This is a genomic window from Nocardia sp. NPDC055002 (assembly GCF_053608825.1).
In genome coordinates this window covers 225,423-337,043 of record NZ_JBSGWE010000005.1, presented here as the reverse complement: position 1 = coordinate 337,043, position 111,621 = coordinate 225,423, and the positions used below count along the sequence as shown (strand labels likewise).

Annotated in this window: 121 protein-coding genes (1 of these 121 cut by a window edge); 42 read left to right on the top strand and 79 right to left on the bottom strand. The window is 67.7% G+C overall.

Features of this window, described 5'->3' with window-relative positions; genetic code table 11:
* On the top strand, window positions 1-2,368 hold the 3' portion of the coding sequence (locus ACWF99_RS22855) for a molybdopterin-dependent oxidoreductase (RefSeq protein WP_452537311.1). It extends 1,886 nt beyond the left edge of the window; the window shows 2,368 of its 4,254 coding nt (coding positions 1,887-4,254); its start codon lies beyond the left edge, outside the window; it ends in the stop codon at window positions 2,366-2,368.
* A 5-nt stretch (window positions 2,369-2,373) separates the two neighbouring features.
* On the opposite strand, the gene ACWF99_RS22850 is transcribed toward ACWF99_RS22855, so the two are convergent.
* Window positions 2,374-3,420, bottom strand: a complete 1,047-nt coding sequence (locus ACWF99_RS22850; protein ID WP_452537310.1) for an aldo/keto reductase — start codon at window positions 3,418-3,420, stop codon at window positions 2,374-2,376.
* 82 nt (window positions 3,421-3,502) lie between these two features.
* Here ACWF99_RS22850 and ACWF99_RS22845 point away from each other — a divergent pair, with 82 nt between their 5' ends.
* Window positions 3,503-4,132 carry a TetR/AcrR family transcriptional regulator gene (locus ACWF99_RS22845; RefSeq protein ID WP_378634232.1) on the top strand — a complete coding sequence of 210 codons (630 nt, stop codon included), beginning with the start codon at window positions 3,503-3,505 and terminating at the stop codon, window positions 4,130-4,132.
* 26 nt (window positions 4,133-4,158) lie between these two features.
* Here ACWF99_RS22845 and ACWF99_RS22840 read toward each other — a convergent pair whose 3' ends face one another.
* A complete protein-coding gene (locus tag ACWF99_RS22840) occupies window positions 4,159-4,749 on the bottom strand; it encodes a TIGR03086 family metal-binding protein (RefSeq protein ID WP_378634229.1) in 591 nt (196 codons plus the stop codon).
* A gap of 179 nt (window positions 4,750-4,928) precedes the next feature.
* On the opposite strand from ACWF99_RS22840, the gene ACWF99_RS22835 reads away from it, so the two are divergent.
* The gene (locus ACWF99_RS22835; protein WP_378634227.1) at window positions 4,929-5,183 is read left to right on the top strand and encodes a hypothetical protein; all 255 of its coding nucleotides are present in this window, start codon (window positions 4,929-4,931) and stop codon (window positions 5,181-5,183) included.
* Window positions 5,184-5,236: 53 nt separating this feature from the next.
* On the opposite strand, the gene menD is transcribed toward ACWF99_RS22835, so the two are convergent.
* The 3 genes from menD to ACWF99_RS22820 all read right to left on the bottom strand — a co-directional run bounded on the left by menD (window position 5,237) and on the right by ACWF99_RS22820 (window position 8,194).
* Window positions 5,237-6,868: a 2-succinyl-5-enolpyruvyl-6-hydroxy-3-cyclohexene-1-carboxylic-acid synthase gene (menD, locus tag ACWF99_RS22830; protein WP_452537309.1), complete on the bottom strand. Its 1,632-nt coding sequence runs from the start codon at window positions 6,866-6,868 to the stop codon at window positions 5,237-5,239.
* A gap of 257 nt (window positions 6,869-7,125) precedes the next feature.
* Window positions 7,126-7,383: a hypothetical protein gene (locus tag ACWF99_RS22825; protein WP_378634224.1), complete on the bottom strand. Its 258-nt coding sequence runs from the start codon at window positions 7,381-7,383 to the stop codon at window positions 7,126-7,128.
* 364 nt (window positions 7,384-7,747) lie between these two features.
* Window positions 7,748-8,194, bottom strand: coding sequence for a DUF6918 family protein (locus ACWF99_RS22820; protein ID WP_056814402.1), 447 nt, complete (start codon window positions 8,192-8,194; stop codon window positions 7,748-7,750).
* A gap of 141 nt (window positions 8,195-8,335) precedes the next feature.
* Between ACWF99_RS22820 and ACWF99_RS22815 the strand changes: the two genes are divergently transcribed.
* The 5 genes from ACWF99_RS22815 (at window position 8,336) to ACWF99_RS22795 (ending at window position 12,983) form a co-directional block, all read left to right on the top strand.
* Entirely contained in the window at window positions 8,336-9,229 is an 894-nt protein-coding gene (locus ACWF99_RS22815; protein ID WP_194826848.1) for a 1,4-dihydroxy-2-naphthoyl-CoA synthase, read from the top strand.
* Window positions 9,230-9,243: 14 nt separating this feature from the next.
* Window positions 9,244-9,636 carry a VOC family protein gene (locus tag ACWF99_RS22810; protein WP_378634221.1) on the top strand — a complete coding sequence of 131 codons (393 nt, stop codon included), beginning with the start codon at window positions 9,244-9,246 and terminating at the stop codon, window positions 9,634-9,636.
* A 355-nt stretch (window positions 9,637-9,991) separates the two neighbouring features.
* On the top strand, window positions 9,992-11,116 hold the full coding sequence (menE, locus tag ACWF99_RS22805) for an o-succinylbenzoate--CoA ligase (RefSeq protein ID WP_452537363.1): 1,125 nt from the start codon (window positions 9,992-9,994) through the stop codon (window positions 11,114-11,116).
* A gap of 59 nt (window positions 11,117-11,175) precedes the next feature.
* Window positions 11,176-12,162, top strand: coding sequence for an ATP-binding cassette domain-containing protein (locus tag ACWF99_RS22800; protein WP_378634218.1), 987 nt, complete (start codon window positions 11,176-11,178; stop codon window positions 12,160-12,162).
* Window positions 12,159-12,983, top strand: coding sequence for an ABC transporter permease (locus ACWF99_RS22795; protein ID WP_378634216.1), 825 nt, complete (start codon window positions 12,159-12,161; stop codon window positions 12,981-12,983). Before ACWF99_RS22800 ends, ACWF99_RS22795 begins: the two co-directional genes overlap by 4 nt.
* Before the next feature lie 54 nt (window positions 12,984-13,037).
* On the opposite strand, the gene ACWF99_RS22790 is transcribed toward ACWF99_RS22795, so the two are convergent.
* Window positions 13,038-16,625: an AfsR/SARP family transcriptional regulator gene (locus ACWF99_RS22790; RefSeq protein WP_452537308.1), complete on the bottom strand. Its 3,588-nt coding sequence runs from the start codon at window positions 16,623-16,625 to the stop codon at window positions 13,038-13,040.
* A 114-nt stretch (window positions 16,626-16,739) separates the two neighbouring features.
* Between ACWF99_RS22790 and ACWF99_RS22785 the strand changes: the two genes are divergently transcribed.
* Together ACWF99_RS22785 and ACWF99_RS22780 are read left to right on the top strand one after the other, a co-directional pair.
* Window positions 16,740-17,204, top strand: coding sequence for an SRPBCC family protein (locus ACWF99_RS22785; protein ID WP_378990998.1), 465 nt, complete (start codon window positions 16,740-16,742; stop codon window positions 17,202-17,204).
* 78 nt (window positions 17,205-17,282) lie between these two features.
* Window positions 17,283-18,155, top strand: coding sequence for a 1,4-dihydroxy-2-naphthoate polyprenyltransferase (locus tag ACWF99_RS22780; protein WP_378634208.1), 873 nt, complete (start codon window positions 17,283-17,285; stop codon window positions 18,153-18,155).
* On the opposite strand, the gene ACWF99_RS22775 is transcribed toward ACWF99_RS22780, so the two are convergent.
* The 5 genes from ACWF99_RS22775 to ACWF99_RS22755 form a co-directional block, all read right to left on the bottom strand.
* Window positions 18,152-18,547 carry a phage holin family protein gene (locus ACWF99_RS22775; RefSeq protein ID WP_378634206.1) on the bottom strand — a complete coding sequence of 132 codons (396 nt, stop codon included), beginning with the start codon at window positions 18,545-18,547 and terminating at the stop codon, window positions 18,152-18,154. The two genes, ACWF99_RS22780 and ACWF99_RS22775, sit on opposite strands and share 4 nt — an antisense overlap.
* A gap of 63 nt (window positions 18,548-18,610) precedes the next feature.
* A complete protein-coding gene (locus tag ACWF99_RS22770) occupies window positions 18,611-19,186 on the bottom strand; it encodes a Clp protease N-terminal domain-containing protein (protein WP_452537307.1) in 576 nt (191 codons plus the stop codon).
* Window positions 19,186-19,407: a hypothetical protein gene (locus tag ACWF99_RS22765; RefSeq protein ID WP_019049431.1), complete on the bottom strand. Its 222-nt coding sequence runs from the start codon at window positions 19,405-19,407 to the stop codon at window positions 19,186-19,188. The genes ACWF99_RS22770 and ACWF99_RS22765 overlap by 1 nt, the downstream gene beginning before the upstream one ends.
* A gap of 92 nt (window positions 19,408-19,499) precedes the next feature.
* Window positions 19,500-20,585: an L-cysteine desulfhydrase Cds1 gene (locus ACWF99_RS22760; RefSeq protein WP_378634202.1), complete on the bottom strand. Its 1,086-nt coding sequence runs from the start codon at window positions 20,583-20,585 to the stop codon at window positions 19,500-19,502.
* Window positions 20,582-20,908 (bottom strand): DUF4229 domain-containing protein, encoded by a 327-nt coding sequence (locus tag ACWF99_RS22755; protein WP_358061030.1) that lies wholly within the window; start codon window positions 20,906-20,908, stop codon window positions 20,582-20,584. Before ACWF99_RS22755 ends, ACWF99_RS22760 begins: the two co-directional genes overlap by 4 nt.
* A gap of 163 nt (window positions 20,909-21,071) precedes the next feature.
* Between ACWF99_RS22755 and ACWF99_RS22750 the strand changes: the two genes are divergently transcribed.
* From ACWF99_RS22750 to ACWF99_RS22740, 3 genes are all read left to right on the top strand, one after another.
* Window positions 21,072-21,281 carry a BldC family transcriptional regulator gene (locus ACWF99_RS22750; protein WP_056814442.1) on the top strand — a complete coding sequence of 70 codons (210 nt, stop codon included), beginning with the start codon at window positions 21,072-21,074 and terminating at the stop codon, window positions 21,279-21,281.
* A gap of 114 nt (window positions 21,282-21,395) precedes the next feature.
* Window positions 21,396-21,587, top strand: a complete 192-nt coding sequence (locus ACWF99_RS22745) for a hypothetical protein (RefSeq protein ID WP_378634199.1) — start codon at window positions 21,396-21,398, stop codon at window positions 21,585-21,587.
* Between the two features lie 80 nt (window positions 21,588-21,667).
* Window positions 21,668-22,318, top strand: a complete 651-nt coding sequence (locus ACWF99_RS22740; RefSeq protein WP_378634197.1) for a hypothetical protein — start codon at window positions 21,668-21,670, stop codon at window positions 22,316-22,318.
* A gap of 9 nt (window positions 22,319-22,327) precedes the next feature.
* Here the strand turns inward: ACWF99_RS22740 and ACWF99_RS22735 are convergent, their stop codons facing one another.
* From ACWF99_RS22735 to ACWF99_RS22705, 7 genes are all read right to left on the bottom strand, one after another.
* Window positions 22,328-23,131 (bottom strand): tetratricopeptide repeat protein, encoded by an 804-nt coding sequence (locus ACWF99_RS22735; protein WP_378634195.1) that lies wholly within the window; start codon window positions 23,129-23,131, stop codon window positions 22,328-22,330.
* 247 nt (window positions 23,132-23,378) lie between these two features.
* Complete coding sequence (locus ACWF99_RS22730) at window positions 23,379-24,311, bottom strand: AbiTii domain-containing protein (RefSeq protein ID WP_452537306.1); 933 nt, start codon at window positions 24,309-24,311, stop codon at window positions 23,379-23,381.
* A 184-nt stretch (window positions 24,312-24,495) separates the two neighbouring features.
* Window positions 24,496-24,693, bottom strand: a complete 198-nt coding sequence (locus ACWF99_RS22725; protein ID WP_452537305.1) for a hypothetical protein — start codon at window positions 24,691-24,693, stop codon at window positions 24,496-24,498.
* A gap of 12 nt (window positions 24,694-24,705) precedes the next feature.
* Window positions 24,706-25,308, bottom strand: coding sequence for a hypothetical protein (locus tag ACWF99_RS22720; protein ID WP_452537304.1), 603 nt, complete (start codon window positions 25,306-25,308; stop codon window positions 24,706-24,708).
* Window positions 25,309-25,355: 47 nt separating this feature from the next.
* Entirely contained in the window at window positions 25,356-25,589 is a 234-nt protein-coding gene (locus ACWF99_RS22715) for a sigma factor-like helix-turn-helix DNA-binding protein (protein ID WP_452537303.1), read from the bottom strand.
* A 542-nt stretch (window positions 25,590-26,131) separates the two neighbouring features.
* Entirely contained in the window at window positions 26,132-26,818 is a 687-nt protein-coding gene (locus ACWF99_RS22710) for an HAD family hydrolase (RefSeq protein ID WP_452537302.1), read from the bottom strand.
* Window positions 26,815-27,660, bottom strand: a complete 846-nt coding sequence (locus tag ACWF99_RS22705; RefSeq protein ID WP_452537301.1) for a GntR family transcriptional regulator — start codon at window positions 27,658-27,660, stop codon at window positions 26,815-26,817. The genes ACWF99_RS22710 and ACWF99_RS22705 overlap by 4 nt, the downstream gene beginning before the upstream one ends.
* Before the next feature lie 227 nt (window positions 27,661-27,887).
* Here ACWF99_RS22705 and ACWF99_RS22700 point away from each other — a divergent pair, with 227 nt between their 5' ends.
* The 6 genes from ACWF99_RS22700 to ACWF99_RS22675 all read left to right on the top strand — a co-directional run bounded on the left by ACWF99_RS22700 (window position 27,888) and on the right by ACWF99_RS22675 (window position 32,493).
* Window positions 27,888-28,088: a hypothetical protein gene (locus ACWF99_RS22700; protein WP_452537300.1), complete on the top strand. Its 201-nt coding sequence runs from the start codon at window positions 27,888-27,890 to the stop codon at window positions 28,086-28,088.
* On the top strand, window positions 28,085-28,915 hold the full coding sequence (locus tag ACWF99_RS22695) for a hypothetical protein (RefSeq protein ID WP_452537299.1): 831 nt from the start codon (window positions 28,085-28,087) through the stop codon (window positions 28,913-28,915). Before ACWF99_RS22700 ends, ACWF99_RS22695 begins: the two co-directional genes overlap by 4 nt.
* 112 nt (window positions 28,916-29,027) lie before the next feature.
* Window positions 29,028-30,122, top strand: coding sequence for a hypothetical protein (locus tag ACWF99_RS22690; RefSeq protein ID WP_452537298.1), 1,095 nt, complete (start codon window positions 29,028-29,030; stop codon window positions 30,120-30,122).
* Window positions 30,119-30,841 carry a hypothetical protein gene (locus ACWF99_RS22685; protein WP_452537297.1) on the top strand — a complete coding sequence of 241 codons (723 nt, stop codon included), beginning with the start codon at window positions 30,119-30,121 and terminating at the stop codon, window positions 30,839-30,841. The genes ACWF99_RS22690 and ACWF99_RS22685 overlap by 4 nt, the downstream gene beginning before the upstream one ends.
* 3 nt (window positions 30,842-30,844) lie before the next feature.
* The gene (locus tag ACWF99_RS22680) at window positions 30,845-31,303 is read left to right on the top strand and encodes a helix-turn-helix transcriptional regulator (RefSeq protein ID WP_452537296.1); all 459 of its coding nucleotides are present in this window, start codon (window positions 30,845-30,847) and stop codon (window positions 31,301-31,303) included.
* A 2-nt stretch (window positions 31,304-31,305) separates the two neighbouring features.
* Window positions 31,306-32,493 carry a tyrosine-type recombinase/integrase gene (locus ACWF99_RS22675; protein ID WP_452537295.1) on the top strand — a complete coding sequence of 396 codons (1,188 nt, stop codon included), beginning with the start codon at window positions 31,306-31,308 and terminating at the stop codon, window positions 32,491-32,493.
* A 29-nt stretch (window positions 32,494-32,522) separates the two neighbouring features.
* Here ACWF99_RS22675 and ccsB read toward each other — a convergent pair whose 3' ends face one another.
* The 7 genes from ccsB to hemL all read right to left on the bottom strand — a co-directional run bounded on the left by ccsB (window position 32,523) and on the right by hemL (window position 38,878).
* Window positions 32,523-33,479: a c-type cytochrome biogenesis protein CcsB gene (gene ccsB, locus ACWF99_RS22670; protein WP_452537294.1), complete on the bottom strand. Its 957-nt coding sequence runs from the start codon at window positions 33,477-33,479 to the stop codon at window positions 32,523-32,525.
* Window positions 33,480-33,510: 31 nt separating this feature from the next.
* Window positions 33,511-35,139 (bottom strand): cytochrome c biogenesis protein ResB, encoded by a 1,629-nt coding sequence (gene resB / locus ACWF99_RS22665; protein ID WP_452537293.1) that lies wholly within the window; start codon window positions 35,137-35,139, stop codon window positions 33,511-33,513.
* Window positions 35,139-35,954, bottom strand: a complete 816-nt coding sequence (locus ACWF99_RS22660; protein ID WP_378634189.1) for a cytochrome c biogenesis CcdA family protein — start codon at window positions 35,952-35,954, stop codon at window positions 35,139-35,141. Before ACWF99_RS22660 ends, resB begins: the two co-directional genes overlap by 1 nt.
* Window positions 35,951-36,187 carry a hypothetical protein gene (locus ACWF99_RS22655; protein ID WP_378634186.1) on the bottom strand — a complete coding sequence of 79 codons (237 nt, stop codon included), beginning with the start codon at window positions 36,185-36,187 and terminating at the stop codon, window positions 35,951-35,953. The genes ACWF99_RS22660 and ACWF99_RS22655 overlap by 4 nt, the downstream gene beginning before the upstream one ends.
* Window positions 36,184-36,825, bottom strand: a complete 642-nt coding sequence (locus ACWF99_RS22650) for a TlpA disulfide reductase family protein (RefSeq protein WP_378634185.1) — start codon at window positions 36,823-36,825, stop codon at window positions 36,184-36,186. Before ACWF99_RS22650 ends, ACWF99_RS22655 begins: the two co-directional genes overlap by 4 nt.
* Complete coding sequence (locus ACWF99_RS22645) at window positions 36,822-37,439, bottom strand: histidine phosphatase family protein (protein ID WP_378634497.1); 618 nt, start codon at window positions 37,437-37,439, stop codon at window positions 36,822-36,824. The genes ACWF99_RS22650 and ACWF99_RS22645 overlap by 4 nt, the downstream gene beginning before the upstream one ends.
* A 119-nt stretch (window positions 37,440-37,558) precedes the next feature.
* Window positions 37,559-38,878 carry a glutamate-1-semialdehyde 2,1-aminomutase gene (gene hemL / locus ACWF99_RS22640; RefSeq protein WP_452537292.1) on the bottom strand — a complete coding sequence of 440 codons (1,320 nt, stop codon included), beginning with the start codon at window positions 38,876-38,878 and terminating at the stop codon, window positions 37,559-37,561.
* 207 nt (window positions 38,879-39,085) lie between these two features.
* Between hemL and ACWF99_RS22635 the strand changes: the two genes are divergently transcribed.
* Window positions 39,086-39,472 (top strand): hypothetical protein, encoded by a 387-nt coding sequence (locus tag ACWF99_RS22635; protein WP_378634181.1) that lies wholly within the window; start codon window positions 39,086-39,088, stop codon window positions 39,470-39,472.
* Here the strand turns inward: ACWF99_RS22635 and ACWF99_RS22630 are convergent, their stop codons facing one another.
* The 6 genes from ACWF99_RS22630 to ACWF99_RS22605 form a co-directional block, all read right to left on the bottom strand.
* Complete coding sequence (locus ACWF99_RS22630) at window positions 39,473-39,697, bottom strand: hypothetical protein (RefSeq protein ID WP_378634178.1); 225 nt, start codon at window positions 39,695-39,697, stop codon at window positions 39,473-39,475.
* 76 nt (window positions 39,698-39,773) lie between these two features.
* A complete protein-coding gene (locus ACWF99_RS22625) occupies window positions 39,774-40,037 on the bottom strand; it encodes a hypothetical protein (protein WP_378634175.1) in 264 nt (87 codons plus the stop codon).
* Between the two features lie 30 nt (window positions 40,038-40,067).
* Entirely contained in the window at window positions 40,068-40,190 is a 123-nt protein-coding gene (locus ACWF99_RS22620) for a hypothetical protein (RefSeq protein WP_378634173.1), read from the bottom strand.
* 59 nt (window positions 40,191-40,249) lie between these two features.
* Window positions 40,250-40,762, bottom strand: a complete 513-nt coding sequence (locus tag ACWF99_RS22615; protein WP_452537291.1) for a hypothetical protein — start codon at window positions 40,760-40,762, stop codon at window positions 40,250-40,252.
* Entirely contained in the window at window positions 40,759-41,736 is a 978-nt protein-coding gene (gene hemB / locus ACWF99_RS22610; RefSeq protein WP_378634168.1) for a porphobilinogen synthase, read from the bottom strand. The genes ACWF99_RS22615 and hemB overlap by 4 nt, the downstream gene beginning before the upstream one ends.
* A 42-nt stretch (window positions 41,737-41,778) precedes the next feature.
* Window positions 41,779-42,957, bottom strand: a complete 1,179-nt coding sequence (locus tag ACWF99_RS22605) for a serine hydrolase domain-containing protein (protein ID WP_452537290.1) — start codon at window positions 42,955-42,957, stop codon at window positions 41,779-41,781.
* A 254-nt stretch (window positions 42,958-43,211) separates the two neighbouring features.
* Here ACWF99_RS22605 and ACWF99_RS22600 point away from each other — a divergent pair, with 254 nt between their 5' ends.
* The gene (locus ACWF99_RS22600; RefSeq protein WP_364403472.1) at window positions 43,212-43,490 is read left to right on the top strand and encodes a hypothetical protein; all 279 of its coding nucleotides are present in this window, start codon (window positions 43,212-43,214) and stop codon (window positions 43,488-43,490) included.
* Window positions 43,491-43,546: 56 nt separating this feature from the next.
* Here ACWF99_RS22600 and ACWF99_RS22595 read toward each other — a convergent pair whose 3' ends face one another.
* The 5 genes from ACWF99_RS22595 to ACWF99_RS22575 all read right to left on the bottom strand — a co-directional run bounded on the left by ACWF99_RS22595 (window position 43,547) and on the right by ACWF99_RS22575 (window position 49,046).
* A complete protein-coding gene (locus tag ACWF99_RS22595) occupies window positions 43,547-45,121 on the bottom strand; it encodes a bifunctional uroporphyrinogen-III C-methyltransferase/uroporphyrinogen-III synthase (RefSeq protein WP_378634163.1) in 1,575 nt (524 codons plus the stop codon).
* Window positions 45,118-46,149 (bottom strand): hydroxymethylbilane synthase, encoded by a 1,032-nt coding sequence (gene hemC, locus ACWF99_RS22590; protein ID WP_378634160.1) that lies wholly within the window; start codon window positions 46,147-46,149, stop codon window positions 45,118-45,120. The genes ACWF99_RS22595 and hemC overlap by 4 nt, the downstream gene beginning before the upstream one ends.
* On the bottom strand, window positions 46,146-47,618 hold the full coding sequence (locus ACWF99_RS22585) for a glutamyl-tRNA reductase (protein ID WP_378634157.1): 1,473 nt from the start codon (window positions 47,616-47,618) through the stop codon (window positions 46,146-46,148). Before ACWF99_RS22585 ends, hemC begins: the two co-directional genes overlap by 4 nt.
* A gap of 76 nt (window positions 47,619-47,694) precedes the next feature.
* The gene (locus ACWF99_RS22580) at window positions 47,695-48,558 is read right to left on the bottom strand and encodes a redox-sensing transcriptional repressor Rex (RefSeq protein WP_378634153.1); all 864 of its coding nucleotides are present in this window, start codon (window positions 48,556-48,558) and stop codon (window positions 47,695-47,697) included.
* Between the two features lie 206 nt (window positions 48,559-48,764).
* The gene (locus tag ACWF99_RS22575) at window positions 48,765-49,046 is read right to left on the bottom strand and encodes a glutaredoxin family protein (RefSeq protein WP_378634150.1); all 282 of its coding nucleotides are present in this window, start codon (window positions 49,044-49,046) and stop codon (window positions 48,765-48,767) included.
* Window positions 49,047-49,134: 88 nt separating this feature from the next.
* On the opposite strand from ACWF99_RS22575, the gene ACWF99_RS22570 reads away from it, so the two are divergent.
* Window positions 49,135-50,160 (top strand): HAD family hydrolase, encoded by a 1,026-nt coding sequence (locus tag ACWF99_RS22570; protein ID WP_378634148.1) that lies wholly within the window; start codon window positions 49,135-49,137, stop codon window positions 50,158-50,160.
* On the opposite strand, the gene ACWF99_RS22565 is transcribed toward ACWF99_RS22570, so the two are convergent.
* The 9 genes from ACWF99_RS22565 to ACWF99_RS22525 form a co-directional block, all read right to left on the bottom strand.
* Entirely contained in the window at window positions 50,157-51,173 is a 1,017-nt protein-coding gene (locus ACWF99_RS22565; protein WP_378634145.1) for a lysophospholipid acyltransferase family protein, read from the bottom strand. The two genes, ACWF99_RS22570 and ACWF99_RS22565, sit on opposite strands and share 4 nt — an antisense overlap.
* Window positions 51,170-52,204, bottom strand: a complete 1,035-nt coding sequence (locus tag ACWF99_RS22560) for an NAD-dependent epimerase/dehydratase family protein (RefSeq protein WP_378634143.1) — start codon at window positions 52,202-52,204, stop codon at window positions 51,170-51,172. The genes ACWF99_RS22565 and ACWF99_RS22560 overlap by 4 nt, the downstream gene beginning before the upstream one ends.
* A 234-nt stretch (window positions 52,205-52,438) precedes the next feature.
* Window positions 52,439-52,540: a 30S ribosomal protein bS22 gene (locus ACWF99_RS22555; protein ID WP_003402602.1), complete on the bottom strand. Its 102-nt coding sequence runs from the start codon at window positions 52,538-52,540 to the stop codon at window positions 52,439-52,441.
* Between the two features lie 188 nt (window positions 52,541-52,728).
* Complete coding sequence (locus tag ACWF99_RS22550) at window positions 52,729-53,010, bottom strand: helix-turn-helix domain-containing protein (RefSeq protein ID WP_228537168.1); 282 nt, start codon at window positions 53,008-53,010, stop codon at window positions 52,729-52,731.
* 144 nt (window positions 53,011-53,154) lie between these two features.
* Window positions 53,155-53,973 (bottom strand): pyrroline-5-carboxylate reductase, encoded by an 819-nt coding sequence (gene proC, locus ACWF99_RS22545; protein WP_378634139.1) that lies wholly within the window; start codon window positions 53,971-53,973, stop codon window positions 53,155-53,157.
* Between the two features lie 28 nt (window positions 53,974-54,001).
* Window positions 54,002-54,868, bottom strand: coding sequence for a thioesterase family protein (locus ACWF99_RS22540; protein ID WP_452537289.1), 867 nt, complete (start codon window positions 54,866-54,868; stop codon window positions 54,002-54,004).
* Window positions 54,869-55,057: 189 nt separating this feature from the next.
* Entirely contained in the window at window positions 55,058-55,942 is an 885-nt protein-coding gene (locus tag ACWF99_RS22535) for a sugar phosphate isomerase/epimerase family protein (RefSeq protein ID WP_378634133.1), read from the bottom strand.
* Between the two features lie 16 nt (window positions 55,943-55,958).
* Window positions 55,959-58,025, bottom strand: coding sequence for a hypothetical protein (locus ACWF99_RS22530; RefSeq protein WP_452537288.1), 2,067 nt, complete (start codon window positions 58,023-58,025; stop codon window positions 55,959-55,961).
* 26 nt (window positions 58,026-58,051) lie between these two features.
* Window positions 58,052-59,038, bottom strand: coding sequence for a Ppx/GppA phosphatase family protein (locus ACWF99_RS22525; protein WP_378634128.1), 987 nt, complete (start codon window positions 59,036-59,038; stop codon window positions 58,052-58,054).
* Window positions 59,039-59,103: 65 nt separating this feature from the next.
* Between ACWF99_RS22525 and ACWF99_RS22520 the strand changes: the two genes are divergently transcribed.
* Entirely contained in the window at window positions 59,104-59,982 is an 879-nt protein-coding gene (locus tag ACWF99_RS22520) for a hypothetical protein (RefSeq protein ID WP_378634125.1), read from the top strand.
* Window positions 59,983-60,052: 70 nt separating this feature from the next.
* Complete coding sequence (locus ACWF99_RS22515) at window positions 60,053-60,382, top strand: hypothetical protein (RefSeq protein WP_378634123.1); 330 nt, start codon at window positions 60,053-60,055, stop codon at window positions 60,380-60,382.
* Window positions 60,383-60,569: 187 nt separating this feature from the next.
* Here the strand turns inward: ACWF99_RS22515 and ACWF99_RS22510 are convergent, their stop codons facing one another.
* The 3 genes from ACWF99_RS22510 to ACWF99_RS22500 form a co-directional block, all read right to left on the bottom strand.
* Complete coding sequence (locus ACWF99_RS22510; protein ID WP_056814516.1) at window positions 60,570-61,259, bottom strand: response regulator transcription factor; 690 nt, start codon at window positions 61,257-61,259, stop codon at window positions 60,570-60,572.
* Window positions 61,256-62,494, bottom strand: a complete 1,239-nt coding sequence (locus ACWF99_RS22505) for a sensor histidine kinase (RefSeq protein WP_056816211.1) — start codon at window positions 62,492-62,494, stop codon at window positions 61,256-61,258. The genes ACWF99_RS22510 and ACWF99_RS22505 overlap by 4 nt, the downstream gene beginning before the upstream one ends.
* Window positions 62,495-62,624: 130 nt before the next feature.
* On the bottom strand, window positions 62,625-63,005 hold the full coding sequence (locus tag ACWF99_RS22500; RefSeq protein ID WP_452537287.1) for a winged helix-turn-helix transcriptional regulator: 381 nt from the start codon (window positions 63,003-63,005) through the stop codon (window positions 62,625-62,627).
* 110 nt (window positions 63,006-63,115) lie between these two features.
* On the opposite strand from ACWF99_RS22500, the gene ACWF99_RS22495 reads away from it, so the two are divergent.
* Window positions 63,116-63,832, top strand: coding sequence for an NADPH-dependent F420 reductase (locus ACWF99_RS22495; protein WP_452537286.1), 717 nt, complete (start codon window positions 63,116-63,118; stop codon window positions 63,830-63,832).
* Between the two features lie 18 nt (window positions 63,833-63,850).
* Here ACWF99_RS22495 and ACWF99_RS22490 read toward each other — a convergent pair whose 3' ends face one another.
* The 4 genes from ACWF99_RS22490 to ACWF99_RS22475 all read right to left on the bottom strand — a co-directional run bounded on the left by ACWF99_RS22490 (window position 63,851) and on the right by ACWF99_RS22475 (window position 66,254).
* Entirely contained in the window at window positions 63,851-64,198 is a 348-nt protein-coding gene (locus ACWF99_RS22490; protein ID WP_378634114.1) for a DoxX family protein, read from the bottom strand.
* Window positions 64,199-64,333: 135 nt separating this feature from the next.
* Complete coding sequence (locus ACWF99_RS22485; protein ID WP_378655545.1) at window positions 64,334-65,071, bottom strand: phosphoglyceromutase; 738 nt, start codon at window positions 65,069-65,071, stop codon at window positions 64,334-64,336.
* 27 nt (window positions 65,072-65,098) lie between these two features.
* Entirely contained in the window at window positions 65,099-65,275 is a 177-nt protein-coding gene (locus ACWF99_RS22480; protein ID WP_170112119.1) for a KOW domain-containing RNA-binding protein, read from the bottom strand.
* Window positions 65,276-65,351: 76 nt separating this feature from the next.
* On the bottom strand, window positions 65,352-66,254 hold the full coding sequence (locus ACWF99_RS22475) for an ROK family protein (RefSeq protein WP_452537285.1): 903 nt from the start codon (window positions 66,252-66,254) through the stop codon (window positions 65,352-65,354).
* A gap of 187 nt (window positions 66,255-66,441) precedes the next feature.
* On the opposite strand from ACWF99_RS22475, the gene ACWF99_RS22470 reads away from it, so the two are divergent.
* A complete protein-coding gene (locus ACWF99_RS22470) occupies window positions 66,442-67,617 on the top strand; it encodes a lipase family protein (protein ID WP_378634106.1) in 1,176 nt (391 codons plus the stop codon).
* Window positions 67,618-67,668: 51 nt separating this feature from the next.
* Here the strand turns inward: ACWF99_RS22470 and ACWF99_RS22465 are convergent, their stop codons facing one another.
* From ACWF99_RS22465 to ACWF99_RS22445, 5 genes are all read right to left on the bottom strand, one after another.
* The gene (locus ACWF99_RS22465; RefSeq protein WP_378634103.1) at window positions 67,669-68,163 is read right to left on the bottom strand and encodes a type III secretion system chaperone family protein; all 495 of its coding nucleotides are present in this window, start codon (window positions 68,161-68,163) and stop codon (window positions 67,669-67,671) included.
* On the bottom strand, window positions 68,160-69,518 hold the full coding sequence (gene mshA / locus ACWF99_RS22460) for a D-inositol-3-phosphate glycosyltransferase (protein WP_378634495.1): 1,359 nt from the start codon (window positions 69,516-69,518) through the stop codon (window positions 68,160-68,162). Before mshA ends, ACWF99_RS22465 begins: the two co-directional genes overlap by 4 nt.
* A gap of 152 nt (window positions 69,519-69,670) precedes the next feature.
* A complete protein-coding gene (locus ACWF99_RS22455; protein ID WP_452537362.1) occupies window positions 69,671-70,663 on the bottom strand; it encodes an alpha/beta hydrolase in 993 nt (330 codons plus the stop codon).
* Between the two features lie 434 nt (window positions 70,664-71,097).
* On the bottom strand, window positions 71,098-72,111 hold the full coding sequence (locus ACWF99_RS22450; RefSeq protein WP_378634097.1) for an alpha/beta hydrolase: 1,014 nt from the start codon (window positions 72,109-72,111) through the stop codon (window positions 71,098-71,100).
* A 120-nt stretch (window positions 72,112-72,231) separates the two neighbouring features.
* Window positions 72,232-73,050: an alpha/beta fold hydrolase gene (locus ACWF99_RS22445; RefSeq protein ID WP_452537284.1), complete on the bottom strand. Its 819-nt coding sequence runs from the start codon at window positions 73,048-73,050 to the stop codon at window positions 72,232-72,234.
* A 125-nt stretch (window positions 73,051-73,175) separates the two neighbouring features.
* Here ACWF99_RS22445 and ACWF99_RS22440 point away from each other — a divergent pair, with 125 nt between their 5' ends.
* The gene (locus ACWF99_RS22440; protein ID WP_378634091.1) at window positions 73,176-73,910 is read left to right on the top strand and encodes an SDR family NAD(P)-dependent oxidoreductase; all 735 of its coding nucleotides are present in this window, start codon (window positions 73,176-73,178) and stop codon (window positions 73,908-73,910) included.
* Window positions 73,911-74,205: 295 nt separating this feature from the next.
* A complete protein-coding gene (mscL, locus tag ACWF99_RS22435; protein WP_378634088.1) occupies window positions 74,206-74,658 on the top strand; it encodes a large conductance mechanosensitive channel protein MscL in 453 nt (150 codons plus the stop codon).
* 85 nt (window positions 74,659-74,743) lie between these two features.
* Here the strand turns inward: mscL and ACWF99_RS22430 are convergent, their stop codons facing one another.
* Complete coding sequence (locus tag ACWF99_RS22430) at window positions 74,744-76,102, bottom strand: MFS transporter (protein ID WP_452537283.1); 1,359 nt, start codon at window positions 76,100-76,102, stop codon at window positions 74,744-74,746.
* A gap of 172 nt (window positions 76,103-76,274) precedes the next feature.
* Here ACWF99_RS22430 and ACWF99_RS22425 point away from each other — a divergent pair, with 172 nt between their 5' ends.
* Together ACWF99_RS22425 and ACWF99_RS22420 are read left to right on the top strand one after the other, a co-directional pair.
* On the top strand, window positions 76,275-76,877 hold the full coding sequence (locus ACWF99_RS22425; RefSeq protein WP_378634082.1) for an NADPH-dependent FMN reductase: 603 nt from the start codon (window positions 76,275-76,277) through the stop codon (window positions 76,875-76,877).
* Window positions 76,874-78,316 carry a DHA2 family efflux MFS transporter permease subunit gene (locus tag ACWF99_RS22420; protein WP_378634080.1) on the top strand — a complete coding sequence of 481 codons (1,443 nt, stop codon included), beginning with the start codon at window positions 76,874-76,876 and terminating at the stop codon, window positions 78,314-78,316. The genes ACWF99_RS22425 and ACWF99_RS22420 overlap by 4 nt, the downstream gene beginning before the upstream one ends.
* 63 nt (window positions 78,317-78,379) lie before the next feature.
* On the opposite strand, the gene ACWF99_RS22415 is transcribed toward ACWF99_RS22420, so the two are convergent.
* Together ACWF99_RS22415 and ACWF99_RS22410 are read right to left on the bottom strand one after the other, a co-directional pair.
* Window positions 78,380-79,522 (bottom strand): L,D-transpeptidase, encoded by a 1,143-nt coding sequence (locus tag ACWF99_RS22415; RefSeq protein WP_378634492.1) that lies wholly within the window; start codon window positions 79,520-79,522, stop codon window positions 78,380-78,382.
* 165 nt (window positions 79,523-79,687) lie between these two features.
* Window positions 79,688-80,173: a DUF2505 domain-containing protein gene (locus ACWF99_RS22410; protein WP_378634077.1), complete on the bottom strand. Its 486-nt coding sequence runs from the start codon at window positions 80,171-80,173 to the stop codon at window positions 79,688-79,690.
* Between ACWF99_RS22410 and ACWF99_RS22405 the strand changes: the two genes are divergently transcribed.
* From ACWF99_RS22405 to ACWF99_RS22395, 3 genes are all read left to right on the top strand, one after another.
* Entirely contained in the window at window positions 80,172-81,308 is a 1,137-nt protein-coding gene (locus ACWF99_RS22405) for a UDP-N-acetylmuramate dehydrogenase (protein ID WP_378634074.1), read from the top strand. The genes ACWF99_RS22410 and ACWF99_RS22405 overlap by 2 nt on opposite strands.
* A 64-nt stretch (window positions 81,309-81,372) precedes the next feature.
* Window positions 81,373-81,900, top strand: a complete 528-nt coding sequence (locus ACWF99_RS22400) for a DUF2505 domain-containing protein (protein ID WP_378634071.1) — start codon at window positions 81,373-81,375, stop codon at window positions 81,898-81,900.
* Between the two features lie 23 nt (window positions 81,901-81,923).
* Complete coding sequence (locus ACWF99_RS22395; protein WP_452537282.1) at window positions 81,924-82,721, top strand: class I SAM-dependent methyltransferase; 798 nt, start codon at window positions 81,924-81,926, stop codon at window positions 82,719-82,721.
* On the opposite strand, the gene ACWF99_RS22390 is transcribed toward ACWF99_RS22395, so the two are convergent.
* Window positions 82,707-83,315: a hypothetical protein gene (locus ACWF99_RS22390; protein WP_358186434.1), complete on the bottom strand. Its 609-nt coding sequence runs from the start codon at window positions 83,313-83,315 to the stop codon at window positions 82,707-82,709. The two genes, ACWF99_RS22395 and ACWF99_RS22390, sit on opposite strands and share 15 nt — an antisense overlap.
* Window positions 83,316-83,420: 105 nt before the next feature.
* Between ACWF99_RS22390 and ACWF99_RS22385 the strand changes: the two genes are divergently transcribed.
* Window positions 83,421-84,155 (top strand): LmeA family phospholipid-binding protein, encoded by a 735-nt coding sequence (locus ACWF99_RS22385; protein WP_378634064.1) that lies wholly within the window; start codon window positions 83,421-83,423, stop codon window positions 84,153-84,155.
* Window positions 84,156-84,190: 35 nt separating this feature from the next.
* On the opposite strand, the gene deoC is transcribed toward ACWF99_RS22385, so the two are convergent.
* Window positions 84,191-84,856 (bottom strand): deoxyribose-phosphate aldolase, encoded by a 666-nt coding sequence (gene deoC / locus ACWF99_RS22380; protein ID WP_378634061.1) that lies wholly within the window; start codon window positions 84,854-84,856, stop codon window positions 84,191-84,193.
* Between the two features lie 92 nt (window positions 84,857-84,948).
* On the opposite strand from deoC, the gene ACWF99_RS22375 reads away from it, so the two are divergent.
* Entirely contained in the window at window positions 84,949-85,476 is a 528-nt protein-coding gene (locus tag ACWF99_RS22375) for a GNAT family N-acetyltransferase (RefSeq protein ID WP_378634058.1), read from the top strand.
* A gap of 1 nt (window position 85,477) precedes the next feature.
* On the opposite strand, the gene purU is transcribed toward ACWF99_RS22375, so the two are convergent.
* From purU to ACWF99_RS22345, 6 genes are all read right to left on the bottom strand, one after another.
* A complete protein-coding gene (gene purU / locus ACWF99_RS22370; RefSeq protein WP_378634055.1) occupies window positions 85,478-86,368 on the bottom strand; it encodes a formyltetrahydrofolate deformylase in 891 nt (296 codons plus the stop codon).
* Window positions 86,369-86,388: 20 nt separating this feature from the next.
* Window positions 86,389-87,441: an alpha/beta fold hydrolase gene (locus tag ACWF99_RS22365; protein WP_378634052.1), complete on the bottom strand. Its 1,053-nt coding sequence runs from the start codon at window positions 87,439-87,441 to the stop codon at window positions 86,389-86,391.
* 76 nt (window positions 87,442-87,517) lie between these two features.
* On the bottom strand, window positions 87,518-87,808 hold the full coding sequence (locus ACWF99_RS22360) for a DUF2516 family protein (RefSeq protein WP_056814570.1): 291 nt from the start codon (window positions 87,806-87,808) through the stop codon (window positions 87,518-87,520).
* Window positions 87,809-87,887: 79 nt separating this feature from the next.
* Complete coding sequence (locus ACWF99_RS22355; RefSeq protein WP_378634049.1) at window positions 87,888-88,535, bottom strand: heparin-binding hemagglutinin; 648 nt, start codon at window positions 88,533-88,535, stop codon at window positions 87,888-87,890.
* Window positions 88,535-88,981, bottom strand: coding sequence for a helix-turn-helix domain-containing protein (locus tag ACWF99_RS22350; protein WP_101465494.1), 447 nt, complete (start codon window positions 88,979-88,981; stop codon window positions 88,535-88,537). The genes ACWF99_RS22355 and ACWF99_RS22350 overlap by 1 nt, the downstream gene beginning before the upstream one ends.
* 113 nt (window positions 88,982-89,094) lie before the next feature.
* Entirely contained in the window at window positions 89,095-90,426 is a 1,332-nt protein-coding gene (locus tag ACWF99_RS22345) for a DUF445 domain-containing protein (protein WP_358061769.1), read from the bottom strand.
* 262 nt (window positions 90,427-90,688) lie between these two features.
* Here ACWF99_RS22345 and ACWF99_RS22340 point away from each other — a divergent pair, with 262 nt between their 5' ends.
* The 4 genes from ACWF99_RS22340 to ACWF99_RS22325 all read left to right on the top strand — a co-directional run bounded on the left by ACWF99_RS22340 (window position 90,689) and on the right by ACWF99_RS22325 (window position 94,846).
* A complete protein-coding gene (locus ACWF99_RS22340) occupies window positions 90,689-91,378 on the top strand; it encodes a TetR/AcrR family transcriptional regulator (RefSeq protein ID WP_452537361.1) in 690 nt (229 codons plus the stop codon).
* Window positions 91,379-91,504: 126 nt separating this feature from the next.
* Complete coding sequence (locus ACWF99_RS22335) at window positions 91,505-92,938, top strand: ABC1 kinase family protein (RefSeq protein WP_378634044.1); 1,434 nt, start codon at window positions 91,505-91,507, stop codon at window positions 92,936-92,938.
* A 22-nt stretch (window positions 92,939-92,960) separates the two neighbouring features.
* Window positions 92,961-94,205 (top strand): saccharopine dehydrogenase family protein, encoded by a 1,245-nt coding sequence (locus tag ACWF99_RS22330; RefSeq protein WP_452537281.1) that lies wholly within the window; start codon window positions 92,961-92,963, stop codon window positions 94,203-94,205.
* 17 nt (window positions 94,206-94,222) lie between these two features.
* Entirely contained in the window at window positions 94,223-94,846 is a 624-nt protein-coding gene (locus ACWF99_RS22325) for a class I SAM-dependent methyltransferase (protein WP_378634038.1), read from the top strand.
* Here the strand turns inward: ACWF99_RS22325 and ACWF99_RS22320 are convergent.
* The 7 genes from ACWF99_RS22320 to ACWF99_RS22290 form a co-directional block, all read right to left on the bottom strand.
* Window positions 94,832-95,395, bottom strand: a complete 564-nt coding sequence (locus ACWF99_RS22320) for a vitamin K epoxide reductase family protein (protein ID WP_378655957.1) — start codon at window positions 95,393-95,395, stop codon at window positions 94,832-94,834. The two genes, ACWF99_RS22325 and ACWF99_RS22320, sit on opposite strands and share 15 nt — an antisense overlap.
* Window positions 95,395-96,165, bottom strand: coding sequence for a DsbA family protein (locus ACWF99_RS22315; RefSeq protein WP_378655583.1), 771 nt, complete (start codon window positions 96,163-96,165; stop codon window positions 95,395-95,397). The genes ACWF99_RS22320 and ACWF99_RS22315 overlap by 1 nt, the downstream gene beginning before the upstream one ends.
* 83 nt (window positions 96,166-96,248) lie before the next feature.
* Window positions 96,249-97,094: a polyphosphate kinase 2 family protein gene (locus tag ACWF99_RS22310; protein WP_452537280.1), complete on the bottom strand. Its 846-nt coding sequence runs from the start codon at window positions 97,092-97,094 to the stop codon at window positions 96,249-96,251.
* A gap of 15 nt (window positions 97,095-97,109) precedes the next feature.
* On the bottom strand, window positions 97,110-98,567 hold the full coding sequence (locus tag ACWF99_RS22305; protein ID WP_452537279.1) for an alanine/glycine:cation symporter family protein: 1,458 nt from the start codon (window positions 98,565-98,567) through the stop codon (window positions 97,110-97,112).
* Window positions 98,568-98,624: 57 nt separating this feature from the next.
* Complete coding sequence (locus tag ACWF99_RS22300) at window positions 98,625-99,356, bottom strand: ZIP family metal transporter (RefSeq protein WP_378655589.1); 732 nt, start codon at window positions 99,354-99,356, stop codon at window positions 98,625-98,627.
* A gap of 7 nt (window positions 99,357-99,363) precedes the next feature.
* The gene (locus ACWF99_RS22295) at window positions 99,364-100,554 is read right to left on the bottom strand and encodes an AI-2E family transporter (protein ID WP_452537278.1); all 1,191 of its coding nucleotides are present in this window, start codon (window positions 100,552-100,554) and stop codon (window positions 99,364-99,366) included.
* 51 nt (window positions 100,555-100,605) lie between these two features.
* Complete coding sequence (locus ACWF99_RS22290) at window positions 100,606-101,658, bottom strand: NAD(P)-dependent alcohol dehydrogenase (RefSeq protein WP_452537277.1); 1,053 nt, start codon at window positions 101,656-101,658, stop codon at window positions 100,606-100,608.
* Window positions 101,659-101,776: 118 nt separating this feature from the next.
* Between ACWF99_RS22290 and ACWF99_RS22285 the strand changes: the two genes are divergently transcribed.
* Window positions 101,777-102,847: a S1C family serine protease gene (locus ACWF99_RS22285; protein WP_378634016.1), complete on the top strand. Its 1,071-nt coding sequence runs from the start codon at window positions 101,777-101,779 to the stop codon at window positions 102,845-102,847.
* Between the two features lie 22 nt (window positions 102,848-102,869).
* Here ACWF99_RS22285 and ACWF99_RS22280 read toward each other — a convergent pair whose 3' ends face one another.
* Entirely contained in the window at window positions 102,870-104,153 is a 1,284-nt protein-coding gene (locus ACWF99_RS22280; protein WP_452537276.1) for a phthiocerol/phthiodiolone dimycocerosyl transferase family protein, read from the bottom strand.
* A gap of 96 nt (window positions 104,154-104,249) precedes the next feature.
* Between ACWF99_RS22280 and ACWF99_RS22275 the strand changes: the two genes are divergently transcribed.
* Window positions 104,250-104,789, top strand: a complete 540-nt coding sequence (locus ACWF99_RS22275) for a TetR/AcrR family transcriptional regulator (protein WP_378634010.1) — start codon at window positions 104,250-104,252, stop codon at window positions 104,787-104,789.
* A gap of 136 nt (window positions 104,790-104,925) precedes the next feature.
* A complete protein-coding gene (locus tag ACWF99_RS22270; RefSeq protein WP_452537275.1) occupies window positions 104,926-106,260 on the top strand; it encodes a DUF1254 domain-containing protein in 1,335 nt (444 codons plus the stop codon).
* Between the two features lie 99 nt (window positions 106,261-106,359).
* Here the strand turns inward: ACWF99_RS22270 and metE are convergent, their stop codons facing one another.
* The 3 genes from metE to aceA form a co-directional block, all read right to left on the bottom strand.
* Entirely contained in the window at window positions 106,360-108,684 is a 2,325-nt protein-coding gene (metE, locus tag ACWF99_RS22265; protein WP_452537274.1) for a 5-methyltetrahydropteroyltriglutamate--homocysteine S-methyltransferase, read from the bottom strand.
* Between the two features lie 190 nt (window positions 108,685-108,874).
* Window positions 108,875-109,747, bottom strand: coding sequence for a 3-hydroxybutyryl-CoA dehydrogenase (locus ACWF99_RS22260; protein ID WP_266293923.1), 873 nt, complete (start codon window positions 109,745-109,747; stop codon window positions 108,875-108,877).
* Window positions 109,748-109,909: 162 nt separating this feature from the next.
* Window positions 109,910-111,199 carry an isocitrate lyase gene (gene aceA, locus ACWF99_RS22255; protein WP_067450000.1) on the bottom strand — a complete coding sequence of 430 codons (1,290 nt, stop codon included), beginning with the start codon at window positions 111,197-111,199 and terminating at the stop codon, window positions 109,910-109,912.
* Between the last annotated feature and the right edge of the window lie 422 nt (window positions 111,200-111,621).

The following is a 111,621-nucleotide window of genomic DNA, read 5'->3' as shown; positions in this document are numbered from 1 at the left end:
CGCCAAGCTGACAAAGCTGAACGGCGAGCCGTTCGTCGAAGTTCATCCCACCGACGCCGAGAAGCTCGATCTGAAGCCGGGCGATCAGCTCGAGATCGCGTCGCGCCGGGGCCGTGCTGTGCTGCCGGTGCGGATCAGCGACCGGGTGCGACCTGGTGATTGTTTTGCTCCTTTCCACTGGAATGACGAACAGGGCGAATATCTGACGATCAACGCGGTCACCAACGACGCAGTGGATCCGGCCTCGTTGCAGCCGGAGTTCAAGGCATGCGCGGTGGCGCTGCGCCGGGTCGGCCCGGCCGCCACACCCGAGCAAGCACCCCCGCACCCCGCGCAGCTGCCCGCACAACCGGCCGCGCATCCACTGGCCGGGATCCTCGGCCTCGACGCCGGCGTCTCCCCCACGCTCAGCGAGACCGAGCGCATCTATCTCGGCGGTTACCTCGCCGCTCTGCAGTCGCTACCGGTGACCGGGCAGCCGGTGCTTCCGGTGAGCGCACCGTTGTCGACACAGTCACGCCTGTGGGTCGACGGACTGCTGGCCGGCATGTACTCCCGCAACGCCGGCGCCGCCACCGACGCCGCCGACAGCCCCGACTCCCACCCGGTCACCGTCCTGTGGGCCTCCCAGACCGGCAACGCCGAAGAACTGGCCGCCACTGTCGCGGCTCGTCTCTCGGAGGCGGGCCTCACGCCGTCGTTGCTCGACATGGATTCGTGCGAGCTGACCTCGATCACCGGTGACGTCCTCATCGTCACCAGCACCTTCGGTGACGGTGGCCCGCCGGACAACGGTGCCGACTTCTGGACCAGGCTCGAAGACAGCATCATTCGCCTCAACGGTGTTCGGTACGCGGTGTTCGCGCTCGGCGATTCCTCCTACGACGACTTCTGTGGCCATGGCCGCAAGCTCGACACCCTGTTCGCCGAACGTGGTGCGAAGCGACTGCTGGCGCGGGTGGACAGCGAGCCCGATTTCGCCGACACCGCCGATCAGTGGCTCGACGATGTCCTGATCGCGATCACGAGCGGATCGCCCGACGACGGCGGTCCGACCGGTGGCGCTCCGCGCGGCCGCGATGCCTCGCTCGTCGGCGCGTCGAACGGCCGCGATTCGATCGGCACCAGCAACGTTGCCCGGCACGCCGATTCGGGCCGTGCGATGCCCTCACCGGCCGGTCGTGGTGGAACGACCGTGCTCGACCGGCAACTCGCGCCCGCCCGAGCGAAGCGCGCCACCGCCGCTCCGTTCACCCGCCAGTCCCCGGTCCGCGCCACCCTGATGCGCAACGAGATCCTCAGTGCACCCGGCTCACCGAAAGAGGTGCGGCGCTTCGGTTTCGACCTGCACGACCTCGACGCCGGGTACGAAGTGGGCGATTCGCTGGGCGTACTGCCCGCCAACTGTCCGGATCTGGTCGACGAATGGCTCACCTGCACCGGACTCGACGGTCGGCGCGTGATCGAGGTCGACGACCGCGAACTCACGCTCACCGATGCCCTGCGCACCCACTACGACATCACCAAGGTGAGCCAGGACCTGCTCGGCTTCATCGGCGAGCGCAACCCACACCCACAGCTGGCCAAGCTGCTGCGCCGCGACAATCGCAATGAGCTCGCCTCCTACCTGTGGGACCGCCAGGCGGTCGACGTGCTGCGCGACTTCCCGGTACGCACCGATCTCGTCGACTGGCTGGGCGCACTGAAAAAGCTGCAACCACGCCAGTATTCGATCTCCTCGAGCCCGTTGACCACGCCCGACGAGGTGCAGCTGACGGTCGGTGTCGTCCGCTACGGCGACCCGGTGGGCACCTCGGCGCGTCGGGGTGGGGTGTGCTCGACGTTCCTGGCCGACCGGGGTACGACCGCAGTGCCGATCTTTCTGCAGCGGGCACCGCATTTCCGTCCGCCGCTGGACCCGAACGCCCCGATGATCATGGTGGGGCCGGGTACCGGTATCGCTCCCTTCCGCGGTTTCCTGCACGAGCGCCGGGCCATCGGCGCGACCGGTCGCAACTGGCTGTTCTTCGGCGACCAGCACGCCGCCCAGAACTTCTACTACCGCGCCGAGCTCGAAGACATGTTCCGTTCCGGTTTCCTCACCCGGCTCGACCTTGCCTTCTCCCGTGATCAGCGCGAGCGGGTCTATGTCCAGCACCGAATGATCGAGCACGGCGCCGAGTTGTGGTCGTGGCTGCGCGACGGCGGCCACTTCTACGTCTGCGGTGATGCCGCCCGGATGGCCAAGGATGTCGACGACACCCTGCTGCGGATCGCCCAGATCCACGGAAAGCTGGACGAGGCCGGCGCGCTGGCCTTCAAGAAGCAGCTCGTCGCCGAGAAGCGGTACGTGCGCGACGTGTACTGATCCGATCAGGCCGCCGCGGGGATCGTCGGCGGGTTGAGCCGGGCGAAGTCGGGCAGCCGGTGGTACGGGTAGTAGGGGTACGGGGGTGTCGTCGCACTCGCCGCATCGAGCGCGGCCAGGTGTTCGGGGTCGAGCTGCCAACCGACCGCACCGAGGTTCTGGCGTAACTGCTCCTCATTGCGGGCGCCGATCAACACCGTGGCGACCGTGGGCCGGGTGAGCAGCCAGTTCAGCGAGATCTGCGGGACGCTGCGGCCGGTTTCGGCGGCGATACGATCGAGCACCTCGACAACGTCGTAGAGCCGTTCATCGTCGACGGGCGGACCCGCCTGAGCCGTCTCGTGCAGCCTGCTTCCCGCCGGAAGCGGTTGTCCACGACGGATTTTGCCGGTGAGCCTGCCCCAGCCGAGCGGACTCCAGATGATAGAGCCGACGCCCTGGTCGGCACCGAGCGGCATCAGTTCCCATTCGTAGTCGCGACCGACCAGCGAGTAGTAGACCTGGTGCGCCACCGGCCTTTCCAGGCCGAGAGCCTCGGCGGTAGCGAGTGTTTTCATCAGTTCCCAGCCGGCGAAGTTGGAAACGCCGAGGTAGCGGATCTTGCCTGCCCGCACCAGATCGTCCAGGGCCGTGAGTGTTTCCGCCAGCGGTGTGCCCGCGTCGAAGGCGTGCAGCTGGAACAGGTCGAGGTAGTCGGTGCCGAGGCGGCGCAGCGAGGCATCGACGGCGCGGATCAGCCTGGCGCGGCTCGAGCCCGCCTCGTGAGGGCCGGGACCGGTGGGCAGCGCCGATTTGGTCGACAGCAGCACCTGCTCGCGCCTGCCCTTGATCGCCGCGCCGAGTACCTCCTCCGACGCGCCGTCGGAATAGACGTCGGCCGTGTCGAACAGGGTGACGCCGGCCTCCACGCTGATGTCGATCAAGCGCCTGGCCTGCGCGGCATCGGTATCACCCCATGCGCTGAACAGCGCACCACGACCACCGAAAGTACCCGCGCCGAAGCCGAGTGCCGGAACGAGAAGACCGGATGCGCCGAGCCGTCGGTACTCCATGAGAGCTCCTAAAGGGTCTATAGTTTCGTTAACACGATCGACCGTACACCCGATCCGCGCTAAATGAAACAGGAGTTCCGTTATGGACCACGACATCGCTTGGCCGGGCTCCGTCCGGCCTGGTGGACGCACCGCCCGGGTGCGCGAGTCCGTCCTGGAAGTGGCCGGTGATCTGCTGGCGGACCGCGGATTCGCGCACCTCGACCTGACCGAGGTCGCCACCGGCGCCGGGGTCGGCAAGACGACTGTCTACCGCCGCTGGCGCACCCCCGCGGGGTTGGTCGCCGATCTGCTCGTCGACATGGCCGAGCAGTCACTGCCCCGCGCCGACACCGGCTCGCTGCTCGACGATCTCACCGCGAACGCCCGCCTGGTGGCGAAGACTCTCGCCGACGGTCGCCAGAGCAACCTCTTTCGCGCGGTCATCGCCGCCGCCACCTGTGACGATGCCACCGCCGCCGCGCTGCACACGTTCTACGACACCCGGCTCAACGAATGGGCGCCGTGTGTCGAGGCCGCCGTCATCCGTGGCGAGGCGCCCGTCGGCACCGACCCGCGCGCCGTGCTGTCCGCCGTTTCCGCGCCGCTCTACTACCGATTACTGGCCAGCGGCGATCCCATCGACGACGACATCGCCGACCGATCGGCCCGGGCCGCCGCCATCGCCGCCGCCGCGGGAACATTCGTCATCGCCGAGAAGCTCGACGACTGAACGCAGTGGACGACTGAGCGCGGGTGCTAGGCGACCGCCGGGGAACGCCAGGCCGGGTCGCGACCGGTGAGACCGAGCAGTCGGTCGAAGGCGGGAGCGTCGGCCGAGACCTCGACAACCGGGCCGAACAGGCCGGGAGTGCCGGCGGGATCGGTCTCGCGCAGGAACTCGTGCAGAATCGCGAGATCCGCAGGGGCGACGGTCACATGCTGTCCGGTGGCGACCGCGAGATCCCACGCGTGGATGGTGATCTCGTCGAGCGCGACGATCGCCATGACCGCGGCGGGCAGCTCGACTCCACCGGCCTCGGTGTCACCCTCCCATGCCTCGGGCACGCGCCACACCGACGTCAGCGTCTCGAGCTGCGCGGCGATGCGGGTGCGCCAGTCATCGGGCAGCGGGCTGTCGGAACCGGCGGGCGGTGGCACGGACCGGCCGATCGACTCCTTGGTCGCGGCCTGGCGGAACGCCTCGGTCAGCCCGACCACGTGGGCGAGCAGATCGCGCACCGTGGACTCGGCGCACGGCGTCGGGTCGGCGAGCTGGTCGTCGGTGATGCCGTCGACGACCAGGGCCAGCGATCGGGCGGCTGGTTCGAAATCGAACTGTGGTTCCATGAGCGCTCCTCAGCGATGGCAATGGCTGCACTGATGCAGACGACACCGTCGCCGGAAAGTCATCGGTGCGGGTTGCCGCGGGCACCGGATGGGCGCACCCTGGACAGCGCAGGACCCGATCGACGTCAATCACGTCCGAGGCTCAACCGATCGAGCAGGCCGACGAACGAGGAGCACCGATGATCGACTACGAAAGCTCTCGCCCACTGGACGAGGTCCCCGAGGCCGATCGCGTCGAACAGGAACAGTCCGCCTTCCGCGATGACGACCCCGACGATCCCGCCTACTCCGACGCCGCCGACTACACCGACGAGATGGCAGCCACCATCGCCCGTGAGGCCGAGACCGCGAATCCGGCGGACGTGATCGAACAGATCATCCCCGTCCCCTTCGACGACGGCGGCGAGGAGTTCACCGTCGCCGAGGAAGGCTGACGGGCGCGCCAGCGTTCGATCGCCGTTCGCGCACGGCGAGGGCGGAGGTTCGCCTAACCGGCGATCTTCGTCCGCAGACCCGCGTGCAGTTCACGCAGGCTGGACCGCTCGGTCGCCACCTCGAGCACGCGCAGACCGTGCGCGTCGGCGGCCAGTTCCACGGCCAATTCGGCGGGATCGAGCTGACGGTGCGGGATACGGTAGGCAGCACACAGCGCAGCCAGATCCATGCCGTGCGGAGTGCCGAACACCCGCTCGAACACGCCCGCGTACTGCGGATCGCCCTGTTCGAGCAGCTCGAAGATGCCACCGCCGTCATCGTTGGCGACGACGATCGTGAGGTTGTCCGGACGTGGTTCGCCACGACCGATCAGCAGGCCGGACGCATCGTGCAGAAAGGTGAGGTCACCCATCAGCGCCACGGTGCGGCCCGGATGCGCCAGCGCGGCACCGACGGCACCGGAGACCGTGCCGTCGATCCCGGCGACGCCGCGATTGGACAGCACCCGGATACCCGGCCGTGGATGCGAGACCAGGGCGGCGTCGCGCACCGGGTTGGACGCACCGAGCAGCAGCTGATCGCCTTCTCGTAATCCGTCCATGACCACGGCCGCCACATGCAGGCCGGTCGCCTTAGGATGCGCGGCCAGCTCGGCCCGCACCACCGATTCGGCCTGCTGGTTCAGTTCGGCGCAGCGCGCCAGCCACGCGGGCGCGGGCGCACCGGTGGTCACCGCGCGAGTGCCGGTGCCCACGACATTGCCGGAGACATCGGGCCAGCGCGGACCGGTGGTGAGCGCGAACACGGTGACGTCCGGATCGGCCAGCACGCGCGAGACCTGCCGGTGCAGGGTCGGGCGACCGGTGATGATCGCCTGGGTGGGCTTCAGCAGCGACAGCGCGAGCGGATGCAGGGCGGGGCCGTGCATCGGCGCGGTCGGCTCGGCCACCGTCGGCAGTGCGGCGAGTTCGGGCAGCATCCGGGCGCCGTGGCCGGAGATGACGACGGTGTCGGGCGTCAGATCGATGTCGAGCGGCACGTCGAGCGTGGCGTACTGGGTTGCCGTCCACGGCCGGTCGCCCTCGCGGCCGAGGGGCAGCGGGTCGTCGGACAGCTCCGGGACCAGCGGTTCCCGCAGCGGGATGTCGAACTGGACCGGGCCCGCGTTGCCGGAACGGGTTCCGCGCGCGGCGGCGAGTACCCGGCACACCGACGAGCGCCACACACTGTTCTGTCGCGGGTAGGCTGACTCCCCCGCTTCGGCTTCGGCCAGCCCGAGGCTGATCGTGGCGCGCACCTGAGAGCCGAACAGCCCGAGCTGTTCCACCGTCTGATTGGCGCCGGTACCGAGCATCTCGTAGGGCCGGTTGGCACTGACGACGATCAGCGGCACCCGCGCGTAGTTGGCCTCCAGGACCGCCGGGCCCAGGTTCGCCACCGCGGTGCCGGAGGTCATCACGACCGGAACCGGCCGCCCGGACGACACCGCGAGACCGATCGCGAGAAATCCCGCGGTGCGCTCGTCGACGCGCATGTGCAGCCGCAGCTCGCCCGCCGCGTCCGCCGCCTGCAGCGCGAAGGCCAGTGGCGCGTTACGCGATCCGGGGCACAGCACCACTTCGCGGACGCCGCCGCGGACGAGCTCGTCGACGACCACTCGAGCCTGCGCAGTAGACGGATTCACAATCACAGCCTGTCAGACGGGCGCGCACTCGTCTGCCCCCGGCCCGCGTTGCGTGCGTCACCGAGCCGGACGGCGTACCGATATACGAACGCCCCAACCAATTACCGAAGAGCCGGACAGCTATTCACATCCAGCGGCAACCGATATTCATGAAATCGCAAAGAGAACAACAAAAGAAAGAAATCCGGCGACGAGCAGGACGCCCGCCGCCGGATTTCCGCCAACCCGGTAAAAGGCCGGCCGAACGAAGAGTCAGCTCACTCCGCGGGGGCGGTGAGATCCTGGATGCCCGTGACGGACTCGATGATGTTGAGGACTGCGGAGGTGGCGCTGTCCACAGCGGCGCTGCCCGACTCGAGCACACCCGAACCCGCGGACGAGCCGGTCAGCACGTCAGCCGAGCCCGTGGAGGCCTCGGCGGAGCCGGTGTCGGCGCTCGCGACGGCGGGACCGAAGAACATGACAGCGGCGGCAGCGGCAGCACCGGTGGCGGCGAGGGTCTTGCGAGAGATCATGTGAGCAAATTTCCTTTCGACCTGTGCAATGCAGTCACTTGAAGCAATTCATATTCCGAATCGCTTGATTGGCAACGTAACCGATAAGGCAGGGTAGTTGTCAATCGCGAAGACGATGCACGCGCATATGACGAATTCGTGGCAACCCGCAATTATCCTGGCGTTCACCGGAGCGGTTACATTCCTCACACAGACCGACCCGGAATTTACCGCCGACCGGGAATCGATGTGTCCGCCACCACCACGCACCCCTGTTGCGTGAGGGTGGTCACCCCCGAACGCGAAAAGGCCGGTGCGATTCGGTTACCCGAACTCGCACCGGCCCAATCGGACGATCGTGGCGAGGGCTACCTCGCCGTACCGCTCAGCCCGCGTGCTTCTGCACCAGGTCGCCTACGCGCGGCAGTGCCTCGATGACGTGCTTCTTGGCCGAACCACGCATCGACGAGTACACCTTCTTCAGCGCAGGCCGGGTGGACGACTCGGCGCGGGCGTCGGTGACGGCCAGCAGCGACTCGGCTACCTCATCGGACTTCGCGGCCAGCAGATCGGCGAAGGTGCCGGTGCCGGAGGTGGTGAATTCAGCCCAGTACGGCTGGAGCTGATCGAGCAGTTTCGGCGCCAGCGACGCGAGGCCGTCGGGAACGATGGTCGGGCTGATCTTCTTGACCGCCGCGTAGCCACCCTTCACGGCCAGGCCGGACGCACCACCTTTGTCCGAGACCTCGGCGTCGAGCACCTCGACGGCGTCAGCAAGGAAAGCCGGACGCTTGGCGTCGTCGAGCAGGGATTCAGACAGTGCTGCAACCACTTTCAGGTTCCTCCGGATCGGTTCGATGTACGAGCAGGCGCAACTATACGCACCGGGTGCTCAGAGTATGCGGCGACCGCTCGAGCTGCGGTGTTACGACCTCGTACCGCGGCGCCGGAAGGTAGGGCAATAATCGTGTTCGTGACTTTCGATCCGAAGCTGTGGCAGCCCGTCCCCGGGTTCGAGGACCTGACCGACATCACCTATCACCGCCATATCGAGCAGGGCACGGTGCGGGTCGCGTTCGACCGGCCCGAGGTCCGCAACGCGTTCCGTCCGCACACCGTCGACGAGCTGTACCGCGCGCTCGATCACGCGCGGATGAGCCCCGATGTGGGCGCGGTGCTGCTCACCGGCAACGGTCCGAGCGAGAAGGACGGTGGCTGGGCGTTCTGTTCCGGCGGTGACCAGCGCATCCGCGGCCGCAACGGCTACCGGTACGCCGACGGCGAGACCGCCGACACGGTCGATGCGGCGCGCGCGGGCCGACTGCACATCCTCGAGGTGCAGCGGCTGATCCGTTTCATGCCCAAGGTGGTGATCGCGCTGGTCAACGGCTGGGCCGCGGGTGGCGGGCACAGCCTGCACGTGGTGTGCGATCTGACGCTCGCCTCGCGCGAGCACGCGCGGTTCAAGCAGACCGACGCCGACGTGGGTTCGTTCGACGGTGGTTACGGCAGCGCGTATCTGGCGAAGATGGTGGGCCAGAAGTTCGCCCGCGAGATCTTCTTCCTCGGCAGGCCGTACACGGCCGAGGAGATGCACCAGATGGGTGCGGTGAACAAGGTCGTCGATCACGACGAGCTGGAGAACGTCGCGCTCGAGTGGACCGCCGACATCAACGGCAAATCGCCGCAGGCGCAGCGCATGCTGAAGTACGCGTTCAACCTGCTCGATGATGGTCTGGTCGGTCAGCAGCTGTTCGCGGGCGAGGCGACTCGCCTGGCGTACATGACCGACGAAGCGGTCGAGGGCCGAGACTCGTTCCTGGAGAAGCGCAAGCCCGATTGGACGCCCTACCCCTGGTACTTCTGAGAACGGACACCCCCATGGAGATTCTCAACAGCCGGATCATCGTGCGTCCCAGCGATTACGGTCGCACGCTGGCGTTCTACCGCGACAGCCTCGGCTTGGCGATCGCACGGGAGTACCCGGGCGGCACGGTGTTCTTCGCCGGGCAGTCGCTGCTCGAGGTCGCCGCACACGGTGGCAGCGGGCAGGCAGGCAGCTTCGACGGCGCGATCTGGTTGCAGGTGCGCGATGTCGAGGACGCGGCAGCGGAGTTGGCGCTGAAGGGAATTCAGATCGAGCGCGCACCGGTGCTCGAGCCGTGGGGTCTGTGGGAGATGTGGGTGCGCGATCCGGACGGGGTCGCGATCGTGCTGGTCCAGGTGCCCGCCGAACATCCGATCCGGCGGGATCCGCGCTGGTCAGCGGAGTGAGTGAGCTGTGCACGCGGCCGAGCCGAGTTGCCGATGACGGCTCGGCCGCGCACGATAGCTGCGAGCAAGCGCCCGACCGACGCCGTCCGGACCGCCGTGCGAGTGGTGTCCATCTACTGAATCGCAGTCGCTATGCCTGGCTTTTCCGACCCGTTTCCCGACAAACCGACCCGTTGGCCGGGTCTTGTCGGTCGCATGACACGATCGAAGCCGTGAGGGCGCGCGGCAAGCTGTTTCCGGAGGTGGTGGGCATGAGGGAGCGCAGCGAGCGAATCAAGTGCCAGCGCGCAATGCGCACGGTGCGGCCGAGCGCCAGCGAGGCCGCGGCGTGAGCAGAACCCTGCGGACGCTGCAGATGCCGACCGGTGCAGGGGTCAGCGAAGTGATGCCCCACCTGCGCCAAGCCCTCGACGGCAGCGGCCCGGCGTGGCTACCGATCCCGACCACCGACCGCCGGGAGGCGCGCAGACTCTCCGACGCGCTCAAACCCGGCGATCCGATCGATGACGATGTCGCGCTGGTCGTGACGACCTCGGGCACCACCGGTATCCCCAAGGGCGCGTTGCTCGGCGCCGAGGCACTGCGTGCCAGTGGCAACGCCACCCACGACCGCCTCGGCGGTCCGGGTAGCTGGCTGCTGGCGCTGCCCACCCATCACATCGCCGGTATCCAGGTGCTGCTGCGCAGCATTCTCGCCGGCACCGAACCGACCGTGCTCGACGTGTCGGGCGGATTCCTGCCCGAGGCGCTGGCCGGCGCTGTCGGCGCGATGCGCGGACCGCGTCGCTACACCGCGCTGGTACCCACACAGCTGATCAAGTCGCTGGATTCGCCGATCGCGGCCAAGGCGCTGGCCGAACTCGACGGAGTCCTGGTCGGCGGTGCGGCCACGCCCGCGCCGGTGCTGGACCGGGCGCGCGACCTCGGTATCACGGTGGTTCGCACCTACGGGATGAGCGAGACCTGTGGCGGGTGCGTCTACGAGGGCGTGCCGCTCGACGGCACCGAGGTACGGATCGAGGACGGTCGCGTCATTCTGGGCGGTGCGATGATCGCGCGCGGTTACCGCAATCTGCCCGATCACCCGGCCTTCGCCGAGCCCGGCTGGTTCCGGACCGAGGACGCGGGCTCCTTCGACGACGGTGTGCTCTCGATTTCGGGCCGCCTCGACGAGGCGATCATGACCGGCGGGCTGCTGGTGATTCCGCAGGTGGTGGAGGCTGTGCTGGCCAACCACCCCGGTATCCGCGAATGCATCGTGCTCGGCCTGCCCGACGAACGGCTGGGTCAGCGGGTCGCGGTCGCGATCGTGCCGACACCCGGTGCCGCGCCGACGCTGGACGAGCTACGCGCCCACGTGGTGGCCGAACTCGACTCGATCGCCGCACCACGGGAACTGGCCGTCCTGTCCGAAATCCCGCTCCGCGGCCCCGGCAAGCCCGACCGCGCGGCCCTGCGCAAGCTCCTGCTGGCCGAGTAGCCGCCCGACGACAGCGCTGTGCAAGGGGCGTGCAAGTCGGGGTGGGCACGGTAGTGCTCATGACTTACACACCCACTTCATCCCTCGCCGTCGAGGCGGACGGGCTGGTCAAGGTGTTCGGGAAGCAGCGGGCGGTCGACGGGGTCAGCCTGACGGTGCCGCGCGGCGCCGTATACGGCGTGCTCGGACCGAACGGCGCGGGCAAGACCACGACCATCAAGATGCTGGCGACCCTGCTCCGCCCCGACGGCGGTAGCGCCCGGATCTTCGGCCGCGACGTCGTGGCCGAACCGAACGCGGTGCGCTCGCTGATCGGTGTCACCGGTCAGTACGCCTCGGTCGACGAGGAACTCACCGCCACCGAGAACCTGATCATCTTCGCCCGCCTGCTCGGCCTGAGCAGGGGCGATGCCCGGCGCAAAGCCGTCGAGCTGCTCGAGGAATTCGACCTCGTCGAGGCCGCGTCCAAGCCGTTGAAGAACTTCTCCGGCGGGATGCGCAGGCGCCTCGACCTCGCTGCCAGCCTCATCTCCACCCCGCCGCTACTGTTCCTCGACGAGCCGACCACCGGCCTCGATCCCCGCACCCGCGCGCAGATGTGGGACACCATCCGCAGGCTGGTCCGCGAGGGCGCGACGGTGCTGCTCACCACCCAGTACCTCGACGAGGCCGACCAGCTGGCCGACCGGATCGCGGTGATCGACCGCGGCAAGGTGATCGCCGACGGCACCGCCGACGAGCTCAAGGCCTCCATCGGCGGCGCATCGGTCCACCTGACCCTGGTCGATCCCGAGCAGCTCGACGAGGCCCGCCGCATCGTCGGCGACTTCCTCGGCGTGAGCGCGCAGATCAGCCCCGAAGCGGGCAGGCTCACCGCACCGCTGCCCGACCCGAATCTCACCGCCGACCTGCTGATCCGGTTGCGCGACTGGGAGGTCGGGGTCGAGGAGATCACCGTCAGCAAGCCGACGCTGGACGAAGTCTTCCTCACCATCACCGGCCACCCGGCCGACGAATCCGACGACACCGAACGGAGCGCGGCATGACCGCAGTTCTCACCGCTCCCCCGACCATCGACGACATTCCCCAGGCCAGCGACCGAATCAGCCTGCGCGACACGATCTCCACCTCGTTCACGATGGCCTATCGCGGCCTGCTCAAGATCAAACACAATCCCGAACAGCTCTTCGACGTGACGGTGCAGCCGATCCTGTTCACGGCACTGTTCACCTACATCTTCGGCGGCGCGATCTCGGGCAGCGTGTCCGGCTATCTGCCGGTGCTCATCCCGGGCATCCTCGTGCAAACCGTGGTGCTGACCTCGGTGGTCACCGGCACGCAGTTGCGCGAGGACATGGACAAGGGCGTGTTCGACCGCTTCAAATCCCTGCCCATCGCCCGGGTCTCGGCGCTGTCCGGTGCGCTACTGGCCGACATGGTGCGCTACGCCATCGCCTCGACGCTGACCGTGCTGGTCGGGCTGGCGCTCGGCTACCGGCCCGGCGGTGGTCTGGTCGGCGTGGTCGCGGCCTGCCTGGTGGTCGTGGTGTGCTCGTTCGCGGTCAGCTGGATCTGGGCGCTGGTCGGTGTCACCGGCAAGAGCGCCGCGTCGGTGCAGGGCATCTCGATGATGGTGATGTTCCCGCTGACGTTCATGTCCGGCGCCTTCGCCCCGGTGAGCACCATGCCGGGCTGGATGCAGGGGCTCAACCACGCCAACCCGGTGTACTACATGGTCAACACCTGCCGAGAACTGATGAACACCAACAGCTACGGCACCGACCTCGTCTGGTCGCTGGTCGGGTCGCTCGTGGTGATCGCGATCTTCGCGCCGCTGGCGGTGCGGGCCTACATGCGCCGCGCCTGAACACCGCTCTTCCGCAACGGCATCCGATCCACCGGGTCGGGTGCCGTTGTCGTGTCAGCGCAGTCCGGAGATGATCTCGATGATGCGCGTCGCGGCGTCGAGACGACGCGTACCCGCCGCGCGATGCAAGGCCGCGTCCATCACGGCGTCGCCGACGGCACCTCGGTGCAGAGCGATGTGGGCGGTCAGTTCCATCGACGGGCCGTCCTGCCTGGCCACCGATGTCCGTGCGAGGGTGAGCAGTTCGAGCCCCTCGGCGCTCATGGGATCGGTGGCGAGCAGATAGGAACCGAGTCCGCACGCGACCGCGCCGATCTGCGGCAGGTCGACGTACTGCGCCAGGCGTTGATCGGCGGTCTCGATCAGCTGCGCCACCAGGCCGGCGGCAGCGGATGCCCGGCCGTGCAGCACATGGGCACTGATGGTGGCCGCCGCCACCATCAGCGAACCGGGGCCCGGCGTCGGTTCGAAATCGGGCCAGCCGAGCAGTTCCAGCCCACGACGGTAGTGGCCGAGCCCGGCGTCGATATCGCCCTCGGCGAGTTCGAGTTCGGCGATGGCCGTCGCGGCGTTGGCCAGGCGGTGGTTGCGGCGGACCGCGGGGTCGTCGACCGGGCTGACGCCCGAATCATTCGGTCGCACCGCGACGTCGAGTTCGGCACGCGCCTGCTCGAGTTGACCACCGCCCACCAGGGCCGCGGCCAGGTAGCAGCGGCTCTCCATGATCTCCTCGTGCACCCGGAGCCGGCCCATCAGCTCCAGTGCGCTGCGGTAGTACGTCACGGCCTCGTCATAGCGCGCGGACTGGCCGCACAGCTGAGCCAGGTGCTGGCACACCGTCGCCCGGCCCCAGACTTCCGCCGCGTCCATGTCGTCGAGTGCGCGCAAGGAGTCGAGGGTCGAGCCCGCGACGTTGCCGCCGTTCTCCCAGAAGTTGGATCGGGCCACCCACGCGGCGAGCCGGACTTGTCGATGACGTGATCGCGCGCCCCGCGCGAACAGCCTGCCCAACCGGAATCGCTTGGGCTGCACGGTGATCACCGTACCGAGGAAGGACAGGCCGGGATCGAGATCGGGGTTCGCCAGCAACCGCCTCGCGCGCATGCGCACGATCCCCGTCGCCCGGACGCCACCGTCCTTGAGGAACAGCATGTGCAGGCAGGTCAGCAGGTGCGTGATCATCTGGAGGTCGGCGGCCTCCCCCGAGCCCGGCGTCGGCGGCGCGACAACGACCAATCGCATGGCCCACCCGGTGAATTCCAGGTGCGCGCCACGCATCACCCACACCATCGCGACCACCGGAAAGACCGAGTACGCGGTGTGCGCGTCGGCGCGGTCGACGGCAGTGCGCAGCACCGCGACCAGGTTGTCCAGATCGGCACTCACCGCCAGCACCGACGCCACTTGATCACCGTCGCGGTAGCCGCGAAACGCGTCCAGCGCGAACTCCCTGGCCCAGCAGAACATCCGGTCGAGAACGAGCGCGGATTCGGCACCGGCGGTCACCGCGTCGACGGCGGCGATCTGTTCGGCGCCGAACTCACGGACCGTTTCGAGCATGCGGTAGCGGATGCCGGCGCCGTCGGGGTCGTCCAGGACGGTGAGCAGGGACTGCCCGACCAGCCCGTCGACCGCGGCGGCGACATCCGCTCCGGCGGCCACGATCTCGGCCGCGGACAGGGTGAATCCGGCCGCGAAACGACTCAGCCTGCGCAGGGTCACCTGCTGATCGGGGTCGAGGAGGTTCCAGCTCCAGGCAATCACCGCGTGCAGCGTGCGATGCCGATGCGGCGCGGACCGATCACCGCTGCGCAACAGGGCGAAACGATGTTCGAGCCTGGTCTCGATCTCGGCGACGCTCATCGTGCGCACCCGCGCGGCGGCGAGCTCGATCGCCAGCGGGAGGCCGTCCAGAGTGCGACACAGCCGGGCCACGGTGTCGGGATCGAGCCGCACGTCGGGACGTACCGCCCTGGCGCGTGCCGAGAACAGTTCCGTGGCAGGCGAACCGGCGGCGTCGATCGCCAAAGGAGCGAGGGGATAGACGGATTCGGCGGTGATCGCCAACGGCGAGCGGCTCGTGGTGAGCACTGTCAACTGGGCGCAACTGCCGACCAGATCGGCGACCACTTCCGCCGCGGCATCGATCACGTGCTCGCAATTGTCCAGAATCAGCACCATCGGCCGCGCCGCGAGCGCCTCACGCAGGCGGGTGCGCGCATCGATCTGCCTGCCCTGCCGGATGGCTCCCGGGTCACGGATCACCTCACCCAGGCCCATCACCTGCCCGATCACGACTTCGATGCCGGTGCGCGATTCGCCGTCCGTCTCCGATTCGGGCTGCACCGAAGCCAGTTCGACGAGCACCACCGGCACGGAACGAGCCAGCCGTTCGCCCACCGCGTTGGCGATTCTGGTCTTGCCGGTGCCACCGGGACCGAGGACGGTGGTCACTCTGGAGCGGTGCGCCAGATCGGTGATCGCGTCGAGATCTGCCGAGCGACCGAGCAATTCATTGGGCGCCGCACGCAGCCCGACTGCCGTGCGGGTCATCGAGGTGCGGTTTGCCGTCCGTCGGTCAGGGGTGCTGCCGTTCGCCGCTTCGACCGACAGCGTGTTCGCTCGCTGTTCGCCCGCCCCCACGGGGGTTGACGCGCCGGTGCGCTGGGGGTCATCGCCGCTGGACGTCGTCGATGGGCCGACCGGTTCTGCCTCGGCTCCGCTGCCGTGTGTCCAGGTGCCAACAGGCGAGTGGTGCCCGTCGGTTTGCCCGGGCCCGTCGCCATCCCCAGTGTCGAGGCCTGCCCTACCAGCGGCGACCGGGGCGGCCTTGCTGTTACGAGTTCCGGGGAGCTCGATCGGTTCGCCGCGCAATATGGCGGTGTTGAGGGCGAGCAGAGTGGGCCCTGGGTCGGCGCCGAGTTCTTCGATCAGGCGCAGCCGGTACGTGGCGAAGACTTCGAGGGCTTCGTTGGTTCGGTCCGCGGCAGCGAGAAGACGGATCAGGGTCGTGTGAGCGGATTCGTCCAGGGGGTTGGTCGCCGCGGTCGCGCGAGCCAGCGGGATGGCGGCGGTGAAGTCGCGCAAGCTGGTGTGAGCCGTGAGTTCGGTCTGATCGAGGTGGCGGCGGAGCTCGGTGGCGGCCGCGCGCAGGTCGTCGGCGGGGGCGGAATCAGGAAGATCGGCGCCCGGTTCGCCGCGCCACAGGGTGCGGGCCAGCGCGATCGTGGCGAGGCTGTCGGTGGTGTTTCCCGCGGTCAGATCGTCGTCGGCTCGACGGGCCAGCGCGGTGACCGCGGTGAGGTCGACGCTGTCGGTGGGCAATCTCAGCCGGTAACCGGCCGGGCCGATCTCCAGTGCGCCGTCGGGCAGCATCGCTCGCAGGCGCGAGACCTGCGTGTGCAGCGCGTTCATCGGTGCGCGTGGTGGTTGTTCGCCCCACACCTCGTCGATCAGCGTTTGCGCGCTGCGAGCCCGGCCCGGATGCACCGCGAGCGCGGCCAGCAGCAACCTGGCGCGGGCGCCGGGTAGCGCGATCATTGCGTCGTCGCGGCGGATCGCGATCACGCCAAGCACCCCCACGACAACGCGGGAGAGTGCCTCGGAGGGCGACCCCTCGGGGCCGCGATGCTGTACAGACATGCCGGATGTCATCGTAGGCGAGGGCGGCGACGGGTTCCCGGTTCGCGCCCCGGCGCGACACCGCCGACGTTGTGTCCCGCGATTTTGTCCCCACCTCGCTTTAGGCTCACGCACATGGGCAACTTCGAGGTGTCGCGGCGCACCGTCATCGCCGCTGAACCGGCACGGATCCACGCACTGATCGACAACTTCCGCCAGTGGCGGCTGTGGTCGCCGTGGGAAGACGCCGACCCGCAGCTCGCCCGTACCTACACCGGCCCGGAATCCGGCGTCGGCGCCCGCTACGCCTGGCGGGGCAACCGCAAAGCCGGTGCGGGCGTGATGGAGATCAAGGCCGACGCCGAACGCGAGATCGGCGTGGAGCTCACCTTCGAGAAACCGTTCAAAGCCACCAATTTCGTCACCTTCACGCTCGCTCCGGTTGCCGGTGGCACCGAGGTGACCTGGCAGATGACCGGCACCCACTCCGGGCTGATGGGCGTGCTCGGCAAGGTGTTCCCGATCGACAACCTCATCGGCAAGGACTTCGACAAGGGACTGGCCCGGCTCAAGACGGTCGCCGAGTCCACCCCGGCCTGACCGCGATCAGGCGCCCTCCGGCCGTGCGCGAGGGGCTCCAGGAGCGGGGAGCGTCCGTGTCGGATTAGGCTTCGATCCATGGCTACAGCAGCGGAATGGATCGAGGGCGCCCGACCGCGGACGCTGCCCAACGCGATCGCGCCGGTACTCGCGGGCACCGGCGCCGCCGCGTCGGTAGACGGGGCCGTCTGGTGGAAAGCGATTCTGGCGCTGCTGGTTTCACTGGCGCTGATCGTCGGGGTGAACTACGCCAACGACTACTCCGACGGCATTCGCGGCACCGACGACGTGCGGGTCGGCCCACTGCGCCTGGTCGGCTCGAAACTGGCCTCCCCCGAAGCTGTTCGCACGGCCGCGGTGCTCAGTCTCGCGATCGGCGCGGTCGCCGGCCTCGTGCTGGCCGTGACCACCGCGTGGTGGCTGGTGCTGATCGGCGCGCTGTGCCTGGCGGGCGCATGGTTCTACACCGGCGGCAGCAAGCCGTACGGCTACAGCGGTTTCGGCGAGATCGCCGTGTTCGTGTTCTTCGGGCTGATCGCGGTGCTCGGCACCCAGTACGTGCAGGCGCTGCGGGTCGACTGGGTCGGCCTGCTGCTCGCGATCGGCGTCGGCGCGTTCTCCAGCGCGGTGCTGGTGGCCAACAACCTGCGTGACATCCCGACCGACACCGAGTCGGGCAAGGTCACGCTCGCGGTGAAACTCGGCGACGCGCGCACCCGCACCCTGCACCTGGTGTTGCTCGCGGCGCCGTTCGTGATCAGCCTCGCGCTGATCGCGCGCACGCCATGGGCGCTGGCCGGACTGCTCGCGTTGCCGCTGGCGATCCGGGCCAACGCCCCTGTGCGCACCGGTAAGGGCGGGCTGGAACTGATTCCCGCCCTCCGCGATTCGGGGCTCGCCCTGCTGGCTTGGTCGGCGCTGAGCGCGCTGGCCGTCGGGCTCGCGGGCTAGTCGCCGTCGGGCACCAGAATGCCGAGCACCCAGTTGACCAGCGTGATGATCAAGCCACCCCACAGCGCCGCCCAGAAGCCGTCGACGCGAAGGCCGTAGTCGGTGAGCTCGGTGATCTTGGCGGTGAGCCACAGCATCCCCGCGTTCACCACCAGCAGGAACAGGCCGAGGGTGAGGATCACGAACGGCAGCGACAGGAGTTTCACGATCGGCTTGATCACGGCATTGACCGCCGTGAACACGAGCGCGACGATGAGCAGGACCAGGGCCTTGCCCCAGTTGCCCCACTCCGCTGACCACTCGGGCGGCACGTAGATATCGATCTTGTCGATCCACGCGGCCGCAGCCCAGATGGCTATGGCGTTGATGACCAACCGGATTGCTAGTTGCATGCACGCAATGCTAGGCCGGGAAACGGACATTGCGGCGGGTCTGACACACACCCGATGTGGAATTCACGCGGCGCGGTCGAGCATCGCGTAGAGATCGGCGCGTAGGCCGGACACCGCGTCGCGGCCGCCGAGCAGGTCCGTGGTGGCCGGGTCTGCCCCGCGCAGGATGCCGAGCAGCAGGTAGGTCGAGGAGATCTCGCGATCCTTGCGGTGGATCGCCTCGCGCAGCGCGAGTTCGAGTGACTTCTTGGCCGTGCTCGTGAACGGGATGTGCCCGGAGCCGAGCAGTCGGCCGAACATGCCGCGTTTGGCCTCCGGTTCGGCCTGGTCCCAGGCCTGCGGGCCGAAGTTGTCGGCGATGCTGGCCTGCACGGCATCCAAATCGATGCCGATCGAGCGCAGGGCCTGCGCGTCGTCGGCGCCCAGCGGCGGCTCGCTCGTACGGGCGGCGAGGGCGGCGCGCACACCGCCGGCGGTGATGCCGCGCGCGTCTAGCACCGCACGCAGCTCCGGTTCGGCGTTCGACACGGTGCCGAGCAGCACATGCTCCGGCCCGATCCGCTTCGCGCCCAGCTCCTTGGCGTCGTCCTGGGCACCGACCACCGCGGTTCTGGCCTCGCGGCTGAATTTTTCGAACATCAGCGGGTTCCACCTTTCCGGTTGTGTTTCTGATGGACCGCTTGCTTACTCACCTCGAGCGCCTCGGCGATGGCCTGCCACGACCAGCCGTTGGCTCTGGCATTGGCGACCTGGATGGTTTCGAGTCGGTCGGCCAGCCTGCGCAGGGCGAGCACCGCGCGCAGCCCGACCGCAGGGTCGGGGTTGCCTGCCGCTGAGGCGAGGGTTGTTGCATCGGTCATGCCGTCAATTTTGATTGACGTCGGCCATGTTTGTCAACAAAAATTGACATCGCTGAGCGCGAACAGGCCGGGAAAGGGTGTGGCGGAGGTTGTCAGCCGTTCCAGCGGCCGGTGGTGGCGAATTCGGTGAGGATCTCGGTCGGGCCGGTCAGATCCATGTTCTGGGCGGCCACCCAGTCGTCGTCGAAATAGGTGCCCGCGTACCGGTCGCCGCCGTCGCACAGCAGCGTGACCACGCTTCCACTGCGGCCCGCCGCGACCAGCTCGGCGACCAGATGGAACGCGCCCCACAGGTTCGTGCCGGTCGAACCGCCGACGCGGCGGCCCAGCGCGGCGCTCGCATGACGGGCGGTGGCGATCGAGGCCGCGTCGGGAACCACGATCATCCGATCGACCACCTGGCCAACGAACGACGGCTCCACCCGAGGACGGCCGATCCCCTCGATGCGCGACGGCATTCCGGTCTCGTAGCCCGCGTCGCCCGTCTCGTAGCCGCCGTAGAACGCCGAATGCTCCGGGTCCACCACGGCCAGACGCGTCGCGTGCCTGCGATACCGGATGTAGCGACCGATCGTCGCGCTGGTGCCGCCGGTGCCCGCACCGACCACGATCCACTCCGGCACCGGGTGCTTCTCCAGCGCCAGCTGTTCGAAGATGGACTCGGCGATGTTGTTGTTGCCACGCCAGTCGGTGGCCCGCTCTGCATGGGTGAACTGATCCATGAAATGTCCGCCGGATTCGGCGGCGAGACGCTTGGCCTCGGTGTACATGTCCGGTGGTCGATCGACGAAATGACATCGGCCGCCCTGCGCTTCGATGAGCGCGACCTTCTGCGGCGACGTACTCGCGGGCATCACCGCGACGAAGTCCAGACCGAGCAGCTTCGCGAAGTACGCCTCGCTCACCGCCGTCGAACCCGACGACGCCTCGACCACCGTCGTGCCCTCGGTCACCCAGCCGTTGCAGATCGCGTACAGGAACAGCGACCGCGCCAGCCGGTGCTTGAGACTGCCGGTGATGTGGGTCGACTCGTCCTTGAGGTAGAGCTGCACCGGCCAGTCGGCGGGCAGCGGATACCGCAGCAGGTGAGTGTCGGCGGAGCGCTGCGTGTCGGCGTCGATCAGCCGGACGGCATTGTCGACCCAGTCACGCGGGGCGCTGCGGTCGAGGTATTTCACGCCGACGCGCCGTCGTCGTCACCCCGCAAGCGGGCCCGCAGCTGCGCCTTGTCCTGGCGGCGGCGCGCGTCGACCACGGCGATGTCCTCGTTCACCTTCACCCGCAGTTTCTTGAACAACGTCAGCGACAGCGGCATCGCGACGATCAGCGCGAACAGTGCCGCGACGATGATCGGCACGTCGACACCGATCAGCTTGGCCACGCCTACGATCAACGCGGCGATCACCACGACCAGCCCGAGACGAGCCAGCGTGTAGAGCGCGAGATTGCGGACCAGCCGCTTCCCTGCGCCAGGACCCTGCTGACCTGTTGCTTCACTCACGACTACAGCGTAGCCCCGGCGGAATTGTCTCCGATGCGGCCCCGTTCGCGGCTTTTGTCTATTACTTCCCCTTTACCAACAGTAGGTGGTTCGACTACATGGGGGTCGCAGTGCGACGATGACGCCACTGATGAGGGAACTGTCGAGAACGGAGAGGTTAGCTATGACTGCGATCACCGTCGGCCTTCAGGACACTCTGCTGACACCAGGCCAAGTGGCCGCCATGTTCCACGTAGATCCCAAGACCGTCACCCGGTGGGCCCATGCGGGCAGACTCGGCTCACTGCGTACACCGGGCGGACATCGCCGTTTCCGCGAGTCCGAGGTCCTGCAGTTGCTCAGATCACTGACCACCGAGGCAGCACCCCGCTGACTCACCGGCCGACGCGAGCCCACCGCGGGCTCGCGTTCGCCAAAAATTTCCCTCCCGTTGCGGATGTGCACACGGCGCGGACACGGCTACCCTCGATAGCAGGAGGTGAGCGACGTGACGTACCTATTGGCACTCATCGCGATCGTGGCCATCGCGGTGTTGTGCTGGAAGGCGTTCGGCCCCGAAATGCAACGCCCGAATCCCGGCCCGCCCTCGCGCAGACCGGTTCTCGGCCCCGACGACGATCCGGAATTCCTCTGGCGCCTCGGCAAACAACCACGTGACGACTCCGGCCCCGCCGAGTGACCCTCACGAAGTGCGTCGCCGTGAGCTGACGCACATACCCCCGTTGCGCGTCGAAAGAGCTGGGTAGATAACGTATTCCGGTGATTGATGTGCAGCAGGGTTCTGTCCCGACCACCTGGCGCGCGGCCGACGGCAGCGCCGTGACGTTCACCGAGGCACGGTCGGAGTGGACTCGCGCCGCACACGAGGTGCTGGCCGACACCGCTACCCGGTTCAACAACTTCATCGTCAACACGGAGCTGGCCGAGCTGGTCCAGGAAGAATCCGGGATCCGCACCGCGGTGAAGTGGCAGCACTGGCTTCCGGTCGTGCTGGACAAGGTCGCCGAGCACTGTCACAAGAACAACGAGCCGCCGCTGAGCGCGCTGTGCGTGCGCAAGAACCAGACCGTCGGCACCGGCTACCGCTACATCCTCGAACTCGCGGGCCTGCCCATCCCCGACGATCTCGAAATGCACGCGGCCGCGGCCCGCTGGCAGTGCTATCAGCACTACGCCACCGACCTCCCCGCCGACGGCGGCCTGCCCACCCTCCCCCCGAAGGTCGCGGCCATCCGCCAGTCCACCTCCGCGGACCTGGCCACCGCCGAAGCAGCCGAGGCAGCCGTCAAACGCCCCTCCGCCGCCCGCCGGACCGTAGCCGCCATCCCCAAGCCCGAACCGGTCCGCAAGCCGGTCTGCCTCAACTGCCACGTAGAGCTTCCCGCCAACAAGATCTGCTACTACTGCTGATCAGGCGCCTCAGGGCTGCCACCGCGGGTTGTGCAAGATGGCCAGGTTCTGGCGTGCGGTGACCGCGAGGCTGTGCACATCACTGTCGGGATACATCCGATCGAGGATGCTCCAGTACGAGGCCGCAGCCCGTTGCCGAAACCCGGCCAGCGCCTGGGTCGCCGCCAAGTTGTTGCGACGCCCGAGAGTTTCGAGACTGTCGTCGCCGAGTTTCCGTTCGCTGTAATCGACGTTCAGGTCGAGTAGGTCGAGGGCCTGAAGATGCTCACCGGCAGCGGAATATCCCAATGCCAGATTGTTGCGGAGGGTGAGCGTCATTTCGTCGTCGACGCCGAGAACATGCTCGGCGATCGACACGATATCGTCGAGCACCTCCAGTCCTTCGGAGACGTACCCCGCATCGCAGTACGACCGGCCGAGGGCATTGCGCACCTGCAACGTGATGCGCTGGTCGCCACCGAACTTCTCCGCGCACTGTTGAGCGAGCGGCTCCAACACCGCGATAGCTTCCTGATAGCGCCCGCTGTCGCGGTGGTTCTCCGCGACCGCCACCCGATTAGCCCCCGCCACATCCAGGCGAATCACCGAGCCGTCGGCCCACCCGACTCCGGCACCGATCACTTCGAGAAGATCCGGCGTGCGCACATCCACGCCCGTCACCTCACGCCAGCCGACCACGAACGCCGAGCGCACCGATCGTCGCCACCGGATTCCCGCACGCGAGAAACTCAACTTCCCCGCACGCCCAGCCGATCCCCCGGAGCGATCCCCCGCGCTGTAGGTCACACCGGACAGCCGAAGATCTTGCGCCACAAGACCTATGGTCTCATCTCGAAGCTATGCAGACATGCTATATCGGATGTAGCAGCCGCTCAGTTCAGACCCGCGTAGCTGTGCAGACCACTGATCACCATGTTGATGATGAATATCTATCCAGCTGTTTGCAACAATCGACCCCAGCCGGGTCAGATAGATAACCGCTGGTAGCGATGTTGCTCGGGTTGGCCGTGCTGAACCGTACGAACCGTGCTGCGTACCGACTGCGTACGCGCTACCCAGATCAGTCTGCGGACGCTACATCCGTGGTTTTCAGCGTCAGGATCTCGCCCAACTGGACGTAGGTCTGAAGAAATACGAATCGCGCCTCCTGGATCGTGACGTCGGCGTGAGTCCCCGCAGAGCACCTTGAGTACAGCTCGGACATGGCCTTGCGGATACGGTCATGGCGACTCTTCGAGATCCCCTGCTGATGGCAGTAGGCCTGCAATCGGTTCAAGACATGCCCGTTGCCGACCTTGAGCGGCTGTTCTCCGACCATGTAGTCCCCTTCCCTGCCAGGGAACAAATGATCCGCGCATGAATCAATCAGCCTGCGGCAGGTTGTGAGGGCTTGGCTTACAGACTCCGGTGCACCCTCCCGGAGACGATCTGACACGCTTTCGATCTTGTCCAGGGCTGATCCACTTGCCTGCGCCAACGCGCCATCCACACTGACCCGCGCCTGTTCGAACAGGGTGGACTGCAGCTCACTGAACAGGAGCTCGTGGTAGATCTCCGTTACCAGGCTGTAGATCGTTGACAAAACAGCGCCACGGATCGCCAGGCAAGGCGTCATGGCCGCGGCGATCTTTATGATCCGCCTGTCGTGGTCTTCCTGCGCGATCCTGGCCATGTCACCCGAGTAGTTCCCGCCGCCTTTCAGCGCCTCAACCGAGTTGTTCGAGGTCTCCACGACTGCCTCGATGTGCGTGAGCGGCGCCTTGAACCAGTCTTCCCCCCTGAGGCGGCCCGCGCGCTTGACCCACTCACCATGCTGTTCCTCGTCTGGATAGCCCTCACGCTCGTAACGGAGAAAGGTCTGCAGGTCGTCATGCCCGGCTAACCGACCGAGCCGGCTCGCCTTGAGCACGATGTCTGTCGCTGCAAGCCGCTTCAGCTCTATGTCAGCTAGCAACTGCTCGGCGAGCTGCAGCGCCTCTTCCTGTCGATTCACAGTGATATCAGATCACGTGACCATTGCAGGACAACCGAATTCGAAGGAGCAACCATTCCTCCGTTGTGGTCTTATCGACCGGCGACAAGCCGCGCATCTCTGCACGCACGATCAACCAACTCGCGCAGGCACCTACAGCCGTGCGCCCACGCCGCACCGCCCATCGCGGCCGAGTCGGAGTACCTCAGGCTGAGCGGATCTCGGTTTCACGGTAGAGCCTCGAAACAGGCTCGTCAGCGTCCTTGACCTTGAAGGTGACATGCACCCGGCCGCCGTTTGCGCTGGTCACGGTCCCGTCGACTAGGCGTCGCCCGATGCGGGCACGTACACGGTCGCCCGGCTTCAACGCGCGATCGTCCTTCTTCACCGGCTTGTCGGCCATCGTGTCCACCTCCTACGCTTGCCAGCCAACTTTTGCTGAGTCCTTCAAGTATGCGCCGACAACGAAGTCGAAACCAGACGCAGCGCCATGCAGTGACGATCTCCACCTACGGAACGTCCTGAGGTTGAGGGGTTGCTTACCCTTCACTTTCGCCAACTGGTCGTCGTTGCGGTGAGCGATGGCGTTTCGCGCCTCGTTCAGGCTGGTCAGGGTTGTATTCCACTGCTTCTTCCTCGCCGGATATTTCGCTTCAAGGTCGTCCCAGAGCGGAATGTCGAGGATGTAGAAGTCGGTGCCCAGCGCTCCTGGCTGCGCGTTTCCCTTGTCCAGTCCCCGAGCTCTCGTTAACGCACTCTGGAAGAGCACAACCGTGGGATCTCCCGGCGCGCCCACCTGACTGGCGATCGCCTCAGCCGCCTCATCGTGCAGGTCTCGGCAATACCCCTGGAACTCGGCAGCGAGACTCACGAACAGCGCGAGGTTCAGGTGTTCGGTCGCATACTGGCGACCGCGGCGCCCACCGGTCACGGCGGTGTGGGCTGATTCGAGGCTGTCGAGAGCGTTGCAGCGGTCACTGTTCCAACGTTGCAAGGCCGAAGAGCAGAGTCGTGGCACCGGTCCCACGATAGCGAGCCCATGCGGCTTACGAACCATGTTGGCTTCTAGTCGTTTCCAGAACGGATCTGCGAAACGCGGCCCTTTGACAAGCCGAGGTGCGCGGCGATTTCCTTGTACGCCATCCCGCCGTCGTGCGCATCTTCGATGGCCTGGCGTCGAATGTTCGCAAGCTGCCGCGCTAGCTCCTGATACTCGGTAATCAGCTCGGTTGCGCGCCGTGCCCTGCGAAGCGGGTCCGGGTCGTCGCGGATCTGTTCGAGGGCACTCACGTCAGACACATCGAAAGGCTACGGCCCCGTCGTATTCAGCATCGCCTGCGCTCGGACTTGATGCCTACGCATCAAACCCGGCGTAGCCCCTGATGCATACGCATCAACCCGGCGTAGCCCTTCTTTTGTGGTCATCTCTTAGGCGGCAACTTTCCGCCCGCCGCGCCGCGTGCCGACCAACTCGCAAACCGCGTCCCACACGCAGCCGCCGCGACCTACGTCACCCATCACCCAAGCTCGTCGATACGCACCCGGCGCCCCCGGCGCAACCGCTCCCCCAACCTGGCCTTCTCTTATGGTCCTCTCTTCTCACTTCCTTCTTCATTTCTTCACTCACAGTTACTTTCTAACAAACCCAACTACCCACCCACCTTGAACCACCCCCTCCCTGTTCCTGATTCTCTGACAGCGAAGCGTTAGAGAATCAGGAACAGGGAGGGGGTGGTTCCTGCGCCGAAGGCGCAGATCAGCAAGTGTTTTCATCGGGACCAGACCGGGACCAACCCGCTTCGGGCACTTTTCGGGCACTTTTCGGGCAGGATCGCGACCGGTCACGGCCGTGGGCTGTCTGCCAAGCAGTTGAGCAACTCGAACATCGTCGTGATTGTCGCCTCGGGTCGAATCGCAGCAAACCGCTGGACCTTGCCCGGCTTGTTCGCCAGAGCAACGCATGCGACGCCTGCCGCGCGCCCCGCGGCCACGTCCGATTCGGAGTCGCCGACGAACACGGCGCCGGCTGCCGTTGCCCGCAACTCACGAAGGCCGACTTCGACCAGATGCGGATCGGGCTTCAGCAGCGCGACCTCGGCACCCGGACGACCCGCAATCGGCCCAACCTTGGAGCGGAGCCCCAGCCTGCGCAGGTAGCGGTCTGCGGCCTCTGCCGAGTTGTTCGTGACGATGGCAACTTGGTACGACCTTGCCGAAAGCTCGGTGATTGCCTCGGCCGCGCCGGGTGTCGGTTCTGCATTCTCGACAGCCCTGCACTCCAGATCGCGAAAGCGCGACTCGACTCGCGAAAGCGTCGCCGTATCGCCCTCGGCGGCCACATACCGAAGGACGTCGAACGGGTCGTTCGATGCGCGCACCGTGCGCGGCAGTTTTGCCCCACCGGCAATGTCGGCCAACTCTTCGGCGACCGCGCGATCCGTAATCGCGCTGAACACCGCGCAAACCGGCCCGTCGAAGTCCAGCAGGACGTTTCGACGTTCCTTCAGCAGCGCCTCAAGTTCGGTCATACCTCGTGGGCCTTGGCGACGGAGGTCCAAATGCTGTCGAACCACATCTGCGATTGCGTGACGAACTGACTTCCCGTCGAGTCCGGGTCATTCGTGGCGCTGAACTCGAACAACGTCGCGTCCTTGCCCATCAGATCCCATATCGCCGTTGTGGCCCCGTTCAGCGGCACCTCGTGCTCAACCACCGGGTAGTAGCCGAAGAACGCCGTGCTCTGGTTGAAAAGGTAGAGCTTGAACTGAGGCGGCGCCGGCCACACTCGAACCGACGCAGTTGCTGATGAGACGAGCCCGAGTCGACCCAGCTCGGCCACGGTGTCAATGACGGCCAAGGCGTGCCGCTCCATGATCCGGTTTGCCCTGGCGCGGAACGTCGGGTTGTCGTTCAGCGTGCCCACCTCAGCGGGTAGCGCCCACGGGATCGTGGCATCGGGTACCAGGATTCGGACGGACAGAGTCTCGGGACGTAGGCGCCCGTGCCGGATCTTGTCGAGCGGCTCGGCGATCGCCCCGTTCAGCGTCTCCCCCGAGAACCCAGCGAAGTCGATCGCGACGTTCGGCTCTTCAAACGCGCGCTCAAGATGCGGCCTCAGACCAACTGGCCGCTCGGTGCGCTCGCGCACGAAAACGCCACTGCCCTGCCGAGAGACAACGAGACCTTCATCCCGAAGCAGGCGAATCGCCTGCTGGATCGTCATTCGGGCTACGCCATAGCGCTCGGCAAGTTGTGGTCCGGAGGGCAGCTTCTCGCCCGGTATGAGGGTGCGAGTCAGGATCGCAGCACGAAGCGCGTTTGCGACCTGTTGGTACGGCGGCCGGGGGTCATCGGGGTCAAGTTCATCCATTTCCCCAGCGTATCGACCTACGCCAGATTGGCCTAGCCAAGCTAGGCCGAAATGCTTGTGTTGGCGCGTGCGGACGCGCTACGATCAAGTTGGCTAGCCAAGCTAGGCAGCTAGCCAAGCTAGTACGAAAACTCCCCCACCGTTCGAGCGGTGGAGGAGTCCCGGCCGGAGGCGAGTTCGCACCTCGCTCCGGCATCACTTCCCATCCCTCACAAGGAGTCAGAAGCATGTCCAGTGTAAATCCCTCCCCTCAGTCCGGCGGCGCCGAGCGTCGTGTCGAACTCGCTGCGGTACGTCGGTGGATGAATGATCTCTCCGACGACCGCGATCTGAGCGTGGCCGTGGCCGAGGCTCGTACCGCGTGGCAGCGGTCCAGCCAGCAGCGCACCGCTACCCGGCCGGTTCGGGGCGTGGAGCGGTCGCGATGAACTCCGAACCAACCCGCCCGCCTGGACTGCGGATCATCGCCAAAGGCGAGGTCACACGGATCCTGACCGGACCCGCCACCGACCGCGAATCCCGCATCGCCGCAGTCTCAGCTGCCGCCGATCAGCACATCGAACGCACCCGCCAGAACGGCCAGCTACCGACCCCGGTCCGCCGCAGCGGAATGCCCCACGTCCCGAACGAACGCCTCGAACAGGCACTACGCGAAGCCGGGATCCGCCCCGAGCAACTCGCGAAGAAGATCGGGGTAACACCGACGACGGTCGAACGCTGGCTCGACAACAACGACCGCATCCCATACCCGGTCCACCAATTCGCGGTCGAAAAGATCATCGGCGCCGACATCTCCGAAATCTGGCCCGATCGCAGCAGCAGCGCCCCGAAGTCGAAGCATCCGGCGCTGGAGAACCACCGCTTGCGAGACGCGCTGTTCGACGCCCGCATCACCCCGGCTCAGATCGCCGAACGCCTCGGCGTAACCGAGACCGCCGTAGCGAGCTGGCTTGCGCGTGGCCGCGTTCCGCAACGAAAAGTGCGCGATGCCCTGGCCCTGGAGGTCGGAGTTCCCGCACGCGAGTTGTGGCCCACTCCCCAGCGCCCGAACCGCTACGCCCCCGAACGTTCGCAGTCCCGGCCCGACAGCACTGGCGGGGCCGATGCTGACACCACATCGGACTGCTCGGCCAGCCCGCGCCTGCGTGCGCTTATGAGCTGGGTCGACACCTCCGGCACGCAGCGTACTACCCAGCATCGTGACCCCGACTTCGGGCGACGGCGGCGCGGCGACGGACTCGAACACACCCGCTGAACGAGACCCACGGTGGACGTCTTCACCTGTTCAACAGCGCGGTGAAGACGTCCCCGTTCTTCGAGTCCCATTGAGCAACAACCACTTTCAGTCTCATCTATGAGGAGTAGCCATGACCACCACACAGCAGCGGGCCACCACCGGCGCCCGCACCGGCACCAGCCGCAACCCTTCCCGTGACCACAAAAGGAAGGTCAAGGCCGCCGCGCGTGACGACCTGATCCGCACCATGCGCGCCGCTGGCGACTCGTACCAGGACATCCGCGACCAGCTCGGCGTGCCCGCCCGCACGGTCGAAAACGCGCTCGGTGAAGTCGCCGCGCTGGCTGCGAAGGGCCGTACACAGGGCGACATCGCCGACTTGGTCGACCTGCCGCGCGCCACTGTGCAGCGACTTCTACGTGCCGACCGTGAGACACGACCCAATGCCCGACACGAACAGACAGCCCGTCTGATCGCGGAAATGTACGGCATGCAACTTGACACCCTCGCCGAATTCCTCGCTGTCGATATCAGTCACGTTCACGTATTGGCGCGCCAGCTGCGCGAAGACGGTCTGATGCTGCCGAAGCTGATCCAGGTCCAGCCCGGAGAGAAGTGGATCGTGCCGACCCGCGACGCCGCGTCGAGCTTCCTCGGCTGGACAGTTCACACCACCTGGCGCCCACCGCTCAAGGACGCCGAGCACTACCGCGCCGTCGCGATGGCGCGCGCCCTGCTCGTCGGCATGGAGCCCGGCGCTTGGATCTCCGAGCGGCAGCTACGCCGGGATGCCGAACTGTCGGCGACCCGCACTCGCGGCCGCGCTCGCTACATCGGCCACATCCACGACGGCCGGTTCCTCGGCGTCATCGAGGGACATCACGGCTGGTACGCCGTGGAAGTCGAGCTGACCGCGAAATCCGCGACGAACATGGACAAGGCCCTGCAGGGCGCGATTAGCGCCGCACGCCACGCTGAGCCCGAAGCACTCGCCGGGGTGCTCTACCTGTGCCGCGGTGACGACGTGGTCCGCGTCGTCGAAGCGGCCAACCGCCGGTTGCCGCAGAACTACGCCGATGCCCTCGTCGTAGTCGGTGACCTCGACGCCGAATGGGACGACTACCGCAAGACCCGTCGTCGGATGCGCGCGGCCACTCGGTCGGCGAACCCGAACCACCGGCGCCGGCGCGGTGTCCAGAAAACTGGACAGGACGGCGACCGATGAACGCCCGCAATGCCCACCTGACACCGCGACAGGCGCGCGCCCTGGCCGGGCTCGTACAGCAGCGGGCCATGCCGGTCGACGTGCTCGCCGACTTCCTCGGTTGTGGGTCAAGCCATGCCTACGAGACAGCCGCTGCCCTGCGCGGGCACGGTCTGGCGCGGGGGCTGACCGCGCTGGGGTCCGGTCCGAAGTGGGTCATCCCGACCCGCCAGGCGGTGACCCGCTACTTCGGTCGGTCGCTGCCGGAGTGGACACCTTCCCCGTTGTGGTCAGTTCGTGGACGCGCCGCCGCACAGGCGCGCGTGATCCTCGGCGCGACCGGCTTCGACGACTGGACCGGTGAACGAGAGCTCTCGCTAGAGCGCACCGAGCGCAGTGCCTACCCCTACGACGGTCTGATGGCGCACACCAGCAACCCGTTCGCACTGCGCGCCGCCCGAGGTGTCGCCTCCCCGGTGTGGGCGGTGCGCGCCGATGTCGCCCGCACCAGCAACCCGCGACAACTTGTCGCCTCGCTGCGCGCTGCTGTCGCCCAGGCCGAAAACGACGGCTGCACTGTCGTCCTCTGGGTCTGCACCGGTGCGCACCGACCCGAAACGGTCTACAGCGCCGCGAAAACCATCCATTCCGACCTCGCGCTCACCGCAGCAACTCCGGACGAGATCACCGGGCGGTACAAGCGCATCCGTGCAGTTCAGAGCCTGCCGAAGGGGGCGTGACCGATGAGTCAGCATCTCGACAACTCCGCTCACCAACAGATCAAACAGCCTGTCGCCCTGTCGTATTCGGGTGTCGCCCCGGCGACAGAACGCGACGCCTGGGCGACGCCAGGCGACAGCCGGGCGACACCGAGGCGACAGCAGGCGACACCGACTGTCGCCCCCGCGAATCGTTTCGGCGACACGACGCACGCGGCTACGCAGCAGCACATCGCCCACACGGCACCGAACGCACCCATCCGCACCGCAGAGGAGAAAACCATGATCCACGACCGCTACCTCCAGGCAAAAGACTGCGCCGACCTGACCGGCATTCCGGCGGGCACCTGGCGCTACTGGGCGCACATCGGCTCAGGTCCTCGCAGTTTCAAACTCGGGCATCGGCGGGTATGGCGTGAGTCGGCCATTCTCGCCTGGATCGCCGAGCAGGAGCAGGCCACCGCGACCGGCGGGGCTGCCTGACCATGGCCGCACGACGGAACCGCCGCGCCGGGGTCGAAGACCTCTGGACCAAGGACGAACGTCAACCAGACGGCACGGTGCGGCGCGTTCCGTCCAAGCTCGACGGCACGGGCAAGCGCTGGCGCGCTCGCTACGTCGATGACGCGGGCAACGAGCACACAAAGCGCTTTGCTCGGAAGACAGACGGTCAGACCTGGCTGGATACCCAGGTCTCGACCCTCGTGCATGGCACTCACGTAGCACCGCGTGACGCGCAACGAACCGTCGAAGAGTGGGCAAATGACTGGCTGAAGGGTTACGCCAATCACCGCGATACGACTGTCGAGCTGGCGACTTGGCACGTCAGGAAAATCAACGCCGGGCTAGGGCCGCTGCAACTTTCCGCCGTCCGGCCCTCCACCGTGAAGAAGTGGATGGTCGCGCTCAAGGCTGAAGGTTTGGCCGACAGCTACGTCTACTCCCTGCATTCCCGGCTCGCGCAGATCCTCGGTGACGCTGTCCACGATGGGCTGTTGGCTCGCAATCCGTGCTCTCGGCGCACGTCGCCCGCGACGGGACAGCAGAAGGTCTACGTCGCGACCTCAGAACAGATCTGGGCCGTGCACGATGCCATGCCTCCGCACCTCCGGGTTGCGGTGCTGCTCGGCTCGTTTGTCGGTCTTCGGGTGTCGGAGGCGGCCGGGCTCTTGGTCTCCGATGTCGATTTCGAGTCCGGCGTCGTGCATCCCCGCCAGCAGTGGCCGGCGCGCCCGCTCAAAACGGAATCGAGCACCAAACCGGTGCCCGTACCGCCGGAACTCGTCGCGATGCTCAAGGAGTCGGTCCGCGTATTCCCCGGTGATCGACTGGTGTGCGACATACTCGGCAAACCGGTCTCACCCTGGGTGATCGCGTGGCACCTGCGGGCGGCGAAGGCGAAGGTGCCTGGTCTGCCTGAGGAGTTCAGCTTTCAGGACTTCCGGCACTACTACGCATCCCTGCTGATCCGCCGCGGCGCCGACATCAAGGCCGTCCAGGCGCGGCTGCGTCACGGCAGCGCGATCACCACTCTTCGGTACTACGCGCACCTGTGGCCGGATGCTGACGAGACAACTCGCACGGCTGTCGGCGCCGCAATCAGGGATTGGCCGGGTGCCACTGCGTACTCACTGCGTACCGAAGTCGATGAGCTAGTCGCAACCGACAAGTAAGACAGCCAAAACGCACAGGTAGAAGACGTTTAGTTCAAGCCCGCGTAGCTGTGCAGACCACTGATCACCATGTTGATGATGAAGAGGTTGAACAGCATCGCGACGAAGCCGGCGATGTTGATCCAGGCCGCCTTGGTGTCTCGCCAGCCCGAGGTGGCTCGGGCGTGCAGGTAGGCCGCGTAGAGGACCCAGGCGATGAAGGAGCAGGTTTCCTTGGGGTCCCAGCCCCAGAAGCGGCCCCAGGCGGCTTCGGCCCAGATGGCGCCGAGGATGACGCCCGCGCCGAAGAGTGGGAAGCCGATGATGGTGGTCTTGTAGGCGAGCTGGTCGAGGGTGCGGGCGTCGGGGAGGCGGCGGGCGATGGTGCCGAGGATGTTGGTGGATTCCTCGCCCGCGGGCTGACGCATGCGGAACAGGTAGAGCAGGCTGGCCACGCCCGAGACCAGGAAGACGCCGCTGCCGATGCTGACGATGGTGACGTGGATCGGCAGCCAGAACGAGCGAAGGGCGGGGACCACGGGGGCCGCGTCGGCGTAGAGGACCGTGCCTGCGAGGAACATCAAGATCAGCACGGGGACCAGCAGGAACGCCCACATGGCCCGGTAGCGCTGGTCGCGCAGGAAGATCAGGCCGATCACCACGGCGGCCGCGGTGGCCATGGTCGTGAACTCGTACATATTGCCCAGCGGGAAGCGGTGGGTGGCGAAGCCCCGCAGCACGATCGAGCCGATGTGCAGGGCCGCGCCGACCAGCAGCACCGAGAAGGCCATGTTGCCCAGCCGTTCGGCGAGCGGTTTGGCCTCCGGGGTCTCGATGCGGCCGGGCAACCCCAGATCGCCCGCGGGGACGAGTTCGCGCGCGGCGACCTGCTTGGCGCGCGCCGAGGCGTACTGCACGATCAGCAGGACCGTGGCCAGGGCGTAAATGGCCATGGCCGACATGAACGCGAAGTCGCTGTACCGTGCCAGCGTTTCGTCGATCTGCATCAGGATTCCGTCTCCATGTCGAGTGCGCGCATCACTTCTCCGCTCCCAGCAGCCGGGTCCGCAGTCGATCGAACTCGGCGCCCCAGCCCGCTTGGTCGCTCCTGGCCAGGCCGCCCATTTCTACTACGGTGCGTCGTTGACCCACGGTACCTGCCGCGGCCTCGACCGGGTACGTCCGGATCCAGATCCGCCGCCGTTTCAGCAACAGCGACACCAGCAGACCGGCCATCATCGTCAGCGCACTCACCAGCACCCACTGCTGGGCGGGGTCGTGCGAGACCTGCAGGTTCACGAATTCCTCGGCGCCGTCGAAGGTGACCTTCGCCCCGCTGGGCAACGTGGTCGACTCGCCGGGGCGCAGGTTGACCCGCGCTTCCTTGGTCAACCGACCCTGCTTGATCATCTCCGGGTCCAGCGAGAACAGCGACTGCGAGCGGCCGGTGTCGAGGCCGGTATTGCCGCGATAGACGTCGACCGCGACCGCCGGGTCGTCCATCCGGGGGAACGACGAGGTGAGCAGGCTGCCGTGGAACATCGCGGTCGGCGCGAACAGACCCTCGATGGCGATCTGGTTCTGCCGACGTTCCTCGTCGGTGGCGTACATGCCGCCGGGCGGGTCGATGCGCAGCACACCGCTGGACAGGAAGGTCTGCGCGTCGTCGGGCCGCCACTGGATGGTCTCGGTGCGGGTCTGCCCGTTGGGGAAGGTGACGGTGAACGTCGGCGCGAAGCCGTGCCCCTGCAGGTAGACGCGGTCACCAGCGACCCGCAGCGGATGGTTCACCTGGAGTTCGGTGCTGCGCCACGTGTCGGTACTCAGGTCCGCGCCCGCCTGGTACTCGATGTTCGAATGGAACATCTCGGCCTGGCCGGTGGGCAGGTAGTCGGCCTTGAAGTCCTTCACCTTGACGCACAGTGGCGTCATGCCGGTGCCGTCGTTGGTGTTGCCTGCGCGGAACGAGTCGAACACCGCGGGCGAGGTGGTGCAGAAGCCTGGCCCGTCGTTGGCGATCACGATGACATTGCCCTCGTATCCGAGCAGCTTGCCCAGCGCGATCGCGACCAGCAGCCCCACCAGCGACAGGTGGAACACCAAGTTGCCGAACTCGCGCAGATAGCCCTTCTCCGCGGACAGCGTCACCTCGCCCTCGCGCTGACCGGGACGAACCTCGGTCCGCCACCCGCGCAGGGATGCCTTGGCGGCCTCGATCACCTCATCGGGAGTGCGGTCGTCGGGCTCGCTGAAGTGGTGCGGCAACCGGCTGAGGTTGCGCGGCGCGGGCACCGGCGGGGTACGCAGTGCCCGGTAGTGATCCCAGCAGCGCGGCAGGATGCACCCGACCAGCGAGATGAACAGCAGCACGTAGATGGCGGTGAACCAGAAGCTGCCGAACACGTCGAACAGTTCGAACCGGTCCATCCACGGGCCGAGCGTCGGGCGGTCGGCGATGTACTGGTCGACCTTCTGCGCGTTGAGGCTGCGTTGCGGCAGCAGGGCGCCGGGGATGGCGGCGAGGGCGAGCAGGAACAGCAGCACCAGTGCGGTACGCATGCTCGTGAGGCCGCGCCAGGAATTACGGACCAGGGCCCAGGCCCGGCCCGGCAGCGACTGCCGGACGGGCGGGGTGGGGGTGGTCGGTGTGGTCAGCGTGTCAGTCATCAGATCGGAAGAGTCACCTCGGAGACGAACCCGTCACGCACCCAGCCGACGAACTGATCCCATGCCCCCGTGACCAGCGCGACGCCGACGGCGACGAGCAGAACACCCCCGATTACCTGAATGGTGCGCGAATTGCGCCGCAGCCAGCCCACGCCGCGCAACGCACCGGCCGACCCGAAGGCCAGCACGATGAACGGCAGCCCGAGACCGAGGCAGTAGGCGACGATCAACGTCACCCCGCGCACGGCGGTGGTGCCCTCGGTACCCGCGGACACTGCCATCACACCCGACAGCGTGGGCCCCAGACACGGCGTCCAGCCGAGCGCGAACACCCCGCCGAGCAGCGGCGCGCCGAGGATGCTGGTGAGCCTGCGCGGCTCCATCCGCGTGTCGCGCTGCAGGGCGGGGACCAGGCCGATAAATACCAGACCCATCAGGATCGTCACCACACCGCCGATGCGCTGCAGCAGTTCCCGATTCACATTGAGGGTCTGGATCACGCCGAAAACAGTGGCCGTGGCCAGCACGAACACCACCGTGAACCCGGCGACGAACAACCCGGCGGCACCGGCCACCCGCATCTTCGCGCTACGGCGCTGCGCGGTGAGCGTGCTCGCCTGCGCGTTGGTGGCAGGCGGCGCCTCGGCACCGACCAGCCCGGCCAGGTACGACAGATAGCCGGGGACGAGCGGCACGACACACGGTGAAGCGAACGACACCAGGCCCGCGAGCAGGCAGGCTCCCAGCGCCAGCAGAAGCGGACCCGATGCCGCCGTCTGCTGGAAGGAATCCCCGACTGCGGCGAGCGGAATCACTCGTCGGTGTCCGTATCCATGTCATGCTGCTCGTCGCGCGGCAACGCCAGGGTTCGCTCGGTCTCGGCCGGTTCAGCGGGGCCGAAATCGAACAGACCGGCGCCGGCGACACTGCGCGGCACGGTCGCGATGCCGGCCCAACGGTCATCGACCGTCCAGCCCGCACCCATTCGGCGGGCGCCCTGACGGGGACGACACGCGGTCAGATTTCCTGGACGACGACGGCTGCTCACTGCTTCTCCTCGGCGGCGATGCGCTCGACCACGGGCTGAAGGTCTTCGGCCAATAGCGAGCGAAGGAAGACCGCGGCGACCCGGTGCTGACGATCCAGGATCAACGTGGTCGGAATAACACTGGTGGGAAAGTTTCCGCCGAGAGCGAGCAAGGTCCGCATCGACGGGTCGTAGATGGACGGGTATTCGATCTTGTTGTCCACTACGAAGTCCTGGGCTTTGTCGCGCTGATGGTCACGGACATTGATTCCCAGGAACGCGACGCCTTGATCTCTGGTCGCCGCGAAGACTTTTTCGAGAGCGGGCGACTCGGCGCGGCACGGGCCACACCACTGTCCCCACAGGTTCACGACCACGATCTGGTTCGGGAAATCGTCGACCGAAACGGTCTTTCCCTCGTTCATCAGATCGGGCCCCGAGAGCGTGCCGATCGTCCCGCGCGTCGCGGGCGGATCGTAATAGATATCCGTTCTACCACCGGGTGAGACGAATTCGAAGGTCCCACCACCGGTGGCGACCGCATCGGTACCCGCCGAACAGCCCGCCGCGGCGATGATCACCAGCAGGGCGGACAGGACGGCGGTCAGCGCCCGCGGCCGACGGCCACGGGCGGTTCCCGACGAGGTGCAGCGTGTCATGCGCCGTGAACCGACGGATCCGACGCCCCGGCGGGCTCGGAATAGACGATGTCGACGAGCGTGTCGCCGTGGTAGACCAGCGAGGTCAGCGACGCCAGCGAGCACTGCCGGTTGCGCGGGTCGTGCCACAACCGCTGACCCTGCAGGAATCGGCGCAGCGTCCACACGGGCAGCTGATGCGAGACCAGCACCACCTCGTGACCGGCAGCCTCGACGCGGGCCTTGTTCACCGCGGCGAGCATGCGATGGGCGATCTGCAGGTACGGCTCGCCCCAGGACGGGGTGAACGGGTCGCGCAGCTTCCACCAGTGCCGCGGCTTGCGCAGCGCACCGTCACCGACGGAGACGCGCAGGCCCTCGAAGGTGTTGCCCGCTTCGATCAGGTTCTCGTCGGTGCGCACGATCACGTCGTGGGCGGCCGCGATCGGCGCCGCGGTCTCCTGGGCGCGCTGCAGCGGGGAGGCGATCACCATCGCGATGTCGTGATCGGCCAGCGAGCGCGCGACCGCACCGGCCTGCGAGCGACCGGCCACCGAGAGGCTGAAGCCGGGCAGGCGACCGTAGAGGATGCCGTTCGGGTTGTGTACCTCACCGTGGCGCAGGACGTGCACGATGGTTTCGACGCTCGACGGGTCGTCGTCGAGGGCGGGCGGTGCGGCGGCGGGGGCAGGATGGGGCGCCTCGTCGCTATCCGCCGGGACTGGGGCGAATTCTGCGTCGGGCTGGTCGGAGCTCACGCTGGGGATCCTTCGGGGGTTGCGGCCGCGGCCGCGAGGGCGGCGGCGGGCAGAGCGGCGGCGATACGGTCGAACGCGTCCTCGTCGAGTGCCGCGGAGACGAACCATGCCTCGAACGCGCTCGGCGGCGCGTACACGCCCGCGTCGAGCAGGGCGTGGAAGAAGGCAGGGTAACGCCAGGTCTGGCTCGCTTTGGCGGCGGCGTAATCGGTCACCGGACGCTCGGCGAAGAACACGCTCACCATATTGCCTGCGAACTGGACTTGATGCTCGACACCGGCCTCTGTCAGGGCTTTCGCGAACAACGCGCCCAGACGATCGGCATTGCGGTCCAGCGCCGCGTACACCTCGTCGTCGGCCGCACGCAGGGTCGCCAGGCCCGCGGCGACGGCGACGGGGTTACCGGACAACGTGCCCGCCTGATACACCGGGCCGAGCGGGGCGAGGTTGTTCATGATCTCGGCGCGACCGCCGAACGCGGCGGCGGGCAGGCCACCGCTCATCACCTTGCCGAAGGTGTAGAGGTCACCGGCGACGCCTTCGCGGCCGTACCAACCTGACGCGCTGACCCGGAATCCGGTCATCACCTCGTCCATGATCAGCAGCGCGCCGTTGTCGTGGGCGAGGGTGCGCAGGCCTTCGTTGAAGCCGGGCAGCGGCGCGACCGCGCCCATGTTGCCCGCGGCGGCCTCGGTGATGACGCACGCGATCTGGCCGGGGTGCGCGTCGAAGGCGGCGGCGACGGCGGCGAGGTCGTTGTAGGGCAGCACGATGGTGTCGGCGGCCTGCGCGCCGGTGACGCCGGGCGAGGTCGGCAGGCCGAGGGTCGCGACACCGGAGCCCGCGTCGGCCAGCAACGCGTCGACGTGACCGTGGTAGCAGCCGGAGAATTTGATGATCTTGGATCGGCCGGTGAAACCGCGGGCCAAGCGGACCGCGCTCATCGTGGCCTCGGTACCGGAGTTCACCAGGCGGACCCGCTCGACGGGATCGACGCGGGCGGCGATGGCCTCGGCCAGCTCGATCTCGGCCTCGGTCGGCGCACCGAACGACAGTCCGCTCGTCGCGGCCTTCTGCACGGCCTCGACGACGGCGGGGTGGGCGTGACCGAGGATCATCGGCCCCCATGAGCACACCAGGTCGACGTAGTCGTTGCCGTCGGCGTCGATGAGCGTGTAGCCGCTCGCGGAGGTGATGAACCGCGGCGTGCCGCCGACCGAGTTGAACGCACGAACCGGGGAATTGACGCCACCCGGGATCACGGCGGCCGCCCGCTCGAAGAGCTGGGCCGAAACCGGTACCTGCGTAAGACTCACGGATTCCAGTGTCTCAGTTCGCCTCGGCACGCCGGACGACAGGGTGGAGCACAGTGACCCAGACCGCAGCGACCCACCGACGACACGCCCGACACGCCGCCCCGATCCCGGAAAGAATTCGATCTAGGCCCATTGGCCTGCGACTACGCTCCGGGCGGCTCAGCACCTGAGCCATAGGGAAATCAGGTATCAGCGAGAGGGTATTTCATGCGTTTCGGCGTCACCAGCACTGCCCTTGGCACAGGGTTCGTCGCGGCGGGAGTGCTATTGGGCGCGGGTTCTGCCACCGCGTTCGCACCGCAGGCCCAGCCCGATCGGATCGGTGCCCAACTCAGCCACGAGGAGACCGCGGCCCTCGGGTCGGGGCCCATTCCGGCGATCACCGCGATGCTCGTACCCGCCAATCGGATCGGCGCGGGTCTGCACACCGACAGCGATCTGTACCGCGACGCCGACGGCGGCATCCGCGCCACCCTGCGTCAGGTGGTGACGGAAGCGGCGGCCCATCCCGACGGCACCGTCTCCATCTTCCTGAACGCGCCCGGCACGCGCGGCGGCCGCATCGTCGACGTCTACCAGCAGTGGACCAGCTGATCAGGTGTACATGCAGGGCACTTCGGCCGAGATCGTGTGCAGCTGGCACATGATGCCGTTGTAGATGCCGCTCGAGCCGGTCTCCGGAGCGAAACCGTCGGCGGCCGGCTCGGCGGTCATCGGGGTGAGCGGCAGCCCGGGGGCCGCCTGGGCGGGCGCCGCGGCCAGCGCGATGGTCGCCACAGCGGCGGCGACGGTACAGATTCCTGCGGTCAGTCTGGTCATCGATTCCTCCTCGAGGGAGCCCGCGGTGCGAGCTCGCGTCCCGAACCCCCACGCACACATCGGAATTCGGCTTCCTCTAGATCATCGGTTCGACGCCGCGCGGTGCTACAGATCCGCGGTAGATCCTGGTGACGACATCGATCACCAGCACCCCGCTCACGATCACCAGCGCACAGGCGAGCAACAACAACGGCGGCACGTAGCGCACCGCCACGAACCCGGGGTGCTCATCGGTGCCGACGAATTCGGTCGTGCGCCGTGCGGCACGCCAGCTGACGACCGCGCAGGCAAGGAAGAGCACGGCGAAGCCGAGTTCGAACAGCGCGATCCAGCGTCTCATTCCTGCGATCCTGCCAGGGGCGGGATCGAATCAGCCGACCAGGCTCGGTACCAGAATCAGCGCGATGACGGCGAGGGTGAGCACAACCATCAGCCCGATCACCAACAGATCGCGTCGCAGGCTGTGTGGTTGCTCGATCACCACGCGCATCATTGCCTCCGCTCCCCCGGCGCTCAGCCGGTGTGATAATCCTCACCATACACTGCGCAGTGTCACTTGCGGCGGGACTGGAAGTACTTCGTCGACTCCGGCCGGTAGCTGAGGAACGCGGCCCCCGCGGCGAGCACGCCCTGCACGATCGCCGAGCCACCGGCCACGATCGTCGCGGGATTGGCGACCGCGGAGAAGCTGAACATGGTGGCGACGGCGCCGAGTCCGAGCCAGATCGCGACAACCGTGAGCACCGTGCGCGCCCAGCTCTTGCCACGGCCGAGCTGATGCGCGATGGCCACCGTGACACCGGCCAGCAGCACCCCAACCAGCGCGGTCAACCCGAAAGCCACGAGCACAATCGCGTCGACGGTAGACGCGGGGATGCTCGGATCCGACTTGTGCATCTCGTCGAGGAACTGCTTGCTGAGCTTGTCGCGCTCCCCGGCCATGGTGATGACGCTGGCGAAGGTGTAGACGACACCGAGGCCTGCGATTCCCCACCACAGTTGACGGGCGGTGCCGACGTCCTCCGGCATGGGAAGGGTTTCGGGTTTGTTCGGCGGAACGATCACGACAGCCAGTGTGCTGCCTCGGTCGCCCAGTAGGTGAGCACGATGTCCGCGCCTGCCCGCCGGATGCCGATCAGCGACTCCAGGATCGAGGCCCGGCGATCGATCCAGCCACGCTCGGCGGCGGCGGTGATCATCGCGTACTCGCCGGAGATCTGATAGGCCGCGACGGGGACGGTCGACCGGTCGGCGACGTCGCGCAGGATGTCGAGGTAGGACATCGCGGGCTTCACCATCACGATGTCGGCGCCCTCGGCGAGGTCGAGGTCGAGTTCGCGCAGCGATTCGCGGCGGTTGGCCGGATCCTGCTGGTAGGTGCGGCGATCGCCTTCCAGCGACGAGCCGACGGCCTCACGGAAGGGGCCGTAGAAGGCCGAGGCGTACTTGGCCGCGTAGGCGAGGATGGCGGTGTCGGTGCGCCCGACGGCGTCGAGCCCACGCCGGATCGCGCCGACCTGTCCGTCCATCATGCCGCTGGTTCCGAGCAGATCGGCACCGGCCTCGGCCTGCGACAGCGCCATCTCCACGTAGCGGTGCAGGGTGGCGTCGTTGTCGACCGCGCCATCGGTGCCGATGACCCCGCAGTGGCCGTGATCGGTGAATTCGTCGAGGCAGGTGTCGGCCATGATGACCGTCGCGTCCCCGACCTCTTCGGCCAGCGCGCGCAGACCGCGGTTCAGGATCCCGTTCGGATCACTGGCCTGGCTGCCGGTGGCGTCCTTGTCCTCGGGCAGCGGCACCCCGAACAGCATCAGCCCGCCCACCCCGGCGGCCACCGATTCCACGGCGGCCTTGCGCAGCGAGTCCAGCGTGTGCTGATAGACCCCCGGCATCGAGCTGATCTCCCGCGGCTCGTCGAGTCCGTCGGCCACGAACATCGGCAGCACCAGCTGACGCGGCTGCAGCGTGGTCTCGGCGACGAGTCGACGCAATGCGGGTGTCCTGCGCAACCGCCGCGGGCGGTCGAAAGCGGTCATAGCCCGCAGAATACGCCTGACCCCCGATGGTCGCCGCAGCGCCTACGACGGGTCGCGACGGCGGGCGGTTTCGCCCAGAATCTGCTCGAAAGTTGCGAAGACCGGGGACGGGCCCGCCGAACTCCAGGTTTCGTTGGTGAGCAGGATCGCCGTCACCGCGCCGTCGTTGGACCAGGTCGAGCCGAGACCGCCTGCCCAGCCGTAGGCACCTGCGCGTGGGCCGTCGGGTTGGTCGCGTAGCTGGACGCCGACGCCGTAACCCCACCCCGCGCTGTCGCCGGGGCCGGGTCCGCCGCGGGCCAGTTGCTCGGCGGTGAGGTGGTTGGTGGTCATGGCCGCGACGGCTTGTTCGGACAGCACGCGGGTGCCGTCGAGTTCGCCGCCGGCGCGCAGCATGCGGGCGAAGCGGTAGTAGTCGGCGAGGGTGGAGACCAAGCCGTCACCACCCCCTTCGAAGGCCGGTGGAGTGCTCCATTGGCCGTCGGCGGGGTCGAAGACGGTGCGGGCGCCGTCTGTTTCCGAATAATGCGGGCCGAATCGGGCCAGCTTGCCGGGCGGGACGGAGAAACCGGTGTCGGTCATGCCGAGCGGGCGCAGGACGCGCTCGGCCAGGAATTCCGAGAGCGGTTTGTTCGCTGCTCTGGCGACCAGGAAGCCGAGGATCGGCGCGCCGACGTGGTAGAGCCAGCGTTCGCCGGGCTGGTACTGCAGCGGCAGGGTGCCGAGTCGTCGCAGCCAGGTGTCCGGAGGCAACATCCGGGCGGGCGTCGGCGGGCCCCAGCCGAGGTCGAGGGCACTCCAGGCGGCGTCGAACGGCTTGGGTGAGAAGTCGGCGAAATCCATGCCCCAGCCGAGGCGGAAGGTGAGCAGGTCGTCGACGGTGATCGGGCGGTTCGCCGCGACAGTGTCGGTGACTTCGGCGGTGGGGTGCGCGAGCACACGTAAGCCGGCGAGTTCCGGGAGCAGCCGGTCGACCGGTTCGGCCGGATCGAGCAGGCCGTCGTCGATCAGAATCGAGGCCGCCGCCGCGGTGAGCGGTTTGGTCATCGAGGAGATCCGGAAGATCGTGTCGGTGCGCATCGGGGTGGCGCGGGTGGCGTCGAGATGGCCGATCGCGCCGGTGGTGATGTCGTCTCCGGTCGCCACGAGCCATGCCAGGCCGAGCAGTTCGTCCGCCGCGACGTGCGCGCCGAGCCGCTTGTCGATCTCGTCCACCGTCATCGCCTCTCCCCGGGTTGCCTTGCGCTACTAGACCACAGCGGTCCGACAGCTACCCGCGAATCACCACGCGCGGCGCTTCGCCGAGGTCGGCGACCGGTCGCGGCGAACCTGTGGATAACATCGAAACCCACTGGAGCTCAATGGCTTCCGCGAGAGATCGACGAAACCTGTCGGTGCCCCTCGGTATAATCGAAAGCGTGTTCGAGGGTTCCGACGATCGGGGGCGGGACCCTAACGCAACGGGAGGACGCCGAATGAATGCCATTGCCGCTCAGACCACTTTCATCACCGCGCCGTACGTGCCGCTCGAGAAGAAGCGACTGCCCGCGGGCCGTCCGCGCCGCTGGTACGTGGCGCACAACCGTCGGCTCAAGGCCATGCGGTTGACGATCGCGCTGCTGGATTCCGGTGTGTACCTACCCAATCAGGCCACCAACGACACGATCCGGCGCACCGCCGAGAAGATCGACATCCGCCCGCCGTCCGATGCCACCTGCCGGCTCGTGCGCACACTGCTGCGCTACAGCCGGTGACCCTGATACGCCGAAAGCCCGCCGTCGCGGGCGGGCTTTCGGGGTATCTGCTGAGATCAGCGGCTGCTGCTGCGGCGGCTCTTCTTGCGCGGCGGCGGCAGCAGGCCCTCGGCGCGCAGGCGCGACGCGTGCTCGGCCAGTGCCTCCACCAGTGGGCCCACCTGAGCGGTCTCGGGCTGCACGTCCACACGCAGACCGAACTCGATCGCGGTCTCCGCGGTCTTCGGGCCGATGCAGGCCACGATGGTGCGAGCGTGCGGCTTGCCCGCGATACCGACCAGGTTGCGCACCGTGGAGGACGAGGTGAACAGGACCGCGTCGAAACCGCCGGTCTTGATCATCTCGCGGGTCTCCGCGGGCGGCGGCGAGGCGCGCACCGTGCGGTAGGCGGTGACGTCGTCGATCTCCCAGCCGCGCTCACGCAGGCCCTCGGCCAGGGTCTCGGTGGCGATGTCGGCGCGGGGCAGCAGCACCCGGTTCACCGGATCGAACACGTCGTCGTAGGGCGGGAAGTCGGCGAGCAGGCCCTCGGAGGACTGTTCGCCGCTGGGCACCAGTTCGGGGTTGATACCGAAGGAGCGCACCCGCTCCGCGGTGGCCTCACCGACACAGGCGATCTTCACACCGGAGAACGCGCGAGCGTCCAGACCGAACTCGGCGAACTTCTCCCACACCGCGCGCACCGCGTTGGTGGAGGTGAACACCACCCACTGGTAGCGCCCGTCGACCAGACCCTTCACGGCCCGTTCCATCTGGGCGGGGCTGCGCGGCGGCTCCACCGCGATGGTCGGCACCTCGATCGGGATCGCGCCGTGGGTGACGAGCCGCTCGCTCATCTCCCCCGCCTGATCCTTGGTGCGCGGGACGAGCACGGTCCAGCCGTAGAGGGCACGCGACTCCCACCACGACATCTTGGCGCGCTTGTCGACTTCCTTGCCGACCGTCACGACCAGCGGGCCGACGAGCTCGGACGCGGCGTTGTTCAGCGAGGCCAGCGTGGCCTCGATGGTGCGCTGCTGCCGAGTGGTGCCACGCACGGTGACCGCGACCGGCGTCTGCGGCGCCATACCGTGTTCCACCAGCGCGCTGGCGGTCTCGGCCAGGTGACCGGAGGTGGCGTGCAGCACCAGCGGGCCGGGGGCGGCGGCCAGCGCCGACCAGTCGACCTCGCCGCGCACATCGGCCTCGGTGTGCCCGGAGCCCAGCGCGATGCCCGCGTAGCTGGGCACGGCCGAGCCGTTGGGCAGGCCCGGCAGCACCTCGAACACCATGTGCGAGCGGGTGACGGCGTTGACCTCGTTGATCACCGAATCGGTGGTCAACGGGTCGCCGGTGACGATGCGGACCACGTCGTGACCGTTGCGCGCCTCGGCGATCAGCGTCTTGGCCACCTCGGCGGGTTCGCCGAGGGCGGGGCGCACGTCGACCGGGCTCTCGCCGTCCTCGCCCACCTCGACCGCGCTACCGATCAGGGCGAGCACGCCCTTGTCGACATCGGGGTCGGTGAACGCCAGCATCGCCCGCTCGAGCACCTCACGGGCACGTACGGTCAGCAGGGCCGGGTCGCCGGGGCCGGATCCGACGAAAAGGATCCGCCCTGGTTGCTTCTTGGTAGCTCGGCTGCTGCTCATCGGTTGTTCTCCATCGGGCTGGAATTAGTGAAGTCGGTGGGCGCCGGTTCGTCTGTGACGCTCAGCAATGCGCGAGCACCCAGGTCCAGCAGTTCGCGCGCCAGCGTGCGACCGAGTTCGGCCGCGTCTTTCGGCGCGCCGACGATCGAGGCGCGTAGGACATCGGAGCCGTCGATCGCGGCGGCACAGGCGCGCAGCGAGAGTTCGTCGAAGATCCGGCCGTCCTCGTCGATCGACTCGACGATCTCGGCGAGCGCTCCGATCGGTGCGGTGCAGCCTGCCTCGAGCTCACCGAGCAGCGAACGCTCGGCGAGCACCGCGGCTCTGGTCGCGGCATCGTCCAGACCGGCGAGTACCTCGATCAATTGCGGGTCGTCACTGCGGCATTCGACCGCGAGCGCGCCCTGCGAGGGGGCGGGCAGCATCTGCACCGGTTCGAGCGATTCGGTGATCTCGTCGGTGCGCCCGATCCGGCACAGGCCGGCGCGGGCGATGACGATCGCGTCGAGTTCGCCCTCGCTCACCTTGCGCAGGCGGGAGTCGATATTGCCGCGCAGCGGAAGGATGTCGAGGCCGAGGCCGAGTGCGCGCAGCTGCGCGGCGCGGCGCGGGGCCGAGGTCCCGACGCGAGCGCCGGCGGGCAGTTCGCCGAGCACCATGCCGTCACGAGCCACCAGCGCGTCGCGCGGGTCCTCGCGCGGCGGGATCGCGGCGATGGTGAAGCGCGGGTCCTGCGCGGTGGGGAGGTCCTTATAGGAATGCACCGCGATGTCGATGCCGCCCGCGGCGAGCTCGTCGCGCAGCGCGGAGGTGAACACCCCGACACCGATCTTCTGCACCGGATCCGAGGACAGATCGCCCGGTGTCTTGATGACCACCAGTTCGGCGGGCTGCCCCGCCGCGATCAGCGCATCACGGATGGTGCCCGCCTGTGTCAGCGCGAGCAGACTGCCGCGCGTGCCGATCCGCCACGGCGCACTGGGGCTGCCTGCGGTCACGGTGTCCTCTTCCTGCACTGTCGTGGTCATGCGGTTTCCTCCTGCGCATGCCCGAGCGGCGCTGCGTGGTTTCGCATGCTGCCTGTGTCGGGTCTTGACTCGGTCAAGCGTGACGGCCCATCGCCGAGGTGGCCTGCGGTGAAGTCGTCGGCCAGCGCGGACTCCGCCGCGGCGACCTCCATCGGCGCGGCAACCGCTTGTACCGCACCAGGTTTCAGTTCGAACAGCTCACGCAACGCTTCGGCGTAGCTGTCGCCGCCCGGAGTCGATGCCAGCTGCTTCACCCGCACGGTCGGCGCGTGCAGCAACTTGTCGACGACGCGGCGCACCGTGCGCGCCACCTCGTCGCGGGCCGGGTCGGCCAGGTCGGGCAGCCGTGAATCGAGGCGGAGCAGTTCGGCCTCCACCACATCGGCGGCACGCTGACGCAGCGCGGCCACCGTAGGGGTGACCTCCGCCATGCGTTGCCCGGCAAGGTATTTGGCGAGTTCGTCGGCGACGATGACGCGCGCGGCGGCGGTGTCGTCTGCCGCGGCTCCCGCGGCCGGATCGCGCTGCAGCGATTCGATGTCGATGACGGCGACGCCGGGCAGGCCTGCCACGGCGTGCTCCACATCGCGGGGCAGGCCCAGATCGCAGAAGACCAGGGGACGCTCGGCGGCGTCGGTGCGCGCCCGGCCCGCGAGCGCGCGATGGGTATCGGCCAGAGTCACCACGGACCCGACCGCGCCCGTACAGGTGATCACGACATCGGTACCCGCCATGGCCTCGGTGAGCCGCGACATCTCGACCGCCTCGGCCTCGACACCGTGCATGGTGCGCCCGGTTTCGGCGAGACGCTGTGCGCGTTCGAGGGTCCGGTTGACGACGATGATGCGCCCGATCCCGGCCCGCGACAGATGCGCGACGGCCAGCCCGCCCATCGCGCCCGCACCGACCACCACGGCGGTCCGTCCGGCGAGATCGCCCACGACACCGCGCGCCCGATCCAGCGCCACCGACACCACCGAGGCACCGGCCCGGTCGATCCCGGTCTCCGAGTGCACCCGCTTGCCGACCCGCAACCCGTGCTGAGCCAGCTCGTGCAGGGTGCGCCCGACCGCCTGCTGACCGTCGGCGCTGGCGTAGGCGCTGCGAATCTGGCTGAGCACCTGCTGCTCGCCGACGACCATCGAGTCCAAGCCGCTGGCGACCGCGAACAGATGCTCGGCCGCGGCCTCGCTGTAGCGCACGTAGGCGTGCTTGGTGAGATCGCCCAGCGGCAGTCCGGAATGCTTGGTGAGCAGTTCGCTCACCTCGCCGAGTCCGCCGTGGAAGGCGTCGACGACCGCGTAGACCTCGACCCGGTTGCAGGTGGAGACGATCATCGCCTCCGACACGTGACTGGAGGCGAGCAGCCGATCCACCAGCTTCGGCCGATCGGCCTCACTGATGGCCACCTTCTCCAGCACCGACACGGGGGCGCTCCGGTGCGAAATCCCGACCAGCAGAACACTCATGACCGCACCTCGCCGGCGCTCTGTCCCGCCATGCGTGTCCGCACGCCGTGTCGCTGTTTAGCTCGCTGGCGCTCGCTCATGGCGTGATCACCGATCCCTTGGTGCTTGGCTCCGTTGCCGAGTGGGGCGTGGCCGAATGCGGCGCGGTACGCCGCGTCGGCCTGCCGCGGGCCGGTTCGACCGGTGCGGCATGGGTGAGGTGGTTCGGCGGCGGTACCCGGCGCGCGACGCGGCCGGAGCCGACCTCGGCGATCTCGGGCAGCGCGGGCGCGTCGTTGCGCGCGGCATCGAAGGACAGCATCTGCAGTTCCATCGCCAGGTCGACGCGGCGGACCTGGACATGGGCGGGCGCGCGCAGTTCCAGCGGCGCGAAACTCAGAATCGACGGCAGTCCGGCGTCGACGAGCCGGTCACACACGTCCTGGGCGGCTTCGTCGGGCACGGCCACCACCGCGATCGTCGGCGTCAGCGCCGGGATCTGCGCGGTCAGCTGCTCGACATCGCGCACGACGAGACCGGCGTACGACTGGCCGATCACCGACGGGTCGTTGTCGAAGATCCCGACCACGGTGAAGCCTCGTACCCCGAATCCGCCGTAACCGACCAGCGCGCGGCCCAGATTGCCCGCGCCGATCAGCACTACCCGATGTCCCTGCGACAGTCCGAGCACATCTTCGATCCTGGTGCGCAACTTGGCTACGTCATAGCCGACACCCCGCACACCGTTGGGTCCGAGGAAGGAAAGATCCTTGCGCAGCTTCGCCGAATTGACACCCGCCGCGACAGCGAGTTCCTCACTCGATACGATGACTACACCCTCGTCGGCCAACCCGGCGAGAACCCGGAGATAGGTAGCAAGACGAGTCACCGTGGCCTGCGGAATGTCCCGCACAAGAGCCTTGCCGGAGACGCCACTCGGCGTCTCGTGCTGCTCTGTCACGTCGTCGGCTCCTCGTTCCGGGCCTGATCGCGGTCCGGTTCCTCTGTTTCGTTCACCGGTGTGGGTCGCTGCAATTACGAGAGCGCGACCGGTGCCATAGGGGCGGTACAAACCCGGCCACCGCCGCCGCGTGGAGCGGCGGTGCGGATTGCGTGTCACCACCGTAACCGCTTGTGCAGGCGTTCACAAAGTCGGTGAATTCGGCCTCATTTTCCGTCGCGACCAGCGATCCGGCTCAGGTCCGCCCGCAAACGGGGCTCATCGACGTCGAAATAGCTGTGTTCACGGCCGTTCAACAGGACCACCGGCAGGCGATCACCGTATTCGGCACGCAGTTCCGGCTCGCTGACCGCGGCTTCGTCGACGTCTACAGTGGCGACCGGGAGACCGAAATCACCACAGATCATCCGCAATTGCTCCAGTGCCGCGCTGCACATGCCGCAACCAGCGCGGGTCAACAGGGTCACCGTCGGTGTGGGATTAGTCATGAGCCCTATTTAATCCCCGAGCCCGCAGCGGGTTGTCGGTGCAGCCGGTTACTGTGGACATGGTTCGCGCGACTAGCGGAGGGTACTGGTGCCGGAACGTTCGAAGGTGACTAGGGCCGGATTCGTCGCAGGGCGATTCGGGGAGTTCCCTGCGCGGTGGCAGCCCAGCCGCCTCGGTCAGGAACTGCAGGAACAGTTCGCACGGCTGCCACGCAGCCCGTTCGGACCGAGCGAAGAAGAGCTACGCGCCAACCTGGCCGGCGAGGCCAGTGCCGACGCCGCGCTCGAGCTGCACGATGCCGAGCTCGCCGAGCAGGGCGGCGACGCGGGCCCCGAGGTCCCGCGCGACCTCACCGCCGCGGCGTTCTTCGACGTCGACAACACCCTCGTGCAGGGTGCCTCGATCGTCCACTTCGCCCGTGGGTTGGCCGCGCGCAAGTACTTCAAGACCTCCGACCTGGTCGACGTCGCCTGGAAGCAGGTGAAGTTCCGGGTCACCGGCAAGGAGAATTCCTCCGACATGGTCTCGGGCCGGGAGAAGGCGCTCAGCTTCATCGCGGGCCGCCCCACGGCCGAACTCGCGGCACTCGGCGAGGAGATCTACGACGAGATCATTGCCGACAAGATCTGGCCCGGCACCCGCGCACTCGCCCAGATGCACCTCGACGCCGGTCAGCAGGTCTGGCTGGTGACGGCCACCCCGGTCGAGCTGGCCAATGTGATCGCCAAACGCCTCGGCCTGACCGGCGCCCTCGGCACGGTCGCCGAGAGTGTCGACGGCAAGTTCACCGGCCGCCTGGTCGGCGACATCCTGCACGGCCTCGGCAAGGCGCACGCGGTGCGCACCCTCGCCATCCGCGAAGGGCTCAACCTCAAGCGCTGCACCGCCTACTCCGACAGCCACAACGATGTCCCCATGCTGTCGCTGGTCGGCACCGCCGTCGCGATCAACCCCGACTCCGATCTGCGCGAGGTCGCGAAGAACCGCGGCTGGGAAATCCGTGATTTCCGCACCGGCCGCAAGGCAGCCAAGATCGGCGTCCCCACCGCACTGGCACTCGGCGCGGCGGGTGGAGCGGTAGCGGCTGTCGTAGCCCGCCACCGCGACAACTAGCCCAGAACCACGTTCCGGCGCTTGGCCAGCAGCTTGTAGAGGGTTTGCTGGATGGTCTCGCGGACCTGGTCGGTGACCTCGAACATCGTCATCGGGTCATCGGCCTCTTCCGGCTCGAACGCCGTGGTCGCGATCGGCTCACCGAATTCGATGTACCACTTGGACGGCATCGGCACCGCGCCCAACAGCCCCAGATGCGGGAACAACGGCGTCACCGGGAAGTACGGCAGCCCGAGCAGGCGGGCCAGCGGCTTGATATCGGCGAGTTTGGGGTAGATCTCCTCGGAACCGACGATCGAGACCGGAATGATCGGCACCCCGGCCCGCACCGCCGCCGACACGAATCCGCCGCGCCCGAACCGCTGCAGCTTGTACCGGTCGGCGTAGTTCTTTCCGACGCCCTTGAACCCTTCCGGGAACACGCCGGCGATGTGCCCGGCGCGCAGCAGCCGCTCGGCATCGGGATGGCAGGCCAGCGTGTGCCCGGCCTTGCGTGCCAGCGCGCCGAGCAGCGGCATCTCGAAGATGAGGTCGGCGGCCAGCAGCCGCAGCGCCCGCTGATGCGGATGCTTGTCGTGCACGGCCAGTTGCAGCATCAGCCCGTCGATCGGCACGGTGCCCGCGTGATTGGCGACCAGCAGCGCGCCACCCACGGCGGGGATGTTCTCGATCCCCGCGACCTCGACCCGGAACCAGTAGTCCGACAGCGGCCGGAGCGCGGGCAGGATCACCGATTCGAGCAGGTGCCGGTCGTAGCCGAACTCGTCGACCTGATAGTCGCCGGTGAGCCTGCGGCGCGCGAACTCGGCGGTCCGTTCGATCTGCTCGCCGACGGCATCGCGCACGATGTCGGTCAGCGACTTCGGCGGGCGGGCGGGCATTCCCGGTCGACGCTCGCTGAGGGAGGTGACCGGCATCGCCTGCGTCGGCTGGTCCGGCCATCGCCGGGTCTGCGGTCGCTGCCGGGTCTCGACATTCACGTCGAGACGAATGACTTTCGCTCCCTCGTTCATGTACGCGCTCCTGTACCGGCCCCGATGAGGCCGAGCAGTTTGTGTTCCGCGGCGTCGATCCAAGCCGGATCGAAGACGGGCCGCAACGCTGCGCCCGCGATGAAGTCATCGAACGCCTGGACCGTGGTCCAGCGTGGGGTGAAGCCGAGTTCGGTTCGCATACGGGTGGTGTCGAGCCCGCAGCCGAAGTAGAAATAGTCGGGTTGTTCGCCACTGAATCCGCGCATGATCGGGCCCATCAGCGAGCGACCGACCGTGCGGAAGACGAAAAAGGGAACCGGCGCGACGATGCGCCCGGCACGGCGGATCGCCTGCGACATGGCCAGCGCGCCGTCACCGGCGATATTGACCGTGCCACCGTGTGCACGCTGCGCCGCGTGCACCAGCACCGCGACCGCGTCTTCCTCGTGCAGCAATTGCAGTCGGGCTTCGCGACCGAGAACGGTCGGGGTGATCGGCGAACGCAGATATTGCACGCCCCGGTCGGCCAGGCGCGGACCGACAATCGGCGCGAAACGCAGAATCGACGCGGAAATATCGGGCCTGCGCCGCGCCATTCCACGCACCAGCGCCTCGATATCGATCATGTCGCGCGCGAACCACCCAGCGGGCGGAGTGCGCGCGCCCATTTCCTCGGTGAATTTCGCCGGATCCTTGGCACTGCAGCCGTACACCGCCGACGACGATCGCACGACCACACGGCGCACCGACGGCGCTTTCTGACAGACGGCGAGCAATTGCATCGCACCGAGGACATTGAGATCCTTCATCACCGCGCGACCGCCACCGGCGGGCGGACGGGTGAGCACAGCCGCGTGCACGACGGTGTCGACGTCGTTGCCCTCGACGACTTTGCGAATCAGTGGGTTCCGGATATCAGCGCGCACGAACTCGGCACTACCCATTTTTCGCCGGAGCTCACGGCTGGGCGTCACGGTATCCACCGCGATGACACGTTCGACGCCGGGTTCGGCAGCCAGACGTGCCGCGACATTGCCACCAAAGAAGCGGCTGGCACCCGTGACCAGCACAACTCTCGGTGCGTGTCGTTCCCGTGTATCGGAACTCGAACCTGACCCCACTCAAAGCCCCCTGCTCATCGTGTTTCGCGTACCAGAGTAGCCGCATTCGCGCCACTCGCCGTCACGATCTACAAGCTTTTAACACCGCCGACCCGTCCTCGACCAGTGAGCTTCACAAACCCGGGTATTTCACAGCGCGAGCCCGCCACCTCGAAGGTGACGGGCTCGTCGCGGTACGCAGGCTTACTTGCCGAGTTTGCGCCGCTGAACACGCGTGCGGCGAAGCAGCTTACGGTGCTTCTTCTTCGACATACGCTTGCGGCGCTTCTTGATCACAGAACCCATAGGGTTTCCTCGCGTTCTCTCTACTCGGCATACACACGCGGTGTTCACGTGCGTCGTTTGGCGTCCGCGCCGCCGGGGCAACCGGACACCACGAACGGTGCCACCGGCAGGCGGACACGAACCAGTTGTCCATGCTACCGGGGCACCCGAGCAGCAACGAAACCGCCCTTGTACCTGGCCGGACTACCTCATCCGGCGTCGAAGTACGACGTCTCCAGGTAGTCGTGCACCGCCTTCGCGTGCACTCGGAACGAGCGTCCGACACGCACCGCGGGCAGTTCACCCGAGTGCACGAGCCGGTACACCGTCATTTTCGACACCCGCATGAGATCGGCGACTTCGGCGACGGTGAGAAACTGCGTGCCACCGCCGATCACCGTTTGCGGGGTGGCGCCGACCCGCGGCGCGGGCGAACCCGAACCACCGCCCGACGCCGATGGATTACTTGACATTCTGTTCGCAGACATCATGGCACCATTGACCTCCGGCACGCCCGCGCCGCCGGCTTCCCCACCAGCGGAACAGACACGCACGTGCTTCTACGAGCTTAGCGGGACCAGTGGGATTACTGCGACGGGTGTGAGAAATCGGTTTTCAAACCGGGTACCCGTTTGTCACTCGTTCGTTGCGCCCTGTTCGGCGGACCGCTGCTTGGCCGCGTGTAGGGCCTCGGTGAACGTCGAGCGCAGCGCGCCTCGTTCGAGTTCGCGCAGTGCCGCGGCGGTGGTACCACCGGGCGAGGTGACCGCGGCGCGGAGCTCGGCCGCGCTCTGCCCGGTTTCGTCCAGCAGCGCCGCCGAACCGATCATGGTCTGCACGACCAGTTCGCTGGCCACCTCGCGGGTGAGGCCGAGACCGACGCCCGCATCGATCATCGCCTCGACGACCAGGAAGAAATACGCCGGTCCCGAACCGGATACCGCGGTGACCGCGTCCATCTGCGCCTCGGGCACCGTCACCACTTTGCCGACGGCTTCGAGCATCTCGCCGACCTGCTCTAGCTGCTCCGGCTTGGCGTAGCGACCGGGCGATTGCACACTCATACCCTGTCCGACCAGCATCGGCGTGTTCGGCATCACCCGCACCACCGGGAAACCGGCGGGCAGTTTCGACTCCAGCCGGGCGGTGGAGACACCGGCGGCCAGCGAGACGAGCACCTGATCGCGACCGTTGTCGAGGTCGGCCTTGGACAGATCGGTGAGCACCGAGTCGACCACCCCGGGCTTCACCGCGATCACCACGATGTCGGCGCCCTCGACGGCGTCGGCGACCGAACCGCTCACCCGCACCTTGAAGCGCTCGGCCAGCTGCGCGGCGCGCGCGGCGATCGGCTCGACCACGACCAGATCTTTGGTCGCCCGACCGGATTCGAGCAATCCGGCCACCAGCGCCTCACCGATCCGACCGCCACCGACCACCGCAATTCTCGTCATGAGGACAAGGTTAGTTGGCCCGGTCGCTTCAGCGTGCCGCCGGGATCAGGGCCAGCTGGCGACTCTGGGCGACGACTGCACCGGTCGAGTCGATGACCAGGTGGTCCTCGTCGAACATCCGCTCACCGACCTCACGGGCGGTCGCGATGACGCGCAGCCAGCCGGGCGCGGGGACGCGGCGCAGATACGTGGTCATCTGCACGGTCGGCGACCACCCGAAGTGGCCGAGGTTCATCGGCACCGGCGGGCTGATGTCGGCGGCCATCATCGCGAAGGCGGCGCGCGCCCGCGGATCGGCTTCGTCGCCGTCGAACGGGCGGATCCACAGCCGCAGCCGGGGCGGGCCGGTCTCGCCGCGCAGGAATTCACCCCAGGTCGGGTCGATCACCATGTGGGCGCCCTGGCTGACGTGCACGATCTTGCCCATCGGCGAATCGGCGGAGTAGCGGAACGCCTCGTCGACCGGCTCGGCGGGCATGTCGGTGTCGGGGCCGCTCCAGCGCGTCTCGGTGGAGTCGAGATGGCCGAAGGTGAACGCGGTCCGGACGAGGGTGCGGCCGTTCTGGATCAGGTCCACGTCGGCCAGGCAGATCTGGCGGCCCTTCTTGCGGATGTGCACCGCGTATTCGACCTCACCGGGGTCGGGGGCGCCGAGGAAGTCGGTGCTGGCCGCGATGGGCGCCATCCGGGCGAGCGATTCGTCGGCCTCGGTGAGCCAGCGGGTCGCCGCGGCGGCGGTGGCCGCGACCATGGTGCCGCCGTGGACTTTGGGGCCGATGGTCCAGGTGGGCGCGATGACGCCGGCGTAGCGGCCGGTCTCGGCATCGGTGGTGGTGAGCTCGGTCAGGTCGAGGACCTGGCTGAACGGCGCGTCGGTCGCGAGTTCTCGCGTCATCGTCACTCCTGGTCGAGGGGCACACAGCAATTCGTACAGCGTACAAGCATGGTGGGGTTCGAAGTATTCCGCGCCGGGCAGGGGGCGGGATGCGAGCGGTGGTGACGCATCAGGGTGACCGAGTCCGGATAGCTGAGAGCTGTGTGTGTGGAGCGCCGGCGCGCTCGAGGGGGCCCCGGGTGCCTTCCGTTACGGCAGATCGGCGTGGCGAGGTTGGGGGTCAGGGGTCGCGCCGGTGAGGTGGCGGCGGGCGAAATCGAGGGTGCGCGCCAGCTGGGTGGAACGTTCGGCGGTGGTTCGCGCGTTCTGGGTATTGATCTCGGCGACCGCGTGGCCGCGAAAACCGGTGTGTATCAGGTGTTCACACAGTTGCGCACAGGGCTGGGTGCCGTCGCCGGGCACCAGGTGCTCGTCGTGCGCGGCGCCGCGACCGTCGGCCAGGTGCAGGTGGACCAGGCCCTCGCCCATCCGGCGCGCCAGCTCGAGCGCGTCGGCGCCCGCGGTCGCGGTGTGCGAGAGGTCGAGGGTGTAGTGGTCGAAGCCGGTGTCGGTCGGATCGAAGGAAGGGCTGAACGCGCTCACCGCGCGGCCGGGACCCGCGCGCCGTTCCAGCCTGCGCACCGCGCCGTCGCGGAACAGGGTGTCGGCCCGCATCGGGAACATGTTCTCCACGGCCACCTTGACCGGGTGATGCGCCTCGAGCTCACCGACCTGATCGGCGAAACCCCGCGCGTAGCGGCGCTGCCAGCGAAACGGCGGGTGCACCACCACGGTGTCGGCGCCGAGCGCCTCCGCGGTCCGCACGCTGCGTTCCAGCTTGGCCACCGGGTCGGCGCCCCAGACCCGTTGGGAGATCAGCAGACACGGCGCGTGCACAGCCAGCACCGGGACGCCGTAGCGCTTCGCGTAGGACTGCACCGTCGCGATGTCCTGGCTGGCCGGCTCTGCCCAGACCATCAATTCCACACCGTCGTAACCCAATTCGGCGGCATAACGGAACGCCGCCTGCGTGTTCTCCGGATACACCGAGGCCGTCGACAGCCCGATCGCGATGTCCGCCCGTGCGTTCCCCACAGCCCACTCCCTGTATTCAGCTGGTACTGAGGAGAAAGGCTAGCGGTCCCAGCGTCACGAAGACGCCTACGACGACGGCGATCACGGTGCTGAAGATGTCGTCGGTGCGGCGCAGGATGCGAACCAGCGCCACCAGACCGAGGATCACGACCGTCGCCAGCGCCAGCGCCACCAACGCCATCGACTCCCACAAGGTCTCGAAACCCTTGAACAGCAACATTCCGGCGACCGCCGCGCCCGCGCTCTGCGCGCCCAGGATCATCCACTGGCGGCGGTTGGCGTTGTCGCCGTCGCCGCGCGCCATGCTCGATACGCGCGCGGCACGGCTGGCCACCGACCCGCCCGCCCGGTTACCCGACAACCTGCTCGCGGCCCGCGACTCGGCGACGCTGCCGGTCCTCGACTTGGCCCGGCTCGCCACCTTCGCCCTCGCCCGGTCGGCCAGGGTCACGGCGGCCGCCTTGGTCGCGGCGCGCCTGCTCGCCCTGGTCGGCTTGGGTTCGTAGTCGTCGTCGTAGTCGTCATCGTCGAACGCCGCGTCGTCGTACTCGGATTCGGCGTAGTCGGCGTCGGAGTAGTCGTTGTCGACGTAATCGCGGTCGACGTAATCGGACTCGGCGTAGTCGTCGGTGTCCTCGTCGTCGACCTGATCGGCGCCGACCCGGTAGACCTCGGTGTGCGCGTCGGCGTCGGGGCCCCGATCGGCGCGCTGGCGCAGCAGGTCCCCGGCCACCGACTGCCCGGACACCAGCGGCTGCTCCTGGCTGACCGGCGACCACGCGGCCGTCGGGAAACCACCGCTCTCCGGCGCGGGCGCGTTCTTGTCCGGACGATGCCTGCGCGCCGACCACGACGGCAACCCGCCGGACTTCGGCTCGCCCCGTCGGCGATCCAGCGAGGGGCGCTGATCCGCGCCACGTGCCGGCGGGGCGTCGGTGCCCGGCGCGAGGTTGTAGGCCTGGGTGGCATCGGCGCCCGGCGGCGGAAATCCGTTGAAGGCTTGCGCCGCGTCGGCACGACCCGGCGCGGGCTGCCCGTTCAGCCCGGGGGCGCCGTTACGCCCCGCCCCGTTGAAACCTCGCGCGGGCTCGGCGCCCGGCCGCCCGTTGACCGGCTGACCGTCGAAAGACTCGCCCGGCCGCCCGTTGAAGCCCGACGCGGGCCTGCCGTCGAAAGACTCGCCCGGCCGGCCGTTGAAGCCCGGCCCTGGCCGGCTGTCGAAGGACCCGGTGCCCCGATGCTCGTCGAAGCCCGATCCGGCCTGATTGTCGAAACCGGGCCCGATGTCGGGGAGCGCGTCCAATCCACGCGACTGCCCCGGTCTGCCCATGAATGCCTGTGGCGCGTCGATGCCCGCCTCGTAGAGCGGCGCGTCGAACGACGGGCGGCCCGGCGCGGGGCTCGCCTCGATGGCCTCTTCCGCGGCTTCGGCGGCTCGCCTGCGCGCGGCCCGGCCACCGGTGACCGGCGGCGGTTTCGGCGGCTCGGCGTACGGGGCGGCCTCGGGCTCATCCGGTCGATGCCGTCTGCCCCCGCCGACCGCGGGTAGCGCACCGGAACCGAACATCTCGGCGATACCGGGATCGACCGGCTGCGTGGGACCGCCGGGAACACCGAGGCGACCCGGACCGCGGCCTCCCCCACGAGAACCGGCATCGCGCGCTTCGGCACGGAACGGCCCGAACGGGTCGGACGACGGTCGCGGTTCGGCGAGTCCGAGTGGATCGCGCGGATCGGGCGCGGAGTACCCCGCATCGGGGTCGAATCGGGTGATCGGGCCCGACATCGGCGAGAAGGCCGGTTCGGCCGGACCGGGCGGCGGGTAGGGCGCGGGCTGGTAACTCGCGGGCGGTTCGTAACTCGGCGCGGGCTCGGGGGCGTAGGTCGGCGCCGGGACATAAGCGGGCGGGGGTTCCGGCGCGGGCGGTGCGGGCGCGGCGTGCGAGTTCGGCTTGACCGCCGCGTTCTCGCCGGTCAGATCGTTGACCGAGAGTCCGCGCCCACTACGTCGTCGTCGTCCACCGCCACCGGAGGAAGCGGGCGCGGCCCCCTGCGCGGCGTTGCGCGCCAGCAGCTCAGCCACCGATAGCTGTTTAGAATCCTCGCTACTCATGCCGACTCCACTTCCGCGACCGGCGTGACCGGCGGCACCGCGGCCGGTCCACCTCCGTTGGGCTCGGAGTCCAGTTTGCGCAAGATGAGGCCTTCGCGCAGCGCCCATGGGCAGATTTCGATGCTGTCGAGCGATAACGCCCGCATACTCGCCTCCGCGACCAATGCGCCGGCCACCAATTGCTGGGACCGATCCGAACTCACGCCTTCCAGTTCCGCGCGGTCCGACGCGGTCATCCGGGAGATGAACGCGATCAGCTGGCGCAGACCGGAGCTGGTCAGTGTACGTCGCACCCGCGGACCGGCCGCCGAGGGTGCCGCGCCGGTCAGCCGGGCCAGCGAACGGAATGTCTTCGAGGTGCCCACGGCCAGGTCGGGCCTGCCCGCGTCGATCATCGTCTTGGACGGGACGACCAGTTCGGCGTCGAGCCAGTCGCGTAGGACCGCGATCTTGCGCTTGCCCGGCGGGTCGTCGCGCAGCCACTCCCTGGTGAGCCTGCCCGCGCCGAGTTGCAGCGACAGCGCCACATCCGGTTCCTCGTCGCCGCCGTTGGACAGCTCCAGCGAACCGCCGCCGATATCGAGATTGATGATCCGGCCCGCGCTCCAGCCGAACCAGCGGCGCACCGCGAGGAACGTCAGCCTGGCCTCGTCGTCGCCGGAGAGCACCTGCAGATCGACACCGGTCATCGCCCGGACGCGGGCGAGCACTTCCTCGGAATTGGTCGCCTCGCGCAGGGCCGAGGTGGCGAACGGCATCAGCTCCACGCACTTGGAATTGCGTGCCAGATCAGCGAATTCGAGGATGGTCGCGATCAGCCGCGCCTCGCCCTCCTCGGTGATCCGGCCCACCGAATCCATGCTCTCGGACAGGCGCAACGCCGACTTCGTCGAGCTCATCGGCATCGGGTGGCCACCACGATGGGCGTCCACCACGAGCAGGTGGACGGTATTGCTTCCGACATCGAGAACACCAAGCCGCACACGAATACGGTACTTGGTGATCCGGTACAGCAGGCCAGGCGACTGAACTGTTAGCGTCACGAGTTGTGACCGAAGGCGCATCTGGCACCGCGGAGACCGGGCTCCGACCTGGGCGAAAGATCGACCCGACCCCGGAAGTCGAGCTCGATTTCCCACGGGAGTGGATCGAGTTCACCGATCCAGCAAACGACGAGCACCAGATCGTCGCCGATCTGACGTGGCTGCTGTCGCGCTGGACGTGCGTGTTCGGCACGCCTGCCTGCCAGGGCATCATCGCCGAACGCCCCGACGACGGCTGCTGCTCCCACGGCGCTTTCCTGGCCGACAAGGACGACCGCAAGCGCCTCAACGGTGCTGTGAAGATGCTCACACCCGACGACTGGCAGCTGATGGGCGAGGCCACCGAGAACGGCAAGGTCGTCAAGAAGGGTTACCTCGAACTCGACGAACTCGAGGACGAACCGGCCCTGCGCACCCGTCGCTTCGACGGCGCCTGCATCTTCCTCAACCGTCCCGGATTCGCGGCAGGTCCCGGCTGCGCGCTGCACATCATGGCCGTGCGCAAGGGCATCGAACCCCTGGAAGTGAAGCCGGACGTGTGCTGGCAGCTGCCGATCCGGCGCACCCAGGACTGGGTGGAACGCCCGGACGGCGAGCAGATCCTGCGCACCGTGGTCACCGAATACGACCGGCGCGGCTGGGGACCCGGCGGCCTGGATCTGGATTGGTACTGCAGCGGCTCTCCCGACGCCCACGTCGGCGCGAAGCCGGTCTGGCAGTCCTATGGCCCGGAACTGCGTGAGCTGCTCGGTGCGCCCGCCTACGACGAACTCGCCAAGCACTGCCGTCGGCGCGAGGGCCTCGGCCTGGTCGCGGTGCATCCGGCGACGGTCGAAGCCGAGCGGATGAACCCCGAACCTCACAGATCGAATCACGCGGAGTGAAAGCCTCGTAACCATTCGGTTCATCTGTAGGTCGTGCATCCGTCACCGAACTCGGGTTGGATAGCTGTTCATGTCCAAGAAAGCGATCTACGCAGCGACCCTCGCGATCGGCGCGACCCTCTCCATGACCGGCCTGGCCAATGCCGAACCGAACGGTGATCCGGCCGCGTACGCGGACTTCACGGCCGACTTCGTGAACTACAACGACCCGGCCGCGATCGACGCCGCCAAGAACGGCAAATACATCATCATCAGCACGAAGGGCACCTCCTCGCCCATCGGCTGCCGCGGCAACGGCGCCGACGTGCCGATCTACGACTGCAAGCAGTTCGACGGCGTGGAAGTGGTCGCCCTGAAGAAGATCGACACCCCCCTCGGCACCGCATGGAGCGTGTTGTAAAAGTCCTCCCGCTCGTCAACGAACGAAAGGTCCCGTCGGAAATCCGACGGGACCTTTTCATTGAGCCCTGGTCTGGCGAGTACATGGGTAACTCACCGGGTACGAGCGAACGCGGCGAGCACCCTTACCGCAGCCGCACACACGTGTCTCCCCGCGCCTGGATCTGGCTAGAGTCGCGGGGAGGCGGTCAAGCTTCGAGCTTGTAGCCGAGTCCTCGCACAGTCACCAGGTGTTCCGGCTTGGCCGGGTCTGCCTCGATCTTCGAGCGCAGTCGCTTGACGTGCACGTCGAGGGTCTTGGTGTCGCCCACATAGTCGGCGCCCCAAACCCGGTCGATCAGCTGGCCGCGGGTCAGTACGCGGCCGGAGTTGCGGAGCAGGTACTCGAGGAGGTCGAACTCCTTGAGCGGCAGGGTGACCTGGCCACCGTTGACGTGCACGGTGTGGCGGTCCACGTCCATCCGCACCGGTCCGGCCTCGAGGACGCCGTTCTCGCTACCGGAGTCGAGCTCGTCACCCGCGCCGCGGCGCAGCACCGCCCGGATCCGGGCGATCAGCTCGCGCGCCGAGTAGGGCTTGGTGACGTAGTCGTCGGCGCCGAGTTCCAGCCCGACGACCTTGTCGATCTCGCTGTCGCGGGCGGTCACCATGATCACCGGCACGCCGCTGCGCGTGCGCAGCTGCTTGCACACGTCGGTGCCGCTCATGCCGGGCAGCATCAGGTCCAGTAGCACGATATCGGCGCCGGAGCGGTCGAATTCGGCCAGCGCGGACGGGCCGTCGCCGACGACGGTGACGTCGAAGCCTTCCTTGCGAAGCAGGAACGCCAGCGGCTCGGCCAGCGAATCCTCGTCTTCGACGATCAACACACTCGTCATCTGCGTGCCTCCACACCGTTCGTTCGTCCCGCGAGAGTGCGCGGGACGGTGGTTTCTCTCGTGGTGGACTCCGGCGTCTGTTCCGCGTCCTCGTCCCCATCGGTTTCCAGATGGGCGGGGATGCGCAGCGTGAACGTCGAGCCGGTGCCCAGTTTGCTCCACAGGGTGATTTCGCCGTTGTGGTTGGCCGCCACGTGTTTCACGATGGCCAAGCCGAGCCCGGTGCCGCCGGTCGAGCGGGAGCGGGCCTTGTCGGAGCGGAAGAACCGCTCGAACACCCGTTCCTGGTCTTCCTTGGCGATCCCGATGCCTCGATCGGTGACCGCCATCGCGACATGATCGCCGCGCAGCGACCGGCTCACCGACACATGCGAACCCTGTGGCGAATACGCGATCGCATTCTCCACCAGATTCGACAGCGCGGTCACCAGCAACGTTTCGTCGCCGAGCACTTCCAGCCCGCTGGGCCGGTCGGTGCTGACGGTGATGCCCGCGGCCTCGGCGGCGGTGCGCGAGCGGTCGACCGCCTGCTGCACCACCGTGTCGACGTCGACCACGGCCAGATCGGGCAGTTTCTCGGCGCCCTGCAATCGCGACAGCGCGATCAGCTCGGTCACCATCTTGCCCAGGCGCCGGGATTCGCCCAGTACGCGGGAGCCGAAGTGCCGCACGGCCTCGGGATCGTCGGCCGATTCCAGCATGGCCTCGGCCAGCAAGCTCATCGCACCGACGGGGGTCTTGAGTTCATGGCTGACGTTGGCGACGAAATCGCGCCGCGTCGCCTCCATGCGGGCCTGCTCGGAATCGTCGTCGGCGAACAGCACGACGAAGCTGGTTTCCTCGCGGGAGAGTTTGCGGGCCACACCACGCACGGCGATCCGGCCGCGGCCGGGTAGCGGGTTCTTGGCGGTGAGGTCGTATTCGGCGGATTCGCCGGTCGCGAGGACCTTCTCCACCGCGGCCCACGCGCGTTCGTCGAGCAACCGGTTGCGGACCAGCCCGAGTTCCTCGGCGCGCGGATTCACCAGCACCACATCGCGGTATTCGTCCACCACGGCGATGCCGGACTCGGAGGCGAGCACGATCAGGTCGAGCACCTGCGACATCGTCAGCCCGGTGTCTTCCTGGGTACGGGCGGCCTGCCTGGCATTGACGAACGGGATCAGCAGGCCACCGACTGCCAGCCCGACGACAGCCGCGAGGACTGCCAACAGCACGGCCTGCGGAACACTCACAAGATTGATCGTACGAGTGCGGACCGACATAACGTCGGCGGGTCGACGAAGTTTCGCGCAGGTCACAGGCACTTGGCATGGCGTTCTTTTGCCGTTCACCCAGCAGGCACCTGGACCTTCGCCGGGCGTGTCAGCCGGGCGGTTCGCCGTACATCGCGGTGCTCACCGCGGGCCCGTGCTGGTCGACCCATGCGCCGAGCGCATAAATCGGAACGAGCAGATCGTGGCCCGCTTCGGTGAGTTCGTACTCCACTCGCGGTGGCGCTTCGGCATACCGCCGCCTGCGTACGAGCGTCATCCGCTCCATCCGCCGCAACGTCTGGGTCAACATCTTCTGGCTGATCCCGCCGGCCCCCGTCAGAAGTTCGCTGTGACGTTGCGGACCATCGCGCAACAGGTACACCACCACCGGCAGCCACGAGTTCGCGAACAGGTCCACCGCCATTCGCGCGGGACAGTCGGCCTCGTAGTCACCGTAGGGCGGGTATTGCACCGGTTCGGCGGCGGTCATGGGTACCAGCGTGCCACCGCCGATAGGCACCCGCGGGTGCCTATCGCCCTTTCTAGCGTCGGTGTGGTCGATGCCACCGGGCTCGACACCGGCGAATCACGGGAGTTCTCATGCGTATTGGAATCATCGGCGCGGGCGCGATAGCGTCCGCGTTGGGCGGCGGCTGGGCCACGGCGGGCCACGAGGTGCGGATCGGGGCGCGCTCGGCCGACTCGGCGCGGGCACTCGCGTCCGAGCTCGACGCGATCGGTGGCGCGGGATCGGATGCCGACCGGGCGAGCAAGCCTGTGGTCGACGTGCGACCGGCGACGATCAGCGCGGCGATCGCCTTCGCCGAGGTAGTGCTGTTCGCGGTACCCGTGAGCGCGCTCACCGAACTGCTCACCACACACGGCGCCGAGCTGGCCGGAAAGATCGTCATCGACTGCACCAACGCGTTCCTGCCCGACGAATCGGCGCCCGACGGCGTCACCGCGTTCGTCCTGAGCGAGGACGCGGTGGCCGAACGCATCGCCGCGGCAGCGCCGAAAGCCCACGTGGTCAAGGCCTTCAACCTCCTCGCCGCCGAGGTGTGGGCGGGCGCCGGCCGAGTCTTCGACGGTGTGCGGTTGGCCGTCCCGATCTGCGGCGACGACGCGGCGGCGGTACAGACAGTGGCCCGGCTCGCCGAAGACCTTGCTCTGCGACCGTTCACCGCGGGCGGCCTGCACCGCGCCAGGTATCTGGAGGCGACCTCGGTCTTCACCGTCGGCCTCTGGTTCGCCGGCCTCGATGCCCGCGCGATGTTGCCTCCACTGTCGGCGGCCTTCGCGGTCGCCGGCGCCTGACACGGGTCGCCGGGACGTTCAGGCGGCGATCCCCAGCCCCAGCGCAACGGCGACCGGCGCCAGGTACAGCACCGGGAACGCGACCGTCTTGTACGACCGCGCCCGCAGCACCGTCACCACCGCACCCGCGAAGTACAGGATCAGCCCGATCGCGGCGAGAACCCCGATCACCGGCACGAACAGGCCGATCAGCAGCCCGATCGATCCGAGGGCCTTGGCGATGCCCAGCGGTGTCCACCAGGTCTGCGGCACGCCGTATTCCACCAGCGGCTCCACCACGAAGGGGGCCCGGCGCAGCAGTGAGAACGCCGAGAACCCCACCCACAGTGCGGCGACGACAGTAACGATGACGTAGGCGGTGAACATGGGCGTAACTCCTTCGGCAACCGCGTGTTTCGCGGTATCTACCGAGGTGACGACACAGCCGGTACGAGTGTGACATCACCAGAAAGAACCGGCCCCACACCTTTCGAAGGTGCGGGGCCGGTTTCCGGCAAGGAGTTACTTACCGCCCTGATTGGCGACAGCGGCGGCACCGGCGGCAGCGGCAGCCGGGTCCAGGTACTCGGCGGCTTTCACCGGACGCATGTTCTCGTCCAGTTCGTAGACCAGCGGAATGCCGGTGGGGATGTTCAAGCCGGAGATGTCCTCATCAGAGATGCCGTCGAGGTGCTTGACCAGCGCGCGCAGCGAGTTGCCGTGTGCGGCGACCAGCACGGTCTTGCCGGTCAGCAGCTCCTTGGAGATGGTGTCCTCCCAGTACGGGACCATCCGCTTGACGACATCGAGCAGGCACTCGGTCTTGGGGACCTCGATGCCCGCGTAGCGCGGGTCGCCTTCCTGGCTGTACTCGTTGTCGGGCTGGATCGGCGGCGGCGGGGTGTCGTAGCTGCGGCGCCACAGCATGAACTGCTCCTGGCCGTACTGCTCGCGGACCTGTTCCTTGTTCTTGCCCTGCAGATCGCCGTAGTGGCGCTCGTTGAGGCGCCAGTCGCGCACGACCGGGATCCACAGCCGGTCGGCGGTGCCGAGCGCGTTGTCAGCGGTGCTGATCGCGCGGCGCAGCAGCGAGGTGTAGACGACATCGGGCAGGATGCCTGCTTCTTTGAGCAGCTCCCCGGCCCGCTTGCCCTCGGCGATGCCCTTGTCGGTGAGTTGGACGTCCACCCAACCGGTGAAGAGGTTGAGGGCATTCCATTCGCTCTCGCCGTGGCGCAGCAGCACGAGGGTGTAGGTCATAGGGGTCATTCTGACATTGCGGTGATGTCAGGCCCACTCCACCTCGTCGAAGCCGATGACGATCTCGTACGGCCCGCCCTTGACCAGCGCGTCGACCTGTAATCGTGACGCCACCGAGTCGACTTCGCGCACTACGGCGCACACTCCTTGGAACGGACCCTCCGGAATATGGACGACATCGCCCGGCACGTAGTCGGCAGCCACCTCATGGAGGCTACGCCCGCCGGTGACCAGGCCGAACGAACGCGCCGAGCGCACTGCCGGCCGGACCGAAGAGTCCTCACATCGCCTCAAGCCGCGCGGCCTCGACCGCTAGCACCCCCGCACCGACCAGCGTGGCTCCTTCGCTCAACGTCGACAGTTCCACCGACAGTTCCTCGACGAACTCGAGCCGCGCATGCCGGGCGACGGCAGCGCGCAACGGTCCCCACAGCGGCTCCCCCGAATGCGCGAAACCGCCGCTGATCACCACCCGATCCACATCCAGTAGCGCGGCAGCCGACGAGATCGCCTGACCGAGGGCGGTTCCCGCACGCGCCATGGCGGTGAGCGCGATCGGGTCACCGCGATGCGCGGCCTCGGCGAGCTCCATCCCGCTCTCCCCTGCCCAGCCACGCTCCCGCGCCCAGCGCACCGACGACAGCCCGCTCGCCACCGCCTCGACGCACCCGAATCCCCCACAGGGACAAGCGGTGTCATCCCCGGGCACCACGATGTGCCCGATGTGACCGGCGTTTCCCGTGCGCCCCACCACAACCCGGCCGTCGGCGATGATCCCCCCACCGACACCCGAGGACACCGTCATGGCCAGGCCGTTGTCCACCCCGCGCAACCCGCCCACCCGATGCTCGGCCAGCACCAGACAGGCGCCGTCGATGGCCAACCGCACCACCGCGTTCGGGAACAGCGCGCGCACGTGGTCGACGATCGCGAACCCGCCGCGCCACGCCGCAAGGTTCAACGGCCTGATCATTCCCGCGGGCACATCGACCGGCCCCGCCGCTCCGATCCCGACCGCGCTCACCTCGTTGTCACCTGCCACAGCGACCAGAAGGTCTCGACACGCCGCCCACGGATCGTCGGAGGCAGCGGGGGCCTGACGCACCCCGTGTAGCCGGTAGTGCGGGTCCACAACTCCCGCAGCGAATTTCGTCGCCCCGATATCGAGCGCAAGCACCGCCATCACCACTCCTACCTCGCGTGCCGGGCCGCGTCGCCGCACACCTCGCCCGCACCTGATGTGAGTCATCACAACATGTGGCACGCGACACTTTGACTACTGGTCGGTACAAATCACAGGTTTTCGTTAGATACTTCGACACGGGTCGGGTCGTCTCGTTGGGCAGCACTACTGTTGATGAAGGAAAGCTGTGTCGAAAATCGCTGTATTGGTGTTGAGTCTGCTATCGGTAGGCTTGTTCGCCGCACCCGCGGGGGCGAACCCGCTGTATCCGACGCCTGATCCGGATCCGTTCTTCACCGCACCTGCCGACATCGCCGCGCTGGCACCCGGCGACGTCGTGCGCACGCGCCACATCGACACCTGGATGTACCCCGGCACCGAGGGCCACCAGGTCGCGTTCCGCTCCACCAATTCGGCGGGCAACGCGATCATGGGCATCACCACCGTGCTCATGCCGGTCGGCGTGAAGAACCCGCCGCTGGTGTCGTACCAGGCGCTGATCAACTCGATCGGCACCCGCTGCAACCCGTCGCAGTCGCTGTTCAACGGCGAGCTGCAGGACGCGCCCGGCGCCATGCTGCCGTTGGCGCGTGGCTGGGCGATCTCGGTGCCCGACTACCTCGGCCCGACGGTGGCCTACGGTGCGGCCAAGCTCAGCGGCATGGTCACCCTCGACAGTGTGCGCGCGGTGCAGAAGGTCGCTGAGCTGGGTGTCGGTAACTCGCCGGTCGCGATCGCCGGCTACTCGGGCGGCGGCATGGCCACCGCGTGGGCGGGCGCGTTGCAGCCCACGTACGCACCGGAGCTGAAGCTCGCGGCCGTGGTGTCCGGCGGTATCCCCGCCGATCTCGAACTGATGGCCGACGCACTGGGTTTCCAGCCGCACCCCGGCTTCGGTCTCGCCTTCGCCGCCGCGATGGGCATCGAGCGCGAGTACCCCGAGCAGGTGCCGGTGTCGGACCAGCTCAACGAGAACGGCCTGTGGTTCCGTGAATTCACCAAGGACGCGTGCCGTCGCTTCCTGCTGTTCCACGGCGCCCTGCGCAACGCCGAGCAGATGGCGGCGTCCAAGGAGCTGATGGGCAGCCAGGTGGCCCGTGGGGTGCTGCGCGAGAACAGCCTCGTGCACTTCCAGGGCGCGCCGACCGCACCCACCTACATCTGGCAGGGCAAGTACGACATCCTCACCCCGTACGCCCCGGTCGCCGAGACCATCGCCCGCTGGTGTGGTCAGGGTGCCCCGGTCCAGCTGAACACGGTCGAGATCTCCGAGCACATGACCGCCGCCGTGGCGGGTTTCCCCGACGCGTGGAACTACGTCGAGGCCCGCTTCCGCAACGAACCGGTCCCGACGAACTGCTGAGCTGAAACACGATGCCGGACAGGAACTTTCCTGTCCGGCATCGCTGTGTTCTCAGACCTTGTCGGCGTCGTCGATGATGTGCTCGAAGGCGCGCAGGTTCTTCAGCGACTCACCGCGCGAGACCCGCCACTTCCATTCCTTGCGAATGGATTCGGCGAACCCGAGCTCGAGCAGGATGTTGAAGTCGTTGTCGACCGCTTCGAGGATCTGACCGAAGATCCGGTCGAGTTCGTCGGCGGTGACCGACTCGGCGGACATGCGGCCCACCAGGTAGATGTCGCCGACATTGTCGAGGGTGTAGGCCACGCCGTAGAGGCGGCGGTTGCGGCGCAGCAGGTATTTGTAGACGCCTTCGAAGTTCTCGTCGGGTTTGCGGCACACGAACGATTCGATGCGGACACCGTGCTTGCCGACGGTCAGCATCACCGTGGTCTTCAGCTTGCGCTCGCCGGGCAGCACCACGATGAAGGTGTCGTCACCGTGGCGGGTGTACTCGATCTCGCGATCGCGCAGCGTGTCGTCGATAACCTGCGAAACGGCGCTCACCTGCGCACTCCCGTCCGGCGCCGCAACAGCGCCCGCGATCTGGCCTGCCTGGTCTCGCCCGCGTGCAGGGCGATGGGACCGCGTTCGGTGCGGAATCCGGCCATCGCGGCAGCGTAGCTGTCGAGCAGGCCGTCGGCAGTGTGCGCCCAGGAGAACCTGCCGGCGTGCTCCACGGCGGTGGCGCCCATGCGGGTGAGCCGGTCGGGATCGTCGAGCAGGGCCGCCAGCGCGTCGGCCCAGTCGGGGGTGCGATGCCCCGGCACGAGCAAGCCGGATTCGTGGTTGCGGACCGCGGTGCCGAGGCCGCCGACATCGGCGGCGAGGACGGGGGTACCGCTGGCCTGCGCCTCGATGGCGACCAAGCCGAAGGATTCGTTGTAGCTGGGCACGGCCACCACATCGGCCGCGCGATACACCTGCACGAGCTTGTCGGCGGGCTGCGGCGGCAGGAACGTGACCCGTTCGGCGATGCCGAGGTCGGCGGCCAGTTCGATCAGCGCGTCGGGCCTGGCCAGTCCGGTGCCGGACGGTCCGCCCACGATCAGCACGCGCAACTTGCGGCTCGGATCTCGGCTCAGGAGTTCGGCGGCCGCGCGCACGAGGACATCGGGGGCCTTGAGCGGCTGGATCCGGCCGATGAACGCGACGATCTGCTCGTCGGCGCGCAACCCGAGCTCGGTGCGCGCGGCGAGCTTGTCACCGGGCCGGTAGCGGGTCAGGTCGGCGCCGGGCGGCACCACGTCGATGCGGTCGGGCGAGGCGCCGTAGAGCTCGACGAGCTGCCGGGCTTCGTCACCGGTGTTGGCCACCAGCCGGTCGGACTCGGCGATCACCTGCTTCTCACCGATCACCCTGGTCTCGGGTTCGGGAGTATCGCCCTCGGCCAGCGCGGCGTTCTTCACCGCGGCCAGGGTGTGCGCGGTGTGCACCAGCGGCACCCGCCAGCGGTCGCGTGCCAGCCACCCCACCTGGCCGGACAGCCAGTAGTGCGAATGCACCAGGTCGTAGTGGCCCGGCAGATGCCGCGCTTCCTGGCGCAGTACCTCGGCGGTGAACGGACACAGCTGGGTGGGCAGCTCGTGTTTGTCGAGTCCCTCGAACGGGCCCGCGACCACGTGGCGCACGATCACGCCGGGTGCGGCTTCGGCCACCGGCGGCAGCTCCGAGGAGGTCGCCCGGGTGAAGATCTCCACCTCGGTGCCCCGTTTGGCCAGCTCGAGCGCGGTTTGCAGCACGTAGACATTCATCCCGCCCGCGTCCCCCGTACCGGGCTGCGCCAGCGGCGAGGTATGCACCGACAGCACCGCGATGCGATGGGGCAAAAGATCGGGACGACGCTGGCTCACACCCTCCAGTGTGCACGCCGCGACGCCGCCACCGTTGCCCCTACCGGGTTCGGTGACGGCTGTCACAGCGTGTTCGTGAGTGAGTTCACGTCCTCGTCGTGGTCGAGCCTGCCCGATCCGCGGTCCGCGCGCGAGCGGATTTCGGCCCTCGCGTTCGGCCGTCACGCGCGGTGCAGCGCCGCCTCGAACACGGGCCACGATTTGTGCATGTCCTGCTCCCAGTAGCCCCACGAGTGAGTGCCGTTGGGGCGCATGTCCACCGTCGCGGGGATGCCGAGTGTCTGCAGTCGATCGCGCAGCTGCTGGGTGCACAGATTCGTGACGGCTTCGAGCCCGGCGCCGAACAGCAGCTGCATGGTCAGCTGCGCCGGGTCGCCCTGGGCGGCGGTGATGGTGTCGTACGGCCCGGGAATGCCGGTGCCGGAGGAGATGTAGACGTCGGTGCCGCGCAACGCTTCCGCGTGCAGGTAGGGGTCGTTGGCCGACCACGCGGGATCGGTGGGTGGGCCCCACATATTCGCCGCGTTGCCGAGCCTGCTGCCCACCACCGTCCGCACGATCGCCTGTCCGCGTGGATCACTCGTGCGCACGCACCCGCTGTAGGACCCGATCGCCCGGTACAGGCCGGGTTCGGCGAGCGCGAGCTGGAACACCGAGGTGCCCGCCATCGACAGTCCCGCGATGGCGTTGGCGCCGGTGCCGCCGAACTCCGCGTCGATCACGGGCGGTAGTTCCCTGGTGAGGAAGGTGGTCCAGCGCTGCTTGCCGAGCACCGGGTCGTCGGTTCGCCAGTCGGCGAAATAGCTTCCGGCCCCGCCGAACGGGATCACCACATTGACCTGTTTGTCCTTGAAGAACTCGACGACATCGGTGCGATCGAGCCAGTTGCCGTCGGCGCCTCCGCCGACCCCGTTGAGTAGATACAGCGTCGGCGCGGGCGCTTTCGGATCCGCGGCCCGCAACACCCGCACCCGGGTGACGATGTCCATCGCCGGTGAGTACACGCCCACATCGATGGTGCGATCGGGTTCGACCCGCTGATCCTCGATACGTGCCGCCCCCGGTTCGGCACCCGCGGGCACCCCGGCCACGACACCGGCCAACAAGCCCAGCACGGCCACTGCGACCCGTACGCCCACTGCCCGACCAAACATCATCGAACTCCGATCTCGACGCCGAATCCTCTTCTCCACATACGATCCAACGACATTCCAGAACGCTACACACGAATTCAGCGGAAGTCTGTGACGATTCCCAGAAGATTTTCCTGAATTCTGGACGTTCGATCCGATTGGTTAGCGAGAACAATCACAGGCCGATCACATCAGCGCGGCAGACCAATCACGCCGATCACTCTACCTGCGTAGGAGCCCGACTCGCCCGGCACGACCGGCGCTCCCGCCGACAGATATCGCCTGCGCGAATAGACCGACCGGACCTTTTCATCCGAGGCCGCGAATTGCGAAACATGACGCAACATGTCTGCAAACTTATTCGCATCACCGGAATCGGCGGTGAAGTCCGCACCGAAAACCGCAGGCAGGTCACGTCGGTACCGGCCGCCGCCGCGACCGGCGCGCGGGAACGTTCAGCCGACGCGCAGGGCCGCGGCGAACAGCGGCCAGGAGTGACGAAGATCCTCGCGCCAGTAGCCCCAGGAGTGAGTTCCGTTGGGGCGCAGGTCGACTGTGGCGGGGATGGCCAGGTCGTGGAAGCGGGTGGCGAGCTGCTGGGTGCACAGCGCGGTGACCGCGTCGAGCGCGCCGCCGATGATCAGCTGGTCGACGAGCTTCATCGAATCACCGTGTAGCCCCGGCCCGTCGACAGTGTCGAGCACACCGGGAAGACCGGTACCGGAGGAGACGTAGATCGCCAGGCCGCGCAGGCGCTCGGCGTGCAGGAAGGGGTCGTTGGCGGCCCAGAGCGGGTCGCCGGGTTGTCCCCACATGTTCACAGGGTCACCGTTCTGGCCGGAGACGACGGTGTTGACGATGGCATGCCCCTGCGGACCGCTGGTGGAGACGCAGCCGCTGTAGGAACCGACCGCCTTGTACAGCGCGGGCGCGGCGAGCGCCAGCTGGAAGGCGGCGGTGCCCGCCATCGACACGCCCGCAACGGCATTGGCTCCGGTGCCGTGGAACTCACGGTCGATGACGCGGGGCAGCTCGCGAGTGAGGAAGGTGGTCCAGCGCTGACGGCCGAGGACGGGGTCGTCGGCCTGCCAGTCGGCGTAGTAGCTGCCCGCGCCGCCGATCGGCATCACGATGGTGACCTGCTTGCCGGCGAAGAAGGTGTCGGCGTCGGTGCGGGTGAGCCAGTTGCCGCCGTCGCGCCAGTCACCGGACGGGCCGACGCCGCCGTCGACGCCGTTGAGCAGATACAGGACGGGCGCGGTCGCCGAACGGTCGGCCGCGGGCAGCACCGCGACGGTCACCGGTTTCGCCATGGCGGCGGAGTGCACCACCAGCTCGACGACGCGGCCGGGACCGGGCTCGACGGAAATCAGCCGCGCGGCGTCGGTGGCCGGACTCGCTCCGGCGACCGGGGCGGCGCACACCATGACTGCCACGAGAGCCGGCACACATCGCGTCAAGACGCTCATGCGCCACCTCCATGCCCGGCCGTGGGACATGGCCGTCGAGCTTCAGAGTAGGTCGCCCTCACCTGCCCCGGACATGTTTCTGAAACATTGTCGATTCAGAGCAGGCGTGGCCCGCCGAGCTCACTCCAGCGCGTCGATAAACGCGCTGACCTCGGCGAGGAAGCGTGGCCGGTCCTCGATGAACAGCCCGTGCAGAGCGCCTTCCCAGAAGGAACCGCGAGCGTCAGGGGCATTGTCGAGGATGTACTGACCATTGGCCGCCGGGACCACCGGGTCATCGGTGCCGTGCAGCACCAGAACTGGAACATCCAGGGCGCGCAGGGTTTCGGTGTTGTCGATCGTGCGGTAGAACAGCGCCTTGCGCACCGAGGGCGGGGTCGCCAGACTGCCGCCGAACAACCGCTGCGCGTCGACGCCCTTGTCCGCGCCGGGCCCGGTATTGGCGTTGCCGAACACCGAGAACGCCCGCACCGCCCGCCCGGCGGCCTCGTCGAACACGCCCGGAATCGCCTTCTCCATCGACGGCCCCGGTGCCGCACCGGGCACATCGCGCCCGATATGGGCGGGCGCGCCGCAGTAGACGACACCGGCGACAGCCGAGGTGCCGTAGGTAGCGAGGTAGTCGGTGGCGACGATCCCGCCATAGGACCAGCCCAGCAGCACCGCACCGGCGTCGACACCCTCGGCGGCCAGCACCGCGGCCACATCGCCCGCCCACGCCTTGGGGTCGTCGTAACCGGCGCCGGGGTCGTCGGAGTACCCGTGTCCGCGCAGATCGACCGCGATCACCCGATAGCGCTCGGCCAGCTCGTCCGCGGCCGCCCCCCAGCACCGCAGATTCCCGGCCCACCCGTGCAGCAGCACCAGCGGCCTACCGGTACCGATCACCCGGTAGACGATCCTCGTTCCATCGGCACTGACAGCATCGCGAATAGCCATACCGACAGGTTAATCGGCGCGGTCACGAAGGATTCCCCAGCCGCGCACGGCCGCGGCGAACGCCTGACATCACCGTGATCGGAGCCATGGCGGCCGGGAATCCTGGGCGAATAAGATCGGCAAACATGAGCATTCGCACCGCTGTCGTCACCGGGGCCAGCTCGGGAATCGGTGAAGCCACCGCCCGGGAACTGGCGAAGCAGGGTTATCACGTCTACGTCGGTGCCCGCCGGTTCGACCGCGTGCAGCGCCTCGCCGAGGAGATCGGCGGCACCGCCATCGAACTCGACGTCACCTCCGAGGAATCGGTGCGCGCGTTCACCGACGCCATCGACCACGTCGACGTGCTGGTCAACAACGCCGGCGGCGCGAAGGGCATGGCCGCGGTCATCGACGCCGACCTCGACGACTGGCGCTGGATGTGGGAAACCAACGTCGTGGGCACCCTGCGCGTCACCAAGGCGCTGCTCCCCAAGCTCATCGCGTCCGGCGACGGCCTGATCGTCACCATCACCTCCATCGCCGCCCTGCACACCTACGACAACGGCTCCGGTTACACCTCCGCCAAGCACGCCCAGGCTGTCGCCCACCGCACCCTGCGCGGTGAGCTGCTCGGCAAGCCGGTCCGCCTCACCGAGATCGCCCCCGGCGCCGTGGAAACCGAGTTCTCCCTGGTCCGCTTCGACGGCGACGCCGACCGCGCCGCCAAGGTCTACGAGGGCATCGATCCCCTGCACGCCCAGGACATCGCCGAAATCGTCGGCTTCGTGGCCACCCGCCCTCCCCACGTCAACCTCGACACCATCGTCGTCAAACCCCGAGACCAAGCGGGCCCCGGCTCCTTCGCCCGCCGCTCCTGAGTACGTTTCCCCAGTTCGGCACCACCTACTCCCCTCAAACGTGAGACTCGACACCTGCACTCGTCGGGTTCGCCGCCCAGCCCGTCGCACGACGCGACGAGCCGGGCGGTCAATCCGCGCGCGGGACAGGCGAATCCGGCGCGACAGCCGTTCGAGTGGCGAGAGTGGGCGTGGGAATTGATACTGGGAGCGGGCGGTTCGATCGTTGCTGCGAATTCGCCGCGATACTCGAACTGGCATTAACATCGCCGTTTGCCGTTAGCCAGCCCCTAGGAGTAGAAGTTCGATGCTCGGTATGAAGTCTGTTTTCAGTGGGTTCAAAGATTTCCTGATGCGCGGGAACGTCATCGACCTCGCGGTCGCGGTCGTGATGGGTACCGCGTTCACCGCGGTGGTCACCTCGTTCAGCAAGGGACTCATCAATCCGCTGCTCGCGGTGTTCGGCTCGACCAACGAACTGGGCCTCGGCGTCCAGCTGATCGCCGACAAGCCGGCGACGTTCATCGCGCTCGGCCCGATCATCACCGCGTTCATCGACTTCTTCATGGTCGCCGCGGTGCTGTACTTCGTGCTGATGCTCCCGATGAAGTCGCTGAAGAACAAGTTCGGCACCACCAAGGACGCCGAGCCCACCGAGACCGAACTGCTCATCGAGATCCGCGACCTGCTGGCCAAGCAGCAGGGCCTGAGCACCGACCAGGCCGTCGCGCTGAGCAAGGAACGCGCCAGCGAGTCCGTCGAGGCGTAGTCGCCTCCGATTCCCCCGTCCGGCCCACCGGACGCGAACGACCCCCCGACCGTCGAGTCGGGGGGTCGTTCGTTTCCGGTCGGGTTCAGGCGTAAGCCAGGGTCTTGACAGGCCAGCGCGGGTGGTCGGGGTCGATCACGTAGGGGTGGGTGTGCTGGACGTGCCGGGGGCCGACCTGAATCGCGTCGGCCAGGATCGCCGGGTCGACCGAGCCGAGTTCGTGGATATGGGTGATCTCGGCCGGGTCGTTGCGGGGCCACAGCCGGATCGCCGCGACGGTGCCGATGCCGGCGATGACGGCCAGGGTCGCCCAGGTAGCCGTGAAGCCGGCGGTGGTGGCCAGCCAGCCGGTGATCGGATAGGTGATCAGCCAGGCGAGGTGGGACAGGGAGAACTGGCCGGCGAAGAGGGCGGGACGGTCTTCCGGTCGGGCGGAGCGGCGCAGGACGCGGCCCGTGGGGGTGAGGATCAGGGCGGTGCCGGCGCCGATGGTGGCCCAGGTGGTGAGGGCGGCGGGCCAGTGCCACTCACCCGTCGGCAGGGTCGAGAGAACGAGCGCAGCGGTCAGGCCGGTGAGCAGCACCGCCGCCCCGGTGAGCATGACCGGGCGTTCACCGCGGCGGTCGAGGATCTTGGGCAGGGTGAGCGCGATGAACATCGTGCCGAGACCGTTCGCCGCGAGCAGCAGCGCGACGCCGGACTGGTCGCCGCCCAGCACATCCCGCGCGTAGTTCACGGTGTTGACCATCACCACCGAGCCCGCCGCGGCGACCACCAGGTTCAATCCGAGCAGTCCACGCAGTCGCGGCGTCGCCGCGAACAGCCGCAGCCCGGCGGCGAGCCGCTCGGCGATCGCGCCGTCACCGACCGCCGCGTTCGGGATGCGCGCGGCCGTTACCAGGGCGACCGACACCGCGAAGCCGAGGCCGGTGCCGACGAACAGCCAGTGGAAGCTGATCAGGCTCAGGGCCAGCGCCGCCAGCATCGGGCTGAGCAGCGTTTCCATCGTCGCCGCGAGCTGGGCGGCCGACAGCGCCTTCGTGTAGTCGCGTTCGTCGGGCAGGATGTCGGGCAGAACCGCCTGGTAGGTGGGGGTGTAGGCGGCCGAGGCGATCTGCAGCAGCGTGATGAGCACGTAGATCTGCCAGATCTGGTCGACGAAGGGCAGGGCGAGCACGATCGCGCCGCGCACACCGTTGAGCGCCATCAGGAATTGCCTGCGCGGCAGCCGGCCGGCGTAGGCGCCCGCGATCGGCGCGACGGTGACGTAGGCGACCATCTTCAGCGTCAGCGCGGTGCTGAGCACGATGGCCGCGTTGCCGCCTGCCAGTTCGTAGGCGAGCAGGCCGAGGGCGACGGTGGTGAGTCCGGTGCCGAACAGGGCCGCGACCTGGGCGGTGAACAGCAATCGGTAGTCGCGGTGCGCGAACAGTGAGGTGCTCATGATGCCTGCCCTTTCAAGGCTGCTTATCTGCGTATGAACGCAATAAGCAGCATAAGCCGAAAAGTATTCCCGGACCACCGAAATCTTTTCCGGCTTGACCTCAACGACCGTTGAGGTAGGACGGTAGAGCGCAGCGGCGGCCGAGGGGCCGTCACCGACGAAGAGGAACGTCATGAGCGCCACGGTTGACCACGCCCGAACCGCAATCAGCCCGCTGCGGCTCGCGGTCGTCATCGGCAGTACCAGGGAGGGGCGCTTCGGTCCGACGATCGCGAGCTGGTTCGTCCGGCAAGCGGCCCTGCGCGACGCCGTCACCGTCGACATCGTCGACACCGCCGGCATCGAACTGCCACACGCGTTCGGCGCCGCCACCGACCACCCTTCCGTCGCCGAAGCCACCGAAAAGCTCTCGCGCGCCGACGCGTTCGTCGTGGTGACACCCGAGTACAACCACAGCTACCCCGGCACGCTGAAGAACCTGATCGACATCCACCACGCCGAATGGCAGGCCAAGCCGGTCGGCTTCGTCTCCTACGGCGGCATTTCCGGCGGACTACGCGCCGTGGAACACCTGCGCCCGGTCTTCGCCGAACTCCACGCCGTCACCGTGCGCGACTCGGTCTGCTTCCCGAATCCGTGGGGCCGATTCGACGACGCGGGCGAGCTGTCCGCGCCGAACGATGCCGACGCCGCCGCGGCGACCATGCTCGACCAGCTCACCTGGTGGGGCGAGGCCCTGCGCACCGCCCGCCTCGCCCAGCCGTACGGGAAGTGAGCGCCGTGATCACCACCGCCGAACCGGCCACCAGCCGGGCTCCGATGCGGATCGCCCTGGTCCTGGTGGTCGGCATGATCATGGCCACGCTCGATCAGACCATCGTGAACGTCGCCATCAACAAGTTGTCGATGGAGTTCCACGCGGGCCTGAGCACGATCCAGTGGGTCGCCACGGGCTACTCGCTCGCCCTCGGCGCCGTGGTGCCGACCTCGGCGTGGCTGGTCGGCCGATTCGGCGCCAAGCGGCTGTATCTGACGGCGATCAGCGCGTTCGTGGTCGGCTCGGTGCTGGCCGGGCTGTCGTGGAACATCGAGTCGCTCATCGCTTTCCGATTGATTCAGGGCGCCAGCGGCGGGCTGTTGATGCCGGTGGCCATGACGATCCTGCTGCGCGCGGCCGGGCCCGACCGCCTCGGGCAGTTGATGAGCACGCTCGGGCTGGCCATTCTGGTCGGCCCCCTGCTGGGCCCGGTGATCGGCGGATATCTGATCGACGAGGTGTCGTGGCGGTGGATGTTCTTCATCAATCTGCCGCTGGGCGCGCTGGTGTTACTGCTGGCGGTGCGGGTGGTGCCCGACGACGCCCCGGAACCGCCGCGGGCGCTCGACATCCGTGGACTGCTGCTGATGTCGCCCGGGTTGGCGCTGGTCATCTACGGCGTCACCGCCGCGGGCGAGAGTGCCGGATTCGCCACGCCCGCGGTGCTGGTGCCGCTGCTGGTGGGGGTCGGCCTGATCGCCGCGTTCGTGCGCCGTTCGCTGACCACCTCGGTGCCACTGCTGGATCTGCGCGTGCTCGGCAACCGGATCACCGGCACCTCCGCGGTGCTGCTGGCGGTGTTCGCCGGCGGCTACTTCGGTTCGATGCTGCTGCTGCCGTTGTACTTCCAGGTGGTGCGCGGTGAGTCAGCACTGGTGGCAGGCGCTTTGGGGATTCCGTTCGCCCTGGCATCGGGTGCGACCATGCAGGTGGCGGGCAGGCTGATCGACCGGATTCCGCCCGGCCGGTACCTGCCCGCGTCGATCACGGTGGCGCTCACCGGTTTCGTGCTGTTCGTGATCCAGCTCGACGCGGACGCGCCGTACTGGGCGCTGTGCCTGACGATGGTGCTGATGGGCGCGGGCGGCGGCGGGACCCTGATGCCGGTGATGACCACGGCGACCCGGCCGCTGAGCCGCGAGCAGCAGCCCGCCGGTTCGACGGTGCTGAACATGATCAGCACCACGTCGATGGCGATCGGGACCGCGGTGGCCTCGGTGACGTTGGGCGCGCTGCTCCCGGTGACGGGTGGCCTCCAGGCGCTCCACGCCATGACGGCGGACCAGCGGGCCGAACTCGCTCCCGCCCTGGCCGACGCGTTCCAGCACACCTATCTGATCGCGCCCGTCATGATCGCGCTGGCGCTCGTCCCAGCGCTGCTCCTGCCCCGACGCTAGGGGCCGGCGAGCCGTCGTGCCGTGGCGTTCGAACCACCGCGGCACGACGGCGCAGGTGCGGGATTATTCGGCGGGCAAGGCGGACATGGACTTCCATGTCGGCCAATCGAGGGCCCAGTCGTAGACGTCGCCGTCGGCCTGGGACAGCTCGATCGAGGTGCCGGTCACCTCCACCGGGTCGCCGTAGAGGGCGGTCGGGAAGTAGGCCTGGGCGTCACCGGGTGAGAGGTTGATGCAGCCGTTGGTGACGTTCGAGGAACCCTGCGCCGAGAGGGATTCGGGGTTGGCGTGGATGAATTCGCCGTTGTTGGAGATACGGACGGCCCAGCGTTCACGAACATTGGTGTAGTACGGCGGATTCGACATCATGAAGTCCTCGTACTTCTCGGTGACGATGTGCACGCCCGAGCGGGTCACGTTGCGCGGCTCGTTGCCTTCGCCGTAGGACACCGCGAAGTCGAAGATCGTGGCGCCGTCGCGCACCACCTGCATGCGGTGACTCGGCGCGTTCGCGATGACGATCTGACTGCGGCCGATGGTGAAGTCGGAGGTGACATCGGAGTCGCCGTAGGCGCCGCCGCCGAGGTCGACGCCGTAGAGCTTCGCGGCGACGTGCACGGTGGTACCGGGGGTCCAGTAGTCCTTCGGACGCCAGTGCACCCGCGAGCCGCCGTCGTCGGGCAGCCAGGCCCATGATCCTTCGGTGCCCTGGTCGGTGGTGACGGTGAGGGCCTTCTCCACGGCCGCCTTGTTCGTGACCGGCCCCGCGAACTTCAGGATGATCGGCGCCGCGATCCCGACCTCCTGGCCGTCGCCGATGTTGATCGTGGCCGGGATGGTCGACTGGGGGCTGATCGTGGTGAAGGTGGCGTCGATCGGGATCGGTTTCGCGTCGGCGCCGATGGCCGTACCGGCCCAGGTGTAGGTGGCGCCGTAGCCGAGCGGTTCGGAGACCTTGTAGGTGGTGCGGTCGGGGCTGAGCTGACCGGTGATCTGCTTGCCGCCGGCATTGGTGAGGGCGATCTGGTCGATCGTGCCGTGCGCGACCGTCACCGACACGGGCGCGACCGGATCCACATCGGTGGCTCCGGGGGTGGGCGCGATGGTGACCTGCGCCACCGGAGCCGCCTCGGCGGCCTCGCCCTGCCGGTCGACGGTGCACCCGGTGAGCACGACGAGCACCGCCAGCACGATCACCGCAACCACGGATCGCCCGCCCTGAACGCCCACTTCACGCCTGTGCGCCGACGAATTACGCCGCGCGGTGACCCGCGCGCGCAACAGATCGGTTACCGAATGTTTGCTCACGCATCGAATGTACGCCGAGCTACCGACCCACACCCCGTGAGCGCGGTCTCACCGAGACCGCTACTACCGGTTGAGCCATTCCTCGGTGAAGGTGGCCTCGTTGCCGAGGAGTTCGATCAGGCGCTCGGAGATGGCCGCCTCGATCTTGCCGCCGAACAGCGGGATCTTCACCTCGATGGTGCCGTTGATGGCGGTGGTGGAGCCGGTGCCGCCGTCGGGTGCCATGGTCACCGTGCCGCGGACCACGGCGGGGGCGCCGTCGACGTGGGCCTCGAAGATGCCGCCGGTGCCGGTGTAGGTCTCGGTGCGCGGAATGATCAGGTCGCCGGGGCGCACAGCGGTGATGGCGGGCGGGAGCTGGTCGGCGGGGATGGACTGCACCATCTGGACGCGGACCTGGTCGCCGTCCACGGCGAAGGCGTCGAGCCGGGCACCGGGCCCGCCGACCTCGGCGATCCGGGCCTTCCAGTACTGCTCGTCGGAGTACGCGGCGCGCACCGCATCGACGGAATGCGTGTAGCCGGCAGTGAACGCCAGAGGTGTAGCCATGCTCGACACGGTACCGTCTGCGGACGTGCGTACAACACGGGTGGTGTCCTCCGATCAGCTGCGTGACCTGCTTGCCGATACCGGCGCGAAGGTCCGCGATTCGGTGCGTTTGTCCGAATTGACGACCTTGCGGGTCGGCGGGCCCGCGCTGCTCGCCGAATGCGCGAGCACCGAGGCCCTGGTGGCCACGGTGAAGGCCCTGGACGCGGCCGGTATCGCGGTGCTGCTGGTGGCGGGCGGGTCGAACCTGCTCATCGACGACGCGGGCTTCGACGGCGTGGTCGTGCTGGTCGGCACGACCGGCGTCGAGCTGGGAACCGACAACGTGGTGGCCGAGGCGGGCGCGAACTGGGACGAGGTCGTCGCGGCGACCGTCGCGGCCGGGCTGGGCGGGCTGGAGTGCCTGTCCGGGATTCCGGGTTCGGCCGGTGCGACACCGGTGCAGAACGTCGGCGCGTACGGCGTGGAGGTGGCGTCGCTGCTGCGCCGGGTGCGCCTGCTCGATCGCACGACCGGGGACGTGCGCTGGGCCGAACCCGCCGAACTGGGCTTCGGCTACCGGACCAGCGTGCTCAAGCACAGCGACGACGCGGTGGTGCTCGCGGTGGAATTCGCCCTGGATCCGAGCGGGATGAGCGCGCCGCTGCGCTACGGCGAGCTGGCGAAGGTGCTCGGCGCGGGCGACGGCGAGACCCGCCCGGTCGAGCAGGTGCGCGCCGAAGTGCTGCGCCTGCGGGCGGGCAAGGGCATGGTCCTCGACCCGGCCGACCACGACACCTGGAGCGCCGGTTCGTTCTTCACCAACCCGGTCGTCACCGAGGAGCAGCTGCCGCGGGTACTGGCCGCGATCGCCGCGCACGTCGGCGACGACGTCAAGGTGCCCACCTATCCCGCACCCGACGGCACCAAGCTCTCGGCGGGCTGGCTCATCGAACGCGCCGGTTTCGCGAAGGGCTTCCCCGGCGACAGCGCCGCCGCGCGCCTGTCGACCAAGCACACCCTGGCCCTGACCAACCGTGGCACCGCGACCGCGTCCGACATCGTCGCCCTGGCCCGCACCGTGCGCGCGGGCGTCCAGGAAAGGTTCGGCGTGACGCTGGAGCCGGAACCGGTAACCGTCGGCATCGATTTATAGGACCGAGCACAGACAACCCACCTCTTCCCTCCGCCCGCACCCCAACCACGTAACGTGTTCTGCCATGGCACGCAGACTGGACTACTCGGCTCGCTACCCCCTGCACACCACCGAAGAGCTGTACGCAGCGCTCCAGAGCAGGGACTACTGGGAAGCCCGCGTCGCCGAAATGCGCAAGTACGCGCCCAACAACGAAGTGGTGAGCCTCGACGTCACCGACGACGGCATCGACGTGGTCCTGCACCACACCCTGCCCCGCGAGATGCTCCCCGAGATCGCCCAGACCGTGATGCGCAAGGACATGGTGATCACCCGCAAGGAGAGCTGGGGCCCGTTCGCCCACGACGAGACCGAGGGCAAGTTCTCCGCCTCGATTCCGGCCGGCCCCGGCAGCCTGACCGGCACCATCCGCCTGTTCCCCACCGACACCGGCGCTACCATGCGCTTCTCCCCCACCGCCAAGGTCTTCATCCCCATGGTCGGCCCGCGCCTGGAGCAGTTGATGCTGGTGAACCTGGTGGACCTGTTCCGCGCCGAGCAGGAAGAGACCCTGCGCTACCTGGACAATCAGACCGCCGACAAGTCGGTCTGACGCACCGGAGAGCCTCGACGCCCGTGGCCCCCAGCCGCAAGGCCCTCCCGCCGGTCGGCACCATCACCCGCGGCACCACCGGCGTCAACCGTTTGCGCCGCAGTGACCGCTGGCTCGTCAACGACGAACTCGTCAGCACGACACTGCGTGAATCCTCCAACCCCTTGGTCGTCGACCTCGGCTACGGCGCCGCACCGTGGACCACCTTCGAACTGGCCGCCCGGCTGCGCACCGTCCGCTCCGACCTCGAGGTGGTCGGCCTGGAGATCGACCCGGCCCGCGTCGTAGCACCCCGCGACGGCGTCCGGTTCGCCCGAGGCGGCTTCGAGCTGGCGGGCCTGCGACCGACCCTGGTCCGCGCGTTCAACGTCCTGCGCCAATATCCCGAGGACGCCGTGCCCGACGCGTGGTCGCGCATCCAGTCCAACCTGGCACCCGACGGACTGCTCGTCGACGGCACCTGCGACGAACTCGGCCGCCGCTGCGCCTGGGTCCTGCTCGACCGACACCGCCCCCTCTCCCTGACGCTGGCCTGGGATCCGTTCACCGTGGACCAGCCCTCCGACATCGCCGAGCGCCTGCCGAAAGCGTTGATCCACCGCAACATTCCCGGCGAACGCGTGCACACGCTCCTCACCGCCGCCGACCGGGCCTGGGAGCGTGCCGCGGCCATGGCGCCGTACGGCCCTCGCATCCGCTGGCGTGCAGCGGCGGAGATGCTGCGCGCCAACGGTTTCCCGGTCCACACCTACAAACGGCGAATGCGCGATTGCGTGCTGTCGGTGCCCTGGGACGTGGTCGCCCCGTCAGACCCGGCTTAACGCCCGTCGCACCCGCGCCGACGCCCGCGGCGCCAATTGCTGCCCACCCCACCAGATCTCGTCGGTATCGCACCGGTGGATCGCCACCGCGTCGGCCACCACCTCGTCCAGCGCCGACTGCGAGATCTCGGTTTCGGCCAGATCCAGGACCGTGCGCACCGGCGTGGTCACCAGAAACGGCCCTGCCGACTCGACGTCCGCCGCGCAGAGCTTGCGCCGGGTCAGCACCAACCGTGGGGTCACCGGCGGGCGACCCGCCGACACCGACAGGTGCAGAAACCGGGGCTGTAACCTGCCGATCCCGTGCAGTTCCGCCGCACTCTGGTACGACACCGCCGCCGCGCCGTCGAACCACGCCGCCCACATCGCGTACTCGTCGAGCGGCCCCACCCGCCACTGGCCCAGCCGCATCATCCCGACCCCGGCCCTGGTCACCGACCCGTCCCCCAGGGCCGCCCTGACCTGTGATTCGCAGCCGGTACGCAACACCTGACGCGTGGTGAAGAAGCCCGCGTGCCGCCCGGCGAGGCGCCGCAGCACCCGCCATCGATGATCCGCTGTCCCCGCCACCCGGCGCGCGCCCTCGCCAGTCATGCAACCCAGATTACGCCCGGTTGCGTGCGCCAGGTCACATTTTGTGTGAAGGCTTTCACTACGTCCTCAGAGCGGACACAGAAAGATCGGGAAGAATCCGATGCCATGACCACACAAAAGCCCCCTCGCCCCAGGATCGGTCGGCGCTCTCTGGTGATCGCGTTGGCCGTGGTCGCCGTTCTGCTCGTCGCGGCCATCGGCGGAACCGAAGCCTATGCCCGGCACAAGATCTCGAGCTGTATCAGCGGCGCGTTCGAGCAACAGATGGGCTCGAGCATCGACGTGGGCTTCGGCCCGCGCCCGATCCTGCTGTCGTATGTGGACGGCAAGGTCGGCACGATCACCGTCGACAGCGAGGACAACCAGTTCGGCCCCGCTGTCGGGATGGTGGTGCACGCGAAATTCAACGACATCGAGCTCGTCGACCGCGGCCGAGGCGGCGGCACCATCGACAGCTCGACCGCCGACGTGACCTGGAACAACGACGGCATCCGCGAGACCCTCGGCACCATGGTCAGCGGCGTGAGCTCCTCGGCGAGCACCGGAGTGCTGACTCTCGATGTGCTCGGCGGCCTCGCCCAGCTGGAGGTGCAGCCGATGGTCCGCGACGGCAACGTCACGGTGGAGACGAAGTCTGCGCAGATACTCGGCATCGGGCTGCCCACCGACCTCGTGCAGGACATCGTCGAGACCTTCACCCAGAGCTTGCAGAGCTACCCGCTCGGCCTGCGCGCGCAGGAGGTCAAGGTCACCGACGACGGTGTGAGCGTGCACCTTTCGGGCGGCAAGACCGCACTCGAGAGCGACCCGTCCGCTCAGCAGTCCGGGTTCACCTGCTGATCGTGCGCGGCGGTGACGACTCGGGACAACCTCGTCTAGTCGGGAAAACCGTCGAGGACCGCAGCCGATTTCGACAACCCGAGACGCGTAGCACCGGCCTCGATCATCGCGGCGGCGTCCGCGGCGGTGCGGATTCCGCCGCTGGCCTTCACCCCGAGTCGTCCGCCGACGGTCTCGGCCATCAACCGCACCGCGTGCACGCTCGCACCGCCCGCGGGATGAAAACCGGTGGAGGTCTTCACGAAATCGGCGCCCGCCTGCTCGGCCGCCCGGCACGCGCCCACGATCGCCGCATCGGTGAGCGCCGCCGACTCGATGATCACCTTGAGCACGGCCCGATCCCTGGTCGCCTCGCGCACGGTGATGATGTCGGCGAGCACGGCGTTGAAATCACCGGCCAGCGCGGCGCCCACGTCGATCACCATGTCCACCTCGGCGGCGCCCTGATCCACCGCCAGCCGCGCCTCGGCGCCCTTCACCAGCGAATGGTGTTTGCCGGACGGGAAACCCGCCACTGTGGCCACCACCAGCCCCGGCGCACGCACCGGCAGCATCGAGGGCGACAGGCAGATCGCGTACACCCCCAACTTGCGCGCCTCGACGACCAGCGAGTCGACCTCGGCCGGAGTGGCTTCCGGCGCGAGCAGGGTGTGGTCGATCATGTCGGCCACGGCGGCCCGGGTCAGCGGCGCGGAAGTCATTTCCCGAGCATCGCACACGCGCGGCCGAGTCCGGAACATCGGGCACGGCACATCATTGCGCTCCCGTACCCAAATCCTGGAGACTTAAGCCTGTGCTGATCCGTCGCGAGACCCCAGCGGACGCCCCGGCGATCGCCGCGATCCACCGCGCCGCGTTCGCCCCGCATTACGCGGGCGATCCGGCCGTCACCGAACCACCCGAACCCGCCCTCGTCGAGACGCTACGTACCGACGAGTCGTGGATGCCCACGCTGTCGCTGGTCGCCCTCGAGTACGACACCGTCGTGGGGCACATCTGTCTCACCAGAGCCGGAATCGGCCCGTTCCCGGTGCTCGCGCTGGGTCCGCTCGGCGTCGATCCGGAGCATCAGAAGTCCGGGATCGGCTCGGCATTGGTCCACGCCGCCCTCGGCGCCGCCGACGCCCTCGACGAATCGGTCGTCGGCCTGGTCGGCGATCCCGACTACTACGCCCGCTTCGGCTTCGTCCCCGGCGCGCGGCTCGGCGTCGTGCCCGACGAAGCCGAGTGGGCGCCGTACTTCCAGGTCCGCCCGCTCACGGCCTACGATTCCGCCGTGACCGGTGAATTCCGTTATCCGGCACCGTTTTACGACCTATAGGTCATTCGAAGACGACCGTGCGGCGACCGTGCACGAGCACCCGGCCCTCCAGGTGCCAGCGCAGTCCACGCGCGAGCACGACACGCTCGATGTCACGTCCCTGTCTGACCATGTCACGCACGTCGTCGGCGTGATCGACGCGGATCACGTCCTGCTCGATGATGGGCCCCGCGTCCAGCTCGGCGGTGACGTAGTGGCAGGTCGCCCCGATCAGCTTCACCCCGCGCGCATACGCCTGGTGATAGGGCCGGGCGCCGACGAACGAGGGCAGGAAGCTGTGGTGGATGTTGAGCGCGCGCCCGGCCCAGTGCTCGCACAGCTCGGCGGGCAGCACCTGCATGAAACGGGCGAGCACCACGGCGTGCGGGTCGTGGGAGTCGACGAGGTCGCGCACCTGCTCGAAGGCCGGACCGCGCTCGGCCGGGTCCTTCGGGAACGGCACGTAATGGAACTTCACCCCGTGCGCCTCGGTCATGCCCGCGAGGTCGGGGTGGTTGCCGATCACGGCCTCGATGGTCGCGGGCAGCTCACCGGCCTGTGCGCGGCCGAGCAGGTCGTGCAGGCAGTGCCCGTCCTTGCTGACCAGCAGCACCGCGCGCCGCGGGGCACCGGAATCGTGCAGCTGCCATTCGGTCTCGGGACCGAACTCGGCGGCCACCTCGGCGAAGCGCACCCGCAGCTCGTCGATGGAGAACGGCACCGTCGAGGCCTTCACAGCCTGGCGGGTGAAGAACCAGCCGATGTCACCGTCGGAGTGATACCCGGCCTCCACGATCGAGCCGCCGAAGCCGGCGATGAACGAGGAGATCCGGGCGATGACGCCCGGCCGGTCCGGGCACCCGAGGGTCAGCACGAACCGACGGTCGTCCGAGGTCACAGCGGTAGAACTCATCCGCCGATTCTCGCAGGCGGTCAGGCCAGGGCGCGCACGGGCTCGTTGACGGCGGCCAGCACTCGGGCCACCTCGGCGTTGAACAGGTCGAAGCGTTCGACATTGCCGAGGTGTCCGGTCGGCAGCACCTTGAACCCGGCGAGCGTGCCTGCTTCCTGGAGCAGCGCGGCCAGGCGCTCGGCGTGGATCGCCGGGGTCATGTCGTCGCGATCGCCCGCGAGCACGGTGGTCGGGACCGAGAAATTCTTCGCGTCATCGCCCAGGTGCAGCTCGGTGAGCAGGAACCCGTAGCGCGAACGCGTCATCATCGGACAGCCGCGCACCACCGACAGCGCGTAATTCAGCTTCTCGCGCGAGGTATCGAGGGTCATCACCTGCCGGGCGAAGATCCAGCGCACCGGCTTGATCGGCGGGAACACCACCGGGGTGCCGAGAATGAGCTTGCCGAGCCAGTCCGGCGTCGGCATCGAACGGCCGCCGAGAATCCGCAGCGGGATGTTCAGACCGGGAACCATGGTCGACACCTCGACCAGTGAGTGCGCGCCGGTGTTGGTGAGGATCACCGCGGCGGCCTGTTCGGCGACCCGCTCCGGGTAACGGCCCGCCCAGGCGATGAGCGTCATCCCGCCCATGCTGTGCCCGGCCAGTACCGCGCGCTGACCCGGCAGCAGCACGGCGTCGAGCACGTCGCACAGGTCGTCGGCGAGCAGATTGGTGCTCGGGCGGGCGTAGCCGTTGGTGCTCTCGCCGTGGCCGCGCTGGTCGTAGGCGACCACGCGGTACTCGCCGGCGAAGGCGTTGATCTGGGCGTTCCAGTACTCGATCGAACACGTCCAGCCGTGGGCGAACACGATGACGGGCGCGTCGACCGGGCCGTAGGCGTGCACCCGCAGGCGGGCGCCGTCGGCGGTGACCACGGGGATCACGTCGTGCGGTACCCGCGGCGGATCGAAGGCCGCGATCCCGTGCGTCCGCGTCCGCAGATCCGCCCGGTGGGCCGCGAGGGTGGTCTCGACCACGGTGGACACCCGGTCGACCAGGTTCACCAGAGCCGTCGGCATCTTTGCGCGCATCGGCACACTCCTTTGTGTTACTGATAGATACAGTAACACCGCGTACCACTCACCCGCGAGCCCTTCTGAGGGCTATTTACCAGCGCGGGCCGCGCTGCACCTCGTCCACCTTCGGGCGCACATCGGCCAGATACACCCCGGTCGCGATGATCGCGATGAACGACAGCATCCCCAGCCCGCCGATGCCGATCAGCAGAAACACCAGCGCACCACCGAGAATGGCCAGCCAGATCGGTTTGGTCATCTTGTCGACGGCGGTGAAGGCATCCGAACGCTGGCGCACAGCGTGAATGAGCGCGAATACCGTCGCGCCGAAGGCGCCGATCCACAGGATCAGCAGAATCAGCGAGGTCATCCCATTCACCATGTTCACACCCCCATCATACGAACAGCGGCCCCGCACACACCTGGTGTACGGGGCCGCTGTCAGCGGTACTGCGCGAAGGTTAGACCTTCTTGGGCGCGGCAGCCTTCTTGGCCGGAGCGGCCTTCTTGGCCGGAGCCTTCTTGGCGGCGGGAGCCTTGGCCGGAGCCGGCTCGGTGGTGACGGCGACGACCTCGGCCTCGACCACGGCGTCGACCTTGTCGGCCACCGCTTCGGCCTCAGCCTTGGTGCGGCCCAGCAGGTCGTTGACCTTGGTCAGGGCATCCTCGGCGCGAGCGGAGGCATCCTTGTAGAGGTTCTCGACGCGGCCGATCTGCTCGTCGACGGCCTGGTTGGCACGCAGCCGGTCGACGGTCTCCTCGCCGCGAACGGCGAGATCGGCGTAGATGTCGAGCGCCTGGCGGTAGTACTGCTCGGCCAGCTTGCGCAGCTCTTCGGGGGTGAACTTCTCGCGCAGCTCGGCGAGGTCCTCCGGCAGCTCCGACGGCAAGCCGGAGATACGGTCACGCAGGGTGTCGAACTGGGCCTGCACATCGGCGGGCACGTTCGCGATGCGCTCGCGGGCCTCTTCGACGCGGGCCTTCGGGTCGGCGGTGGCAACGCGGCCACGCACGTCGGCGACGACGTCGTTCACGGCGGCGTAGATGGCGTCACCGGCGCCGACGGTGGCGAACAGCGGCTTGGTCACAGTGGCGGTCTTCTCGGTCATCAGTCTTCAGTCTCCTGGTGTGGCGGAGTGTCAGTTGTCGTGAACGAAACGTCAGTGTCTCGTTCGTTCCCCCCTGAGCCGGCTTCTTCCCCGTTTTCCCGGCGAAACGACTCATAGATTTCCAGCAACACCTGTTTCTGCCGCTCGGACACCGAAGTGTCGGCGAGCAGGGCGTCACGGACCGGGCTGTGCGGACGCTGCTCCAGAAATCCTGCCCGCACATACAACACCTCCGAGGAAACCCGCAGTGCCTTGGCGATCTGCGCGAGTACTTCGGCGGAGGGATTACGTAATCCGCGTTCGATTTGGCTCAGGTACGGATTACTTACCCCCGCCAGAGCGGCGAGCTGACGCAGGGACACCTGCGCACCTTCGCGCTGTGCCCTGATGAAACCTCCGATATCTTGAGCCGCGTGCGCTACACGACTCTCGGGTTGGTCTGTCATCGCTCACCTTCTGGCGTTGTAAGGCCAATAGTAGAACAGGGTGCTAGCTATTGCAAGCACTACAGTTAGCACCCGGTCGGCTAACGCGTACGCAGCCCCGGTTACCAGGTCGTTCAGTGGAACAGCAGCTGCGAGATCGTGTAGATGGCCAGGCCGGCGAGCGAGCCGACGACCGTGCCGTTGATCCTGATGAATTGCAGATCCCGACCGACCTGCAATTCGATCTTCCTGCTCGCCTCGTCGGCGTCCCAGCGCGCGACCGTATCGGTCACCAATGTCGTGATCTCCGCGGAGTAGTTACCGACCAGATAGCGAGCACCGCGATCGATCCACCCGTCCACTTTGCCACGCATCTCCGGGTCGTCGCGGAGGCGCTCGCCGAGCTGCTGCACATTCTCGGCCACCTTGCGCCGAAGGGTGGAATCGGGATCTTCGGCCGATTCCAAGATCAATCGCTTCGCCGCCCGCCAGGTGGCCTCGGCCATTCCGGTGATCTGCTCGCGGCCCATGATCTCGGCTTTGACCTTCTCCGCCTTGGCGATCATCGCGTCGTCGTGTTGCAGGTCCTCGGCGAAATCCTGGAGAAAGCGATCGGCGGCCCGGCGCAATTCGTGATCAGGATCGGAGCGCACCTTCCAGGTGAACTCGACGAGTTCCCGATAAATTCGCTCCGACAGCAATGTATTGACAAATTTCGGTGCCCATTGCGGCGCATCGCGCACCACGATCCGGTCGATCGTGTCCTGGGAACCCAGCGCCCACTGATGGGCGCGCTCGGCCAGCAGGTCGATCAGCGGCCGCTGCCGGTTGTCGGCGATCATCTCCGAGAGCACCCGGCCCAGCGGCGGCCCCCACAGCGGTTCGGCGATCCGCTTGACGATGGTGTTGTCGATGATCTGCTCGACGTCCTCGTCGCGCAGGGTGTTGACCACCGCGGTCAGGATCGTCGCGCTCTCCTGCGCCACCCGGGCCGCGTGCGCCGGATCGGCCATCCACCGGCCCACCCGCAGCGAGATCTGCGCCGAGTCCAAGCGCGCCGAGACCACGTCGGGGGCGAGGAAGTTGGTGCCCACGAAGGCGCCCAGGCTCTCGCCGAGCTGGTCCTTCTTCTTACGGATGATCGCGGTGTGCGGGATCGGCAGACCCAGCGGGTGCTTGAACAGCGCGGTGACCGCGAACCAGTCGGCCAGTGCGCCGACCATGCCCGCCTCCGAGGCCGCGCGGACATAGCCCACCCACTCGCCACCGCCGCCGCGCGATTCGAGCCAGCGGCACAGCAGGTAGATCACACTGGCCACCAGCAGGAAACTGGTCGCCAGCGCCTTCATCTTGAACAGGTCACGTTTTTTGCCCGCCTCGTCGGTCATCACCGCGAAGCCGGCGGGCTGTGCGGCGGGCTCGGTGCGCGGCGTGAGAACCGCCGTGTTGCCGGGAGATTTCTCCATAGCCCCCATTCTGCTGTGCGCACGGCGAGTGCGCCGCCGCCAACCCCGCGTGGCGTCGCCCACGACACGGCGAACCGCGCGGTTTGTCGTACGCGCGCGTAAGCACTCGAGTGTGGTAAATGCCGCAACGTGGGCCAAAGGAGCGCCACCCCACACCGGCGCGCCTAAGCTGTTGACTAAAGACGCCAACATCGATCACGAGGGGGCTGTTCTGTCCACCGAAGACCTTGTCGAGATCGGCGAGCAGTCGAGCCGAGCCAGTGTGCGCGGCGGCGGCGGCCAGGCCGACGGCCGCAAACGTCGGTGGCGACAGCACAAGATCGACCGCCGCGAGGAGCTGGTCGACGGCACGCTCAACGCCATCCGCGCGCGGGGCAGCCAGGCGGGCATGGACGAGATCGCCACCGAGATCGGCGTGTCCAAGACCGTGCTGTACCGCTACTTCGCGGACAAGAACGACCTGGTCCACGCCACCATGCAGCGGTTCATCGAAACCACGCTGCTGCCCCGGGTGTACGGCGCGATCAGTCTCGACGCCGACGAATACCAACTCGTGCGCGCCGCGATGACCGAATACGTCGGCACCGTCGACGACGACCCCGAGGTCTACCGGTTCATCATGAGCAATGCCGCGGGCGACAAGTCCTCGCTCGCGGAGTTCGAGCGCCTCTTCGCCGAGGTGGTCACCACGGTGCTGGTCGACCGGGCCGGCGCCAAGGGCATCCGCACCGAGGGCGCGATGCTGTGGTCGTACGTGCTGGTCGGCGGCATTCAGCTGGCCACCCACTGGTGGACCACCACCGACAAAGCCATGCCGCGTCAGGACGTCATCGACTACCTCACGATGATGGCCTGGAGTGCGATCGAGGGCATGGCCCGCGCGGGCGGTTCACCCGAGATCTTCACCGCGCAGCCGCATCCGCTCCCCGAAATGCCGCAACAGTCGCCCTGACCCGGGATTTCCCGCGTTCGAGGGAGCCGGGCTCGACAACGGCGCGCGGTTGGCTACGCTGAACCCGGGCGGGACGCTGTGGCTTGTGTCACCGCCGTGCGCGTCGGCACCAACGGAGGTATCTCGATGGCGAAGAACGTGCCGACTTCCCGGCTTGCCCGCGGGACGAAGCTGGGGGCAGTCGCGGCGGGGTCGGTCATCCGCTCGAAGAAGACCAGATTGTCGATGCGCGGCCGCTCGGAGGCCGTGCGCGCGCGGATGGCCGAGGAGTCGATGATCCGCACCACCGAACAGGTGGTCATGGTGCTGGGCACCATGAAGGGCGTCGCGATGAAGCTGGGCCAGATGATGTCGGTGCTCGACCTGGATCTGGTGCCGGAGAACCATCGCGAGCGGTTCCAGCAGCGCCTGGCCGTGCTGCGCAACGCGGCGCCGACGGTGTCGTTCGAGTCCATGCGCACGGTGATCGAGCAGGATTTCGGTGCCCCGCTGGCGGAGATCTTCGCCGAATTCGATCCGGAGCCGATCGCCGCCGCCTCGATCGGCCAGGTGTACCGGGCCACGCTGAACGACGGCCGTGCTGTCGCGGTGAAGGTCCAGTACCCCGGGGTCGACGCGGCCGTGCGCGCGGATCTGAAGAACCTCACCATGTTCCGCCGGGTGCTGGCCTCGGCGATGCCGTGGATCACCCCCGCGGTACTCGACGAGCTGAAACTGAACATGGAGAGCGAGCTCGACTACCAGGCCGAAGCCGCCACCCAGGCCGAGATCGCGCACCTGTACCGCGACCACCCGTTCATCGTGGTGCCGTCCTCGGTACCCGAGCTGTCGACCACCCGCGTGCTGGTCAGCGAGTTCATCGACGGCGACGGCTTCGACGAGGTGCGGAAAATGCCCGCCGCGGTGCGTGACCGGGTCGGCGAGATCATCTACCGCTTCTACGTCGGCTCGCTGTTCAGCTTCAACGAGTTCTGTGGCGACCCGCACCCGGGCAATGTGCTGCTCGCCCGTGACGGCCGGGTCGCCTTTCTCGATTTCGGGTTGTTCAACCGGATGGATCCCAAGCTGGTCGGATTCGAGATCCAGTGCCTGCGCGCGGCCGCCGAGGACCGCGCGGAAGACCTGCGGCAGCTGATGATCGATCGCGGCGTGATCGATTCGCCCGAGGAGATCGGCGCCGAGGAATGCCTCGAATACGTGCTCGCCGCCTCGGAATGGTGTCTGGTGGACGAGGAACTCACCATCACCCCGGAACTGGCCAGCGGCGCGTTCCTGCTCGCCGTCGACCCGAGGGCCAGCGAGTTCACCGGCATGAAGCAGCAGAATCTGCCGCCCGAACACCTGTTCTCGCGCCGCGCCGACTTCCTCACCTTCGGCATGCTCGGCCAGCTCGACAGCACCAACAACTGGCATGTGATCGCCAGGGAATGGCTCTACGGCGATCCGCCGGTCACCGAACTCGGTCTGGCCCACCGTGATTGGCTCGCCACTCATCCACCGAAACCGGTGAAGAAGACTCGCGCCCCCCGCAAGGCCGGCGCACCGGCCACCAAGCCCTGAATCACCTTTCGAAAGGCGCGTCATGCCGCAGCACCGTGAGTTCGACCTGATCCTGTTCGGCGCAACAGGTTTCGTCGGCAAACTCACCGCCGAATACCTGCTCACCGCGGCCCCGGCCGACGCCAGGATCGCCCTGGCGGGCCGTTCGGCGAGCAAGCTCGCCGCCACCCGCGACGAGCTCGGGCCCGCCGCCGCGACATGGGAACTCGTCGTCGCCGATTCCAGCGACCCCGCATCGCTGGCCTCGATGGCCGAGCGCACCAAGGTCGTGGTCACCACTGTCGGACCGTACCTGCGCTACGGCATGCCCCTGCTGGGCGCGTGTGCCGCGGCGGGCACCCACTACGCCGACCTCACCGGTGAGCCGCTGTTCATCCACGACGCCATCGAGAAGTACGAGCAGACCGCGGTCGACTCGGGCGCCAAGATCGTGAATTCCTGTGGCTACGACTCGATTCCGTCGGATCTGAGCGTGTACGAGATCTATCGCGCCACCATCGCCGACAACACCGGCGAGCTCGAGGACACCACCCTGGTCGCCTATCTCAAGGGCGGCGTGAGCGGCGGCACCATCGATTCCGGGCGCGCCATGATGGAGGACGTCGCGGCCGATTCCGCGCGCGGCAAGATCCTGGCCCACCCGTACTCGCTGAGCCCGGATCGCAGCATGGAACCCGATGTCGGCCGTCAGTCCGATCAGGCGCTGGCCCGCGCCGACAGCATCGACCCCAGCCTGAACGGCTGGGTCACCACGTTCGTGATGGCCTCGCACAACACCAAGGTCGTGCGCCGCACCAACGGCCTGCTCGGCTGGGTCTACGGCAAGCAGTTCCGCTATCGCGAGGTGATGAACGCGGGTACCTCGGCCGCCGCGCCGCTGATAGCCGCGGGTATCGCGGGCGGCATGGTGGCCGCGATGGCGTCGCAGGCGGCACTGTCGCGGGTGTCGCTCGGCCGCAAGCTGCTCGACCGGATCCTGCCCAAGCCCGGCACCGGCCCCAGCGAAAAGGCCCGCCGCAGTGGGTGGTTCACCATGAAGACCTTCGCCCGCACCAGCTCCGGCGCCAGATACCAGGCCACCTTCTCCGGCACGGGCGATCCCGGCTACCAGGCCACCGCCGTCCTGCTCGGCCAGAGCGGCCTGAGCCTGGCCTTCGACACCCTGCCCGAGCGCGCGGGCGTGCTCACCCCCGCATCGGCGATGGGCGAGGCGCTCACCGCGCGGCTGCGCGAGGCCGGGATGACCATCGAGGTCGCGCGCCAGTGAATCTCGCCCGCAGGACGATGAACGCCCCGGCGCTGGCCGCGGTGTACGAGCACGCGTGGCGACCCACGTTGTTCTACCTCGCCAGCGGCCGGACCACCGGCACCGACCGCCGCGACGCGGTCGGCGCCCTGCGTCTGAGCGGCCCCATGAAGGTGCTCGATGTGGCGTGCGGCCCAGGCAATTTCACCGGCTACCTCAGCGAGTACCTCACCAAGGGCGGTTTCGTCACCGGCCTGGACTACTCGGCGCCGATGCTGGCCAAGGCCGCCACCGACAACGCGAGCCCGCGCGTCGGTTATGTCCGCGGCGACGCGCGCATGCTGCCGTTCGCCGACGGAACCTTCGACGCCGTCTGCTGTTTCGGCGCCCTCTACCTGATCCCCGATCCGCTGGTCGCCACCCGCGAGATGATCCGTGTCCTCGCCCCGGGCGGGCGCATCGCGATCAGCACCAGCTATGCCGAGGACAACCTCTTCGGCTCGGCGAGCAGCCTGGCCGCGAGCCTGAGTGGCCTGCGCCTGTTCGACCGCGATACCTTCCCGAAGCTGTTCGCCCGCGCGGGCCTGACCGAAATCGACCAGCGCGTCCACCGTTTCATGCAATACGTGGACGCCACCAAGCCCGTGTCAGACCAGGCTTAGCCAGTAGTCCTGGAACTTCAGGAACACCAGCAGCAGCACCACCGCGTAGAACACCACGACCAGGGTCCAGCGCCATTCGGCGAGGATTCCCATGGCCCCACGCGACCGGCCCCACAGTTCCTGTGTGGTCACCGCGAACAGGACCGGCACCGCCACCCACACCACCATGCAGTACGGGCACAGCGCGTTGATCCGGTACAGGCTTTGGAAGATCAGCCAGCACAGTCCGGCGATGCCGAGCACGGTGCCGAGCCACAGCCCGCCCCAGATCCAGCGCGGGAAGCCCACACCGACCACCGACAGCACGGCGAGGGTCACCACCACCGAGAATCCGACGACGCCGATGAGCGGGTTGGGGAAACCGAAGACCGCGGCCTGGTCGGTCTTCATGATCGACCCGCACGACAGCACCGAGTTGATGCTGCACGAGGTCACGTAGTTCGGGTCGACGAACAGCTTGAACCGTTCGACGGTGAGCGTAAACGACGCCAGCCAGCCCGCCAGCCCGGCGATCAGCAGCAGCCAGGCCGAGCGGGCGGGGGCGGTGATCACTTCGCCGCGTCAGCGATCACGGGGGCCAGGCCGTTCTCGGTGAAGATCGCGTCGGTCTGGTTCAGCTGGCCGTTGATGTACACCGACGGCGTCGACTTCACGCCACTCTGCAGCGTGGTCTGGGTGACCTGCTGGATGTAGTCGTTGTACGGCTTGTCGTTGATGCAGGTCGCCACGGCCGGATCGGTGTACCCCGCGTCGGTGGCGATCTCGATGAGCTCGTCGTTGCTCAGACCCGCACCGCCCTCGGCGGGCTGCTTCTCGAACATGGTCTGCAACCAGGACTGGTACTTGGTGGTATCGGACTTCGCCACGCAGAACGAGGCGTTGGCCGCGCGCGAGGAATACTGATCGGTCGAGGCCTTGTCGAGGAACGAGATGATCTGGTACTCGACGGAAGCAGTGCCGTCGGCGGCGGCCTTGGCGAGCGTCGCACCGTTGGCTGCCTCGAACTGCTTGCAGGCCGGGCACTGGAGGTCGGCGACCACGCGCACCTTGACCTTGGCATCAGGATTGCCGATCACGACCGTGCCGGTCTCGGTGACCGCCCCGCCCGTCGCGGGCAGCTGCGCCGCCGAGGTCGTCGACGATTCCTTGTCGGAATCGGACTTGTTCACCGCGATGCCGATGCCGATGGCCGCGACCAGCGCGACCAGGACGGCGGCGACGCCGACCTGGATCGCGATCTTGCGCTTCTTGTCGGCCGCCTCGGCCGCCGCCAGCGGATTCCTGCCCGAGGGGCTCTTGCCCGTGCTCACCGTCGTCACACGCCTTTCGCTCGTTGGCTCCCCACCGGGAACATCATGCGGGCCGAACCTGAGAGTTTCCGCAATGCTCGTCCTGCCCGTATTCAGGACTCGTCGAGTCGACGCAACTGCTCGGCGATATCGAAGTCGGCGGGCGGCCAGTCGAGTTCCATCTGCGCCAGCGCGGCGATCAGCAATTCGGTGACCGCGAGGCGCGCGTACCACTTGTGGTCCGACGGCAGCACGTACCAGGGCGCGTAATCGGTGTTGGTGCGGTCGAGAACGGCCTGGTACGCCTTCTGATATTCGGGCCAGTAAGCGCGTTCGGTGATATCGGAGGGGTTGAACTTCCAGTATTTGTCCGGGCGTTCCAGCCGTTCGCGCAGCCTGCTCTTCTGCTCGTCGAGGGAGACGAACATGGCGACCTTCACGATGGTGGTGCCCGCGTCGGCGATCTCCTTCTCGAACGCGTTGATCTGGTCGTAGCGCTGCTCCCACTCCGCCTGCGGCACGAGGTCGTGCACCCGCACCACCAGCACGTCCTCGTACTGGGAGCGGTCGAAGACGCCGATCTGACCGTGGGCGGGCAGCTTGTTGCGGATGCGCCACAGGAAATCGTGCTGCTTCTCCAGGTCGGTGGGCACGCCGAAAGACGCGTGGTCGACGCCCTGCGGGTCGACCGACCCGATGACGTGGCGCACGATGCCGCCCTTGCCCGCGGTGTCCATGCCCTGCAAGATCAGCAGCACGCTGCGCTGTCCACCGGTGCGGCCGTGCGCGAACAGCTTCTCCTGCAAGACCGAGAGCACCGTCGCCCGTTCGGCGAGCAGTTCCTTGCCCAGGCGCTTGCCGCCGCTGAAGCCCGGCGTGCTCGAGGTGTCCAGATCAGCGACGCGCTGACCGTCGGCGCGCAGCGCGATATCGGCCGTTTCGGTCCACTGTTTCGCCATTTCCCATGCCTACCACTAATGGGCGGGTTTACCGGGCAAGCTCGACGCAATCGTTGCCTGCCAGCACTGCACGCCCGCCGGGTCGGCGATGTCGGCACTGTGCACATATACCGGGTCTTCACCCGCACTGCGTTGAGCGCGGTAGTCGGCGAGCAGGCGGAACGCGACGACGCCGAGCGGGATGATCGCGGCCAGGTTGACCAGCGCCATCACGCCCATGAACACGTCGGCCAGGTTCCAGATCAGGCTCACCGAGCCCAGCGCGCCGCCGAAGACGGCCACCAGCACCAGGATTCGGAACGCGGTGAGCACCTGGGGACGGGTGGTGATGAATTCGATATTGGCGCGACCGTAGTAGAAATTGCCGATCATCGAGCTGAACGCGAGCAGGAACACCACCGCGGTGAGCACGTGGCCCGCCCAGCTGCCCAGCGACGCCTGGAGTGCGCTCTGGGTCAGGTCGGCGCTGCGCCGCTCGGACAGATCAGGGTCGGTGGTCAGGATGATGAACGCGGTGATCGAGCAGATCAGCAGGGTGTCGAAGTAGACGCCGAGCGACTGGACCAGGCCCTGCTTCACCGGATGCGAGACATCCGCCGCCGCAGCGGCATTGGGTGAGGACCCGAGCCCCGCCTCATTGGAGAACATGCCGCGCCGGATGCCTTGCGCGAGCGCGGTCCCGATTCCGCCGCCGACCACCTCGCGCAGCCCGAACGCCCCGCCGACGATATCGGCGAGCACCCGCGGCAGGTCGGTGATGTTCAGCGCCACCACCGCGATGCCGAGCAGCAGGTACACCACCGCCATCACCGGAACCAGCACCTCGGTGATGTGGCTGATCCGGCGCACCCCGCCGAAGATCACCACCCCGAGCAACGTGATCAGGCAGAGCCCGACCAGCGGCGCGAACCAGTCACCGTCCAGCGCCGACAGCGACGCCCGCCCGGTGGCCACGATGGTGTTGGACTGCACCGCGTTGAACACGAATCCGAAGGTCACGGTGATGATCACCGCGAAGGCCAGTCCCTGCCACCGACGGCGCAGCCCGTACTCCATGTAGTACGCCGGACCGCCGCGGAAGGTGCCCGGTTCGCTCTCCCGCCGCTTGTAGAGCTGGGCGAGCGTCGATTCCACGAATGCCGACGCAGCCCCGACCGTAGCCATCGCCCACATCCAGAACACCGCCCCCGGCCCACCGACACTGATCGCGGTCGCGACCCCCGCGATATTGCCCGTGCCCACCCGAGCCGCCGCCGAGATACTGAACGCCCCGAAGGCCGACACCGCCTTCTTCCCGTCCGCCGCCGTCGGCCCCTTCTCGGCCACCACCTTGAACATCTCCGGCAACATCCGCACCTGCACCACCCCACTGCGCACGGTGAAGTACAGCCCCGCCGCTATGACCAGCGGAATCAGCAGCCAGTTCCAGAACACATCATTGACATCGACGATCACCGAGTTCAGCGTGTCCATCCGCCGAACGCTACCGCCGCCACACCGCACGACCGGTCAGGCTGTGTCTGATGTTGCTCAATGGCTGACGGCGGCGACGGCGAACATGGCGGCTACGCCGAACAGGGTGCACAGGAGGGTCAGGCGGGAGGGGTGGCCCGCGTGGGCCTCGGGGAGGATGTCGGCGGTGGCGAGGTAGAGCAGGAAGCCGGCGAAGTAGCCCATGTAGAGGCCGATCCAGTTCTCGGGGACGTGGATCAGGGTGCCCAGGATGGCGCCTATCACGGGCGCGATGGCGTCGAGGGCCAGCAGGGTGAGGGCGCGTTTGCGGGCGTTGCCGTAGACGGTGGGGATGGTGAAAGTGTTGAAACCGTCGGCGAAGTCGTGGCAGATGACAGCGATCGCCACGGACAGGCCGACCGCCGCGCCCGCCTGGTAGCCGAGGCCGATGCCGAAACCGTCCAGGGTGCTGTGGAAGATCAGGCCGCCCGCCGCGAGCAGGCCGACCGACTCGAGACCGTGCTTGTGCGTACCGAATTCCTGCTCGTGGCCGCGGTGGACGGCGACCGCGCGCTCGATCACGTGCAGGCTGAGGAAGCCGAGCACCGCGGCGATCAACACGTACGGGATGCCCCGGAACATGCCGTCGGACTGTTCCAGCGCCTCGGGGATCAGGTCGAACGCGACCACACCGAACATCACCCCGGCGGCCAGCCCGAGAACCAGGTGCTTGCGGTCGCCGATCCGCATCGCTACGAAACCGCCGAACAGCGTCGACAACATCGACACCAGGGACAACAGGATCGCCATGAGCTGCCTATTCGTCGGTGGATGCGGCTTCGGGCTCGGTCTTCTTGCGCTTCTTCTTCTTGGCCGGTGGCGCCTCGGCCTCCTCGGTGACTTCGTAGCGCCGCACGTAGGCACCCGCGAATCCTTGCAGCGTGGCGGTGACGGGGATGGCGAGCAGGGCGCCGGTCGGACCGAGTAGCGCGGCGCCCGCGATCACCGCCCCGAAGGCCACCGCCGGATGCATGTCCAGGGTGGTCGCGGTGATGCGCGGCTGCAGAACATAGTTCTCGAACTGCTGATAGGCGATGATGAACAACAGAATCCACAGCGCCGAGATCGGGTCGTGCACCAGCGCCACGAGTACCGGAAGCGCGCCGGCCATATAGGTGCCGACAGTCGGAATGAACTGGGAGACAACGCCGACCCACAACGCCAGGGCGAACGCCGACGGCACATCGAGCACCCGCAACGCGACGTAGTGCGCGATCGCCGAGCACAGGGCCAGCAGTGCGCGCGAATAGATGTAGCCGCCGGTCTTCTCGACCGCGATGTCCCAGGCCCGCAACACATGCTTCTGCTGTTTCGGCGGCAGCAGCGAACACACCCAGGTGCGGAAACGCGGTCCGTCGGCCGCGAAGTAGAACGTGAACAGCAGCACCCCGAGCAGCTGGAACAGCGCGCCGATCGCGACAGTGCCGATGCCCCAGACGTTTCCGGCCAGACCGACCAGATACTTCTCGATCGTGGAACTCCACTCCGAGGCGTACTTGGTCAGGTCGTCACCCGAAATATCCTGATGGAAGGTCGAATTGACCCAGTCGACCAGATCCTGGACGTAGTCCGGGGCGTTCGTCACCAGCATGGTCACCTGGTTAACCAGCAGCGCGCCCAGCGTCCACACGAACGCGACGATCACCACCAGCACCACCAGGAACACCGCGCCGGTGCCCGCGCCGCGCCGAACACCGCGCGCGGCAAGCCAATTCACCGCGGGTTCGATCGCGAACGCCAGGAAGATCGACACCAGCAGCACCGTCAGCAGACCCTGCATCTTGCCGAGCACCCAGAACGCCGCGATCAACCCGGCAACCGCGAGCACCGCGTACAGCAGTGCCCGCGGCAGCCAGCGCGGCGGTGTACGCACCGACCAGAAGGCGGGCAGGGCGCTCATGTCGACGGACTGTGCGGCGGGTTCAGCGGATTCGTCCTGGGCAACCACGGATGTCACGCTACCCAGGACGTGCGCCGACAGCCTGTCGGCGCGCGCGCCTTACACGGTGGCCGTGTCGATCACGAACCGGTATTGCACATCGCTGGCGACCACGCGGTCGTACGCGGAGTCGATCTCGTCGGCGGAGATCAGTTCGATCTCCGCGCCGATGCCGTGCGAGGCACAGAAGTTCAGCATCTCCTGGGTCTGCGCGACGCCACCGATCATCGAACCGGCCAGCGACCGGCGGAAACCGGCGAGGTTGCGCCCGGTGACACTCATCGGGTGCTCCGGCAGGCCGAGGATCACGAGCGTGCCGTCGAGGGCGAGCAGGCGCAGGTAGCTGTCGATGGGCAGGTCGGCCGACACCGTGTTGATGATCAGGTCGAACTGGCCGCGCAGCTGACGGAAGGTTTCCTTGTCGCTGGTGGCGTAGTAGTGGTGCGCGCCCATGCGCAGGCCGTCGTCACGCTTGCGCAGCGACTGGCTGAGCACCGTCACCTCCGCGCCCAGCGCCGCGGCGATCTTCACGCCGACGTGCCCGAGCCCGCCCATCCCGATGATCGCGACCTTCTTACCCGGTCCCGCGTTCCAGTGCTTCAGCGGTGAGAACAGCGTGATGCCCGCGCACAGCAGCGGCGCGGCGACATCGAGGCCGATGCCCTCGGGAATCGAGACGACGAAGCTCTCGTCGACCACGATCTGCGTGGAGTAGCCGCCCATCGTGTAGCCGCCGGGCTGCGCGGACTCGGGCACCCTCGAGTTGTAGGTCCAGGTGGGGCCGTTGGTGCAGTACTGCTCCTCACCCGCCAGACACGGCACGCACTTGCCACACGAGTTCACCAGGCAGCCGACGCCGACCCGGTCACCCACCTGGTACTTGTGCACCGACGAGCCGACGGCGGCGACGATGCCCGCGATCTCGTGACCGGGCACGCACGGATACTGCGCGCCACCCCACTCGTCACGCGCGGTGTGGATATCGGAATGGCAGATACCGGCGTATTTGATATCGATCAGCACATCGTCGGGACCGATTTCGCGGCGTTCGATCGTGACCTTCTCGAAGGCCCCGTCGGGAGAGGGCTTGGCGTAGGCGGCAGCGGTGCTCATGGCTACATGCCTACAGCCGCATGCGTGTCTTTGCCAACCACCGCGTCCGTATCGAGACCGGCGGACGCCGAAAACGGGTCACAATGGATTGGTCGGCTCGCGAGAGAGGACATGTGCTGTGAAGCGTGTCGGACGAGTGCTGGTGACGATGATGGCGGCGCTGCTCGGGGTGTGCGCGTTCCTCGGGTATCGCGGGGAGATCGCCGTGGTCGAGCCGGAGTTCGTGGCGCAGGCACAGGCGCCCGTGCTGGTGCCGCTCGATCCTGCGCTGGTCGCCGGGCAGGTGGGAGCGGCGCTGGTCAATATCGATGTCGACGCGGCCGGTTTCGGGATCGGCGCGGCCGGGTCGGGGATCGTGCTCACCCCCGACGGGCAGATCCTCACCAGCCATCACGTGATCAAGGGCGCCGAGGCGCTGACTGTCACCGATATCGCCAACGGTCTCGTCTACGAGGCCACCGTCCTGGGCTACGACTCCGGCGCCGATATCGCGCTGCTGTCGCTGGGCGGGGCCACGGACCTGCCGACCGCGCGCCTGGGCACCTCGGCTGATCTGCGGATCAGCCAGGACGTGCTCGCGATCGGTGACGCGGGTGGCGACGGCGGCGAGCCGACCTCGGTCGCCGGTCCGATCACCGATCTGGACGCCACGATCGTCGCCATGAACTCCGCCGACCTCACCCGCAAGGCGTTGAACGGGATGGTGGAGATCGCCGCACCGGTGATGGGCGGGCAGTCCGGCGGCGCGCTGGCCGACGCGTCCGGTGCGGTGGTCGGGGTGATCACGGCGGCGTCGGGCGAGGATTCCCGAGCCCAGGGAAAGCCGCCCAACGGCTACGCGGTCCCCATCGACACCGCCATGCGGATCGTGGCGCAGATCCGCTCGGGGACGCCCACCGACACCGTCCACATCGGCCCGACCGCCACCCTCGGCGTGCAGGTGATCGATGCCAGACCGGCAGGTGCCCAGGTGAGCTGGGCCTTCTACGGCCAGCCCGCTCGCGAAGCCGGGATCAACATCGGCGATGTGATCACCGCGGTCGACGGCACCTCGATCACCACCGCCAAGGCGCTGAGCGCGGCCATCAACACCCGCAAACCCGCTGACCCCATCCGGCTCGAAGTGACCTCCCCCAACGGCACCACCCGAATCGTCGACGTAGTACTGGCCTACGGAACACCCAACTGACCCGTGGCCGCTGAGAACGACGTCACTCGAGAGTGTGCAGAAGTTCGATGAGGGTGAGGCGGAGCTTTTCCATCTGGGGGCGGCTGTAGAGGGTGGTGTCGTATTCGAGTTGGAGGGTGAGTCGGCCCGCGATGGTGAAGGCGGTGAGTTTCGGGGGCATGGCGGGGCCCATGGCGTAGATGTCGTCGCGGACGAACGCGATGTGGTCGGGGATCGAATGGGGTCGGACGCGGCCGATGTTGGAGAGCGCGAAGGTCGGCGGCGCGGTGAGCAGGGCGGCGGTGACGTCGTCGTTCACGAGCTGGGTGGCGAGGGGGAAGAGCGCGGGTTCGCGACGGTCCAGGCCGGCGCGCAGGCCGGTGTCGACCGAACAAGCGAGTTCGAGCTGAGTGGTCTGGCCGGTCGCCAGGACCAGCGTGCCCCCGCCCGAGGCGTAGTTGACGATCGTGTCCACGGGCACCGGCGGGTCGAATTCCGCGCGGACGTCGGCCGCGTAGCCGCAGAACAGCGGCACGCTGCCCGATTCGGGGAACCGGGTTCGGACGGCCGCCAGCACCGTACCGGTGAGCACGCTGTTCACCGAGAGACCGTAGGAGCGCGCCGCCGCCACCAGTTCGGCGGTCTCCTCGGCGGTCAGTTCGATGCGCTGCATCGCGAATCGGCCGAGCCGATCGGTGTCGGTACCGTCGCGGGGCAGTGTTCGAGGCGCGTCCTCGGGGCTCATCATCGCCGCGCCCGCCCTGACCTCGGCCAGCCACGCTTGTGCCGCCTCGACCGAAACCACCTCGGCCAACCGGGTATCCATGGCCTCGGGCACCGACTGATCCGATTCCGCTTCCGGCACAGCCTTATCCGTCACGTGCGCCGTGTAGTGCCGCCACAGCTGGCCGAGCAACGCGAATCCTGATCTGCCATCGGAGATTCCGTGATGGATGACCAACACGATCTGCTGACGCAGGCCCGCCCGCAGCAGGTACGCGCGAAACAGTCCGTCGCTCCAGTCCCGCGGCCCGTTGACCAGCGCCAGATATTCGGCCTCCCCACCTTCGACGAGGTCCAGCCGAGGCCGGAACGCGTCGTCGCGGACGAAATAGCCCGCACCGTCCTCGGTCACCACCCGGCTGCGCAGCAGCGGATGCGCCGCGGCGAGCTCGTCGAGCACCGTCCGCAGGATCGCGGGGTCGAGCTCGCCGTGCACGGTGGTGCCGAGGAACAGCGGCATCCCGCCGGTCGGGACGCTGCCGATGGTCGTGCCGATGCCGAAGTAGCTGGATTCGAACGGGGAGATACGTCGCCGAGAGGTCATGGTCGAAACATACATCTGTTTCATACACTTGTCACTGACGCTTGTTTGAAACTGGTGTCACAAACAGATGTATGCGCGACTTGCTATCGTGCGCGAGTGGGAACGCGAGAAGATCTCCTGGAAGCCGCCAAGCAATGCCTGGCCGAACGCGGCTACGCCCGCACCACCGTGCGCGACATCGTCGCCGCCTCCGGCACGAACCTCGCGGCCATCAACTACCACTTCGGCACCCGCGACAAGCTGCTCCAACAGGCGATGCTGGAATCCAGCGCGAGCGCGGTGACGCAGATCCTCGACGCACTGCCCGCCGACGACCCGACCGATCCCACCGCCCGCCTCGAAGCGTTCTGGCACAGCCTGATCACCTCGTTCGTCGAGAACGCGCCGCTGTGGCACGCCAACGCCGAATGCCTGAACCAGGCACTGCACTCGCCCGAGCTGCGCGCCGAACTCGCCGACGCGCAGGGACGTGCCCGCCGCGGCCTGACCGAGGCCTTCGGCGACGGCGACAGCAATGTCGGCGCGATCCTGCAGACGATGATCGGCGGCCTGCTCCTGCAATGGCTGATCGACCCGGACAACGCCCCCTCCGCGGCCGAGCTCACCGCGGGCGCCCGGGCCATGATCCGCGCCTGACACGCTCCACCACCGAACCGGCACGCGGCGATCTCACCCGGTCCGGGCGATGTGCGCCGGTCGCGCATCGGCGGATGCTGGTGTCGCGCGGTCCGACGACGGTCGCGCGACGTGGACGCCAGGACGAGGAGCGCACATGCCGGATCAGAACGTCCCCGACTTGACCGCACAGGCCTATCTGTACGGATTCCCCCTGGTCTTCAACCTCGATTCGATCGAGCGATTGCTCCACGAGGGCATCGGCGATATCCCCGCGACACCGTTCAACGACTTCTCGCATGCCCGCACCCTCGCCGGCGCCACAGCGACCTTCGTGTCGGTCAACAACGACACCGTGTACTCGATCGCCCTGATCGACCTGTCGGTCGGTCCGATAACCTTCCACGTGCCTGATGCCGGCCATCGGTACTACGTCATGCAGTTCATCGACGCCTGGACCGACAACTTCGCCTACGTCGGCACCCGGGCCACCGGAAACCGCGCGGGCGACTACCTCCTCGTACCGCCGGGATGGACCGGCACCGCCCCCGACGACACGACGGTCATCCATTTCCCCACCGTTGTCGGCGTGATCGCCGGTCGATGGGCCTGCGCAGGCACGGACGACCTCCCCGCCGTGCACGCCTTGCAGGACGCGCTGACCTTGACACCCGCCGACCGAGGCGCACAGCCGACGGGACTTCCGTCACCGGATCCGGCAGTCGCCCCCGACCTGATGTTCCTCGAGAAGGTCCGCGTCTGGTCGCAAGCTTTTCCTCCCGCGAAGCGCGATCTCGCGCTCCAGGAATCGTTCGCGCCGATCGGCCTGACGACAGCGGGCACCTCGCCCTACCCGTCCCTCGACCCTGATCGAGCATCCGCGCTGCGCGCCGGATTGGGTGAGGGCCAGGAAGAACTGAGCAACGCGACGAAGAGCGGGGCGGGCGCCGCGGAGAACGGCTGGCAGCTGACGCTGCACCTCTTCGACTACAACATCGACTTCTTCGAGGTCGGCACGCTCGACGACGAGAACTTCAAGATCACCGACCCCGACCAGCGCATCATCGCGCGCGCCGTAGCCGCCAAGGCCGGACTCTGGGGCAACCACGCCTACGAGGCCGCCTACGCGATGATCTACACCGACAGCACCGGCCAGCAGTTGACCGGCACGAACACCTACACCCTGCGCCTTGACCCCACCCCGCCGGTGAGCGCCTTCTGGTCGGTCACCATGTACTCGACCCCCGACTTCTACCTCTGCGCCAACCCGATCGACCGCTACTCGATCGGCGACCGCACCCCCGGCCTCGTCTACGACGACAACGGCGCCCTCACCATCACCATCAGCCACGCCGAACCCACCGACCCCAAGGCCCGCGCCAACTGGCTCCCCGCCCCCGAAGGCGACTTCCGCCCCTGCATGCGCATGTACGAGCCCCAACCACCAGTCCTCGACCAGACCTACATCCTCCCCCCGATCACCAGAACCTGAGCCCGGCACACGAATTCCGAGCACGCTGCGCCCGTTCGAGTACCGCGCCCAGACAAAAAGGGCGCACCGGAATCCGGTGCGCCCTTTTGGTTTGTTCGCTTACTCCTCGGTCGCGGCGGCCGCCTGCGCGGCCAATGCGCGGCGGCGGACCCGGCGGGCCGCGGCCACCATGTTGCGCAACGACGGCTCCAGCTGCCAGTAGTGGCGGGTCTTGAGGCCGCCGTCGGGGTTGGCCCACAACCGTTGCGGGGTCACGGCATTCGCGGCCTGGGTGAGCAGTTCGTCGAACTCGTCGATATCGGGGATGCGGGCCGAGCGGCTCTCGTACACGCCGGGGCCGACACCGTGGGTGAGGCCGTGGCCGGAGGACAGGTCCTCGGTGAGCGCCTCGATGACCCATTCGATCGAGCGGGTCGCCACGATCGCGGTGACGTCGGCGTCGAGCTGGTCGATCGCGTCGACCACCTCGGTGCGGCCGGAATAGCCGATGTGCGTGTGGATCTGGGTGTCGGGGCGCACGCCGGAGGTGGCCAGCTTGAACGCGCCGACCGCCCAGCGCAGGTACTCCTCACGGCCGTGCGGGCGGGCGGGGAGCAGCTCACGGATGGCGGGTTCGTCGACCTGGATGATCGCGATCCCGGCCTTCTCCAGGTCGACCACTTCGTCGCGGATGGCGAGCGCCACCTGGTCGGCCGTCTCGTAGAGCGGCTGATCCTGGCGGACGAACGAACGTGCCAGCATCGTGACCGGCCCGGTCACCATGCCCTTCACCGGCTTGTCGGTCAGCGACTGCGCGTAGGTGGTCCACTCCACCGACATCGGTGCGGGCCGTGCCACATCGCCGTAGACGATCGGCGGTCGCACACAGCGCGAGCCGTACACCTGCACCCAGCCGAAGCGGGTGGTGGCGAAACCGTCGAGCTGCTCGGCGAAGAACTGGATCATGTCGTTGCGTTCGTGCTCACCGTGCACGAACACGTCGAGGCCGATGTCTTCCTGGAGCCGGATCGTGGCCTCGATCTCGGCCTCGACCTGCTTGCGGTAGTCGTCGTCGGACAGCCGGCCCGAGGCCACCTCGTGGCGGGCCTGGCGCAGCTTGCCGCTCTGCGGGAACGAACCGAGCGTGGTGGCGGGCACCAGCGGCAGGTTCAGCCGCTCCTGCTGCGCGGCCGCGCGCACGTCGTAGGGCGCGCGTTCGCGCATCTCGGGCGTCACCGCGTACACCCGCTGGCGCACCGCGTGCTTCTGCTTGAAGTGCACCTCGGTGGGCCGCTTGCGCCAGTTCTCCGACGGGCCCTCGGTGAGCGCCTTGGCGAGCGAGACGACCTCGCCCACCTTCTGTTTCGCGAAGGCGAGCCGGTCGGCGACGTTGCCTTCGATGTCGTACTCGGCGAGCACGTCGTAGGGCACGTGCAGCAGCGTGGTGCCGGTCGACACCACCAGGTCCGGGCACACCTCGGCGATCGCGTTGAGGTAGCTCAGCGTGACGAAACGGTCGGCCCGCCACACGTTCTGGCCACTGATGACACCCGCGTAGATCCGCTTGCGCCTGATCCCCGGGATCGCCGCCAGTTCCTCCGGCTGCATCCGGTAGGAGGCCAGGTCCAGTCCGATGGCCTCGACATTGCTCGCGGCCAGAATCCGCAGCGCCTCACCGAAGTCGCCGTACTGCCCGGTGACCAGGATGCGCGGACGCAGCGGCGCCTTCGCCAGCTGGTTGTAGGCCTTCTCGAACGCGGCGAGCTCGGCGGGAGTGCGCTCGCCGGTGAAGCAGGGCTCGTCGAGCTGCACGCAGGTCGACCCGCGCTTGGCGAGGATCTCGAACAGCTCTTCGTAGAACGGCAGCAGCTGATCGAGCAGGCTCAACGTGTCGAACTCGGCCTCGCCCGGCACATGCCCGGCCTTCGACAGCAGCAGCAACGACACCGGTCCGAGAACCACCGGGCGCAGCTCGATCCCGCGTTCGGCCGCCCGGTCCCACTCGTCGAGCAGGGCCTCGGGATGCAGCGAGAACGTGGTGTCGGCGTCGAGTTCGGGCTGACGGTAGTGGTAGTTGGTGCCGAAGAAACGCACCAGCTCGAGCGGCGGGGTGTCCGGGTTGCCGCGCGCCATCAGGAAGTAGAAGTCGAGCGGGTCGAGCCCGTCGGCGAACTCCTTGAAGCGCGAGGGCACCGCACCGAACAGCAGCGCGTTGTCGAGGATGTGATCGTAGAAGGAGAAGGTGTTGCCCGGCACCTGCGTGAGTCCGGTCGCGGCCAGTTCGTTGAACTGACGCTCCTGGATATCGCGACCTACCTGGCGCAGTTCCTCGCGCTCCATCGATCCGCGCCAGTACGACTCGAGCGCACGCTTGAGCTCTCGGTGCGGACCGATCCTCGGGTATCCGAGAACGCTCGACCCGAATCCATCGGTGACGTTGACCATGACCGCCGATACTCCCTTTCGATCACACGCTGCGCTCGACATAGCTCCGGATGCGCGAGCGCGTCCGGCAACAGCAGCTTAGGCCGCGAGAGCGACCCTTCGCCGTTCCCCCTGCAAACACCCCGGAAAAGGCCGAAGGCCACCGGCATCGCGTCTCAGCTGATGTCGGTGGCCTCCGGCGAGCAAACTTCTACTTGCCGTACTGGTAGAACCCGGCTCCGGTCTTCTTACCGAGCAGCCCGGCTTCGACCATGCGCATCAGCAGCGGCGGGGCGGAGTACAGCGGCTCCTTGAACTCGGAGTACATCGAGTCCGCGATGGACTTCACGGTGTCGAGGCCGACGAGGTCGGTCAGCGCCAGCGGGCCCATCGGGTGGGCACAGCCGAGCACCATCGCCTTGTCGACGTCGTCCTTGGTGGCGAAGCCCGACTCGACCATCCGGATGGCCGAGAGCAGGTACGGCACCAGCAGCGCGTTGACGACGAAACCGGAGCGGTCCGCCGAGCGCACGATCTGCTTGCCCAGGATCTCGGCGGCGAACTGCTCGGCGCGCTTGGCGACCGGCTCGCTGGTCTTGAGCGTGGTGACCAGCTCGACCAGCGGCAGCACCGGCACCGGGTTGAAGAAGTGCAGACCGACCACGCGCTCGGGGTTCGCGGTGGCGACGGCGATCTTCATGATCGGGATCGAGGAGGTGTTGGAGGCGAGCACGGCGTTGGGGTCGGTGACGACCTTGTCCAGCTCGCTGAAGATGGCCGTCTTGACCTCTTCGTTCTCGACAACGGCCTCGACCACCAGCTGACGGTCGGCGAAGTCGCTGAGATCGGAGGTGAAGCGCAGCCGCCAGGCGGCCTGCTCCCGCTCGCGCTCGGTGATCTTGCCGCTGCTCACGCCACGGTCCAGCGAACGCAGGATCCGTGCGCGGCCCGCGGCGGCGAGTTCACGGGTGGTCTCGTAGACGAGGACGTCGACGTGCGCGCGTGCGCACACCTCCGCGATGCCGGCGCCCATCTGTCCGGCGCCGATGATGCCAACGCGCTGAATCTTCTCGCTGCTGCTCACGTCCCGCTCCTGCTGTGTGTCTGGCTGTGGGGTGGCTGGGGAGGTCATAGCGACCAAAGTATAGGGATGCCCTCCCACGCCAGGGCTGTATGGCGTGGGAGGGCGTACACCCCTACCGGAGTAGAGGAAAGGTGTTGCCGGTCAAAGCAACCCCGAGGGGGATCAGTGGAACTGACCCTCTTCGGTGGAGCCCTTCAGGGCGGCGGTCGACGTGTTGGGGTCGACGGTGGTGGCGATGGTGTCGAAGTAGCCGGCACCGACCTCACGCTGGTGCTTGATGGCGGTGAAGCCACGCTCGGCAGCGGCCTTGAACTCGCGCTCCTGCAGGTCGACGAACGCGGTCATGCCCTCGCGAGCGTAGCCGTGCGCCAGGTCGAACATGCCGTAGTTGAGCGAGTGGAAGCCCGCCAGGGTGATGAACTGGAACTTGAAGCCCATCGCGCCGAGCTCACGCTGGAACTTCGCGATGGTCGCGTCGTCCAGGTGCGCCTTCCAGTTGAACGAAGGCGAGCAGTTGTAGGCCAGCAGCTGGTCCGGGAACTCGCTGCGAACCGACTCGGCGAACTTGCGCGCGACCTCGAGATCCGGGATACCGGTCTCCATCCAGATGAGGTCGGCGAAGGGGGCGTAGGCCTTGGCACGCGCGATGCAGGGCTCGATGCCGTTCTTCACACCGAAGAAGCCCTCGGCGGTACGGGTGCCGTCCAGGAACTCACGGTCGCGCTCGTCCACATCGGAGGTGATGAGGGTGGCGGCCTCGGCGTCGGTGCGGGCGATGATCACCGAAGGCACGTCGGCGACATCAGCAGCGAGCCGGGCAGACGTCAGAGTGCGGATGTGCTGCTGGGTGGGGATCAGCACCTTGCCACCGAGGTGGCCGCACTTCTTCTCCGAAGCCAGCTGGTCTTCCCAGTGCACACCGGCGGCGCCGGCCACGATCATGGCCTTCTGCAGCTCGTAGGCGTTCAGGGCGCCACCGAAGCCGGCCTCGGCGTCGGCCACGATCGGGGCCAGCCAGTTCTTGACCGACTCGTCACCCTCGACCTTGGAGATCTCGTCGGCGCGCGACAGGGCGTTGTTGATGCGACGCACGACCGCGGGAACCGAGTTCGCCGGGTACAGCGACTGGTCCGGATAGGTGTGGCCGGACAGGTTGGCGTCACCGGCGACCTGCCAACCGGACAGGTAGATGGCCTTCAGGCCGGCGCGAACCTGCTGCACGGCCTGGTTGCCGGTGAGGGCGCCCAGCGAGTTGATGTAGTCCTCGTTGTTCACGAGGTCCCACAGGATCTCCGAACCGCGACGGGCGAGGGTGTGCTCCTCGACGACGTTGCCCTGCAGCTTGGAAACCTGCTCGGCGGAGTAGGTGCGGGTCAGGCCCTTCCAACGCGGGTTGGTGTCCCAATCCTGCTGGATTTCCGCTGCGGTCTTCGGGGTGCCGGGGAGAGACATCTCTTGACTCCACTTCCTCGTGTGGTCGGTGCTCCACGCAGTCGGCGTGCGAATCAACCGGTGGCTGAACGCTTTCGGTTGCACATCTCGTACTGCTGGAGCAATTTGCAGGCTTGCTAGGACTTACTAGGGCCCAAGGGGTGTACTTCCAAACAATGGCACACCCAGAAATGGCCGTCTACCTGTTGGTTGTGTGAATCTCAGCTAGTTTTGCCGACGCGTTTGCTAACTTTGCGAAATTAGCGGGCTAATTGCAAGGACTCCGCCTACCAGCGAGTAGCGCTGACCTGGAGTTTTAGCATAACGCTCGTACTGTTAGCGATCATCAGGTGGGCACACGCCGACACTCCCGAGCCTGGCAGTCTGTGAGTCGTTTCACACACCACGCCGGACACGAATGATGTGCGTGTCGTCACTCGATT

Bases quoted from the DNA above. Each gene is read 5' to 3' on its own strand.
- ACWF99_RS22765 (WP_019049431.1), bottom strand. From the start codon at position 19,407: ATGACCGATGCAACAACCCTCGCCTCAGCGGCAGGCAACCCCGACCCT.
- ACWF99_RS22310 (WP_452537280.1), bottom strand. From the start codon at position 97,094: ATGGCGAAACAGTGGACCGAAACGGCCGATATCGCGCTGCGCGCCGAC.
- ccsB (WP_452537294.1), bottom strand. From the start codon at position 33,479: ATGCAGATCGACGAAACGCTGGCACGGTACAGCGACTTCGCGTTCATG.
- ACWF99_RS22690 (WP_452537298.1), top strand. From the start codon at position 29,028: ATGACCACCACACAGCAGCGGGCCACCACCGGCGCCCGCACCGGCACC.
- ACWF99_RS22270 (WP_452537275.1), top strand. From the start codon at position 104,926: ATGCCGGATCAGAACGTCCCCGACTTGACCGCACAGGCCTATCTGTAC.
- ACWF99_RS22290 (WP_452537277.1), bottom strand. From the start codon at position 101,658: ATGAGCACCGCTGCCGCCTACGCCAAGCCCTCTCCCGACGGGGCCTTC.
- ACWF99_RS22510 (WP_056814516.1), bottom strand. From the start codon at position 61,259: ATGACGAGTGTGTTGATCGTCGAAGACGAGGATTCGCTGGCCGAGCCG.
- ACWF99_RS22390 (WP_358186434.1), bottom strand. From the start codon at position 83,315: ATGACTGGCGAGGGCGCGCGCCGGGTGGCGGGGACAGCGGATCATCGA.
- ACWF99_RS22835 (WP_378634227.1), top strand. From the start codon at position 4,929: ATGATCGACTACGAAAGCTCTCGCCCACTGGACGAGGTCCCCGAGGCC.
- ACWF99_RS22725 (WP_452537305.1), bottom strand. From the start codon at position 24,693: ATGGCCGACAAGCCGGTGAAGAAGGACGATCGCGCGTTGAAGCCGGGC.
- ACWF99_RS22780 (WP_378634208.1), top strand. From the start codon at position 17,283: ATGGCTACAGCAGCGGAATGGATCGAGGGCGCCCGACCGCGGACGCTG.
- ACWF99_RS22305 (WP_452537279.1), bottom strand. From the start codon at position 98,567: ATGGACACGCTGAACTCGGTGATCGTCGATGTCAATGATGTGTTCTGG.
- ACWF99_RS22400 (WP_378634071.1), top strand. From the start codon at position 81,373: ATGGCACGCAGACTGGACTACTCGGCTCGCTACCCCCTGCACACCACC.
- purU (WP_378634055.1), bottom strand. From the start codon at position 86,368: ATGAGTTCTACCGCTGTGACCTCGGACGACCGTCGGTTCGTGCTGACC.
- ACWF99_RS22695 (WP_452537299.1), top strand. From the start codon at position 28,085: ATGAACTCCGAACCAACCCGCCCGCCTGGACTGCGGATCATCGCCAAA.
- ACWF99_RS22605 (WP_452537290.1), bottom strand. From the start codon at position 42,957: ATGACGGTGGACGAGATCGACAAGCGGCTCGGCGCGCACGTCGCGGCG.
- ACWF99_RS22630 (WP_378634178.1), bottom strand. From the start codon at position 39,697: ATGACCAGACTGACCGCAGGAATCTGTACCGTCGCCGCCGCTGTGGCG.
- ACWF99_RS22825 (WP_378634224.1), bottom strand. From the start codon at position 7,383: ATGATCTCTCGCAAGACCCTCGCCGCCACCGGTGCTGCCGCTGCCGCC.
- ACWF99_RS22685 (WP_452537297.1), top strand. From the start codon at position 30,119: ATGAACGCCCGCAATGCCCACCTGACACCGCGACAGGCGCGCGCCCTG.
- ACWF99_RS22500 (WP_452537287.1), bottom strand. From the start codon at position 63,005: ATGACCGCCGCCGAACCGGTGCAATACCCGCCCTACGGTGACTACGAG.
- ACWF99_RS22515 (WP_378634123.1), top strand. From the start codon at position 60,053: ATGTCCAAGAAAGCGATCTACGCAGCGACCCTCGCGATCGGCGCGACC.
- mscL (WP_378634088.1), top strand. From the start codon at position 74,206: ATGAAGTCTGTTTTCAGTGGGTTCAAAGATTTCCTGATGCGCGGGAAC.
- ACWF99_RS22675 (WP_452537295.1), top strand. From the start codon at position 31,306: ATGGCCGCACGACGGAACCGCCGCGCCGGGGTCGAAGACCTCTGGACC.
- hemB (WP_378634168.1), bottom strand. From the start codon at position 41,736: ATGACCGCTTTCGACCGCCCGCGGCGGTTGCGCAGGACACCCGCATTG.
- ACWF99_RS22845 (WP_378634232.1), top strand. From the start codon at position 3,503: ATGGACCACGACATCGCTTGGCCGGGCTCCGTCCGGCCTGGTGGACGC.
- ACWF99_RS22750 (WP_056814442.1), top strand. From the start codon at position 21,072: ATGACTGCGATCACCGTCGGCCTTCAGGACACTCTGCTGACACCAGGC.
- ACWF99_RS22385 (WP_378634064.1), top strand. From the start codon at position 83,421: ATGACCACACAAAAGCCCCCTCGCCCCAGGATCGGTCGGCGCTCTCTG.
- ACWF99_RS22475 (WP_452537285.1), bottom strand. From the start codon at position 66,254: ATGGCGGTGCTTGCGCTCGATATCGGGGCGACGAAATTCGCTGCGGGA.
- ACWF99_RS22595 (WP_378634163.1), bottom strand. From the start codon at position 45,121: ATGAGCAGCAGCCGAGCTACCAAGAAGCAACCAGGGCGGATCCTTTTC.
- ACWF99_RS22625 (WP_378634175.1), bottom strand. From the start codon at position 40,037: ATGAGACGCTGGATCGCGCTGTTCGAACTCGGCTTCGCCGTGCTCTTC.
- ACWF99_RS22300 (WP_378655589.1), bottom strand. From the start codon at position 99,356: ATGGCGATCCTGTTGTCCCTGGTGTCGATGTTGTCGACGCTGTTCGGC.
- ACWF99_RS22540 (WP_452537289.1), bottom strand. From the start codon at position 54,868: ATGACGCGAGAACTCGCGACCGACGCGCCGTTCAGCCAGGTCCTCGAC.
- ACWF99_RS22355 (WP_378634049.1), bottom strand. From the start codon at position 88,535: ATGACCGAGAAGACCGCCACTGTGACCAAGCCGCTGTTCGCCACCGTC.
- aceA (WP_067450000.1), bottom strand. From the start codon at position 111,199: ATGTCTCTCCCCGGCACCCCGAAGACCGCAGCGGAAATCCAGCAGGAT.
- ACWF99_RS22350 (WP_101465494.1), bottom strand. From the start codon at position 88,981: ATGACAGACCAACCCGAGAGTCGTGTAGCGCACGCGGCTCAAGATATC.
- ACWF99_RS22495 (WP_452537286.1), top strand. From the start codon at position 63,116: ATGCGTATTGGAATCATCGGCGCGGGCGCGATAGCGTCCGCGTTGGGC.
- ACWF99_RS22775 (WP_378634206.1), bottom strand. From the start codon at position 18,547: ATGCAACTAGCAATCCGGTTGGTCATCAACGCCATAGCCATCTGGGCT.
- ACWF99_RS22410 (WP_378634077.1), bottom strand. From the start codon at position 80,173: ATGGCTACACCTCTGGCGTTCACTGCCGGCTACACGCATTCCGTCGAT.
- ACWF99_RS22700 (WP_452537300.1), top strand. From the start codon at position 27,888: ATGTCCAGTGTAAATCCCTCCCCTCAGTCCGGCGGCGCCGAGCGTCGT.
- ACWF99_RS22635 (WP_378634181.1), top strand. From the start codon at position 39,086: ATGCGTTTCGGCGTCACCAGCACTGCCCTTGGCACAGGGTTCGTCGCG.
- ACWF99_RS22490 (WP_378634114.1), bottom strand. From the start codon at position 64,198: ATGTTCACCGCCTACGTCATCGTTACTGTCGTCGCCGCACTGTGGGTG.
- metE (WP_452537274.1), bottom strand. From the start codon at position 108,684: ATGGTCAACGTCACCGATGGATTCGGGTCGAGCGTTCTCGGATACCCG.
- ACWF99_RS22840 (WP_378634229.1), bottom strand. From the start codon at position 4,749: ATGGAACCACAGTTCGATTTCGAACCAGCCGCCCGATCGCTGGCCCTG.
- ACWF99_RS22335 (WP_378634044.1), top strand. From the start codon at position 91,505: ATGGCGAAGAACGTGCCGACTTCCCGGCTTGCCCGCGGGACGAAGCTG.
- ACWF99_RS22680 (WP_452537296.1), top strand. From the start codon at position 30,845: ATGAGTCAGCATCTCGACAACTCCGCTCACCAACAGATCAAACAGCCT.
- ACWF99_RS22620 (WP_378634173.1), bottom strand. From the start codon at position 40,190: ATGATGCGCGTGGTGATCGAGCAACCACACAGCCTGCGACGCGATCTG.
- ACWF99_RS22650 (WP_378634185.1), bottom strand. From the start codon at position 36,825: ATGACACGCTGCACCTCGTCGGGAACCGCCCGTGGCCGTCGGCCGCGG.
- ACWF99_RS22585 (WP_378634157.1), bottom strand. From the start codon at position 47,618: ATGAGTGTTCTGCTGGTCGGGATTTCGCACCGGAGCGCCCCCGTGTCG.
- ACWF99_RS22555 (WP_003402602.1), bottom strand. From the start codon at position 52,540: ATGGGTTCTGTGATCAAGAAGCGCCGCAAGCGTATGTCGAAGAAGAAG.
- ACWF99_RS22550 (WP_228537168.1), bottom strand. From the start codon at position 53,010: ATGATGTCTGCGAACAGAATGTCAAGTAATCCATCGGCGTCGGGCGGT.
- ACWF99_RS22795 (WP_378634216.1), top strand. From the start codon at position 12,159: ATGACCGCAGTTCTCACCGCTCCCCCGACCATCGACGACATTCCCCAG.
- ACWF99_RS22790 (WP_452537308.1), bottom strand. From the start codon at position 16,625: ATGTCTGTACAGCATCGCGGCCCCGAGGGGTCGCCCTCCGAGGCACTC.
- ACWF99_RS22705 (WP_452537301.1), bottom strand. From the start codon at position 27,660: ATGGATGAACTTGACCCCGATGACCCCCGGCCGCCGTACCAACAGGTC.
- ACWF99_RS22485 (WP_378655545.1), bottom strand. From the start codon at position 65,071: ATGACCTACACCCTCGTGCTGCTGCGCCACGGCGAGAGCGAATGGAAT.
- ACWF99_RS22770 (WP_452537307.1), bottom strand. From the start codon at position 19,186: ATGTTCGAAAAATTCAGCCGCGAGGCCAGAACCGCGGTGGTCGGTGCC.
- ACWF99_RS22365 (WP_378634052.1), bottom strand. From the start codon at position 87,441: ATGCGCGCAAAGATGCCGACGGCTCTGGTGAACCTGGTCGACCGGGTG.
- resB (WP_452537293.1), bottom strand. From the start codon at position 35,139: ATGACTGACACGCTGACCACACCGACCACCCCCACCCCGCCCGTCCGG.
- ACWF99_RS22280 (WP_452537276.1), bottom strand. From the start codon at position 104,153: ATGACCTCTCGGCGACGTATCTCCCCGTTCGAATCCAGCTACTTCGGC.
- ACWF99_RS22325 (WP_378634038.1), top strand. From the start codon at position 94,223: ATGAACGCCCCGGCGCTGGCCGCGGTGTACGAGCACGCGTGGCGACCC.
- ACWF99_RS22455 (WP_452537362.1), bottom strand. From the start codon at position 70,663: ATGTTTGGTCGGGCAGTGGGCGTACGGGTCGCAGTGGCCGTGCTGGGC.
- ACWF99_RS22600 (WP_364403472.1), top strand. From the start codon at position 43,212: ATGAATGCCATTGCCGCTCAGACCACTTTCATCACCGCGCCGTACGTG.
- hemC (WP_378634160.1), bottom strand. From the start codon at position 46,149: ATGACCACGACAGTGCAGGAAGAGGACACCGTGACCGCAGGCAGCCCC.
- ACWF99_RS22575 (WP_378634150.1), bottom strand. From the start codon at position 49,046: ATGACTAATCCCACACCGACGGTGACCCTGTTGACCCGCGCTGGTTGC.
- menE (WP_452537363.1), top strand. From the start codon at position 9,992: ATGCCGACCGGTGCAGGGGTCAGCGAAGTGATGCCCCACCTGCGCCAA.
- ACWF99_RS22850 (WP_452537310.1), bottom strand. From the start codon at position 3,420: ATGGAGTACCGACGGCTCGGCGCATCCGGTCTTCTCGTTCCGGCACTC.
- ACWF99_RS22330 (WP_452537281.1), top strand. From the start codon at position 92,961: ATGCCGCAGCACCGTGAGTTCGACCTGATCCTGTTCGGCGCAACAGGT.
- ACWF99_RS22440 (WP_378634091.1), top strand. From the start codon at position 73,176: ATGAGCATTCGCACCGCTGTCGTCACCGGGGCCAGCTCGGGAATCGGT.
- ACWF99_RS22450 (WP_378634097.1), bottom strand. From the start codon at position 72,111: ATGAGCGTCTTGACGCGATGTGTGCCGGCTCTCGTGGCAGTCATGGTG.
- ACWF99_RS22565 (WP_378634145.1), bottom strand. From the start codon at position 51,173: ATGAACGAGGGAGCGAAAGTCATTCGTCTCGACGTGAATGTCGAGACC.
- ACWF99_RS22710 (WP_452537302.1), bottom strand. From the start codon at position 26,818: ATGACCGAACTTGAGGCGCTGCTGAAGGAACGTCGAAACGTCCTGCTG.
- ACWF99_RS22425 (WP_378634082.1), top strand. From the start codon at position 76,275: ATGAGCGCCACGGTTGACCACGCCCGAACCGCAATCAGCCCGCTGCGG.
- ACWF99_RS22445 (WP_452537284.1), bottom strand. From the start codon at position 73,050: ATGGCTATTCGCGATGCTGTCAGTGCCGATGGAACGAGGATCGTCTAC.
- ACWF99_RS22345 (WP_358061769.1), bottom strand. From the start codon at position 90,426: ATGGAGAAATCTCCCGGCAACACGGCGGTTCTCACGCCGCGCACCGAG.
- ACWF99_RS22810 (WP_378634221.1), top strand. From the start codon at position 9,244: ATGGAGATTCTCAACAGCCGGATCATCGTGCGTCCCAGCGATTACGGT.
- deoC (WP_378634061.1), bottom strand. From the start codon at position 84,856: ATGACTTCCGCGCCGCTGACCCGGGCCGCCGTGGCCGACATGATCGAC.
- ACWF99_RS22405 (WP_378634074.1), top strand. From the start codon at position 80,172: ATGCTCGACACGGTACCGTCTGCGGACGTGCGTACAACACGGGTGGTG.
- ACWF99_RS22800 (WP_378634218.1), top strand. From the start codon at position 11,176: ATGACTTACACACCCACTTCATCCCTCGCCGTCGAGGCGGACGGGCTG.
- ACWF99_RS22785 (WP_378990998.1), top strand. From the start codon at position 16,740: ATGGGCAACTTCGAGGTGTCGCGGCGCACCGTCATCGCCGCTGAACCG.
- proC (WP_378634139.1), bottom strand. From the start codon at position 53,973: ATGACGAGAATTGCGGTGGTCGGTGGCGGTCGGATCGGTGAGGCGCTG.
- ACWF99_RS22360 (WP_056814570.1), bottom strand. From the start codon at position 87,808: ATGGTGAATGGGATGACCTCGCTGATTCTGCTGATCCTGTGGATCGGC.
- ACWF99_RS22430 (WP_452537283.1), bottom strand. From the start codon at position 76,102: ATGAGCACCTCACTGTTCGCGCACCGCGACTACCGATTGCTGTTCACC.